This window comes from Streptomyces sp. MI02-7b (assembly GCF_033793585.1).
Classification (GTDB): domain Bacteria; phylum Actinomycetota; class Actinomycetes; order Streptomycetales; family Streptomycetaceae; genus Actinacidiphila.
This window is the reverse complement of the sequence record NZ_JARAWX010000031.1, coordinates 1-96,678: the sequence shown is the minus strand read 5'-3', so window position 1 is coordinate 96,678 and position 96,678 is coordinate 1. Positions and strand designations below refer to the sequence as shown.

Annotated in this window: 82 protein-coding genes, 2 pseudogenes and 1 riboswitch; of the genes and pseudogenes, 42 read left to right on the top strand and 42 right to left on the bottom strand. The window is 73.7% G+C overall.

Annotation, left to right across the window (positions count from 1 at the left end; genetic code table 11):
* Both PV364_RS35440 and PV364_RS41400 read right to left on the bottom strand, forming a co-directional pair.
* Positions 1 to 1,957, bottom strand: a 1,957-nt coding sequence (locus PV364_RS35440) for a TIGR03767 family metallophosphoesterase (protein ID WP_319664886.1), incomplete at its 3' end; no start/stop codon positions are given.
* Between the two features lie 370 nt (positions 1,958 to 2,327).
* Positions 2,328 to 2,795, bottom strand: a complete 468-nt coding sequence (locus PV364_RS41400; RefSeq protein ID WP_415924647.1) for a hypothetical protein — start codon at positions 2,793 to 2,795, stop codon at positions 2,328 to 2,330.
* Between the two features lie 63 nt (positions 2,796 to 2,858).
* On the opposite strand from PV364_RS41400, the gene PV364_RS35435 reads away from it, so the two are divergent.
* Complete coding sequence (locus PV364_RS35435) at positions 2,859 to 4,058, top strand: glycoside hydrolase family 3 N-terminal domain-containing protein (protein WP_319664884.1); 1,200 nt, start codon at positions 2,859 to 2,861, stop codon at positions 4,056 to 4,058.
* Between the two features lie 73 nt (positions 4,059 to 4,131).
* Complete coding sequence (locus tag PV364_RS35430) at positions 4,132 to 5,460, top strand: diacylglycerol/lipid kinase family protein (RefSeq protein WP_319664882.1); 1,329 nt, start codon at positions 4,132 to 4,134, stop codon at positions 5,458 to 5,460.
* Between the two features lie 182 nt (positions 5,461 to 5,642).
* Here PV364_RS35430 and PV364_RS35425 read toward each other — a convergent pair whose 3' ends face one another.
* From PV364_RS35425 to PV364_RS35405, 5 genes are all read right to left on the bottom strand, one after another.
* On the bottom strand, positions 5,643 to 6,674 hold the full coding sequence (locus tag PV364_RS35425) for a LacI family DNA-binding transcriptional regulator (RefSeq protein WP_319664881.1): 1,032 nt from the start codon (positions 6,672 to 6,674) through the stop codon (positions 5,643 to 5,645).
* Positions 6,675 to 6,684: 10 nt separating this feature from the next.
* Entirely contained in the window at positions 6,685 to 7,779 is a 1,095-nt protein-coding gene (rhaS, locus tag PV364_RS35420) for a rhamnose ABC transporter substrate-binding protein (protein ID WP_319664880.1), read from the bottom strand.
* 130 nt (positions 7,780 to 7,909) lie between these two features.
* Complete coding sequence (locus tag PV364_RS35415; RefSeq protein WP_319664878.1) at positions 7,910 to 8,977, bottom strand: ABC transporter permease; 1,068 nt, start codon at positions 8,975 to 8,977, stop codon at positions 7,910 to 7,912.
* On the bottom strand, positions 8,970 to 10,025 hold the full coding sequence (locus PV364_RS35410; RefSeq protein WP_319664876.1) for an ABC transporter permease: 1,056 nt from the start codon (positions 10,023 to 10,025) through the stop codon (positions 8,970 to 8,972). Before PV364_RS35410 ends, PV364_RS35415 begins: the two co-directional genes overlap by 8 nt.
* A complete protein-coding gene (locus PV364_RS35405) occupies positions 10,022 to 11,542 on the bottom strand; it encodes a sugar ABC transporter ATP-binding protein (RefSeq protein ID WP_319664875.1) in 1,521 nt (506 codons plus the stop codon). The genes PV364_RS35410 and PV364_RS35405 overlap by 4 nt, the downstream gene beginning before the upstream one ends.
* Before the next feature lie 291 nt (positions 11,543 to 11,833).
* Here PV364_RS35405 and rhaI point away from each other — a divergent pair, with 291 nt between their 5' ends.
* The 3 genes from rhaI (at position 11,834) to PV364_RS35390 (ending at position 16,710) form a co-directional block, all read left to right on the top strand.
* On the top strand, positions 11,834 to 13,000 hold the full coding sequence (gene rhaI, locus PV364_RS35400; RefSeq protein WP_319664873.1) for an L-rhamnose isomerase: 1,167 nt from the start codon (positions 11,834 to 11,836) through the stop codon (positions 12,998 to 13,000).
* 43 nt (positions 13,001 to 13,043) lie between these two features.
* Positions 13,044 to 15,107: a bifunctional aldolase/short-chain dehydrogenase gene (locus PV364_RS35395; RefSeq protein ID WP_319664872.1), complete on the top strand. Its 2,064-nt coding sequence runs from the start codon at positions 13,044 to 13,046 to the stop codon at positions 15,105 to 15,107.
* A gap of 97 nt (positions 15,108 to 15,204) precedes the next feature.
* Positions 15,205 to 16,710: a rhamnulokinase family protein gene (locus tag PV364_RS35390; protein ID WP_319664871.1), complete on the top strand. Its 1,506-nt coding sequence runs from the start codon at positions 15,205 to 15,207 to the stop codon at positions 16,708 to 16,710.
* A 10-nt stretch (positions 16,711 to 16,720) separates the two neighbouring features.
* Here the strand turns inward: PV364_RS35390 and PV364_RS35385 are convergent, their stop codons facing one another.
* The gene (locus PV364_RS35385; RefSeq protein WP_319664870.1) at positions 16,721 to 17,185 is read right to left on the bottom strand and encodes a hypothetical protein; all 465 of its coding nucleotides are present in this window, start codon (positions 17,183 to 17,185) and stop codon (positions 16,721 to 16,723) included.
* A gap of 74 nt (positions 17,186 to 17,259) precedes the next feature.
* On the opposite strand from PV364_RS35385, the gene PV364_RS35380 reads away from it, so the two are divergent.
* Positions 17,260 to 18,495, top strand: coding sequence for an MFS transporter (locus PV364_RS35380; RefSeq protein ID WP_319664868.1), 1,236 nt, complete (start codon positions 17,260 to 17,262; stop codon positions 18,493 to 18,495).
* A gap of 365 nt (positions 18,496 to 18,860) precedes the next feature.
* Here the strand turns inward: PV364_RS35380 and PV364_RS35375 are convergent, their stop codons facing one another.
* Entirely contained in the window at positions 18,861 to 19,835 is a 975-nt protein-coding gene (locus PV364_RS35375; RefSeq protein ID WP_319664866.1) for a helix-turn-helix transcriptional regulator, read from the bottom strand.
* A gap of 130 nt (positions 19,836 to 19,965) precedes the next feature.
* Between PV364_RS35375 and PV364_RS35370 the strand changes: the two genes are divergently transcribed.
* The 3 genes from PV364_RS35370 (at position 19,966) to PV364_RS35360 (ending at position 24,571) form a co-directional block, all read left to right on the top strand.
* Positions 19,966 to 22,329, top strand: a complete 2,364-nt coding sequence (locus PV364_RS35370) for a SpoIIE family protein phosphatase (protein WP_319664864.1) — start codon at positions 19,966 to 19,968, stop codon at positions 22,327 to 22,329.
* Between the two features lie 76 nt (positions 22,330 to 22,405).
* Positions 22,406 to 23,506 (top strand): ionic transporter y4hA, encoded by a 1,101-nt coding sequence (locus tag PV364_RS35365; RefSeq protein ID WP_319664862.1) that lies wholly within the window; start codon positions 22,406 to 22,408, stop codon positions 23,504 to 23,506.
* A 57-nt stretch (positions 23,507 to 23,563) separates the two neighbouring features.
* Positions 23,564 to 24,571: a magnesium and cobalt transport protein CorA gene (locus PV364_RS35360; protein WP_319664860.1), complete on the top strand. Its 1,008-nt coding sequence runs from the start codon at positions 23,564 to 23,566 to the stop codon at positions 24,569 to 24,571.
* Between the two features lie 8 nt (positions 24,572 to 24,579).
* Here PV364_RS35360 and PV364_RS35355 read toward each other — a convergent pair whose 3' ends face one another.
* Both PV364_RS35355 and PV364_RS35350 read right to left on the bottom strand, forming a co-directional pair.
* Entirely contained in the window at positions 24,580 to 25,014 is a 435-nt protein-coding gene (locus PV364_RS35355; RefSeq protein WP_319664858.1) for a hypothetical protein, read from the bottom strand.
* Positions 25,015 to 25,249: 235 nt separating this feature from the next.
* Entirely contained in the window at positions 25,250 to 27,496 is a 2,247-nt protein-coding gene (locus PV364_RS35350) for a phage holin family protein (RefSeq protein ID WP_319664897.1), read from the bottom strand.
* A gap of 128 nt (positions 27,497 to 27,624) precedes the next feature.
* On the opposite strand from PV364_RS35350, the gene PV364_RS35345 reads away from it, so the two are divergent.
* Both PV364_RS35345 and PV364_RS35340 read left to right on the top strand, forming a co-directional pair.
* The gene (locus PV364_RS35345) at positions 27,625 to 28,407 is read left to right on the top strand and encodes an MBL fold metallo-hydrolase (RefSeq protein WP_319664856.1); all 783 of its coding nucleotides are present in this window, start codon (positions 27,625 to 27,627) and stop codon (positions 28,405 to 28,407) included.
* A complete protein-coding gene (locus PV364_RS35340; protein WP_319664855.1) occupies positions 28,404 to 29,069 on the top strand; it encodes a DedA family protein in 666 nt (221 codons plus the stop codon). Before PV364_RS35345 ends, PV364_RS35340 begins: the two co-directional genes overlap by 4 nt.
* Before the next feature lie 619 nt (positions 29,070 to 29,688).
* On the opposite strand, the gene PV364_RS35335 is transcribed toward PV364_RS35340, so the two are convergent.
* Positions 29,689 to 30,924, bottom strand: a complete 1,236-nt coding sequence (locus PV364_RS35335; protein ID WP_319664854.1) for an aminotransferase class I/II-fold pyridoxal phosphate-dependent enzyme — start codon at positions 30,922 to 30,924, stop codon at positions 29,689 to 29,691.
* A gap of 132 nt (positions 30,925 to 31,056) precedes the next feature.
* Between PV364_RS35335 and PV364_RS35330 the strand changes: the two genes are divergently transcribed.
* Positions 31,057 to 31,218 carry a hydrophobic protein gene (locus PV364_RS35330; protein ID WP_319664852.1) on the top strand — a complete coding sequence of 54 codons (162 nt, stop codon included), beginning with the start codon at positions 31,057 to 31,059 and terminating at the stop codon, positions 31,216 to 31,218.
* 104 nt (positions 31,219 to 31,322) lie between these two features.
* Here PV364_RS35330 and PV364_RS35325 read toward each other — a convergent pair whose 3' ends face one another.
* Positions 31,323 to 31,589, bottom strand: coding sequence for a DUF6158 family protein (locus tag PV364_RS35325; protein ID WP_319664850.1), 267 nt, complete (start codon positions 31,587 to 31,589; stop codon positions 31,323 to 31,325).
* A 152-nt stretch (positions 31,590 to 31,741) separates the two neighbouring features.
* Here PV364_RS35325 and PV364_RS35320 point away from each other — a divergent pair, with 152 nt between their 5' ends.
* Both PV364_RS35320 and PV364_RS35315 read left to right on the top strand, forming a co-directional pair.
* The gene (locus tag PV364_RS35320) at positions 31,742 to 32,122 is read left to right on the top strand and encodes a DUF2795 domain-containing protein (protein ID WP_319664849.1); all 381 of its coding nucleotides are present in this window, start codon (positions 31,742 to 31,744) and stop codon (positions 32,120 to 32,122) included.
* Between the two features lie 49 nt (positions 32,123 to 32,171).
* Entirely contained in the window at positions 32,172 to 33,629 is a 1,458-nt protein-coding gene (locus PV364_RS35315; RefSeq protein WP_319664847.1) for a phosphatase PAP2 family protein, read from the top strand.
* Between the two features lie 112 nt (positions 33,630 to 33,741).
* Here the strand turns inward: PV364_RS35315 and PV364_RS35310 are convergent, their stop codons facing one another.
* From PV364_RS35310 to PV364_RS35300, 3 genes are all read right to left on the bottom strand, one after another.
* Complete coding sequence (locus PV364_RS35310) at positions 33,742 to 34,158, bottom strand: SseB family protein (RefSeq protein WP_319664846.1); 417 nt, start codon at positions 34,156 to 34,158, stop codon at positions 33,742 to 33,744.
* Positions 34,159 to 34,239: 81 nt separating this feature from the next.
* On the bottom strand, positions 34,240 to 35,310 hold the full coding sequence (locus PV364_RS35305) for an RNA ligase (ATP) (RefSeq protein ID WP_319664896.1): 1,071 nt from the start codon (positions 35,308 to 35,310) through the stop codon (positions 34,240 to 34,242).
* A 72-nt stretch (positions 35,311 to 35,382) separates the two neighbouring features.
* The gene (locus tag PV364_RS35300; protein ID WP_319664844.1) at positions 35,383 to 37,308 is read right to left on the bottom strand and encodes a DUF5107 domain-containing protein; all 1,926 of its coding nucleotides are present in this window, start codon (positions 37,306 to 37,308) and stop codon (positions 35,383 to 35,385) included.
* 173 nt (positions 37,309 to 37,481) lie between these two features.
* Between PV364_RS35300 and fes the strand changes: the two genes are divergently transcribed.
* Complete coding sequence (gene fes, locus PV364_RS35295) at positions 37,482 to 38,876, top strand: enterochelin esterase (RefSeq protein ID WP_319664842.1); 1,395 nt, start codon at positions 37,482 to 37,484, stop codon at positions 38,874 to 38,876.
* 84 nt (positions 38,877 to 38,960) lie between these two features.
* Positions 38,961 to 39,476: an N-acetyltransferase gene (locus PV364_RS35290; RefSeq protein ID WP_319664840.1), complete on the top strand. Its 516-nt coding sequence runs from the start codon at positions 38,961 to 38,963 to the stop codon at positions 39,474 to 39,476.
* A gap of 134 nt (positions 39,477 to 39,610) precedes the next feature.
* A riboswitch (TPP riboswitch) is annotated at positions 39,611 to 39,762 on the top strand.
* A gap of 69 nt (positions 39,763 to 39,831) precedes the next feature.
* Here the strand turns inward: PV364_RS35290 and PV364_RS35285 are convergent.
* The gene (locus PV364_RS35285) at positions 39,832 to 41,004 is read right to left on the bottom strand and encodes a L,D-transpeptidase (RefSeq protein ID WP_319664838.1); all 1,173 of its coding nucleotides are present in this window, start codon (positions 41,002 to 41,004) and stop codon (positions 39,832 to 39,834) included.
* Entirely contained in the window at positions 40,916 to 42,376 is a 1,461-nt protein-coding gene (locus PV364_RS35280) for a glycosyltransferase 87 family protein (protein WP_319664836.1), read from the bottom strand. The genes PV364_RS35285 and PV364_RS35280 overlap by 89 nt, the downstream gene beginning before the upstream one ends.
* Before the next feature lie 113 nt (positions 42,377 to 42,489).
* Here PV364_RS35280 and PV364_RS35275 point away from each other — a divergent pair, with 113 nt between their 5' ends.
* The 4 genes from PV364_RS35275 to PV364_RS35260 all read left to right on the top strand — a co-directional run bounded on the left by PV364_RS35275 (position 42,490) and on the right by PV364_RS35260 (position 45,484).
* Positions 42,490 to 43,659, top strand: a complete 1,170-nt coding sequence (locus PV364_RS35275; RefSeq protein WP_319664834.1) for a molybdopterin-dependent oxidoreductase — start codon at positions 42,490 to 42,492, stop codon at positions 43,657 to 43,659.
* Entirely contained in the window at positions 43,656 to 44,075 is a 420-nt protein-coding gene (locus PV364_RS35270) for a hypothetical protein (protein WP_319664832.1), read from the top strand. The genes PV364_RS35275 and PV364_RS35270 overlap by 4 nt, the downstream gene beginning before the upstream one ends.
* 132 nt (positions 44,076 to 44,207) lie before the next feature.
* Positions 44,208 to 44,627, top strand: a complete 420-nt coding sequence (locus tag PV364_RS35265; RefSeq protein ID WP_319664830.1) for a hypothetical protein — start codon at positions 44,208 to 44,210, stop codon at positions 44,625 to 44,627.
* Positions 44,628 to 44,806: 179 nt separating this feature from the next.
* Complete coding sequence (locus tag PV364_RS35260; protein WP_319664828.1) at positions 44,807 to 45,484, top strand: DUF4232 domain-containing protein; 678 nt, start codon at positions 44,807 to 44,809, stop codon at positions 45,482 to 45,484.
* Positions 45,485 to 45,498: 14 nt separating this feature from the next.
* Here the strand turns inward: PV364_RS35260 and PV364_RS35255 are convergent, their stop codons facing one another.
* From PV364_RS35255 to PV364_RS35245, 3 genes are all read right to left on the bottom strand, one after another.
* Complete coding sequence (locus PV364_RS35255) at positions 45,499 to 46,188, bottom strand: methyltransferase domain-containing protein (protein ID WP_401980030.1); 690 nt, start codon at positions 46,186 to 46,188, stop codon at positions 45,499 to 45,501.
* The gene (locus tag PV364_RS35250; protein ID WP_415924648.1) at positions 46,185 to 46,784 is read right to left on the bottom strand and encodes a TIGR04282 family arsenosugar biosynthesis glycosyltransferase; all 600 of its coding nucleotides are present in this window, start codon (positions 46,782 to 46,784) and stop codon (positions 46,185 to 46,187) included. Before PV364_RS35250 ends, PV364_RS35255 begins: the two co-directional genes overlap by 4 nt.
* Before the next feature lie 74 nt (positions 46,785 to 46,858).
* Positions 46,859 to 47,605, bottom strand: coding sequence for a glycosyltransferase family 2 protein (locus tag PV364_RS35245; RefSeq protein ID WP_415924646.1), 747 nt, complete (start codon positions 47,603 to 47,605; stop codon positions 46,859 to 46,861).
* A 114-nt stretch (positions 47,606 to 47,719) separates the two neighbouring features.
* On the opposite strand from PV364_RS35245, the gene PV364_RS35240 reads away from it, so the two are divergent.
* Positions 47,720 to 48,490: a response regulator transcription factor gene (locus tag PV364_RS35240; RefSeq protein ID WP_319664824.1), complete on the top strand. Its 771-nt coding sequence runs from the start codon at positions 47,720 to 47,722 to the stop codon at positions 48,488 to 48,490.
* On the top strand, positions 48,483 to 49,601 hold the full coding sequence (locus tag PV364_RS35235; protein WP_319664823.1) for a HAMP domain-containing sensor histidine kinase: 1,119 nt from the start codon (positions 48,483 to 48,485) through the stop codon (positions 49,599 to 49,601). The genes PV364_RS35240 and PV364_RS35235 overlap by 8 nt, the downstream gene beginning before the upstream one ends.
* A gap of 123 nt (positions 49,602 to 49,724) precedes the next feature.
* Here PV364_RS35235 and PV364_RS35230 read toward each other — a convergent pair whose 3' ends face one another.
* From PV364_RS35230 to PV364_RS35200, 7 genes are all read right to left on the bottom strand, one after another.
* Positions 49,725 to 50,759: an NAD-dependent epimerase/dehydratase family protein gene (locus PV364_RS35230; RefSeq protein WP_319664822.1), complete on the bottom strand. Its 1,035-nt coding sequence runs from the start codon at positions 50,757 to 50,759 to the stop codon at positions 49,725 to 49,727.
* A 135-nt stretch (positions 50,760 to 50,894) separates the two neighbouring features.
* Positions 50,895 to 51,860: an LD-carboxypeptidase gene (locus tag PV364_RS35225; protein WP_319664821.1), complete on the bottom strand. Its 966-nt coding sequence runs from the start codon at positions 51,858 to 51,860 to the stop codon at positions 50,895 to 50,897.
* A complete protein-coding gene (locus PV364_RS35220; protein WP_319664820.1) occupies positions 51,857 to 53,851 on the bottom strand; it encodes a S9 family peptidase in 1,995 nt (664 codons plus the stop codon). The genes PV364_RS35225 and PV364_RS35220 overlap by 4 nt, the downstream gene beginning before the upstream one ends.
* Complete coding sequence (locus PV364_RS35215; protein WP_319664818.1) at positions 53,848 to 55,185, bottom strand: M20/M25/M40 family metallo-hydrolase; 1,338 nt, start codon at positions 55,183 to 55,185, stop codon at positions 53,848 to 53,850. The genes PV364_RS35220 and PV364_RS35215 overlap by 4 nt, the downstream gene beginning before the upstream one ends.
* Complete coding sequence (locus tag PV364_RS35210) at positions 55,178 to 56,011, bottom strand: M55 family metallopeptidase (RefSeq protein WP_319664817.1); 834 nt, start codon at positions 56,009 to 56,011, stop codon at positions 55,178 to 55,180. The genes PV364_RS35215 and PV364_RS35210 overlap by 8 nt, the downstream gene beginning before the upstream one ends.
* 182 nt (positions 56,012 to 56,193) lie before the next feature.
* Positions 56,194 to 58,728 carry a SpoIIE family protein phosphatase gene (locus PV364_RS35205; RefSeq protein WP_319664816.1) on the bottom strand — a complete coding sequence of 845 codons (2,535 nt, stop codon included), beginning with the start codon at positions 58,726 to 58,728 and terminating at the stop codon, positions 56,194 to 56,196.
* A 189-nt stretch (positions 58,729 to 58,917) separates the two neighbouring features.
* Positions 58,918 to 61,302, bottom strand: coding sequence for an MFS transporter (locus PV364_RS35200; RefSeq protein ID WP_319664814.1), 2,385 nt, complete (start codon positions 61,300 to 61,302; stop codon positions 58,918 to 58,920).
* Between PV364_RS35200 and PV364_RS35195 the strand changes: the two genes are divergently transcribed.
* Positions 61,289 to 61,735, top strand: a complete 447-nt coding sequence (locus tag PV364_RS35195) for an IclR family transcriptional regulator domain-containing protein (protein ID WP_319664812.1) — start codon at positions 61,289 to 61,291, stop codon at positions 61,733 to 61,735. The two genes, PV364_RS35200 and PV364_RS35195, sit on opposite strands and share 14 nt — an antisense overlap.
* Before the next feature lie 42 nt (positions 61,736 to 61,777).
* On the opposite strand, the gene PV364_RS35190 is transcribed toward PV364_RS35195, so the two are convergent.
* The 3 genes from PV364_RS35190 to PV364_RS35180 form a co-directional block, all read right to left on the bottom strand.
* The gene (locus PV364_RS35190) at positions 61,778 to 62,224 is read right to left on the bottom strand and encodes an SRPBCC family protein (protein ID WP_319664810.1); all 447 of its coding nucleotides are present in this window, start codon (positions 62,222 to 62,224) and stop codon (positions 61,778 to 61,780) included.
* A 150-nt stretch (positions 62,225 to 62,374) separates the two neighbouring features.
* Positions 62,375 to 63,847, bottom strand: a complete 1,473-nt coding sequence (locus PV364_RS35185) for a glycerophosphodiester phosphodiesterase family protein (RefSeq protein WP_319664808.1) — start codon at positions 63,845 to 63,847, stop codon at positions 62,375 to 62,377.
* A gap of 409 nt (positions 63,848 to 64,256) precedes the next feature.
* Positions 64,257 to 64,529, bottom strand: a complete 273-nt coding sequence (locus PV364_RS35180; RefSeq protein ID WP_319664807.1) for a hypothetical protein — start codon at positions 64,527 to 64,529, stop codon at positions 64,257 to 64,259.
* A 44-nt stretch (positions 64,530 to 64,573) separates the two neighbouring features.
* On the opposite strand from PV364_RS35180, the gene PV364_RS35175 reads away from it, so the two are divergent.
* A complete protein-coding gene (locus PV364_RS35175; RefSeq protein ID WP_319664805.1) occupies positions 64,574 to 65,290 on the top strand; it encodes a DUF4232 domain-containing protein in 717 nt (238 codons plus the stop codon).
* 80 nt (positions 65,291 to 65,370) lie between these two features.
* Positions 65,371 to 66,129, top strand: coding sequence for a type 1 glutamine amidotransferase domain-containing protein (locus tag PV364_RS35170; RefSeq protein WP_319664803.1), 759 nt, complete (start codon positions 65,371 to 65,373; stop codon positions 66,127 to 66,129).
* Positions 66,130 to 66,160: 31 nt separating this feature from the next.
* Here PV364_RS35170 and PV364_RS35165 read toward each other — a convergent pair whose 3' ends face one another.
* Positions 66,161 to 67,207, bottom strand: a complete 1,047-nt coding sequence (locus PV364_RS35165) for an NAD(P)-dependent alcohol dehydrogenase (protein WP_319664801.1) — start codon at positions 67,205 to 67,207, stop codon at positions 66,161 to 66,163.
* Positions 67,208 to 67,478: 271 nt separating this feature from the next.
* Between PV364_RS35165 and PV364_RS35160 the strand changes: the two genes are divergently transcribed.
* The 3 genes from PV364_RS35160 (at position 67,479) to PV364_RS35150 (ending at position 70,175) form a co-directional block, all read left to right on the top strand.
* A complete protein-coding gene (locus tag PV364_RS35160; protein ID WP_319664800.1) occupies positions 67,479 to 68,369 on the top strand; it encodes a helix-turn-helix transcriptional regulator in 891 nt (296 codons plus the stop codon).
* A 193-nt stretch (positions 68,370 to 68,562) separates the two neighbouring features.
* The gene (locus PV364_RS35155; RefSeq protein WP_319664798.1) at positions 68,563 to 69,612 is read left to right on the top strand and encodes an Rv2578c family radical SAM protein; all 1,050 of its coding nucleotides are present in this window, start codon (positions 68,563 to 68,565) and stop codon (positions 69,610 to 69,612) included.
* A gap of 47 nt (positions 69,613 to 69,659) precedes the next feature.
* The gene (locus tag PV364_RS35150; RefSeq protein ID WP_319664796.1) at positions 69,660 to 70,175 is read left to right on the top strand and encodes a GNAT family N-acetyltransferase; all 516 of its coding nucleotides are present in this window, start codon (positions 69,660 to 69,662) and stop codon (positions 70,173 to 70,175) included.
* 166 nt (positions 70,176 to 70,341) lie between these two features.
* On the opposite strand, the pseudogene PV364_RS35145 reads toward PV364_RS35150, so the two are convergent.
* A pseudogene (locus PV364_RS35145) lies at positions 70,342 to 71,424 on the bottom strand (HEAT repeat domain-containing protein); the annotation flags it as partial.
* A gap of 547 nt (positions 71,425 to 71,971) precedes the next feature.
* Here PV364_RS35145 and PV364_RS35140 point away from each other — a divergent pair.
* From PV364_RS35140 to pssA, 8 genes are all read left to right on the top strand, one after another.
* Positions 71,972 to 73,759 (top strand): 3-hydroxybutyryl-CoA dehydrogenase, encoded by a 1,788-nt coding sequence (locus PV364_RS35140; protein ID WP_319664794.1) that lies wholly within the window; start codon positions 71,972 to 71,974, stop codon positions 73,757 to 73,759.
* A 97-nt stretch (positions 73,760 to 73,856) separates the two neighbouring features.
* A complete protein-coding gene (locus tag PV364_RS35135) occupies positions 73,857 to 74,615 on the top strand; it encodes a TetR/AcrR family transcriptional regulator (protein WP_401978486.1) in 759 nt (252 codons plus the stop codon).
* Positions 74,616 to 75,136: 521 nt separating this feature from the next.
* The gene (ccrA, locus tag PV364_RS35130; protein WP_319664791.1) at positions 75,137 to 76,474 is read left to right on the top strand and encodes a crotonyl-CoA carboxylase/reductase; all 1,338 of its coding nucleotides are present in this window, start codon (positions 75,137 to 75,139) and stop codon (positions 76,472 to 76,474) included.
* A gap of 14 nt (positions 76,475 to 76,488) precedes the next feature.
* On the top strand, positions 76,489 to 78,501 hold the full coding sequence (locus PV364_RS35125; protein WP_319664790.1) for a protein meaA: 2,013 nt from the start codon (positions 76,489 to 76,491) through the stop codon (positions 78,499 to 78,501).
* Positions 78,502 to 78,556: 55 nt separating this feature from the next.
* Positions 78,557 to 79,060: a MaoC family dehydratase gene (locus tag PV364_RS35120; protein ID WP_319664788.1), complete on the top strand. Its 504-nt coding sequence runs from the start codon at positions 78,557 to 78,559 to the stop codon at positions 79,058 to 79,060.
* A 20-nt stretch (positions 79,061 to 79,080) separates the two neighbouring features.
* Positions 79,081 to 80,292, top strand: coding sequence for an acyl-CoA dehydrogenase family protein (locus tag PV364_RS35115; RefSeq protein WP_319664786.1), 1,212 nt, complete (start codon positions 79,081 to 79,083; stop codon positions 80,290 to 80,292).
* A gap of 170 nt (positions 80,293 to 80,462) precedes the next feature.
* Positions 80,463 to 81,119, top strand: a complete 657-nt coding sequence (locus PV364_RS35110) for a phosphatidylserine decarboxylase (RefSeq protein ID WP_319664784.1) — start codon at positions 80,463 to 80,465, stop codon at positions 81,117 to 81,119.
* Entirely contained in the window at positions 81,106 to 81,957 is an 852-nt protein-coding gene (pssA, locus tag PV364_RS35105; RefSeq protein WP_319664783.1) for a CDP-diacylglycerol--serine O-phosphatidyltransferase, read from the top strand. The genes PV364_RS35110 and pssA overlap by 14 nt, the downstream gene beginning before the upstream one ends.
* Positions 81,958 to 82,038: 81 nt before the next feature.
* On the opposite strand, the gene PV364_RS35100 is transcribed toward pssA, so the two are convergent.
* The gene (locus PV364_RS35100) at positions 82,039 to 83,166 is read right to left on the bottom strand and encodes a glycerate kinase (protein ID WP_319664781.1); all 1,128 of its coding nucleotides are present in this window, start codon (positions 83,164 to 83,166) and stop codon (positions 82,039 to 82,041) included.
* An 85-nt stretch (positions 83,167 to 83,251) separates the two neighbouring features.
* Positions 83,252 to 83,956: a class I SAM-dependent methyltransferase gene (locus tag PV364_RS35095; RefSeq protein ID WP_319664779.1), complete on the bottom strand. Its 705-nt coding sequence runs from the start codon at positions 83,954 to 83,956 to the stop codon at positions 83,252 to 83,254.
* 120 nt (positions 83,957 to 84,076) lie between these two features.
* Here PV364_RS35095 and PV364_RS35090 point away from each other — a divergent pair, with 120 nt between their 5' ends.
* From PV364_RS35090 to PV364_RS35075, 4 genes are read left to right on the top strand one after another with little or no spacing between them, the layout of a single operon-like run.
* Positions 84,077 to 85,141: an ADP-ribosylglycohydrolase family protein gene (locus PV364_RS35090; protein WP_319664778.1), complete on the top strand. Its 1,065-nt coding sequence runs from the start codon at positions 84,077 to 84,079 to the stop codon at positions 85,139 to 85,141.
* 9 nt (positions 85,142 to 85,150) lie between these two features.
* Positions 85,151 to 86,149, top strand: a complete 999-nt coding sequence (locus PV364_RS35085) for a ketopantoate reductase family protein (RefSeq protein ID WP_319664777.1) — start codon at positions 85,151 to 85,153, stop codon at positions 86,147 to 86,149.
* Positions 86,142 to 86,558: a hypothetical protein gene (locus tag PV364_RS35080; RefSeq protein WP_319664776.1), complete on the top strand. Its 417-nt coding sequence runs from the start codon at positions 86,142 to 86,144 to the stop codon at positions 86,556 to 86,558. Before PV364_RS35085 ends, PV364_RS35080 begins: the two co-directional genes overlap by 8 nt.
* A 56-nt stretch (positions 86,559 to 86,614) precedes the next feature.
* Entirely contained in the window at positions 86,615 to 87,121 is a 507-nt protein-coding gene (locus PV364_RS35075; protein ID WP_319664774.1) for an NUDIX hydrolase, read from the top strand.
* 20 nt (positions 87,122 to 87,141) lie between these two features.
* On the opposite strand, the gene PV364_RS35070 is transcribed toward PV364_RS35075, so the two are convergent.
* Positions 87,142 to 88,935, bottom strand: coding sequence for a gamma-glutamyltransferase family protein (locus PV364_RS35070; RefSeq protein WP_319664773.1), 1,794 nt, complete (start codon positions 88,933 to 88,935; stop codon positions 87,142 to 87,144).
* Between the two features lie 40 nt (positions 88,936 to 88,975).
* Between PV364_RS35070 and PV364_RS35065 the strand changes: the two genes are divergently transcribed.
* Positions 88,976 to 89,794: a nucleotidyltransferase domain-containing protein gene (locus PV364_RS35065; protein ID WP_401978496.1), complete on the top strand. Its 819-nt coding sequence runs from the start codon at positions 88,976 to 88,978 to the stop codon at positions 89,792 to 89,794.
* A 128-nt stretch (positions 89,795 to 89,922) separates the two neighbouring features.
* Here PV364_RS35065 and PV364_RS35060 read toward each other — a convergent pair whose 3' ends face one another.
* On the bottom strand, positions 89,923 to 90,336 hold the full coding sequence (locus PV364_RS35060; RefSeq protein ID WP_319664772.1) for a peptidase inhibitor family I36 protein: 414 nt from the start codon (positions 90,334 to 90,336) through the stop codon (positions 89,923 to 89,925).
* A gap of 452 nt (positions 90,337 to 90,788) precedes the next feature.
* Here PV364_RS35060 and PV364_RS35055 point away from each other — a divergent pair, with 452 nt between their 5' ends.
* Positions 90,789 to 91,535: an SIR2 family NAD-dependent protein deacylase gene (locus PV364_RS35055; RefSeq protein WP_319664771.1), complete on the top strand. Its 747-nt coding sequence runs from the start codon at positions 90,789 to 90,791 to the stop codon at positions 91,533 to 91,535.
* A 30-nt stretch (positions 91,536 to 91,565) separates the two neighbouring features.
* On the opposite strand, the gene PV364_RS35050 is transcribed toward PV364_RS35055, so the two are convergent.
* From PV364_RS35050 to PV364_RS35030, 5 genes and pseudogenes are all read right to left on the bottom strand, one after another.
* Complete coding sequence (locus tag PV364_RS35050; RefSeq protein WP_319664769.1) at positions 91,566 to 92,549, bottom strand: aldo/keto reductase; 984 nt, start codon at positions 92,547 to 92,549, stop codon at positions 91,566 to 91,568.
* Positions 92,550 to 92,612: 63 nt separating this feature from the next.
* Complete coding sequence (locus PV364_RS35045) at positions 92,613 to 94,046, bottom strand: NAD(P)/FAD-dependent oxidoreductase (protein ID WP_319664768.1); 1,434 nt, start codon at positions 94,044 to 94,046, stop codon at positions 92,613 to 92,615.
* Positions 94,043 to 94,861, bottom strand: coding sequence for an inositol monophosphatase family protein (locus tag PV364_RS35040; protein WP_319664767.1), 819 nt, complete (start codon positions 94,859 to 94,861; stop codon positions 94,043 to 94,045). The genes PV364_RS35045 and PV364_RS35040 overlap by 4 nt, the downstream gene beginning before the upstream one ends.
* 84 nt (positions 94,862 to 94,945) lie before the next feature.
* Positions 94,946 to 96,484, bottom strand: a complete 1,539-nt coding sequence (locus PV364_RS35035; protein WP_319664766.1) for an NCS1 family nucleobase:cation symporter-1 — start codon at positions 96,482 to 96,484, stop codon at positions 94,946 to 94,948.
* A gap of 16 nt (positions 96,485 to 96,500) precedes the next feature.
* Positions 96,501 to 96,678 (bottom strand): annotated as a pseudogene (locus PV364_RS35030) (TIGR03842 family LLM class F420-dependent oxidoreductase); the annotation flags it as partial.

Sequence of the window (96,678 nt, the reverse complement as noted above, 5' to 3'; positions counted from 1 at the left end):
CGACGGCACCGTCCACCGGCAGCGCCTGCGCGCCCTGGAAGGACCGCACCGCGGCCGCCGTCGCCGTACCGAACACCCCGTCCACCGCCAGCACCGCGCCGCGCGCGGTGAGCAGGTACTGCGCGGCCTTGACCCGGCTGCCGCTCTGGCCCTGTGCCAGTCGCGGCCAGTCGGCCGCGGGCGTGCCGAGACCGGCGGGGAGCGGGAAGGGCAGCGGGACGAGGAGTTGCGTGTTGCGGGCGTCGACCGTGCCGCGCCGCTTGTCGATGCCGCGGGCGACCGCCTGGATGTCGTTGACGGCCAGTTCGCGGGCGAGGGAGGCGAGCGCGGCCGGGGAGCCGGTGTCGCCGCCGTAGGACACCGGGGCGTCGGCGTCGATCATCGTGGTGAAGATCGACAGCGTGCCGTTGCCCTCGGCCACCTCCACGATCCGGCTCTGGATCGGCCAGTCGATGTGCGAGGCGGTGTTGACCTCCCAGAAGCCGCCGCTGAGGGAGGACGGCCAGGCGGGGCGGTGCGCGGTGACGGTGTTGGTGTGGGTGTGCCCGTCCACCATCAGGATCACGTTGGGGAAGCGCAGCAGCAGGGCGCGCAGGTCGTCGCCGCCGTAGGGCGCGTCGTCGTCGGTGTTGTCCATGGAGTCCAGCGTGTGGTGGCAGAACACCACGACCAGCTTGTCGCGGACACCCGGCTGCTGCACGACCGCCCCGGGGCCCGTGCCGCCCGGGTCGGCCAGTTCGTAGCGGGAGGACACGGCCTTGAGCCGCCCCTCCAGCCAGGCCCACTGGTCCTCGTCGACGGCGCCGTCGGCGCCGCCGCCCGGATTGGTGGTGTCCAGGACGAGGTACTGGAAGAGGTCGTCCGGCGCCGAGGGGATGGCGTAGTAGGCGCGGTCGGCGCCGGAGGTGAAGCCGTGGCCCGCCGGGGTGCCGGTGGTGCGGAAGTGCTCGGCGACGAACTCGCTCCGGGACAGCAGCCGGCGGGAGGAGTCGGCGGTGACCTTGGCCGTGGCGAGGGTGAAGTCGCCGGTGAGGATGTCCGTCAGCAGCTCGACGTAGTAGCCGGGCCCGTCGTCCAGGACGTCGGGCACGCCCTCGACCTTGGTCAGCTTGGTGGAGCCGGTCGCGATGGCCTTCAGCGGGTCGAACGGCAGGATGTCGGGCGGGACGTTGCCCTGCACGAGCCCGTCGTGGTTGCCGTAGGCGGCGTACCACGGCATGCCGAGACCGGTGGCGGTGAAGGGCCGGCGGGCGGCGGTGAGGAGACCGGTGACCAGGGGGAAGCCGGCCAGGTCGTTGTTGTCGGGGGGAGACTGCCGCACCTCGGGGTGCCAGTAGTGGACGTCGGCGCCGAAGGCCCCGGCGGATACGCTCTCGTCCTTGGTGAGGTTGCCGGAGTCCGGCCGCACGCCGTTGCCGTCGAGCAGGTCGATGTACCAGCGGGCCTCGTTGTACTGGCAGTTGTCGACGGCGTCACCGGTGACGACGGTGAAGGCCAGCGGGGCGCCGGTTCTCGGGCCGCGGCCGGTGCGCCTGATCGCCCGGCACATCGCGTCGGTGGTCTGCGTCGACAGGAACTCGTGGGCGCGGTAGGCGGATTCGGTGGGGTACGAGTTGTAGTGCGGCGGCCCGTAGTCGGCGAGCCGGTCCAGGCACTCGACGCGCAGCGGTGACTGGTCGTCGACGATGTGCAGGTCCGACATCTGGGCGAAGGCGGCCAGCGACCGGGTCACCACGGGCGCGGCGACGTCGGTCAGGTCCCGCCGGATCAGGTGGGGTTCGCCGGGCCCGGCGACGATCCCCCGGTAGCCGCGGCCGAGATCCGGGCCGCGCTGCAGCGTCCGGTCCACGGTGGTGAGGCCCGCGGCACCGCTGTCGCCGGCCGCCGTCGCGGCAAGGGCGACACCGAGCGGGGCACGCAGATCGACGGCTGCGGCCACCACGCTCGCGGCGGTCACCGTCAGCATCCTTCGACGAGAAAGGGACATTCCGAATCCTGTTCGGTCGTCGGCCACCGTGCCGGGGCAGCACGGCATGGCGAGGGGACGGGAGGGGGGCGCCGGTCCTCGTGGGGGGGGTCCCGCCCCGCGGACACGCGGAGGGGCACGGAACGGGGTGGGAGGGGCGAACCGTGGGACGAACGGGCCTGCGGAGACGGGGCACGGACCGGGCTCGCCCAGGGTGGCCCACGGGGGCCGCCGACCGCAAGCAGTGGTACAGCCACTCAGTCACTGATCCGGAGCACGCCTCACCCCAAAGGGGTCCGCTCCGGGGCAATTCCGTGCCCGGACACGTCAGTTCACCCCCCGGGTCCGGGCCCCCGGCCCGTCAGCGAGCGAGCCGGCGACCGCCAGGACCGCCTCCTCGGCTCGACGCCCGCAGGGAGGTCCCGTCCCCGGGGTCCGCCGCGACGTCCCGGCCGGCGAGGACCACCATGGGCCTACCGGTGCGCATCGCGAGCGCCATCTCGCCGAGGGTGCCCCGGCTCCCGCCCGCAGCGGATGACCGCGTCGGCGGCGCCGACGACGGGCCCGTCGCGCGGTACGCCGAGCCCGTCGTCGGCGGGCAGACCGTCAGGAACCGGTTCCCCGCGGCGCGGTCCCGCCCGGGCAGCAGGCCGACCGTGACACCGCCGCGCGCACGGGTGCCTTGGCACACCGCCCCCATCACGCCGCCGAGACCACCGCGGACGACCACCACTCCCCGCAGCGCCGGCGGCTCGCCCACCCTGCGGCGTGCGCGCGCCCTCGGTCCTCCGCGGTGCCTGGCCCACCTCGGCCGCACAGCCCGTGTCATACCGTCCCTCGATCGCCTCGGAGTGTTTGACAGGGTGGTTATGGACGGATATCTGCTGTAGATGTGATTTCCCGCCACTTCGCCTCCCGCGCCGGTCTCGCACTCCTCGCCACCACGCTGGCCGTCGCCGGCTGCGACGCCCACCGCTCCCCCGACGCCTCCGGTACCGCCCGTGCGATGTCGGCCACCACCACCGCCGCGAGCACCTCCACCTGCGCCCAGCGCGTGGAAGCGGCCATGAACGACACCCAGCGGGTGGGCCAGCTCTTCATGGGCGCGGCCGTGCTGCCCACGACGCCGAAGGCGGACCTGGACGCGATGCGGACCTACGCCGTCGGTTCGGTGATGCTCGCCGGACGCAGCACCGCCGGCGTACAGAAGACCCGGGCCTTCGCCGACCAGTTGCAGGGCATGCGGCAGACCGTCGCGGGGCAGCGGGTCGGGCTGCTGATCTCCACCGACCAGGAGGGCGGCCAGGTGCAGGTCCTCAAGGGCCCCGGCTTCTCCACCATCCCGAACGGGGTCACCCAGGGCAGGTACACGGTCACCTGGCTGCGGCAGCAGGTCGCGACCTGGACCGCCCAACTGCGCAGCGCGGGGGTGAACGTGAACCTCGCACCGGTCGCCGACATCGTGCCCGCCTCACTGGGCACCGCCAACGCCCCGATCGGCAAGTACGGCCGCCAGTTCGGCTCGACCTCCGCCGTGGTCTCCCCGCACGTCACGGCCTACGTCCAGGGCGGCACCCGCTCCAAGGTGCTCACGACGCCCAAGCACTTCCCGGGGCTGGGCAGTGTGCGCGGCAACACCGACGTCACCGCCGGCGTGACCGACACCACGCTGACCCGCACCGGGGCGAACGTCGCCCCGTTCAAGGCCGGCATCGCGGCCGGCGCCGCGCTGGTGATGGTCTCCACGGCGACGTACAAGCGGATCGACGCCGCCCACCAGGCCGCGTACTCCTCCGTGGTCATCACCGGGATGCTCCGCAACGACCTCGGCTTCAAGGGCGTCGTCATCTCCGACGACCTGGGCAAGGCGGCCTCCGCGCAGTCCCTCGCCGTCGGAAAGCGCGCACTGGCCTTCCTGCGGGCCGGCGGGGACCTCGTACTGACGGTGCAGCCGACGGGCATCCCGGCCATGGCCGAGGGCATCCGCTACGCCATGCGGCACGAACCGGCGGTGCGCACGCGGGTGCACGACAGCGTCCTGCGCGTGCTCGCCGCCAAGGAGGCGGCGGGGGTACTGGCCTGCACCGCCTGAGGACCGCGGCCGGGTCGCGTGTCGGGCGTGGCGGCGAGGGCCCGCCGGGCCCCGGAGGTGGCAGGGTCGGGGCATGGAACGTCCCGCCTCCCCCGCCCGCGGCACACCCCGCGGACTCGCCCGCCTCGCCCTGGCCACCGGGGCCGCGGCGCTGGCGCTGCCGGTCGTCCTCGCCGGACTGAAGAGCCTCCTGCTGGTGGCCGTGGGCCTGGGCGGCACCGGGGTCACCGCGGCCGGAGTCTGGTGGGTGCTGACCCGGCGCGGACCGGTCAGGGTGCTGGCGGTGGCGCTGACCGTGGCGGCGCCGGTGGCCGTGCTCCTGTACTACGCCCACGCGAACCTGTTCTGGGTCGCCCTCACCTCGATCGCGTTGTGGGTCCTCGCCCTGACCTGCGGGCGCGCCGCGATGCGCGGCGCCGGACAAGCGGACCGGCGCGTCCGGGAGCGGCCGGCGCCCCCGCCGCGGCGTCCGTTCCTGATCATGAACCCGCGCTCCGGGGGCGGGAAGGTCGGGCACTTCGGCCTGAAGGAGAAGGCGGAGGCGCTGGGAGCCCGGGTGGCCCTGCTCGACCCGGACGCTCCCCAGGACGTGGCGGCGCTCGCCCGAGCGGCCGCCGACGAGGGCGCCGACCTGCTCGGCGTGGCGGGCGGCGACGGCACCCAGGCGCTGGTCGCGGCGGTCGCCGCGGAGCGCGGCCTGCCCTTCCTCGTGATCAGCGCGGGCACCCGCAACCACTTCGCCATGGATCTGGGACTCGACCGGGAGGATCCGGCCGCCTGCCTGGACGCACTCACCGACGGCGTGGAACTCCGCGTCGACCTGGGCTTCGTGGACGGCCGGCCGTTCGTCAACAACGTGTCCTTCGGCGCCTACGCGGCCGTCGTGCAGAGCCCCGCCTACCGTGACGACAAGGTCGGCACGATCCTGGAATTGCTGCCGGACCTGCTGACCCGGCGGTCCGGGAGCCGGCTCACCGCGCGGGCGGGCGCGACCGTGCTGCACGAGCCGCAGGCCGTCCTGGTGAGCAACAACCCCTATCGCACCGGCGACCCCGCGGGGCTGGGCCGCCGGGACCGGCTCGACACCGGCATGCTCGGCGTGCTCGGGGTGACGGTCGACAACGCGGCGCAGGCAGCGGCCCTGCTGATGGGTCCGCAGGCCCCGGGACTCACCGTCCTGACGACGCGTCATATCGTCGTCACCGCGGACACTCCGCGGATCGAGGCCGGCGTCGACGGCGAGGCGCTGGTCCTGCCCGTGCCCGTACGCTGCGAGATCCGCCCGGGCGCGCTGCGCGTCCGCCTCCCCCGCGACCGGCCGGGCGTCCCCGTCACCGGGGCGCGCCTGGACTGGGCCCACCTGTGCACGCTCGCGCTGACGACGGGGCGTATCCCGACGTGACGGCCCGGCCGCCGCCGACCGGGCGCCGGGCGCCGGGCGCCGCGGCGATCGGCTCGTCCGTGGACCTGGGCACGGCCACGGCGGCCCGTCGCGCGGCGGCAGGGGCGTCGCCCTCGACGGCGACCGGGCCCCCACGGACTTCCGGGGGCCCGGCACCGGCACCCGCAAGGGACGCGCGCCCGTCAGCGTCGGACGAGGCTGGAGTCGCGCACGACCAGTTCGGGCTGGAGCACGACCTGCCGGTGCCGGTGCTCGCGGCCGGCCGGGTCGGTCTCCTCCAGGAGCATGCCGGCGGCCATCGCGCCCATCGTGGCCGCGGGCTGCCGTACCGAGGTGAGCGGCACGGCGGCCGCCGCCGCGAACTCGATGTCGTCGTAACCGACGATGGAGATCTCGCCGGGCACGCTCACCCCCGCCGCGTACAGCGCCTGCAGCACGCCGAGGGCGAGCAGGTCGTTGGCGCAGAAGACGGCGGTGGGGCGCTCGGGAAGGCCCAGGAGCCGGTGACCCGCGTCGCGGCCGGAGGCCACGTCGAGCCGCTCGGTGGGCAGTTCCCGCAGTGCCTCCGCGGGCAGGCCCGCCTCCGCGAGCGCGGCCAGGGCGCCCGTACGGCGGTCGCTGACCTGCTGGAGGTGGACCGGTCCGCTGACGTACGCGATCCGGCGGTGTCCGGCCGCCAGCAGATGGGCGAGCGCCATCCGCCCGCCGGCCACGTCGTCCACCGACACCGAGCACCCGGCGCCGCCCGCCGAGACCCGGTCCACCAGCACGAAGGGGATGCGGTGGCGCCGGAAGGCGGCCAGGTTCCCGGAGGTCCCGGCGTCGGCGGGCGTCACCAGGACGCCGCGCACCCGCTGCTCCGCGAAGAGCGACAGGTACGCGGCCTCCTCCTGGGGGCTCTCGGCGCTGTTGCAGACCATCACGCCGAAGCCCGCCGCCCGTGCGGCCCGTTCGGCCCCGCGCGCCACGTCGACGAAGAACGGGTTCGCCATGTCGAGGACGAGCAGGGCCATGATGCGGCTGCGGCCCGCCCGCAGCTGACGGGCCGATTCACTGCGCACGTACCCGAGCCGGGCGATCGCGCGCTGGACCCGGGCACGGGTCCCCTCGGGAACCGAGTCCGGCCGGTTGATCACATTGGAGACCGTGCCCACGGAGACTCCCGCCTCCCGGGCGACGTCCTTGATCCCCACGGCCCGTGCCCTGTCCGTCACGCCGGCGCTCTCAGAACTTGAACTGGTCGACGTTGTCCTTGGTGAACACGGTCGGCTTGCCGAGCACCACCACGCCGTCCTTGCCGATGGTGTAGCTGCCCAGGTCCCCGGCCTTGAAGGTCTGCCCCTCGGCGCCGCTGATCTGGCCGGAGGCCAGCGCCACGGCGGCGTAGGAGGCGAGGGAGCCGAGCTTGGCCGGGTCCCACAGCTCGAAGGCCTCGACGGTGCCGTTCTTGACGTACGCCCGCATGTCGTTGGGCGTGCCGAGGCCGGTCAGCTTGACCTTGCCCTTGTACTTCGATCCGGACAGGTACTGGGCGGCGGCCTTGATGCCGACCGTGGTCGGGGAGATGATCCCCTTCAGGTCCGGGTACTGCTGCAGCAGGCCCTGGGTCTGCTGGAAGGACTGCTGGGCGTCGTCGTTGCCGTAGGCGACCTTGACCAGCTTGACGTCCTTGTACTTGGGGTCCTTCAGCTCGTCCTTCATGTAGTCGATCCAGGTGTTCTGGTTCGTGGCGGTCTGGGCCGCCGACAGGATCGCGATCTGGCCCTTGTAGCCGATCTGCTCGGCGAGCAGTTGCACCTCGGTGCGGCCGAGGTCCTCGGAGCTGGCCTGGGAGACGAACAGGTCGCGGCACTCGGGCTTGGTGTCCGAGTCGTAGGTGACGACCTTGATGCCGTTCTTGCGGGCCTGGTTGAGCGCGGTGCACAGGGCGCCCGGGTCCTGGGCGGAGACGGCGATCGCGTTGACCTGCTGCTGGGTCAGGGTGTTGACGTAGGAGACCTGGCCGGCGGTGTCGGTGCCGCTGCTGGTGCCGACCTCCTTGTACGAGGAGCCGAGCGTCTCGAGGGCCTGCTTGCCGCCGTTGTCGGAGATGGTGAAGTACGGGTTGTTGACCTGCTTGGGCAGGAAGGCGACCGTCAGGCCCTTCTTGGTGGCCGCGTTGGGGTCGGCGCTCGCGGCCTGCGTTGCGGCGCCGCTGCTGCTGCCGCTGTCCTTCGAGGAGTTCTTGGTGGTCCCCCCGCAGGCGGTCGCGCCGAGGGCGACCGCCGTGGTGAGGGCCAGGACGACGGTGGCACGACGGGTGAGGGTTCTGCTGGACATGGTGATCCTTTCGCTGCCGGACGCGGGTACCGGAACACGGGGCGTGCGATGACGTGCGGGGGGAGGACGTGCCGAGGAGCGCTGGGGCGGCGCGGTGGGGTGCCCCAGACGTGGGGTGGGTGAGGTGAGGTCAGGACGAGGCGAGCACGGCCGGTGCCCGGTCGGCGGCCCTCCTGCGGGCCCGGGACTGCGCGACCTGGCGGCCGATCCTCGGGGCGAGGACGGAGATCACCAGGAGCACGCCGGTGACGACGATCTGGGACTGCGCGGAGACGTTCAGCAGGCTCATCACGTTCTGGCCCGCGCCGAGCAGGAACACGCCGGCGATCGCGCCGCCGAGGGTGCCCTTGCCGCCGTCGAAGTCGATGCCGCCGAGCAGCACGCCCGCGATGACGGACAGTTCGAGTCCGGTGGCGTTGTCGTACCGGGCGCTGGCGTAGTGCAGGGCCCAGAAGACGCCGGTCAGCGAGGAGACCACACCGGTGGTGACGAACATGGCGAGCTTGGCCCGCTTGACCCGCACACCCGCGAACCGGGCCGCCTCCTCCGAGGCGCCCACCGCGAACAGTGAGCGGCCGAAGGGGGTGGCGTGCAGGACGACGACGGCGATCAGCAGCAGGACGGCGAAGGGGATCGCCGCGTACGGGACGAAGGTCCCGTCGATCCGGCCGGAGCCGAAGTCGAGGTACTGCTGCGGGAAGTCCGTCACGGAGTCGGCGCCGAGGACGATCTGTGCGATGCCGCGGTAGGCGGCCAGGGTGCCGATGGTGACGGCCAGCGACGGCAGCCCGAGCCGGGTCACGAGCAGGCCGTTGACCAGGCCGCACACCGCGCCGAGCAGCAGGCACAGCGGGATGATCGTCTCGATCGCCATGCCGCCGTTCCACGTCGCGCCCATGACCGCGCCGGACAGGCCCGCCGTCGAGCCGACGGACAGGTCGATCTCGCCGGAGACCACGAGCATGGTCATCGGCAGCGCGATGAGCGCGATCGGCAGTGTGTTGCCGATCAGGAAGGACACGTTCAGCGCGTTGCCGAAGTTGCCGACGAAGGAGAAGGAGCAGACCAGCAGCACGACGAGCAGCACGCCCACCGCGGTGTCCCAGCGGACCGCGCCGCCCAGGCGGGAGCCGTGGGCCGTGGCGGACGCGGGGGCCGGGACGGGGGCCTCGGCGGCGGCCTTGGTGGTCTCAGGCATGGTGGGCACTCCTCATCTGTGCGGCCCGCTTGCGGAGGACCCCGGCCACCCGCAGCGCCAGGATCCGGTCGACGGCGATGGCGAGCAGCAGCAGGACGCCGTCGATGGCCAGCACCCACACGGAGCTGACGCCGATGGACGGCAGGACGCTGTTGATCGAGGTCAGCAGCAGGGCGCCGAGCGCGGCGCCGTAGACGGTGCCGGAGCCGCCGGTGAAGGCGACGCCGCCGACCACGACGGCGCTGACGACGGTGAGTTCGTAGCCGCTGCCCGTGCCGGAGTCGACATTGCCGAAGCGGGCGAGGTACAGCGCGCCGGCGAGCCCGGCGAGCGCCCCGCAGACCACGTACGCGATCAGGATGCGCTTGCGCACCGGGACACCCGCGAGCCGGGCGGCCTCGGGGCTGGAGCCGAGCGCGTACATGTCGCGTCCGCCGCGGTAGCCGCGCAGGTAGTAGCCGACGGCGACCAGGACGGCCACGGTCAGCAGCGCCAGGTACGGGACCACCCACACGCCGTCGTGCCCGAAGTCGGTGAAGCTGCCGGGCAGGTCCCCTGCGGTGATCTGGCGGGGGCCGACCCAGATGGAGTCGATGCCGCGGATGATGTAGAGCGTGCCCAGGGTGACGACCAGGGCCGGGACCTGACCGAGGCTCACCAGCAGGCCGTTCAGGGCTCCGAAGAGCACGCCCGACGCGACCGCGAGGAGCACGGCGACCAGCGGATCGCCGCCGCCGTGCAGGTAGGTTCCGGCGGCGAAGGCGGAGATGCCGAGGACGGAGCCGACCGACAGGTCGACGTTGCGGGTGATCACCACCATGGCCTGGCCGATGGAGACGAGCACCAGGATCGTGGCGTTCAGCAGGAGGTCCTTGACGCCCTGCTGGGACAGGAACTGGGAGTTGTAGATCTGGGTCGCCGCCAGCATCGCGGCGAGCACGCCGAGCACGGCGAGGGCGCGGAGCCTCAGCACCCGGTCCAGGAAGCGCCGGGGCGCGGCCGGCGCGTCGTCCGCCACCGGCTGCACGGTGTCTGCGGTCACGGTCACGCCGCCCTCCTCGCGCGGCCGGTGGCCGCCGCCATCACGGTCTCCTCGGTCGCCTCGGACCGGGGGATCTCGGCCGTCAGCCGGCCCTCGTGCATCACCAGGACGCGGTCGGCCATGCCGAGGATCTCCGGCAGGTCGGAGGAGATCATCAGAACGGCGACGCCCTCGCCGGCGAGCCGGGACAGCAGTCGGTGCACCTCCGCCTTGGTGCCGACGTCGATACCGCGGGTGGGCTCGTCCACGATGAGCACCTGGGGCGCGGTGGCGAGCCACTTGGCCAGCACGACCTTCTGCTGGTTGCCGCCGGACAGGGTGCCGACGACGTCGGCCAGGCGCGCGTACTTCACCTGGAGCCGCACCGCCCAGTCCACCGCGCGGCTGCGTTCGGCACCGCGGCTCATCAGCCCGGCCCTCGACGTGGCGCCGAAGCCGGTGAGGCCGATGTTGCGCTCGATGGACATGTCCATCACCAGGCCCTGGGCCCGGCGGTCCTCGGGGACCAGGGCGAGCCCGGCGGCCATGGCCAGGCTCGGTGCCCCGGCGCGCAGCGCGCGGCCGTTGACGACGACCTCGCCCGCGTCCCTGCGGTCCACTCCGAAGACGGCGCGGGCGACCTCGCTGCGGCCGGCGCCGACCAGCCCGGCCAGGCCCACGATCTCACCGCGGCGGACCTCGAAGGAGACATCGGTGAAGACCCCCTCACGGGTCAACCGCCGTACGCTCAGGGCGACCTCGCCGACCTCGGTGGCCTGCTTGGGGTAGAGCTCGTCGAGGTCGCGGCCGACCATGCGGCGCACGAGGTCGTCCTCGGTCAGCCCGTCGACGGGCTCGCTGGCGATCCAGGCGCCGTCCCGCAGGGTCGTGACCCGCTGGCACAGCGCGAAGATCTCCTCCAGGCGGTGGGAGATGAAGAGCACGGCGGCGCCCTGCTCGCGCAGTGCCCTGACGACACCGAAGAGCCGGGCGACCTCGCTGCCGGTGAGCGCGGCCGTCGGCTCGTCCATGATCAGGACGCGGGCGTCGAAGGAGAGCGCCTTGGCGATCTCCACCAACTGCTGGTCGGCGATGGACAGTCCGCGCGCGGGCTGGTCGGGGTCGAGGTCGACGCCGAGGCGCTCGAAGAGCTCGGCCGCCGAGCGGCGCACCGCCCGGTGGTCGACGCGGCCGAAGGAGCGGCGCGGCTGGCGGCCGACGAAGATGTTCTCCGCCACCGAAAGGTCGGGGAAGAGCGTCGGTTCCTGGTAGATGACGGCGACCCCGGCGTCGCGGGCGTCCCCCGGGCCGTGGAACTCGACCGGCTCGCCGTCGAGCAGCACGGTGCCCGCGTCCGGCCGGTGCACTCCCGCGAGTGCCTTGATCAGTGTCGACTTTCCGGCGCCGTTCTCACCCGCGAGGGCGTGGGCCTCGCCGGCGTAGAGCCGGAGCGAGACGCCGCGCAGAGCGCGGACGGCACCGAAGGACTTGCTCACCCCCTCCAGCGCGAGCACCGGAGTCGTCTCCGGTTCGGGGTGCGTCATTGCGCCCTCCAGACATGAAATGTTTCAACGGAGTTGCCGGGAAGCTAGCTCTGCCCGTCGCGTGCGTCAAGAGTCGCCGCCGCCCACGGCTGACCTGCGTGCTCTCCTAACCCCCCGGTGAAGGCGAGAGTCGTGCCGCGCCATCAGCGACAACCTCATGGATGACACGATTCAATAACGGGCCGGCCGGTCCTGCGCACCCCTTGACGCCAACCCGAGGGCATGGATAGCTTCGCAGCGGAATGAATCGATTCACTGATGAAGCGATTCCCCGGACCCCAAGAGGTGACCATGCCTGACTTCGCTGCCGTCAAGGCCGCACTCGCTGCTCAGCGAATCGAGACGCCCTCGTGGGGCTACGGCAATTCCGGCACCCGGTTCAAGGTCTTCGCCCAGGCCGGCGTCCCCCGCGACCCGTACGAGAAGCTCGACGACGCCGCCAAGGTCCAGGAGTTCACCGGCGTCGCCCCCGTCGTCGCCCTGCACATCCCGTGGGACAGGGTCGACGACTACGCCGCCCTCGGCCGGCACGCCGCCGACCGCGGACTGGAGCTCGGCGCGATCAACTCCAACGTCTTCCAGGACGACGACTACAAGCTCGGCAGCGTCTGCCACCCCGACCCCAAGGTCCGCCGCAAGGCCGTCGGCCACCTGCTGGAGTGCGTCGACATCATGGACGCCACCGGCTCCCGCGACCTCAAGCTGTGGTTCTCCGACGGCACCAACTACCCCGGCCAGGACGACATCGTGGGCCGTCAGGACCGGCTGGCCGAGGCGCTCTCCGAGGTGTACGCGCGGCTCGGGGACGACCAGCGGATGCTGCTGGAGTACAAGCTCTTCGAGCCCGCCTTCTACACCACCGACGTCCCCGACTGGGGCACCGCGTACGCCCACTGCCTCACGCTGGGTCCCAAGGCGCAGGTCGTCGTCGACACCGGCCACCACGCGCCCGGCACCAACATCGAGTTCATCGTCGCCTTCCTGCTGCGCGAGAAGAAGCTCGGCGGTTTCGACTTCAACTCCCGCTTCTACGCCGACGACGACCTCATGGTGGGCGCCGCCGACCCCTTCCAGCTCTTCCGGATCCTGCACGAGGTGGCCAAGAACGGCGGCTTCGCGCCGGAGACCGGCGTCGCCTTCATGCTCGACCAGTGCCACAACATCGAGGCCAAGATCCCCGCGGTCATCCGCTCGGTGATGAACGTCCAGGAGGCCACCGCCAAGGCGCTGCTGGTCGACCTCGACGCGCTGCGCGCCGCCCAGCGGTCCGGCGACGTCCTGGCCGCCAACGCCGTGCTCATGGACGCCTACAACACCGACGTGCGCCCGCTGCTGCGCGAGGTGCGCGAGGAGCAGGGCCTGGCCCCCGACCCGGTCGCCGCGTACCACGCCTCCGGATGGCAGAAGCACATCGTGGCCGACCGCGTCGGCGGCACGCAGGCCGGATGGGGCGCGTAGCACCCGCACGTTCCCGACCCTCACCTCCCCGAAGGACACCCGCATGGCACCCGCCACCCACCCGGAAGTCGCCGCCCTCCTGGAGCGCGCCCACCGCCTGGGCGCCGATCCCCGCAACACCAACTACGCGGGCGGCAACGCCTCCGCCAAGGCCACCGAGACCGACCCCGTCACCGGCGGCCCCGTCGAGCTGATGTGGGTCAAGGGCTCCGGCGGCGACCTGGGCACGCTCACCGAGGCCGGCCTCGCCGTCCTGCGCCTGGACCGGCTGCGCGCGCTGACCGCCGTGTACCCCGGGCCCGAGCGCGAGGACGAGATGGTCGCCGCGTTCGACTACTGCCTGCACGGCAAGGGATGGCTCCCAGGGGGTGAAGGCACAGCGCCGTCCATCGACACGGCCATGCACGGCCTCGTCGACGCCGCCCACGTGGACCACCTGCACCCCGACTCCGGCATCGCGCTCGCCTGCGCCGCGGACGGCGAGAAGCTGACCCAGGACTGCTTCGGCGAGAAGGTCGCCTGGGTCCCATGGCGCCGGCCCGGCTTCCAACTCGGCCTGGACATCGCCGCGATCAAGGAGGCGCACCCCGGGGCGGTGGGTGTCGTCCTCGGCGGTCACGGCATCACCGCCTGGGGCGCCACCTCGCAGGAGTGCGAGTCCAACGCCCTGTGGATCATCCGTACCGCGGAGGAGTACCTGGCCGCTCGCGGCAAGAAGGAGCCCTTCGGCGCGCCGCTGCCGGGCTGGGAGCCGCTGCCGGAGGCGGAGCGCCGCGCGCGCGCCGCCGCCCTCGCCCCGGTGCTGCGCGCCGTCGCCTCCCAGGACCGGCCCCAGGTCGGCCACTTCACCGACTCCGAGCCGGTGCTGGACTTCCTCGCGCGCTCCGAGCACCCCCGCCTCGCGGCGCTCGGCACCTCCTGCCCCGACCACTTCCTGCGCACCAAGGTCCGCCCCCTGGTCCTCGACCTGCCGCCCACGGCCCCGTTGGAGGAGGCCGTGGCCCGGCTGGAGGAACTGCACACGGCCTACCGGGCCGAGTACCAGGCCTACTACGACCGGCACGCCGCACCCGACTCCCCGGCGATCCGCGGCGCCGACCCGGCGATCGTGCTCGTCCCCGGCGTCGGCATGTTCAGCTACGGCAAGGACAAGCAGACCGCGCGCGTCGCGGGCGAGTTCTACGTCAACGCGATCAACGTGATGCGCGGCGCCGAGGCGGTCTCCACGTACGCGCCGATCCCCGAGTCGGAGAAGTTCCGCATCGAGTACTGGGCGCTGGAGGAGGCCAAGCTCCGGCGCATGCCCGAGCCGAAGCCGCTGGCCGGCCGCATCGCGCTGGTCACCGGCGCCGGTTCGGGCATCGGCAGGGCCATCGCGCACCGGCTGGCCGCGGAGGGCGCGTGCGTCGTCGTCGCGGACCTCAACGAGCAGGGCGCGGCGGCCGTCGCGGCGGAACTGGGCGGCCCGGACAAGGCGGTGGCCGTCACCGTGGACGTGACGGAGGAGGAGCAGATCACCGCGGCCTTCGACGAGGCGCTGCTGGCCTTCGGCGGGGTGGACCTGGTGGTCAACAACGCGGGCATCTCCATCTCCAAGCCCCTGCTGGAGACGACCGCCCGGGACTGGGACCTCCAGCACGACATCATGGCCCGCGGCTCCTTCCTCGTCTCCCGCGAGGCGGCCCGGGTCATGGCGCAGCAGAAGCTCGGCGGCGACATCGTCTACATCGCGTCCAAGAACGCGGTGTTCGCCGGTCCCCACAACATCGCCTACTCCGCGACCAAGGCCGACCAGGCCCACCAGGTCCGGCTGCTGGCGGCCGAGCTCGGCGAGCACGGCATCCGCGTCAACGGCGTCAACCCCGACGGCGTGGTCCGCGGCTCCGGCATCTTCTCCTCGGGCTGGGGCGCGCAGCGCGCGGCGACGTACGGCGTCCCGGAGGAGAAGCTCGGAGAGTTCTACGCCCAGCGCACCATCCTGAAGCGGGAAGTGCTCCCGGAGCACGTCGCGGGCGCGGTCTTCGCCCTCACCGGCGGCGACCTCACCCACACCACGGGTCTGCACGTCCCGGTCGACGCCGGAGTGGCGGCGGCCTTCCTGCGCTGACCCGCGCACAGCGGGGAGCAGGGCTCCGCGGACGCACCCGCGGAGCCCTGCTCCCGTCCGATCCCCCCGCCACCACCGATCATTCGAGGACCTCCACGTGCCTTTCGCCGCCATCGACCTCGGTGCCACCAGCGGCCGCGTCATCCTCGGCCGGGTCGCGCGGGACGCCCTCTCCCTCACCGAGGCGCACCGGTTCGCCAACACGCCGGTGCGCCTGCCCGGCGGACTGCACTGGGACGCGCTCGCCCTCTTCCAGGGCGCGCTGGACGGTCTGCGCCGGGCCGGCGCGCAGTCGGACGGCGTCACCTCGGTCGGCATCGACACCTGGGCCGTCGACTACGGTCTCCTCGACGCCGACGGCGCCCTGCTGGGCAATCCGTACCACTACCGCGACACCCGCACCGACACGGTCGCCGAACGCGTCCGGGAGGAGATCGGCGCGGAGCGGCTGTACCGGCTGACCGGGCTGCAGCACCTGCCCTTCAACACCGTCTACCAGCTCGCCGCCGCCTCGGGCACCGCGCAACTGGCCGCCGCGCGCACCCTGCTGCTCGTCCCCGACCTGCTGACCCACTGGCTGACCGGCACGATCGGCGCCGAGGAGACCAACGCCTCCACCACCGGCCTGTTCGACGCCCGCGCCGGGGGCTGGTCGGCGGAGCTCGCCGGGCGGATCGGCCTCGCGCCCGGGTTGCTGCCGCCGCTGCGCGCGCCGGGCGACCTCGCGGGCACACTGCTCCCCCACATCGCCGCTGCCACCGGACTGCCGGAAGCGACCGCGGTGGTCACCGTCGCCTCGCACGACACCGCGTCGGCGGTGGCCGCCGTCCCGGCCACGGAACCCGGCTTCGCCTACATCTCGTGCGGCACCTGGTCGCTGGCCGGGCTGGAACTGGACGCGCCCGTGCTCTCCGAGGCCTCCCGCGGCGCCAACTTCACCAATGAGCGCGGGGTCGACGGCACGATCCGCTACCTGCGCAACATCATGGGCATGTGGCTGCTGGAGGAGTGCCGGCGCACCTGGGCCCGGCAGCGGGCCGACCCGCCTTCCCTGGACGCCCTGCTCGAACAGGCCGCCGCGGCACGGCCGTTCGCCGCCCTCCTCGACCCCGACGACCCCGCCTTCCTGCCGCCGGGCGACATGCCCGCCCGCATCCGGGACTTCTGCCTCCGTACCGGCCAGCGGCCGCCCGAGAGCCCCGGCGCCGTGGTCCGCTGCATCCTGGAGAGCCTGGCCCTCGCCCACCGCCGCACGCTGCGCCAGGCGGCCGTGCTCGCCGACCGCGAGATCACGCACGTCCACCTCGTCGGCGGCGGCTCCCGCAACGAACTGCTGTGCCGGCTCACCGCCGACGCCACGGGCCTGCCGGTCGTCGCGGGCCCCGCCGAGGCCACGGCCCTGGGCAACATCCTCGTCCAGGCCCGCGCCCACGGCCTCGTCGGCGACGGCCTCCCGGCCATGCGCGCCCTCGTCGCCGGCACCCAGCCGCTGCGCCGCCACGAACCGGACGGCGACCGGGCGGCCTGGGACGCGGCCGAGGCGAGGGTGGAGGAGTTCGTCGCGGCACGAAGGAGCCGGGTGCCCCGCCCCGACGGGGCCTGAGCCTCCCCCGTCAGGGCGAACCGGCCCGCGAGCCGGGCACGTCAGGCGCGAAGGGCAGGTCCAACGGGCCGTCGGGGCCCGCGGCCGCCGCTCGCGCGACCGCGGCCGCCTCCAGCAGGGACCAGCCGTCGACCTCCGTCCCACCCCGCTCGCCCGGTTGCCACCCGCGGGCCAGTGCCACGTCGAGCAGGGCCCGGACGGCGCCCGGTTCGTGCAGGTTCAGGCCGGCACCGTGGATGAAGCCGACGTCCCCGGAGCCGAGGGGCGCCCCGCCCGGGACGTACCGGTCGGGGCCGCCGGCGAAGACGATGCGCAGCGGGCCGCCGGAGCCGGCCGGCTGCGGGACGAGCGAGAGGGTCTGACGGCAGTCCACGGCACGGCCGTCGTCGTCCCTTCGGTGGCTGTGGCTCGTCGTCCACAGGAACACGCCCCCGTCGGCGACCAGTCGGCGCGGCTTCTTCGAACTGCGAGGCACACACCGAGGATACGTGGCGCGCCCCGCCCCTCACTGACAGAAGATGTCAGTGACCATCCGCACCATCAGTGGGTGTGACCACCGATCGCTCGCACGCCCTGCTGCTGCCCGCCGTCTTCATCACCTCGCTCGGCAACAACATCCAGCTGATCGCCGCCGCACTGCTCATCGTGCGGGCCCAGGGGTCGGTGCTGGACGTGGGATGGCTCTTCATCGCCGTCGCCGTGCCGCAGGCGGTGCTCTCCCCGCCGTTCGGGCGGCTCGCCGACCGCTTCGACCGGCGGACGCTCTGGGTGGCCTGCGACGCCCTCAGCGCGCTCGCCGCGCTCGCGATGCCGCTGGGTCTGGCGATGGGCGGTGCCCGCAACGCGGTCGTCTACGGCAGCAACTTCGTGCTCGCGGTGATCGCCGCGCTGTTCGTGCCGGTCAGCGCCGCACTCGTCAAGGAACGTGTCCCCGCGGGGGAGTTGCGCCGGTTCAACGCGCACTACGAGATGGCCCTGCAGAGCGGGATGCTGCTGTCGGCGACGGTCGGCGGCATCGCCCTGCAGTTCTTCGGGCCCACCCCGCTGTGCGTGTTCAACGGGATCACCTTCGCGGTCTCCGCGGTGCTCGTGCTGGCGACCGGGCGGGCCGGGCGGCGGCCCGCCGCCCCGCGGATCACGGCCGGGACCCCGGCCCCGGCGGCGCCCGCCCGGTCGCCGCTGGGTCCGGTGATCATGCTCTACGCGCAGGGCAGCGTGGTCGTCACCGTGTTCAACGCGCTCATGCCGGTCCTCGTCATCGCCGATCTGCACCGGGGCCCGGCCGTCGTGGGCGTGGTCGACGCGCTCGGCGGCGCCGGTTTCCTGGTCGCGGCCGCCGCCTACCGGATCACCGGCGCGCGCCTCGGCGATCTGCGGCTCGCCCTGGCCGGCTTCCTGCTCTGCAATGTGCTGTTCGCCCTCCAGCCGCGCTTCGGCGTGCCGGGGCTCCTCCTGCTCGTGCCGCTCGGCGCGTTGCTCTTCGGGCAGGCCCGCATCGCCTCCCGCACCCTGCTCATGGCCTCGGTCGGGGAGCACCGGGTGGGCCGCGCCTTCGGCGTCGCCAACGGCTGGGGACTCGCCGCGACCGTCGCCGTCATGCTGGCCACCGCCGCGGTCACCGCCCGCGCCGGAACCGCCGCGGGCTTCGCTGCCGTCGCCCTCGTCAGCGCCCTCGCCGCACTCGCCTCCGCGGCCTGGCACCGCGCGGCCCTCCGGTCCGCGCGCACCCCCGAACCCCTCCCGACCACCCCCGCAACCGCCCCCGCGGACCGGTACCCGGCCTGAAGGGCCAGGAGCGGCGCCCGCCCCGGCCGACCACAGTCGAGGAACACCGCACGAGCCGCACCTTCACCCTCACCAACAGCGGGACTCGCCTCCGCGGCCCGGCACCGCGCAGCCCGCCGACCCACGCAACCTCCGCCCCCCGCCGACCGGCGCCGCGCAGCCCGCCGATCTCGGCACCCCAAGGCCTCCCCGACCGCCCCCGCGGACGGGCACCCGGCCTGAAGGGCCAGGCGCGGCAAACGCCCCGGCCGACCACGGTCGGGCAGCACCGCGTAGGCCGCGCCCTCGCCGTCACCAGCAGCGGGGACTCGCCCTACTCGCCCCCGCGCACCGGCGCCCGGTCTGGGCGGCCGGTCACGGCCGGCTCAGCCGGTCCCGTACAGCGCGGCCAGGCCGCGTGCTGAACCGATGAGCAGCTCGCGCAGCGGGAGCGGTTCGAGGACTTCGAGGTCGGGGCCGAGCCGGAGGAATTCGCCGTGGGCGTGGGCCACGGACTCGATCGGGACGAGGGCGCGGAGCCAGCCGTCGCCGTCGGGCTCGGCCCGTTCCGCGACCGCCCGCGCGACGGCGTGCGAGAGCAGCGAGGGCAGGCGCTCCGCGCCGCGCGGGGAGAGCCGGATCAGGGCCTCGCCCTGGTGGAGCCGGGCATGGAAGTCGGCGAGGTGGGCACGCCAGTACGCCGCCAGGTCGAACCCGGCCTCGGCCTCGAAGGTCTCGCCGAGCACGGCGACCGCGAGGATCTGGTCGACGCGGTACGTGCGCAGGCCGCCGTCCCCGCGCGCGACGACGTACCAGCGGCCGGCCTTGAGGACCAGGCCGTACGGCTCCAGGCGGCGCTCGCTCTCCGCGGGCTCGCGCCAGCGGCGGTAGCGCACCCGCACCGCCCGCCGGTTCCAGACCGCGTCCGCGACGGCGGGCAGATGCGGGGTCTCCTCCCCGGGGCCGTACCAGCCGGGCGCGTCCAGGTGGAAGCGCTCGCGTATCCGCTCCGCCGGCTCCCGCAGCTCCGGCGGCAGGGCGGCGCTGAACTTCAGCCGGGCCGCCGCCGCGGCCTCGCCCAGTCCGAGCTGCGCGGCGGGGTCGGGCAGCGCGGCGAGGAACCACGCCTGCGTCTCCTCGGCGGTCAGCCCGGTCAGCCGGGTGCGGTAGCCGTCGACCAGCCGGTAGCCGCCCTCGGGCCCGGCGTCGCCGTACAGGGGTATGCCGGCCTCGTGCAGCGACTGCACGTCGCGGTAGATCGTGCGGACGGACACCTCCAGCTCGTCGGCCAGCTGCTGGGCGGTGAGCCGGCCGCGTGCCTGGAGGAGCAGGAGCAAGGAGACCAGCCGGCTGGCACGCATGGCAGCAGTATCGGTGCCGCCACCGACACCGGACCGGTCCCGGTTCCCCCGGCGCCGACCGATTTGATGGCCCCCGGCGGAGCGCGCACTCTTGGGTTAGGAGACTTCGACGGGTGTGTGATCGGCGACGATGAACGCGAGTGGCGGCCCCGGGGACCCGGCCGGCGCGGCCGTGGTGGTGGTGGGTGCGCGGGGGACGGTCACCGCTTGGAGCGAGGGGGCCCGCCTGCTCCTCGGCCACACGTCCGCGCAGGCCGTCGGCCGGCCCGCGGCGGAGATCTTCTCCCCGGGGCCCCTGGTGCTCGACCGGGCGTGGCACGGCCAGAGCGCCGCGCGCCACCGGGACGGTCACCTGCTGGAGCTGGATATCCAGGTCAGCCCCGCACTCGACGGTGACGCGGCAGCGTGCGGCTGCGTGATCACCGCCGCCCCGGAGGCGGCCGACGACGCCATGGTGCGGTGGGCGTTCGAGCAGTCCTCGGTGTCGATGTCCCTGTACGACGACGGCCTGCGGCACCGGCGGCTCAACCGGCTCGCCCTGGGGGCCATGGGGGACGTTCCCGAGGAATCGCTGCGCGGCACCCCGTACCAGGAGATCGTCCCGGAGGAGGCCGGCCGGCGCGGCTACGGCGACCACCTGCGCCAGGTGGCCGAGACGGGCCGGGCCATGCACTACGAGTGCTACACGCGCGACCCGGTCTCGTCGCGCGACTTCGCCTGGAACACCGACATGTGGCCGGTCCGGGACCCGCGGGGGCGGGTCCGGGGGGTGGCGGTCGCGGCGTTCGACAGCACCGCCCAGTTCTGGGCGCGGCAGCGGCTCGCGCTGCTCAACGAGGCGGGCGCCGCCATCGGCACCACCTTGGACGTGGTGCGCACCGCCGACGAACTGGCGGAGCTGGCCGTGCCGCGGCTGGCCGATTTCGTGAGCGTGGACCTGCTGGACTCCGTGCTGCACGGCGAGGAGCCGCCGCCGGGCCCCGTCGACACGGCGGTGGTGCTGCGCCGGGTGGCGCACCGCTCGCGGTCGGACGCGCCGGTCGCCGCCGTGGAACTGGGCGAGGTGGACACCTATCCCGAGTTCTCGCCGCCCGCACGCTGCCTGGCCGAAGGCCGCGCGGTGCTCAGCCAGGCGGGGAACGTCGACTTCTCCCTGTGGGTGGCGCACAACGCGCTGCGCGACGCCAAGGTGCGCCGGCACGGCCTCCACACGGTGATGGCGGTGCCCCTGATGGCCCGCGGGGTCACCCTGGGCGTGGCACTCTTCGCCCGGGGCACCCGGCCGGAGGGCTTCATCGACGACGACATGACGCTCGCCGAGGAACTGGCCGGGCGGGCCGCGGTCTGCGTCGACAACGCGCGCCGCTTCACCCGCGAGCACGGCACGGCCCTGGCGCTGCAGCGCAGCCTGCTGCCAGGGCGGCTCGGCGACCAGCCCGCGGTGGAGGTGGCGTCCCGCTATCTGCCGGCCGGCTCCCAGGCGGGGGTGGGAGGCGACTGGTTCGACGTCGTCCCGCTGTCCGGCACCCGGGTCGCGCTGGTCGTCGGCGACGTGGTCGGCCACGGCATCCACGCCTCGGCCACCATGGGCCGGCTCCGCACGGCGGTGCGGACCCTGGCCGACGTGGACCTGCCGCCCGACGAACTGCTCACGCACCTCGACGACCTCGTCGCCCATCTCAACTCGGAGGACGACGCCCGCGGGGAACGCGGACCGGGGACCAGCACCGAGGTGGGCGCGACCTGCCTGTACGCGGTGTACGACCCCATCTCCCGGCGGTGCTCGATGGCCAGCGCCGGTCACCCGTCGCCTGTACTGCGACTGCCCGACGGGACGGTGGAGGTCGTCCCGGTGTCCGCGGGCCCTCCGCTGGGCATCGGCGGTCTGCCCTTCGAGGCGACGGAACGGGAGCTGCCCGAGGGCAGCGTGCTGGCCCTCTACACCGACGGGCTGATCGGCAGCAGGGACTTCGACCTGGACGCGGGCCTGGAGCGGCTGCGCGGCGCGCTCGCGGCTCCCGCCCCCACCATCGAGTCGGCCTGCGACACGATCCTCAAGTCGCTCCCGCCGGACCGGCCGGTCGACGACGTGGCGCTGCTGCTGGCCCGTACCCGTGCGCTGAACACCGCCCAGGTCGCCGTCTGGGACGTGCCCTCCGACCCGGCGAAGGTGGCCGAGACCCGGCAGGCCACGGCGGAACTGCTGCGCTGCTGGGGCATGGAGGAGGCGGTGCCCGTCACCGAGCTGGTGGTGAGCGAGCTGGTCACCAACGCCATCCGGCACGGGTCGCCGCCGGTGCAGCTGCGGGTCATCCGCGACCGCTCCCTCATCTGCGAGGTCTCCGACGGCAGCAACACCGCCCCGCACCTGCGCCGTGCGCGCTCGGACGACGAGGGCGGCCGCGGTCTGCTGCTGGTCGCGCAGCTGACGCAGGCGTGGGGGACCCGGCAGGCCGCGACCGGAAAGACGATCTGGGCGGAGCAGGCGCTCTAGGCCCGGCGCGGCGCCTTCCGGGGCTTCCGGCCGCGTCCGCGTCGCGCCCGGTATGACGAGGTGTCAGACTCGGCCCATGATCGCCCGTTTCCGCCCGGCCGCCCTGCGCTGGACGGTCGTCGTGCCGGTGCTCTCGGTCGTGATGCTCGCTCTCACCTGGGGCCGGTCGCTCCCGGTGCCGGTGGTCGTCGTGGTGGCCCTGTTCCTGGCGGCGGCGGTGCTCGCGGCGGTGCACCACGCGGAGGTGGTGGCGCACCGGGTGGGCGAGCCGTTCGGCTCGCTGGTGCTGGCGGTGTCGGTGACGGTCATCGAGGTGGCGCTGATCCTCACGCTGACGGCGGACGGCGGCCCGAAGAGCGCGGGGCTCGCCCGGGACACCGTCTTCGCGGCGGTGATGATCACCTGCAACGGCATCCTCGGGCTGTGCCTGCTGGTGGGGGCGCTGCGCCGCCGGGTGGCGGTCTTCCACCCCGAGGGGACCGGGGCCGCGCTGGGGTCCGTGGCGACCCTGGCGACGCTCAGCCTCGTCCTGCCGACCTTCACCACCAGCGCGCCGGGGCAGCGGTTCTCCACGACCCAGCTCGCCTTCGCCGCGCTGGCCTCGCTGGTGCTGTACGGGCTGTTCGTGGCCACCCAGACGGTGCGCCACCGCGACTACTTCCTGCCGGTGACCTCGACCGGCCGGGTCATCACGGACGACGAGCACTCCGAGCCGCCGACCACCCGGGCCGCGCTGTTCAGCCTGGCGCTGCTGGGCGTCGCCCTGATCGCGGTGGTGGGCCTGGCCAAGGTGGAGGCCCCGACGATCGAGCACGGGGTGGCGGTCGCCGGGCTGCCCTCCTCCTTCGTCGGCGTGGTCATCGCGCTGCTGGTGCTGCTGCCGGAGACGATCGCCGCGGTGCGGGCCGCCGCCCGGGACCGGGTGCAGACCAGCCTCAACCTCGCGCTCGGCTCCGCCATGGCGAGCATCGGGCTGACCATCCCGGCGGTGGCGGTGGCCTCGTTCTGGATGCCCGGCCCCCTGGTGCTGGGGCTCGGTGCCACGCACATGGTGCTGCTGGCGATCACGGTCGCCGTGGGGACGCTGACGGTGGTCCCGGGCCGCGCCACGCCCCTGCAGGGCGGGCTGCACCTGTCGCTGCTGGCGGCCTACATCGTGCTGGCCATCAGTCCCTGACGCTCTTTTGACCCGGCCCGGGGGCATGAAGGAGCCGGACCGAAGCAGGCGTGGGTGATGGAGTGCGTGGTGTACCAGGAGCGCTCGGGCGGCGCCGAGCGGGTGGAGTGCGAGGACTGCGGCGGGCCGGACGCGCCGGGCGAGGTGTGCGAGGCGGCGCTGAAGCGCCTGGCCGGTCTGGGCGACGGGGAGTTCGGCTGGGTGCACCTGGTCGATCCCGCGGAGGACTCGGTGGCACGGCTCGCCGGACCCCTCGGGCTGCACTCCCTGGCGGCCGAGGACGCCGTCCAGGCACATCAGCGTCCCAAGCAGGAGCGGTACGGCGACGTGCTCGCCGTGGCGCTGAAGACGCTGTGGTACCTGCCGGACGACGCGGCGGTCGAGACCGGCGAGATGATGCTGTTCCTGGGCCCGCGCTTCGTCCTGACGGTCCGCCACGGCTCGGCCGACCCGGCGGCCGAGGCCGCCCGCCGGCTCCGGGAGGACACCACGACGCTGCGCTTCGGCCCGCCCGCGGTGCTGCACGCGCTGCTCGACGTCGTGGTCGACGACTACGGCGACGCCGCGGAGAAGGTCCGCGACACGCTCGGCGCCCTGGAGCGCAGCGTCTTCTCCGCCGCGCGGGAGGACATCGCCGGGGAGATCTACTCCCTCAAGCGGGAGGTACTGGAGTTCCGCGACGCGGTGCAGCCGCTCGCCCCGGTGGTCCGGTCGTTCGCCGGGCCGCTCGCGCGGTGGCCGCGGGAGGCGATGCCGTACTTCCGCGACGTCGATGATCATCTGCGCCGCACCGACACCGAGATCCGCTCCCTGGACGAGCTGATGAACTCGGTGCTCGACGCGCATCTCGCGCGCGTCGGCACCTGGCAGAACGACGACATGCGCCGGATCTCGGCATGGGCGGCGATCCTCGCCGTACCGACGATGGTGGCCGGGGTGTACGGCATGAACTTCGCCCACATGCCGGAACTCGGCTGGTCCTTCGGCTACCCGCTGGCCGTGGGGGTGATGGCGGCCGGCGCGGGCCTGCTGTACCGGGCCTTCCGCCGCAACGGCTGGCTCTGAGCCGCCTGCTACAACGAGTCCGCCACGACACGGCCCGCCATCACGGCCTCCACGAAGGGCCCGGGCGGCGCGTAGTGGTGGGTCAGGACGTAGTGGGCGACCATGTCCGGGGCGATCAGCCAGGTGTCCGCGCCGGTGTGGACCCGGACCTCGCCGTGGCCGACGAGGATGCGCTCGCGTCCCCGGGCCACGGTGACGGGGTGGGCCCGCCGGCCGCCCCCGAAGAAGCGGCGGCGGCACAGCCCGCAGCCGTGCCAGCCGCGGGTGATGGCGAAGCGGTGGTCACGGCAGAGCGCGAACAGCCGGTCGGCGAAGGCCTCGTCGGGCTCGGCGCGGCTGAAGGGGTGGGCGGGGTCGAGCCATCCGACGGCGCGCGCGGAGACCTCGGACGGAATCGTTTCTGTGAAATAGCCGTACGAACTCAGGTCCTCGTAGTACGTCATGCCGCCCCTCCGCGGGCTCCGCGCCGCGCGCGGTAGCTGGTCAACCGCGGGCCAGCGTCCATCACGGAGGCCGCCCGGTCAATCACCCGTTCGCGCGGCGCGTCCCGCCCACCGCGCGCACCGGCGCTCCGGCCAGCGGCGACGGGGCGCGCCCGGTGACCGGCGGCCGTGGCCGGACGGAAGGAGAACCCGAAAGAGATCATGGCCGGACGGATGTCCCGACCGGCCCGCCCGCTCAGCCGGTGACCCGCTCCGCGTCCGCGTCGCCCGCCGGGTCCTCCGCCGTCGCCGCGCGCGGCGACGGCAGGACGCCCCTGCGGCCCAGCCAGTCGCTGAACAGCCCGTGCACCGCCCCCGCACCCACCAGCCGCTCGTCCGGGCCCGGCCCCTCCAGCTCGTAGGGGTGCAGCAGGAAGGCGCGGCTCTGGTCGCCGCCCAGTCCGCCGTGCGAGCCGACCTGCTCCTCGAAGGCGTGCACCGCGTGGGTCACCGGGTCGTACGCGGAATTGACCATGATGTCCGCCGCGTGCGGGAAGGCGGCGGTGCGCCGCACGGCCGCCACCGCGTGCGGGCCGAAGGGCGCCAGTGGGTCGGGGCCGGTCACCCGGCCGGTGTCCAGCTCGTGCTCCCCGCCCCCGGGGCCCAGCACCAGCGGCCCCCGCCCGGCGTCCTGGACCAGCAGGAAGCCGATGCCCGGGTGCTCGGCGAGCGTGCGCAGCAGCGCGGGGTGGCGGGCCTCGATCCGTGCCCGGTCGGCGCGGCCCGGAAGGTCCGGGAAGGAGATCAGCCCGAGGTTGCCGGAGGCCAGCACCACCGGGTCCGAGGACGGACCCGCGGTCGCGTGCTCCTCCTCGGTGTGCCGGTTCCACTCCGGGCGGTTCAGCGCCGCGCGCGCCGCGGCACGCGCCTCGGCACCGCTCACCGTGCGCCGGGCCCGGCGCCGCACCGGCAGCCCGCACCCGGCGCGGACCAGGTCCTTCAGGGTCAGTCCGTAGGCGCTCTCGAAGGTCTCGCCGTGGCTCTGCCCGTGGTCGGACAGCAGCACCAGCCGGTAGGGGCGGGGGGCGTACCGCGACGCGTCCGCGATCATCCGGACGACCCGGTCCAGGCGGCGCAGGACGCGCATGGCGTCCCGGCTGCGGGGGCCGGAGTGGTGGGCGACCTCGTCGTAGGCGACCAGGTCCGCGTAGACGGCGGTGCGCCCGGCGAGCATGTCGCCGACCACCGCCGCCGCGGCCACATCGCGCTCCACGACCGTGGCGAAGGCCCGCAGGAAGGGGTAGAGCCCGCCGCGCCGCACCCGGGGGCGGTCGCCCCGCAGCCGGGCGGCCGAGGACTCGCAGATCTCCCGCACCACCTCGGCCAGGAAGGACGCGGCCGTGCGCACGGCGTTGGCGGGGTCGGAGAAGTACGCGAAGTAGCCGGTGCGCGAGCGGGTCTCGCGCACCCGCGCTATCCGCGGCGCGGCGCCCGCCGTCTCCCGTCCCCGGACCCGGGAGACCCGGGCGGCCGAGGCGGCGACGGTGCGGGCCATCGCCAGCCGGTCCGCGGAGAAGCGCCGGCGCCGGGTCGAGACCGACATGACCAGGGCGAGCTGTTCCGCGCCGCCGCTGAAGAGGTTGCCGCGGCTGGCGCCGTCCGGGGCGAGCAGACCCGGCCGTCCGGTGCGGGCGACCGCGCGCCGCTCCAGCTCGGCGGCGCACGACGGCCGATTGCAGACCATCACCTGCGCCGTGTCCTTCTCGTACCACCGGAAGGCCGGCACGTCCGCGTCGGAGCCGTGCAGGATCGCCAGCTGGCTCGCTCCGGTCTGGCTGCTCCAGTCCGTGATCCAGGGCACCAGGCGATGGCTGCTGTCCAGCCACCGCGCCACCGTCTCCATCGCGGGCGGCCTCAACCGCCCGCTCCTCGACGGCATCGGCCGCACGGCCTCGCGCAGTACGTCGTGCCCGACCCCGTCCAGCTGCACGAAGACGAAGCCCGGTTCCTGCGCTTCGCGCCGCGCACCGCCGTCCGCGCCCCGCGGTCTGCGGCGGCGGCCGGCCAGCCGGGCGAGCCGGCGCCCGTAGGCCGCGTCGTCGCGCATCGCGAGGGCCGTACTGGTGCCGGAGGACGCCGCCGACATCACGGCGGCGATGGCGACGGCCGTCGCGGGACGGATGTCGCCCTGCCAGTCGGGGGTGAAACGGATGGCGATCAGCAGCAGGGAGCCGTTGAGGAAGAACACCAGCAGCCCGAGCACCAGGGCCGGCACCAGCAGCACCGCGCGCACCAGCACCGGCCAGACCAGGGCGCTGAGCAGGCCGAACGCCCCCGCCGCGACGGCCGCCGTGATCGCGATCCGGGTCGGGCTGTCGCCGCTCGGCGACTGGATGCGGAAGTCCGGCAGGATCCCGGCGAGCGCGGCCATTGTCGCCGTCGACACCGCCCAGACCAGGAGTACGCGGGCGATCGTGTACCCGGCGGCTCGCCACCGATGCAGCACCGCCCACCTCACCTCACGTCCGAACGGCCTTCGACATCCCCAAGCCTGACACAGGCCCTCCGGCGCACCGCAGGCGCGGCGGAGCATAGGCTCGCGTGGAGGCGTGGCGAGGCGAGGAGGCGGGCGTGGCGGTCGAGATCACCTGGTGGGGTCATGCGACGGTGACCGTGCGGGACTCCGGCGTGCGGGTGCTCACCGATCCGCTCTTCGTCCCCCGCCTCGCGCACCTGCGCAGGCGGCGCGGGGCCGTACCGCCGCCCGGCGCGGCGCTCGCGGATGTGGCGCTCGTCTCCCACCTGCACGCGGACCATCTGCACACCGGATCACTGGCCCGGCTCGCCCGCGGCACCCGCGTCCTGGTGCCGCGCGGCGCGTCCGCCGCCGTGCCCCGCCTGCGGCGGCTCGCGACGGACCTGCGGCTGGACGTGACCGAGGTCGCCCCCGGCGACAAGGTGCGGGTGGGGGATCTGACCGTGCGCGTGGTGCCCGCGGCGCACGACGGACGCCGCCTGCCCTACGGCCCGGAGCGCTCGCCCGCGCTCGGCTACGTCCTGGAGGGCGAGGAGCGCACGTACTTCGCCGGCGACACCGGCCTGTTCGACGCCATGGCCGAGGAGGTCGGGCCATGCGACGCCGCGCTGCTGCCGGTCGGCGGCTGGGGTCCGTTCCTGGGCGACGGCCACCTGAACCCGGCGCGCGCCGCCCAGGCCCTCGCCCGGCTGGCCCCGCGCGCGGCCGTGCCGATCCACTACGGCACCTACTGGCCGATCGGCATGGACGCCGTACGCCCCCATGAGTTCCACTCCCCCGGCGACGAGTTCGCCCGCCTGGCGGGGGACGTCGCACCGCGGGTGGCCGTGCACCGCCTGGACCACGGGGAGAGCCTGCGGCTGGAGGCGGCCCGGTGAGCGGACTCAGCGGTCTGGTGCATCTGGCGGCCGAGCAGACCTCCACGGAGTCCACCCGGCAGGCGGTGGGCTACCCGTCGCTCTTCCTGCTCGTCGTCCTGGGCTCCCTGGTGCCCGTCGTGCCCACCGGGGCCCTGGTCAGCGGCGCCGCCGTCGTGGCCTTCCACCAGACGGCGCCCTTCTCGCTTGCGCTGGTCTTCGTCGTCGCCTCCGCCGCCGCCTTCCTGGGCGACATCGCCCTGTACTGGCTCGGCCACCGCGGCGTGCACTCGCGCGGCGGCTCCCGCTGGCTGCGGCGGATCCAGGACCGCGCCGACCCCGGGCACCTGGCCGACGCCCAGCGCCGGCTGGACGAGCACGGGGTCGCCGTCCTCGTCCTGTCCCGGCTCGTCCCGGCAGGACGCATCCCCGTCATGCTCGCCTGCCTGCTCGCCGAGATGCCCCCGCGCCGCTTCGCCCGCGGCGACATCCCCGCCTGCCTGGCCTGGGCGGCGGCCTACCAGCTCATCGGCATCCTCGGCGGGTCCCTCTTCCCCGAACCCTGGCAGGGCGTCGTCGTCGCCGTCGCCCTCACGTTCGCCGTGGCCGCCGCCCCCCAGCTCTGGCGCCGCCTGCGCCCTCACCCCGACACCCCCGATCCGCACGACGCCTCCGCCCACTGACGGCCCGGCCGCGGCGGGCCGGATGGGGGGTGGGTATCGGGCGCGGCACTAGCCTGCCGAAGGCCATGCGCGAGGGCCGCACCGGCCGTTCCTCGGCAGCAGGGGTCGGAGCCGACCGGCAGGTGGCGAGGCGGGCTCGCGCACGCGCCACCCCCCGCCGGGCCGGCCGGACCGGGTGCCGGCCCGCGGTCGTCGCCGGAGGGCACGTGGTCCGGGGGTGGGCGGTCGCGCGGCCCATGCGCGACGTATCGCCACCGCCTCGGCAGTCCGAGCCCCCGCCGGAGACCCGGCGGCACGGCACCGCGCCCCACTGCGCGCCCGGCATGAGACGGCGCGGCTCTGGCGCCGCCTCCGCCTCCGCCCCGACACGCCGGCCCGGCCGCGGGCACGCCGCCGTGTGCGAGGGGGGCGGACGCCGCCGTGGTCACGTTGCGGACGACCCGCCGGGGAGCCGGACGCGTCGGCGGCCGTGGCGGCCCACGCACGGCAGGCCGTCACCCGGGAATGCACGCACAACCGGGCCACCGCCGGCTCTGCCGAGTCGGAACACCAGCGGCACAGCCCGCCATGCGCCCCGGCGCCGGGACCGGCGCGGAACAACCCCGTTCCCCGGCCCGGGTCAGTCGGTCGCCGTGGTGAGGGTCTCCAAGGCGGACGCCAGCGCCGCGACCGCCGCAGCCACGTGGGGCAGGGCGAGAGGGGCGGGGGAGGCCAGTGCGGCGGCGCGTTGGGAGGCGTCGGTGCCGTGGAGCGGGCCGGTGTCGATGCGGACGCGGAGGGCCTCGGGGTCGTCGCCGAAGCGGTGTGCGCCGGGCGCGGGCCGGCCCAGGCGGTCGGTGAGGACGGCCTCGAGGCTTTCGGCGTCGGTGACGCCGGCCGCGGCGAGTTCGGAGCGCAGCGGGCTGAAGTCGGCGTACAGGTGGAAGCCCGCCTCCGGGGGACGGGACAGGGCGCCGGCCCGGCCCACGACGTCGCAGGCGGCCCCCGCCATGGCGGCGTGCAGGCGGTTGGCCGCGGCGAGGTGCGCGCGGACCTCGGAGGGCTCGGACAGGGCGTGGGCGGCCGCGTCGGCGACCGGTCCCGGCAGCAGGGCGCGCAGGTCGGCGCAGTGCCGCAGGACGTCGGTCCGCAGGCTCGTGCCCCGCTCCGTGGCGGGGAAGCGGACGACGGCCGCGGGCCAGCCCGGCGGGGCGAGGGCCGCGCCGAGGTCGCTGATGACGACCGTCCGGGCGGGCAGCATCTCCGCCGGGGAGAGCAGCATCGTCTCGTGCGGCCGGTGCACGGCGTCGCCGTACGTCTCGTCGGACACCAGCAGCAGGCCGGCCTCCTCCGCCGCCTCGCACACCTCGTGCAGCAGTTCGGGCGGGGTCACGGTGCCGCTGGGGTCGTCGGCTGCGGCCAGGACCACCACCCGCGGCTCCGCGCCGTCCCCGCGGGCCCGCCGCACCGCCTCCAGCAGCGTGAAGGGGTCGGGCGCGCCGCCGCCGACCGAAGGCGTCGGCACGGCCACCGGGCGGCGGCCCAGCAGCCGCACCAGCGGCACGTGCCAGGCGGCGGAGGGCCGGGCGACCACGACGTCCCCGCCGATCGCCGCCAGCAGGGCGAGCAGCAGCGGCTCCGCGCCCGGTCCTGCGGCGGTGTGCGCGGCGTCCGTCGGCAGCCCGCGGCGGTCCCAGTAGCCCGCGGCGGCGGCCCGTACGGCCGCGCCGCCGCCCGGCGGATCGGCGGCCGAACGGCCCGGGAGGTCCGCGGCGATGCGCTCCGCCCAGTACGCGGGGACCGGCAGTCCGGGGTCGGGGCGGGCGGCGTACGGCGCGACGCAGCTCGCCGGGGCGGGCGGGGACGTCCGCTGCATCCGTACCTCCGGTGGTGGGGTCGGTCCTTCGGTCACCCTCGCACGCGGCGGCGGCTCCGCTCCCCGTCGGCGCGCGAACCCCACTGCGTAGCCCCGGCAATTGAGGGCAACCGGATTCCAGGAGGTGTTTCCATGGTCCCGCTTCTGCTCGTCCTTCTTCTCGCCCTGGTGCTCTTCGGGGCGGGTTTCGCCGTCAAGGTGCTCTGGTGGGTGGCTCTGATCGTCCTGGTGCTGTGGCTGGTCGGTTTCGTGGCCCGCAGCGGTTCCGGCGGGTCGCGCTGGTACCGGTGGTAGACGCCGGTCCCGGGGAACGAACGCGGGGCGTGCGGCGGCCGTTCGGCCGCCGCACGCCCCGATGTCCGGTGACGGCTCCCCCGGCCGCGTGCCGTTCGCCGCGGCTACTGCGCGGACGCGGACTGCGCCGGCATCGTCAGGACCCGGGCCCGTGCCCCGGCGCGGGTCCGGCCGGGGGCGACCATCCGCTGCGGATGGCGGCGCAGGTACTCCCCCTCGAGCGCCACCATGCGCGAGTTGTGGGCGTCGAGGGCCGACGGGGATCCGTACAGCAGCGTCTCGTGCCGGGTGCGGTGGACCGACTCCAGCTCGTGCACCAGCTGCCGTTCGTCCAGCTCTGCGGGGTCGACCCCGCCGCGGTATGGGCTCATGGGCCGCGCACCTTCCTTTCGCTGCCGGTGGCCTCGCACGTTTGGTACCCAGGACGACCCGATTCATCCGCTTCATGCCGTATTCGGCAGGCATTCAACGCCGCGAACGGGTAGACGATGAAGTACCCGGACCCCTGAGGAAAGGAGCCATCGTGCAACGAGGAAGCGACCGCCTGAGCGTCCATCGAGACGACGAGATGAAGCACGAACTGCGCGGACTGCTGCGCTCCGGGCACCCGACCCGGGTCGAGGAGTGGCAGGACCCCGAGCCGGCCGCCGACGACGACCTCGCGGTCGTGAACGGACCCGTTCTGTCCGGCGCCACGGACGGTCCGTCTCTGCGGTTCGAACTGGCCCGCCACCTGACCCGCAAGACGTTCCCGGCGCGGCGCGGCGACCTGCTGCGCACGCTGCGCGACCACCACGCGCCCGATCCGCTCACCGACCTGGTGGACGGCCTGCCGGGCGACAACCGGCGGTACTCCAACGTCCAGGACGTCGTACGGACGCTGGGGATGGGCCCGCAGGGCTGACCCCGGACGCACCGCATCCGGCAGTGGAACCGATCAGGAGGGAGTCGATGTGCGCCCGAAGCTGAGCGCGTGGGACAAGGAGCTGTTCCTGCGCGTCGCGACACGGGAGTGGCCGGCCGCGGAGCCCGTGCTGCCCCGGCTGAGCCGCGCCGCCAACCACGGCGCGCTGTGGCTCGGCGTGGCCGCCGGCATCGCGGCGGTGGGCGGCCGTCCGGGACGGCGGGCCGCGCTGCGCGGCATGGGGTCGCTCGCCCTCGCCTCGGCGGTGGTCAACACCGTCGGCAAGGGCGCGGTGCGCCGGGCCCGCCCGGTGCTGGACTCCGTGCCGGTGATCCGGCGCCTGTCGCGGCAGCCCGGCAGCACGTCCTTCCCCTCCGGGCACGCGGCCTCCGCGGTCGCCTTCGCGGCGGGCGTGGCCGTCGAGTCACCCCGCTGGGGGGCGGTCGTGGCGCCGCTCGCCTGGTCGGTGGCGTTCTCCCGGGTCTACACGGGCGTGCACTACCCCAGCGACGTGCTCGCCGGGATGACGCTCGGCGCCGGCGCGGCACTGGCCGTGCGCGGTCTGGTGCCGACCGGCCAGGACCTCGCCGTCCCGCCCACGCCTCAGGCCGACGCGCCCGCCCTGCCGGGCGGGCGCGGCCTGTACGTGGTGGTCAACGAGGTCTCCGGGCCCCCGCCGCTGCTGGGGATGCCCGCGGACCGGCTGCGGGCGGTGCTGCCGGAGGCCGTGGTCGAGGAGTGCTCCGAGGACGACGACCTCGCGGAGATGCTGGAGAAGGCCGCCCGCCAGGCCGCCGAGGCCGGCGGCGCGCTCGGCGTGCACGGCGGCGACGGCAGCGTCCGCCTCGCGGCGGAGATCGCCCTGCGCCACCGCGTGCCGCTCATGGTCTCCCCCGGCGGCACGTACAACCACTTCGCGATGGACCTGGCCATCGAGTCGATCGACGACGCGGCGCGTGCCGTGGAGGCAGGCACCGCCATCTCCGCCGACGTCGCCCGGATCACGCCGGTGGACGCGGACGGCAGTGCCGCGCGGCCGTCGCTGTTCCTCAACACCTTCAGCATCGGGGTGTACCCCGAGCTCGTCCGCTACCGCGAGCGCTGGTCCCGCCGCGTCGGCAGCTGGCCGGCCGGCATCCTCGCCGCGGTCCATGTCCTGCGCACCTCCAGCCCGCTCGACGTCGACATCAACGGGCGCCGCCACTCGGTGTGGATGCTCTTCGCCGGGAACGGCGCCTACCGCAGCCTCGGACCGGCTCCGGTGCGCCGCCGCAACCTGGCCGACGGGCAGCTGGACGTCCGCATGGTGCCCGGCAGTCCCTACGCCAGGACCCGGCTGCTCGCCGCGGCCGTCACCGGCTCCACCACCGCGCTGCTGCGGCGGGTGCGCCTGGGCGGCATCGCGCCGGGGACCCGGCTGGCCACGGACGGCGAGGTCGCACCCGCCCCGGCGGAACTGCTCGTCGACAAGGTGAACGAGGCGCTGACCGTCTACCGCCCGATGTAGCGGGTCCGGCGCCGTCGGCGCCCCCGGACACGACAGCGCCCCCGGTCGGCCGCCGCCGCCCCGGGGGCGCTGTCGTGTCCCCTGAATCTGGTGGATCCGGTGATCCCGGTCCTCAACCGGACAGACCGGCGAGGGCCCGGACCCCTTCGCCCTTGATGGTGAGGGTGTCCGGCGAGCCCGCGTCGATGGACAGCGTGAGCTCGTCCGAGGGCCAGCCGCTGCTCAGCGCGGACAGGGGCAGTATGCGGTAGCCCCTGGCGTTGGGCAGGGCGTGGGCGAGACGCACTTCCGAGGTGAAGACCGGCACGAGCTTGGTGCCGTCCTCCTGCTCGAACACCGGCAGGCTGATCGTCTCCTGCTCCGCGGCGTCGCCGTCCGCTGCCTCCTCCGGCGGCCCGGGGACCGGGAGCAGCACGTCACTGGCCGCGAGGGTGCTGAGCGCGGTGGCGTTGTCACCGCCCGTGGCGATCTCGTGCAGGGCGCGCTGTGCCGGCGGCTGGGCGCCGTTGGGGGCGCTGAAGTCGGTCATGTCCGTTCCCTTCTCATGCGTGCGCTGTGGAGTGACTCGAGGGCTGCGCCTGCCCAGCGACGGGACGGCCATGCGTACCGGTCATTCGAATTCGGTACCGCCCTTGCGGGTGAGGTAGGCGTCGCTCACGACCTTGGCGATGGCACGGCCGCCGAGCAGGGGACTGTGGCGGTCCGCGGCCGCGCGGACGACAACGCCCTCCCGCAGGTGGAGGCCGCGGCCGGAGACGGTCTCGGCGCCCCGTGCCAGCGCCAGGGCGACGTCGAGGTCGAAGGGCCCCGCGTGCAGCCGTGGCACCACCGGCAGCGTGCCGTCGGACAGCACGTCGGCCGGGTCCAGCCAGCGCACGTCGCCGTCGATCTCGGCGGCGACGTCGAAGGCCGCGTAGCCGGGGACGTCCCGGCGCCCGTCGGCGCCGTAGCCGAGGTCCTGGACGCCGGAGCCGTACACCTCGCCGAAGAGGCCGACGCGGGTGGCTCCCAGCCGCCCGGCCAGCGCGGCGGCCGCGGCGGGCAGGCCGTGGCCGTGCGCGGCGCGCCAGTACAGGTTGTGCGGGGACTCCTTGAGGGCCAGCCGCTGGGCGCCGAGGCCCTTGGAGGTGACCAGGACCTGCCCGGTCGCCGCCACGTACGTCAGGGCGCAGGCGGTGCCGTGCAGCTTCTCCGTGATCACGACCGGCTCGCCGGGGGCGAAGACGTCGGGGTAGCGCTTGAGGTTCTCGATGTCGATCCACGGCAGCAGGTCCGGCGCCGCTTCCACGTCGCCGCTCATCGACACCGGGACCGGCGGCACCCATTTGGTGATGCCGAGCAGTCCGGCGAAGTCGGCGTCGTCGGTGGCCGCGCGTGCCAGGTCCGTGCCGTCGAGCGCCGCCGGGCGGCACACGATGCCCTGGGACAGCTCGCCGCGCAGCCGGACCGCCTTGACACGGTTGGCGGCCGGCCCGGCGAGCCGTCCCGTCAGCCCGAGTTCGGCGATCAGGGCGTCCGGCAGCACGGACTGCTCGGGGATGTAGAGCGCGACGTCGCCTGTGCGGTAGATGCCCTTGACCACGACCGCCCGGTAGAGGCCGACCTGGGCGAGCTCCAGGGCGTCCGCGTTCGGGTGGTCGTGGACGGTGAGCCGTTCGGCGGTGACGCGCAGCGTCGACATGGTCATCCCCCTCGTGGTGGTGCTCGGGAGGCACCACTGTGCGGGGTGTCGTGCGCCGCGGGCCAACGGTTTTCAGGGCGCCATGCGGAAGTCGTAGGCCTCGGGGAGCGGTTCGGCGCCACCGGTGACGGTCCGCCAGGTGAGGTGCAGGGAGTCCTCGCCCTCCCGCAGGTCGTCGACGGTGAAGCCGGTGTCGAAGACCGCCCGCGCGCCCGCGATGTCGCCCTGGGCGCACAGGACTTGGGCGTGCAGGAGGCGGAAGCGGCCACGGGCGAGGACCGCGGCGGGGAGGTCCGCCAGGACGGCGGCGGCGTCGGCGGGACGGCCCGCCGCGAGCAGGGCCGGGACCGCCTCGCGGGCAAGGGCTGCGCGGACGCTGTCCCGCGAGGTGCCCTCCGCCTGGACGCGGACGGCGTCGAGGTAGCGCTCCGCCGCGCGCGCGTGGTTGCCGTCGGCCCGGTCGGCGGCGGCGAGGCAGTGCAGGGGCAGCCACGAGCGGGTGCGGGCGGCGGAGCGCTCCCAGCTGCGGACGGCCTGGGCGCGGTCGCCCGCGTCCCATTGGGCGAGGCCGAGGTGGTGGTCGAGGTACCACTCGTTGCCGTCGTAGGTGCCCGCGGTCTCCAGGAGTTCGCGCCATTCGGGCGAGACGAGCGCGGGGCCGGGCACGGCGTCGTCGCCGGGGGCCTTGGGGAACACACCCGCGAGGAGCAGTTCCAGCCACGGCTTCTGCCGCTCGTCCATGGTGTCCGGGGCGAACGGCGTGCCGGGCAGGTCGTGGTGGCCGCGCAGCACCTCCAGGGCGCCCCAGCCCGAGCCGGAGGCGAGGACGTCCTTCGGTTCCGCGTCGGCGGCGGGCAGCCATGCCTCGTACGCCACGCGCACCCGCTCCCGCGGGAGCGCGGCCTCGAGGCGGGCCTCGATGTCGCCCGCACCGGCGTCCGGCGCCGCGTCGAGCGGGCCGTAGGCCTCCAGCCAGGAGACGTCGGCGCCGGCGGCCAGCGGCAGGTGCTCGAGCTGGGTGGGCGCGAGACCGGCCTGGATCTCCAGGTAGCCGCCGGTCCCGGTGTCACCCGCGAGCCAGCGCTGCCAGCGGCGGCCGCCGCGCCCCTGGCCCCAGACGAAGAGCTTGCGGCCGCGCAGCGTGTCGGTGGAGGTCTGGACGAGGCCGCGGCCGTCCGCGCCGAGTGCGGCGATCCAGGGGCGGGTGCCGTCCGCCAGGTCGTAGAACCAGTCGGCCGGGTGCTCGGACGCGGTGGGCTCCTCCGGGACGGGCACCCGGTGCAGCGTCCGGTCGGAACCGAAGTGCCAGGCGTGGCCGGCGGGGGCGACGACCCGGGTGCCCGGTGTCTGGGGGACGGCGGTGTTGGACCACCAGTAGAGGGGAACGGTCCGGTGGTGAGGATTGCGGACACGGATGCCGGCATAGAGGAAGTCGGAGCCGTCGGGAAGCCAGAGGTCGACCTGGTACGGCAGGTCGCGCAGTCGTTCCCATTCCCAAAGGCGCAGCATCTCGCCGCCGTCGGGCGCGGGAACGCGGGCGGCGTGCAGCGGGGCGCAGGTCATCGTGGTGTGGCCGGTGGCACCCGGGTTCCATTCGACGCCACCGGAGAACCAGGCCCCGGCGAGCCCGAAGTCGGCGAACTGCAGGACCGGGTTGACGTGCAGCAGTTCCCGGCCGGTCGGCTTGTGGTGCAGCGAGTACAGGCGGCCGCCGAGCCCGGGCAGGACGGTGGCGCGCAGCCGGTCGTTCTCGATGACCACGGTGTCGAGGGCGGTGGGCGTACGCTCGCGCGTGTAGCCGTCCAGACGCGGTACGGGGAGCAGCGTGCGCAGGTGCCCGTAGGCGATGCGGCGGGCCATCGCGGGCGGTACCGCGGTGCTCTCCGCTTCGTCGAGCACATGCAGTTCGCGCGGGGCGCGCAGCGCGGGCAGCGGGTTCTCCGGGCCGAGCGGGGCTGCGGGGAGGGTGAGGGTGCTGCGTCGCACGGTGGTGGCCAAGAGGCTCCCTCTCTTCGGCGCCGATGGGCGGGTGAGGACATGGAACCCCGGATCGGCCCGCGCCGACAGGGGTTTGGTCACGGTGCGACGGGCCTCACGGCGACTTCAGGTTGAGGAGAGAGTGACTTTAAATGTCCTTTGCCGTCGGAGACGTCCAGGAGGGTTTGCCGATCATGCCGTCCGCGTTGTGGAGCCCACCGTCCAACACGTCGCTGCGCGCGCCGCGCTTCCCCCGGCCCGTACCGGTGGAACGCGCCCGCAGCCCGCGGATCGCGGCGCTCGCCGAACGCCCCGATCACGAGCGCGACTTCTGGCGCGCCGTGGAAGCCGAGGGAACGCCCCTGGTGGAGGCCGTCGACGGTGACCCGGGGCACGCCGCCGTCACCTTCCTGTGGCGGGGCACGGCCTCGACGCGCGCGGTGCTCGTGCTGCCCAACCAGGTGGTCGACCCCGACGACCTGGCGGGCAACCTCATGGCCCGCGTCCCGGGCACGGACGTGTGGCACTGGACGATACGGATGCGGGCCGACTGGCGGGCCACGTACGCGCTGTGCGTGGACGACGGCGACGACGGCGGGAGCCCCGGCGAGGGCCACGCCCTGTCAGGGGGCGCCCTGTCAGCGGGCGGCCGCGACCTTCCCGGCGCGAGACAGGCGTATCTGCGGCGGCTGCGCCGCCACCCCCGGCGCGACCCCCTCAACCGGGCCGTCTTCCCAAGCCGTTGGGGCGCCGAGCCGCTGTCCGTGGTGGCCCTCCCGGCCGCCCCCGTGGCACTCGGCGGACGCCGGGCCCACCCCGGCGCCGGAACGGGGGAGTTGTCGATGCACACGCTGCGCAGCGGCCAGCTGCGCAACTGGCGGCGAGTGTGGGCGTACACGCCGGCCGGCCACGAGGACCTGGCCGGACTGCCCGTCGTCGTCCTGCTGGACGGCGACGTGTGGCAGCAACTGGGCATCGCCGGGCTGCTCGACGAGCTCATCCGCACACGCCTGCTGCCCCCGCTGGTCGCCCTGCTGCCGGACGCGCTGGACAGCGACACCCGCCGTCGCGAACTCGCCTGCGACGAACGCTTCGTGGCCTTCCTGACCCGCGAGCTGCTGCCCTGGGCGGCCCGTCGCTGGTCCGTCACCGGCGACCCGTCCAGGACCGTCGTCGCCGGCCAGGGACTCGGCGGCCTGGCCGCGGCCTACACCGCGCTGCGGCGGCCGGAGCGCTTCGGCAACGTCCTGGCCCAGTCGGGCGCCTTCTGGTGGCCGGCCGCCCGGCGCGAGGGGGCCCGCCCCGAGGAATGGCTGACCGGCCGCGTCCGGGCCCTCGCCCGCCGGCCGGTCCGCTTCCACCTGTCCGCCGGCCTCCAGGAGTGGGGCGTGCCGGCCGCCGGCCGCCGGCTGCGCGACGCCCTGAGCGCCAAGGGGTACGAGGTCGCCCACCACGAGTACAACGGCGGCCACGACTACCTCTGCTGGCGCGACGATCTCGCCCACGGCCTGGTCACCCTGCTCCGCGGCCCCTTCCCCGGCGAGGTCCCCGGCGGCGGGCCCCGCGGACTGGTCGTCGGCGGCGGCTGAGGCCGTCGGCCCTCTACCCCCGTCCCGCGCCCTCCGGCGGGAAAACGGGTTGCCGCGGAGGCGTGCGGACCGGAGACTGCCCGGGTGCTGATCCGACGGGAGACCTCAGACGACCTGGCCGCCGTGCACGCGCTGACAGCGGCCGCCTTCGCGAAACCGGGGGCGGAGGTGCCCGTGGAGGCCACGCTGCTGGCGGAGTTGCGGGAGTCGGACGCGTGGCTGCCCCCGCTGTCGCTGGTGGCGACCGACGACGAGGGCGCGGTGGTCGGGCATGTCGTGTGCACGCGCGGCCATGTGGACGAGGTCCCCGTGGCGGCGCTGGGCCCGTTGAGCGTGGCGCCGGAGCACCAGCGGCGCGGGGCCGGGCTCGCGCTGGTCCACTCCGTGCTGGGCGCGGCCGACGCCCTCGGGGAGCCGCTGGTGGCGCTGCTGGGCAGCCCCGCCTACTACGGCCGCTTCGGCTTCCGTGCCAGCACCGACTACCGGATCACACCGCCGGATCCGGCCTGGGGCCCGTACTTCCAGGTGCGGCCGCTGGCCGCGTACGCGCCGTCGGTCAGCGGGGCGTTCCGCTACGCGGAGCCGTTCGACCGTGTCTGAGCGCGAAGCGGATGCGACACGGGCACCTGTGTCCCAAAAATCATGAAATAAGGGCATTTAACCCTGGTGGTCCGCGGTGAACGGTATTAGGCTGAAAGAGACCTACGGGGCGAGCGAGGGAGTGCGGTAGCACCGAGAGCGGACAGGGAAGGTCCGACTTCCCCCGCGACCGGGTTCAACGGCCGTGCTGAGAGGCTTGAAGGTCAGGGAAGAGGCAAGGACCGGAGAGCGACCCCTAGCACCTGATCCGGACCATGCCGGCGAAGGGAGTCCCACCTCGTAGGTCGTCGACGGAGCCCGCGCCACGTGCGCGGGCTCCGTCGTGTGTGCGGTCCTTCCGGGCCTCCTGCCGGTGTCACAGGGCGCTGCCCGCGCTCCAGTCGGCCCAGTCGGCGTTCCAGGCGCCGTAGCCGTTGTTGAGCTGGACGGTGTCCGTGGAGTGGACGACGGTGACCGGGTCGCCGACATTGACGTGCTCGTAGAACCACTTGGCGTCGGCGGTGCTCATGCCGATGCAGCCGTGGCTCCCGTTGACCCGCCCGAACTTGCCGTCGTTCCAGGGGGCGGCGTGGGTGAAGGTGCCCGAGGTGGTCAGGCGGACGTCCCACTTGACGTCCTTGAGGTTGTAGGCCTCGGGGCCGAAGATGCGGACGGTACGGGAGTTCATGGTGATGCTGGGAGTCTTCTCCAGGACGACCATGGTGCCGTTCCAGGTCTCGTAGCCGGGCTTGCCGGTGGAGACCGGGAGGGTGCGCACGACCTCGCCGTCGCGGCGCAGGGTGAGGGTCTTGCGGGAGGTGTCGACGGTGGTGGTGACGGCATGCCCGATCCGGAAGTGCACGACGCGGTTCTGGGTGCCGTAGACCCCGCCGCCCGCGTCGACCCCGTCGAGGTTCATGCGGAGGGTGACCTCGGTGCCGGCCTTCCAGAAGGCGCGCGGCCGCCAGTCGACGCGGTCGCGGCCGCTCCAGTCCTTCATCCAGCTCCATGAGCCGTCGACGGCGGGCGACGCGGTGACGGAGAGCTTGCGCTCGACGGCGGCGCGGTCGTGGACGGGCCGGTTGAAGACGATGGAGACGGGCATGCCGACGCCCACCGTGGTGCCCTTGTCGGGGTGGTACTCCCCCACGAAGGTGCGGTCGGCCTCGGCGGTGCTGAAACGCACGTGCTTGGTGAGCGCCTTGCCGTCGTCGCCGGTGGCGCGGGCGACGACGTCGTAGGTGACGCCCGGCGCGAGATGCCCGGTCGAGGTCCAGCCGGCCTTGCCGGAGGCGAGGGTGCCGGACAGCGCTCCGGGGCCGGGCGCGGTGACGCGGACGGAGTCCAGCCGGCCGGAGGTGACGCGGACGGTCACCTTGCGATCGGTGGGAACGGGCTGCCCCGCCGAGGCGGGGCTGACGGTGATCGCCGGACGGTCGGCAGCGTCCCCGCCGCCCGCGTCACCGGACCCGCTGCACGCGGAGAGTGACGCGGCGACGGACAGTGCGAGGACCGCGGCGGACGTGCGCGGTATCCGGTCGGAATGCATGGGTCGGATCCTCCCCGGTCGAGTCGTACCTCTCCTTCTGCCCGGGAGGGCGCCGGTCCACCGCATGCCGTACGAACGCACCGATGACGACGGCGAGGGTCGCGATCCCGTAGGAGGCGGCCTGTTGCGCGGGGCCCCCGGCGAGGTAGAGCACAGCCCCGGCCGCGGCGACGGACAGCCACTCCCACCGTCCGTCGAGCGCGACGAGGGCGACGACCAGCAGGGCGTACCAGGAGTACGAGGGCGAGGTGACGAGCAGCGCCGTGCCCGTCACGAGGAGGGCGCCGCTCCAGGGCCGGTCCGGATCGCCGCGGCGCAGCACGTACAGGGCGGTGACCGCGACCACGGCCGCGGCGGCGAACCCGGCGGCGGTGTCGGGCAGGACGAGGCGCAACAGCGCGAAGCGCCTGACGTGCGCCGAGTCGTAGCCCTCCTCCTGGAGGTAGCCGGGGAGGTAGCCGAGGACGCCGCTGCCGGAGGCCAGGACGTACGGAAGGTAGGCGAGGACGACGACGAGTGCGGCGGGCAGCAGCACGCGCGCCGCCTCGCGCGGGCGGCGCACTCCCGCGAGGACCCCCGACAGCGCGCCCGGCAGGGCGAGGACGGGCAGCAGTTTGACGGCGACGGCGGCGCCGAGAAGCGCGCCGCGCCGCGCTCCGGTGACGCCGAGGGCGAGGACGAGGAGGAGCACGCCGAGGGTGTCCACATGCGCGTTGTTGACGGCCTCGACCGGCACGGCGGGGCACCAGGCCCACAGCGCGGCACGCCGCGGATCTCCGCCGCGCCGCCGGAGCACGGCGAGCAGGGCGACGGTGGTGGCCACGGCCAGGAGCGCACCGCCGGTCTGCACGGCCTTGTGGCGGGCGCCGTCCGGGGACAGGGCGTGCACGGCGAGGAACCAGCCCTCGGCGACGGGCGGGTAAATGGTGTGCACGGTGGGGCGGTTGACGAGCGTGCAGGCGCCACCGGGGACCGGGTGCTCGTCCCAGGCGCGGCAGGCGCCGCCCTCCGGGAAGAGCCACGGGTCGCGCAGCGCGCCGAGTTCCGGCGCCGAAGGGGCGTACGTGTACGGGGAGATGCCCGCCGCCTGCACGCGGCCGTCCCAGGCGTAGCGGTACATGTCGTCGCTCGTGCCCGGCGGCCCGGCGAGCCCCGCCAGGGCGAGGGCCGCACCGCCCGCGACGACGAGGGCGACGGCCCGCCGCACCGGCACCTTGCGCACGGCGACGGCCGCGGCGGCGAACAGCGCCCAGGCGACGGCCTGGCGCAGCAGCATCCGGCCGGGCGTGTCGTGCTGGACGGCCGTGGCGACGGCCGCGGTGAGGGCGGCGAGCAGGGCGGCGGTGGCGGCGGTGGCGGTTCGGGTACCCACGGTCCCACCGTCGCAGGTCACGGCGGTGCGGGCGATCACGCGCGCCGTTCGTCCGTATTCCGTAAGGAGTCGGAGGCCCTGTCCCGGGGGTCGCGGGCGGTGTGATGGGAGACATGAGACGCCCCGCCCTTCCTCCAAGGTTCCCCCTGCCCAAGGCGCCGCCGCCCCCGGTGTTCACGGGGCGGCTGCACGACCCTCGCACGGCGACGGTGGTCGGCCGCGCCCTGGGGGTCGCCGTCGCCGTCTGCTTCGTCACCGGCCTGGTGAGCCACTACCTGCAGCAGCCGCCTTCATGGGCCTCCGGCGCGCTGCCGAGCCGTCCGGTGTGGGGCTACCGCCTGACGCAGGGGCTGCATGTCGCGAGCGGGATCGCCGCCCTTCCGCTGCTCCTGGCGAAGCTGTGGACGGTCTACCCGCGGCTGTTCGCCCGGCCCGCGGTGCGGTCGTTCGCGCACGCGCTGGAGCGGCTGTCGGTCGGCGTGCTGGTCGGCAGCGTGCTGCTGCAACTGGTGACGGGGCTGCTCAACACCGTTCAGTGGTACCCGTGGCCGTGGAACTTCCGTCCCGCGCACTGGGCGCTGGCCTGGGTGGCCCTCGGCGCGCTGCTGCTGCACCTGGCGGTCAAGGCGCCGGTCATCGCGGCGCACTGGTCGCGGCGGTCGTCCGGCACGCGGGAGCCGACCGGGGCCGACGGCCCCGACCGGCGGTCCTTCGTGGCGGCGGTGGCAGTGGCCACGGGCGCGGTGACCCTGACGACCGTCGGCCAGTCCGTGACCCCGCTCGGCCGCGCCGCCCTCTTCGCGCCGCGCAGCCCCGAACACGGCCCGCAGGGACTGCCGGTGAACCGCACCGCCACGGCGGCCCGCATCACCCCGCTCCTGCTGGCGGACTGGCGGCTCCAGGTGGCCGGTCCACGCCCGTTCGAGCTGACGCTCACCGAACTGCGCGCGGCGGCACAGCACTCGGCGGTGCTCCCGATCGCCTGCGTCGAGGGCTGGAGCCGGAACGCGCACTGGACCGGCGCCCGGCTGCGCGATCTGCTGGACCGCGCCGGCGCCCCGGCGGACGCACGCCTGCGCGTGGTCTCCCTGGAGCCCGAGGGGGCCTACGCGGTCACCGAGATGGGCGCCTCCTACGCCCGCGACCCGCTGACACTGCTCGCCGTCGCCCTCAACGGCCATCCCCTGTCGCTCGACCACGGCTACCCGGCGCGGATCATCGCCCCGAACCGGCCCGGCGTGCTGCAGACCAAGTGGGTCACCCGGCTGGAGGTGCTGCTGTGAGCGCGTCACGGCTGCTGCGCGGGGCGCTGGGCGTCGCGGGAGTGGCGGCGATGTCCCTGGGCGCCGCTCTTGTGCTGACGGATCGCCGGATCGGCTCGCCGGTGGGCGTGCTGATCTGGCTGGCGGCGGCGGTCGTCGTGCACGACGGCGTGCTCGTCCCCCTCGTGCTCGGCATCGGCGCACTCCTCCCGCTGCGTGCGCGCAGGCCGCTGCGGACCGGGCTGCTCACCGCCGGCTGCCTCACGGCGGTGGCCCTCCCGGTGATGCTGCGGCAGGGTCGGGGGGCCAACCCGTCGGTACTGCCGCTGGACTACGTGGGCAACTGGGGCCTGGCGATGGGCGTGGTGGCGGTCGCGACGGGGTGCGGGGTGGTGCTGGCGCGCGTGCGGCAGCGCCGTGCCGCCGCGCGAAGGTGACTGGCAACCCGGGAGGTTTCGACCTCTTCGCCCGGTATGACGGCGATTCCGCGTGTCGTACGCTCGACGTCTCTTCGTACAGGAAGCCTCTTGCCGCGGACGCGTGCACGGCGGACCGGGAGTGAGAGCCAAGTGATCGCGGACCTGATACTCGACGCGGTGGGGAGCCTCTTGGCCCCGGGTTCCGGCGGGAGGCGGCAGACGAGGACCCAGGAGCGCATCTACGCCGAGGGTGGCGAGGTCCTCTTCGAAGCGTGCGCCTTGGGTGATCGCCCCTACTGCACAGCGGCCGTGGTCTTTCTTGCGGTTTCCAGGAGAGCCCTGCACGTCTCACCCACCGAGGTGAAGTCGCTGGGCCGTCGCACCCTGCCGGCCGAGCACATCGGCATCCGCCGGATTCGGCGGCGAACGCGTTCGGACTCCCGGTTCATCCGTCCCTTCTGGGAGATCGCCGAGTGCCATGAGGGAGGCGTCGACTTCCTGATCGCCTGCGCCCCGGAGCACATGCGGCTTCTCGCCCGGACCCTCGAACGGGAGGGCCCGCCGGACTGACCGCCGGCCGACCGCCACCGGACGAGAGCGCCGACCGGGCCAGGGGCCCGCGTACTGTCTGTCGCCGTTGTGTCACTGTTCGGCACCAGCCGTTCCGGGACGAAACCGCATCTTCGCCCCATCGCGTGTTCCCCGGCGAACCCCGGCGGTGAGCCGGGACCGAACGACTGGGGGACGCCATGGAGCACAGGAACGCGCGCGGGGCCGCGATGGCGGCGGTGCTGCTCTGCGCGACGGCGGCACTGCTGACCGGTTGCCGGGACGACGGCACGGCGGCGGGCGGGGCACCGGGCGCGTCGGCGCCGGTGACTTCGCCGGTGCCTTCGACTTCTTCGACGTCCTCGGCCTCCGCGGCTCCCTCGGCACCGGCCCCCTCGACGTCACCGGTCGGGTCGGACGCACCGGCGGGAGCGCCCTGCGGGGACACGGCGCTGGAGGCGGGACCGGCACGCCAGGCGGCGCAGCGGCCGCAGGGGACGGGTACCGGGGCGGCCGTCGTGGGCTTCACGAACGCGTCCGGGACCGCCTGCACGGTCGAGGGGTTCCCTACGGTGGCCGGCGCGGCCAACGGCTCGCCGGAGCTCAATGTGCCGCTGGCCGTGGAGCACAGCGGCACCTCCGCGCCGGTCACAGTGGCCCCGGGCGGCCGCGTGTGGGTGAAGTTGACGTTCCACCAGGTCCAGGGCGAGGGGGACGGCTACTGCGTCTCGGGTGAGGCACCGGTGCAGTACCCGACCATGGTGCTGGGCCTCCCCGGTGGCGCGGGCCGCCACCAGGTCGCCCTGGACGACGGGGAGTTCGCCGAGTGCGACGGGATCGTCGCGGTCACCGCCCTCTCGGCGGCCCAGCCTTCCTGACCTCACGCGGGCGGTCAGCGGGCCAGTTCCACGAAACAGCGCCCGCCGACCGCCCACTCCCCTACGGCGGCCCAGCCCGCGGCCTCCGCCGTCCGGCGCAGCGCCACGGTGCCGAGCCGGGCCCAGGGGAAGTCGCCGCCGTGGCGGCCGCCGGCGTCCTCCACCCGGACGGTGAGCCGTTCGTCGACGTCGTACGCGGCGGCCTCGGCCAGCAGGCGGCCGTCCGGGGCGAGGAGTTCCCGGACCCGGGCGAGCAGGGCGGACGGGTCGCCGCCGATGCCGATGTTGCCGTCGGCCAGCAGGGCGGTGCGCCAACGGCCCTCGGCGGGCAGGCGGTCGAAGACGGACCGGCGCAGGACGGCGCCGCCCGCGCCCCGGGTCCGGGCGACGGCCGCCGGGGAGACGTCGACACCGAGGACGGGCAGACCGCGTCCGCCGAGCGCGGCGACGAGACGGCCCGGCCCGCAGCCGATGTCGAGGACGGGCCCGCGGCAGCGGCGCAGCAGGGCGACATCGGCCGCGTCCGGCTCCGCGCACCACCGTTCGACCTCCAGAGGCAGCAGCCAGCCGTCCGAACGCCGCAGGAAGAGCGGGCCGCGCCCGGTGCGCAGGGCGTGCGCGTACGGGTCGTCGACCCAAGCCGTCCCCGTGGCCCTCGTACCGGAACCGGCCCGCGGCACGGGCGCGAGCGGCGGCGCCGTCACCGGCCCAACTCCGCCGCGAACCGGGTGCCGGGCGCGGCCGCCGCCACCGCGTGCGCGTCGGCGGCGGTGTCCACGTCCCGCAGGACCGGAAGGTGACGTACCCGCAGGCCCGCCTCCAGCAGGCGCCGCTCCTGCAACGCGCCGGTCCGCGGTGTGGACATCGGCACCCCGCGCAGCAGGCCGGGGTCGGGAGCCGCCAGGCCGAGTGCCCAGAAGCCGCCGTCGGCCGCCGGGCCGAGGAAGGCGTCACAATCCGCCCAGGCGTCCTCGGCCAGTGCGGGCGCGAGGACCTCGGGGCAGATCTGCGGGGTGTCCATGCCGACCAGCAGCGTGGGGCCGTCGCAACCGGCGAAGGCCGCCGCGAGGCGTTCGTCCAGACCGCCTGCCACCTGCGGCACCACGTCGATCCCCGGCGGCAGCCACGGTCCGGGACGGCCCTCCAGGACCAGCACGCGACGTCTCGCGGGCGCGCGGAGCACGGCCTGCAGGGTGTCGGCGAGCGCGGCGGCGGCCAGGGCGGCGGCCCGCTCCGGGGTGAACGGAGGGGTGAGCCGGGTCTTGACCCGGCCGGGCAGCGGTTCCTTGGCGATGACCAGCAGTGTGGTGGGACCAGCGGCGGGGCCGCCCTGGTCAGGCGTCGACCGGGGGTCGTCCTCGCGTGGACGCGCGGTCACCGCCGCTCCCCCGCCGGGGAGTCGGCGAGGGGCGCTGCCGTAGGCCGGGCCTGCGGCGGTCCCGGCGGTTCGGCCAGCACCGCGCGCATGTCGCGCACCGCGTGCCAGGTGCCGCGCCACGTTCCGGTGACCTTGGAGCGTCCGGTGCGCGGCAGGTACGGCACCTCGGTCTCCCGGATCCGCCAGCCCGCATCCGCCGCGCGGACCAGCATCTGGAGGGGGTAGCCGGAACGGCGGTCGTCGAGGCCGAGCCCGAGCAGCGCCTCGCGGCGGGCGGCGCGCATCGGGCCCAGGTCGTGCAGGCGCAGACCCGTACGGCGGCGGATCAGCCGGGCGAGCTCCAGGTTGGCCAGGCGGGCGTGCAGCGGCCACGCCCGCGGTCCGGTGGGGCGGCGGCGGGCCAGCACGAGGTCCGCGTCGCCGGCGCGGACGGGGTCGGCGACCGAGGGCAGCAGACCGGGGTCGAGGGAGCCGTCGCAGTCGCAGAAGCAGACGACGTCGGCGGTCGCGGCGAGCAGCCCCGCGTGGCATGCCGCGCCGAAGCCGCGGCGCGGTTCGCGCACGACGGTGGCGCCGAGGCGCTCGGCGACGGCGGCCGATCCGTCGGTGGAGCCGTTGTCGACGACGACGGCGCGCCAGCCGGCCGGGACGCGCTCCAGCACCCACGGGAGCGCGGCGGCCTCGTCGAGGCAGGGCAGGATCACGTCGACCTGGGAGGGGAAGGTGTCGGTCACCTCCCTCACCCTACGAACACGGACCGGTCATTTCGGACATGCAGTCCTTACGAAACACGGACGTCCCTCCTGTGGGGGCCACCGGCCCGCCGTCCGGCGCCCGCCCGGTGCGAGACTCGGAGCGTGACCAGCGACGCACCCCCCGCCCGTGTCCTCGTGGTGGACGACGACCCCACCGTGGCCGAGGTCGTGACCGGCTACCTCGTCCGCGCGGGCTTCACCGTCGACCGCGCCGCCGACGGCCACGCCGCGCTCGCGGTCGCCGCGGCCGCCCGGCCCGACCTCGTCGTGCTGGACCTGATGCTGCCCGGCCTGGACGGACTGGAAGTCTGCCGCCGCATCCGCGCCGAGCACGGCGAGGTGCCGGTGGTCATGCTGACGGCACGCGGCGACGAGGACGACCGCATCCTCGGCCTGGAGGTCGGCGCGGACGACTACGTGACCAAGCCGTTCAGCCCGCGCGAACTGGTCCTGCGCGTCGGGTCGGTGCTGCGCCGGGCGGGCACCCGCCGCGAGGCCGCGTCCGGCACGGACACCGGCCCGGGCACCGGCCCGGGCACCGGCGCGCTGCTGCGGTCCGGGCCGCTCACCCTCGACCCTGCCGCCCGCCGCGCCACCCGCGACGGCATCGAACTCGCCCTCACCATGCGGGAGTTCGAACTGATGGCGTTCTTCCTCCAGCATCCCGGACGGGTCCTGGGCCGTGAGGAGCTCATGCACCGGGTGTGGGGGTGGGAGTTCGGCGACCTGTCGACCGTCACCGTCCACGTGCGCCGGCTGCGCGAGAAGATCGAGGACGACCCGGCACGGCCCCGGCTGATCAGCACCGTCTGGGGCGTCGGCTACCGCTTCGATCCGCCGATCGCTCCCACGACGGAGGCCGCCGATGCGTGATCTGCTGCTCATCGCCGCCTACGCCGCCCTCGGCGCGGCCGCCGCCGGCCTGCTCGGCGCGTTCGCCCTGCGGTTGCTGCGGCGCCGTTCGCTGGCCCTGTCGCTCGCGGTGGTGGCCGCCGTGGCGGTGGGCGCCATGCTCGCCGGGACGCTGTCGGTCGCCTGGGCGATGTTCCTGTCGTCGCACGACCTGGGCGTGGTCACGACGGTCTGCGCCATCGCGGCCGGCGTCTCCCTGACCGTCGCCCTGCTGCTCGGGCGGTGGGTGGTGGCGGGCAGCCGCGCGCTGACCGAGGCCACCCGCGTCCTCGGGGACGGGGGCGGCTTCTCGGCGCCCGCCGCCGCGCCCACCGCGGAACTCGCCGCGCTCGGCCGTGAACTGGCCGCCACCAGTGCCAAACTCACCGCCTCCCGCGAGCGCGAGCGCGCCCTGGAGGCATCCCGGCGCGAGCTCGTCGCCTGGATCTCGCACGACCTGCGCACGCCGCTCGCGGGGCTGCGGGCCATGGCCGAGGCGCTGGAGGACGGGGTCGTCGACGACCCCGTCCGCTACCACCGGCGCATCCGCGCCGAGGTCGAACGGCTCTCCGGCATGGTCGGTGACCTGTTCGAACTCTCCCGCATCCAGGCGGGCGTGCTCGCCCTGGCACCGACCCGCATGTCCGTCCACGACCTCGTGGACGACGCCCTCGCCGGAGCGGACGCCCTCGCCCGGGAGCACGGCGTACTGCTCGTCGGTGACCGCGACGGCGCCTGCGACCCGGTGCCGGTGGAGGTCGACGGCCGGGAGATGACCCGCGTCCTGGCCAACCTGCTGGTCAACGCCATTCACCGCACTCCGGCCGACGGCACCGTCGCGGTCGCCGCGCACCGCGCGGAGGGCTCCGTCGTACTGTCGGTGACGGACGGCTGCGGCGGCATCCCGGCCGAGGACCTGCCGCGTGTCTTCGACACCGGATGGCGGGGAACGGACGCCCGCACACCCCCGGCGGGCGCCGGTCTCGGGCTCGCCATCGTGCGCGGCATCGTCGAGGCCCACGACGGGCGGGCCGCGGTGCGCAACGTCCCCGGCGGCTGCCGCTTCGAGGTGGTGCTCCCGGTCGCGGGGTGAGCGGCGCCCCGCCCCGCGGTTCGCGGGACGGGGGGGTCGCCGGACGGCGGGTCGCCGGACGAGGGGTCGCCGGACGGCAGGTCGCCCGACAGGGTGTCGGACGGGGGGCGTCGCCCGTGCGGCTCAGGCTCCTTCGGCGAACTCGGCCATTCCGTCGGCGAATCCGACCTGCGGCTTCCAGCCCAGTTCGTCGCGCAGCCGGCCGGACGAAGCGGTGATGTGCCGGACGTCGCCGAGCCGGTACTCACCGGTGGTCACCGGTTCGGGCCCGCCGCAGGCCGTGGACAGGGCTCGGGCGAGGTCGCCGACGGTGCGCGGCTCGCCGCTGCCGACGTTGTAGGCGCGCAGCGTTCCGGGGGCGTCGCCCGAACCGGCGGCGGAGCGGACGGCGGTGAGGGCGGTGACGTTCGCCGCCGCGACGTCGCGGACGTGCACGAAGTCCCGCCGCTGGCCCCCGTCCTCGAAGACACGGGGCGCCTCGCCGCGCGCCAGGGCGGAGCGGAAGAGCGCGGCGACTCCGGCGTAGGGGGTGTCGCGGGGCATGCCGGGGCCGTAGACGTTGTGGTACCGCAGGGAGACCGCGCGGCCGCCCACGGCGCGGGCCCAGCAGGCGGCCAGGTGCTCCTGGGCGAGCTTGGTGGTCGCGTAGACGTTGCGCGGGTCGGCAGGGGCGTCCTCCTCGACGAGGCCGGGGCGCAACGGCTCGCCGCAGTGCGGGCACGGCGGCTCGAAACGGCCGGCGTCGAGGTCCTCGGGGCGCCGCGGCCCAGGGCGTACAAGGCCGTGCCGGGCGCAGGTGTAGCGACCCTCTCCGTACACCACCATCGAGCCGGCGAGCACCAGTTCGCGCACGCCGGCCCCGGCCATGGCCGCCAGCAGCACCGCGGTGCCCAGGTCGTTGCAGGCCACGTAGTCCGGCGCGTCGGCGAAGTCCTTGCCGAGGCCGACCATGGCGGCCTGGTGGCACACGGCGTCGACGCCGCGCAGCGCGTCGGCCACGGCCGCCGGGTCGCGGACGTCGGCCCGCCGCAGCTCGGTGCCTTCGGGCGCGGGGCCGTCCGCGCGGTCCAGGATCCGGACGCCGTGGCCGTTTTCTACGAGGGCGGTGACGATGTGCGAGCCGATGAAGCCAGCGCCGCCCGTGACGAGTACCAGCATGCTGTCGACCGTAGGTCCTGGCAGGCCCGGCTCCACCCGGACGCGCGCGGCCGTCAGGGGTTCGTAAGCTTCCGGAGGACTTCCGGGACTTCCGGGAGGCTGTCCGAAGGACTTCCGCGGCGGGTGTGCCGGAGGTCATCCGTCGAGGGCGGGCACCTCCAGGGTCAGCGCGCCGGCATCGGCGTCGAGCACGGCTGGCACGCCCAGCGGCACGGTGAGGCTCCTGTCGCCGTGGCCGAACCCCAGCTCCTCCAGGACCGGTACGCCGAGTCCGCCCAGCCGGTCGCGCAGCACCTCGCGGACCCGCTCGTAGGGGCCGCAGTCCTGCCAGGAGCCGAGGACGATACCCGCGACGCCGTCCAGCAGGCCGGAGCGCAGCAGTTGGGTCAGCGTGCGGTCGATGCGGTACGGCTCCTCGCCGACGTCCTCCAGCAGCAGGATGCCGCCGGCCATGCCGCTGCGCCCGTCCGGTGTGCCGATCCCCGCCGCCATCAGGGCCAGGCAGCCGCCGACGGTGATCCCGCGCGCGGTACCGGGGACGAGCGTGCGCGCGTCGGCGGAGCCGAGCACCCGTACGCTCTCGGGATCGAAGAGCGTCGCCCGCACGTGGTCGCGGGTCGGCCCGTCCTTCACGAACGCCTGGGCGGCGATCATCGTGCCGTGCAGGGTGGCCAGGCCCAGCCGGAGGGCGAAGGCCTCGTGCAGCGCCGTGATGTCGCTGAAGCCGAGCAGCACCTTCGGGCCGGCCGCCCGCAGGGCGTCCCAGTCCAGCAGATCGGTCATCCGCTGGACGCCGTAACCGCCGCGTGCGCACAGGACGGCGGCCACGTCGGGGTCGCACCACGCCTGCTGGAAGTCGTGGGCCCGAGCGGCGTCCTCCCCCGCGAGGTAGCGGAATCGGGCGTGGCGGTCCCGGACGTGCGGTGCCACCACCGGGTCGAGGCCCCACTCACGGAGGATGTCCAGCCCGGCGTCGAGTCGCTCCGGGACGACGGGCCCGCTGGGGGCGACGACGGCGACGCGGTCGCCGGGGACGAGCCGGCGCGGACGGACGAGGGGCGCCAGGGGTGCCGAGGGGTCGAGGGGACGCAGTGGTCTCACGTGCCGAGCTCCAGAGGGGGTACGCCGGGCGGGGTGAAGCCGAGGACCTGCCCGTAGAGGGCGAGTTCGGCCTCCAGGGAGGTGATGAGGCTGTCCTCGCGCCGGAAACCGTGCCCCTCCCCCTTGAACAGGAGGTACGCGTGCGGGATGCCGCGCCCGGCGACGCGGTCGAGGAAGCGCTCGCACTGCACGGGCCGGCAGATCACGTCGTCCGCGCCCTGCAGGAGCAGGAACGGCGCCGTGAGCCGGTCGGCGTGGGTGATCGGCGACCGCTCCCGGTAGAGGTCGGGGACCTCGGCCCAGGGACCGACGAGCGAGTCCAGGTACTGCGACTCGAAGTCATGGGTCTCGCCACCCGCTGCCCAGCCGGTCAGGTCGAGCAGCGGATACCGGATGACGCCGCACGCGTAGACGTCGGTGGTGGTCAGCGATGCCGCGCTGGTCCAGCCGCCGGCGCTGCCGCCGCGGATGGCGAGCCGGGCACGGTCCGCGGTGCCCTCGGCGGCCAGCGCCTCGGCGACGGCGGCGCAGTCCGCCACGTCGACCAGACCCCACTGCCCCCGGAGCCGCTCCCGGTAGGCACGTCCGTAGCCGGTGGACCCGCCGTGGTTGACCTCGACGACGCCGATGCCGCGGGAGGTGAAGTAGGCGACCTCCAGGTCGAGCACGAGCAGGGTGCGGCTGGTGGGGCCGCCGTGCACCCACACCACGTAGGGCGGCAGTTCGTCGTCGGGCGCCGCGAAGCCGGGGTTGCGCGGCGGGTACAGCTGGGCGTGGATCTCCCGTCCGCCGGGCCCGGTGAAGACCCGTTCCACGGGTTCGGGAACGAACGCCGGGTCCACGATGTCCTCGTGGCGGGCGCCGACGACGCGGCTGTGGCCCGTGCACGTGTCGAGTTCGACGACCTCGAAGGTGGTGCGCGGGGAGGCCGCGACGCCGATGACCCGCGTGCCGGACGACGCGAGGGGACCGGTCCACTCGCTCCACGGCCCCGGCGCGTCGGCGAGTTCGCCGGTGGCCGGCTCGAGTATCCCGAGCCGCTGCGCGCCACGCCCGTGGAGCACGGCGACCGTGCCGCTGTCGAGCGGCGCGAACCATCGCGCCCCCATCTGCCACGCCGGCCCGGCGAACTCCTCGTCCCGGGGGCAGAGGTTGACGGCCGCGCCGGTGGCGGGATCGACGCGGTGCAGATTCCACCAGCCGGTGCGGTCGGTGGCCGCGAGCAGGGTGCCGTCCGCCGCCCACTCGGCCTGGGCGACCGATTCGGCGGGCCCGCCGAGGATCGTGCGGACGCCGCCGAAGGTGCCGTCGGCCGCGACCTCCGCGAGCCGGAGCTCCGTGCCGTCCCACGGCATACCGGGGTGGTCCCAGGCGATCCAGACGGCCTGTCGTCCGTCCGGGGAGAGGCGGGGCACGGTCACGAAGCGGTGCGTGTCGTCGGACAGTTCGCGCACGGCGTCCCGCGACGTGGCCGCGGAGCCGTCCAACGGCACCGCCACGAGCACCCGCCGCAGGTCGAGGGGACCGTCGCCGGTGAACTCCTCCAGCACGCACCAGACCTCACCGCGGTCGAGGTGGAGCTGGGGGTCGGCCCAGCGCAGCCCGTCGCCCACCGGGGAGACGGGGGTCAGCGGCCGGGGCCCGGCATCGGCCGCCCCGGGCTCGTAGGCGTAGAGCCGCTGGTCGGCGAAGTCGGCGAAGACGATCAGCGGACCGGACGGCCCCGGCGCGCCCGTCCAGGCCCGGCCGCCGTACTCGATGACGCGCGTGCGGACGTTCCACGGCGCGGGCAACGGTGACTCCACCGTGCCGTCGGCGAGCCGGCGCACCAGCGCGCGCCGGCCGCCCTCGGCGGGGCGGGGCTCGGTCCACCACACCTCCTCGCCGACGAAGCCGGGGAAGTCCGGGCGTCCGTCGTGGGCGGCAGCGGTGCGGGCGTCGACCGGCGACTCCCATGCACCGTAGGGCGCCGTGCGCGGCGTGGCGTTCATCGCTCTCCTCCGGTGGCCGGGGTGTGCGTGCCGAGCAGGAACCGGTCCAGGACCCGGACACCGAAGTGCAGCCCCTCGACGGGAACGCGCTCGTCGACGCCGTGGTACATGCCCGCGTAGTCGAAGCCCTCGGGCAGCTTGAGCGGGGAGAAGCCGTAACCGGTGATGCCCAGGCGGGAGAACTGCTTGGCGTCGGTGCCGCCGCCCATCACGAACGGCACGACGTGCGCACCGGGGTCGAAGTGCAGCAGGGACTCGCGCATCGCCGCGAAGACCGGGCGGTCGACGGGCGCCTCCAGCGGGATCTCCCGGTGGTGGTACTCCCACTCCACGTCCGGTCCGGTGAGTTCGTCCATCGTCGTGGCGAACTCCTCCTCGCCCCCCGGCAGCACACGTCCGTCGATGTGCGCGACCGCGTGGCCGGGAATGACGTTGATCTTGTAACCGGCTTCCAGCATGGTCGGGTTGGCGCTGTTGCGGATCACCGGCTCGACCAGCGCGGCCGCGGTGCCGAGCTTGGTGAGCAGCGCGTCCACGTCCGCGAAGTCGGGCTCGACGCCGTAGAGCGCGGCGAGCTCGGTCAGGGCGGCGCGGACGGTGGGGGTGATCCGCACCGGCCACTGGTGCTCGCCGACGCGGCTGACGGCCGAGGCGAGCCGCGTCACGGCGTTGGTCCGGTTCACCTTGGAGCCGTGTCCCGCCCTGCCGTCGGCGGTCAGCTTCAGCCAGGCCGTGCCGCGCTCCCCCGCGGCGACGGGGTAGATCCGCTTGCCGGGGCCGGCGTGGAAGGTGAAGCCGCCCGACTCGCTGATGCCCTCGGTGCAGTCGTGGAAGAGCCCGGCGTGCCGGTCGGCGAGGAAGCCCGATCCGTAGGCGGCGCTGTCCTCCTCGTCGGCGGTGAGGGCCAGCACGATGTCCCGCGCCGGGCGTACGCCCTCGCGTGACCACGACCGCACGGTGGCCAGCACCATGGCCACCGTGCTCTTCATGTCGATGGCGCCGCGGCCCCACACCACCCCGTCGCGCACCTCCCCGGAGAAGGGATGCACGCTCCAGTCGTCGGCCTGGGCGGGCACGACGTCGAGGTGCCCGTGGACCAGCAGGGCGCCTTCCGCGTCGCCGGCCCCGGTGCCCTCGATGCGCGCCACCACATTGGCGCGGCCGGGAGCGGACTCCAAGACGACCGCCTCGATGCCGGCCTCGGCGAGCACCCCGGCGGCGTACTCCGCCGCGGGGCGCTCGTTGCCGTCGCCTCCGCCGCGGTTGGTGGTGTCGATCCGGATCAGTTCCGAGGTGAAACGGACCGCCTCGTCGAGTGCCTGGGTGTCAGCCATACTGCTCCTCCACTGCTGACGAGACGAGGGTGGTCACCGCTTTGAAGCAGCGGATCCCCTCGTACATGGTCGGTGAGGTGTACGCGACGCGGCGCTCCCCGGTGCGCTCGACGCCGGGCACCACGGCCGCGGCGCCCGCCAGGTGCTCCGCGTCGAGTTCCAGCTCGATCGTGAACGGTCCGGCCTGTGCCGGTTCGTGCCGCACCGCGACGCCGGCCGCCTCCTTGGCCGCCGCCCGGATGTCCGCCGCGGTGCGGGCCGGCGGCCGGCACACCGCCGCGTACCGCGACACGTAGTCCTTGACGGCGACCGTCCGCGCCGCCGGTGCGTACCGGTGGGCGTCCAGCGCGGTGCGGTCGTCGCCGGTGACCAGCACGACCGGCACTCCGTACTCCGCGACGACCAGGGAGTTGAGCCACCCCTCGCTCGCCCGGTCCCCGTTGACCCACACCCCGGTGATGGAGTTGGGGAGGTAGGTGTGGGCGAGCACCCCTTCCGTGCCGGCGCCGGTGTGGTAGCCCACGAACGCCACCCCGTCCACGTCCCCGTGCTGGACGCCCTCCACCATGGACAGGTCCTTGTGGCGGCCGGTGAGCATCCGGGCCCGCTCGTCCAGCTGCTCCAGCAGCAGATTGCGCATGCTCCAGTGCGCTTCGTTGATCACGACCTCGTCGGCCCCGCCGTCGAAGAAGCCGGCGACCGCCGCGTTCACGTCCGAGGTGAACAGATGCCTGCAGCGTTCCCACTGGCCGCTGCCGGGCACGACGTCACCGGGCCAGGTCACCCCGGTGGCGCCTTCCATGTCCGCGCTGATCAGGATCTTCATGGCACGGAACGTTACGCAAGGTCATCGGCGCACACCAGGCCCCCACCCGGCCTGTGGAAAACTTCCGCGACAGCCCCCCGATCGGCCCCTGACCGGCCCCCGGCCCGCCCGGCCGACCCCTCGCGGACGGCCCGCACGCCCCGCGCCCGCGGGGTCGGAAACCCGTCGTGACCCGCCGTCGCTCACGTCCCCGCGGCGGCGTCCCGGCACGGCAGTGGCTGCTCGAACCAGACCGTCTTGCCCTGCGCCGTACGGCTCGCGCCCCATTCACGCGCCAGCCGGCTGACGATGCGCAGCCCCCGGCCGCTCTCCTCCTCCGGCCCCGCGCCGAGCAGGACGGGCAGCGCGTGGTCGTCGTCGGTGACCTCGCACAGCAGCGCGTCCGCGCGGACCAGGCGCAGTTCGACGTGGCGCGTGTGCGCGTGCCGCACGGCGTTGCTGACGACCTCGCCGACCAGCAGCGCGGCGGTCTCGGCTGCCTCCGCCGCGCCCCAGCGCTCCAGGGTGTCGCGGGTGAGCGCGCGGGCCCGTCGCACCTCGCGCGTGTCGAGAGCGAGCTGCCAGCTGACGACGTCCTCCCGCGCGATGCCGCCGAGCCGGGCCATCAGCAGGGCGACGTCGTCCCTGCGGCCGCCGCGCCGGTCCAGCGCGCGGATGACCGTGTCGCATGCCTCGTCCATCGAAGCGGCCCGGCGCACGGCGCTCTCGCACAGCGCCGCGAGTCCGGTGCCGAGGTCGTGATCGCGTGCCTCCACCAGTGCGTCGGTGCACAGCAGCAGCCGGTCGCCCGGCGCGACCGGCACCCGCACGGTCTCGAAGGCCACTCCGCCGGCGCCGATCGGGGCACCCGTGGGAACGTCCAGCAGCTCGCCGCGACCGTCCTCGGCGCGCACCAGCACGGGCGCGGCGTGCCCGGCGTTGCCGATGAGCAGCTCGTTGTGAACCGGGTCGTACACCGCGTACAGGCAGGTGGCCAGGTAGTGCTCGCCGAGCCGCTGCGCGAGGTCGTCGAGACCGCGCAGCAGTTGAGCGGGCGGCAGGTCCAACGCGGCCATGGTCTGCACCGCCGTGCGCAGTTGCCCCATGACGGCGGCCGCGCTCAGCCCGTGTCCCATGACGTTGCCGACGACCAGCGCCACCCGGGAACCGGGGAGCTTGACGGCGTCGGACCAGTCGCCCCCGATCCGGCCCTGCCGGATGCCGGGCGGATGGCGGGTCACCACGTCACAGCCGGGCATGCGTGCCGCGATCTGCTGCGGCACGCCCGCCTGGAGCGTGTCGGCGACGTTCTCCTGGTACGTGTACATGCGGGCGTTGTCGAGCACGAGCCCGGCCCGGGCGGCGAGTTCGGCGCCGGTCACGCGGTCCATGTCGTTGAACGGCGACCGCTCCTGGTGACGCAGGAGGATCATGAAGCCGAGCACCAGGTCGCGCGCCTTGAGCGGCACCACCAGCATGGAACGGCCGGTGATCAGCGGCCGGATGTCGCGCTTCTCGAACTGCGCGGCGATCTCCTCGCCCATGGGCTCGGTGATCCTCGGCACGAGCACGGGCTGCCCACCGGTCACGCACTGGAAGAACGGGGTGTGCTCGGGGAACGTCGTCGACTCGCCGAGCGGCACCACGTCGTCCCAGCGGCCGGGTTCGTCGGTGTGCTCCACGGCGACCTGGTGCCACCGGGTCGTGACGTCCGGCGGCCCGGCCGGGAACTCCTCGCCGGCCTGCACCTGTCCGCGCAGGTAGGTGGCCGCCACGTCCGTGAAACGGGGTACCGCGGCGGCGCTGATCTCCTGGATCGTGCGGGACACGTCCAGGGAGCTGCCGATGCGCCCGCTGACCTCGTTGAGGAACTCCAAGCGCTCCCGGACGGCGGCGTACTCGATGTCGGGTTCGGCCGCCGCCGCGGCCGCGGCGGCGCCGGGGTCGGGGTCGGGGTCGACGGCGGCCTCGCGGGCGGCGCGCAGCCCTTCGGCGCGGCGCTCGGCCCGTCGGGGCACACCCCAGTCCGGGGTGACCGGGACGCGGTCGTGCCGGCTGATCTCCAGGACGGGGTAACCGAGTTCGAGCACCTGGGCGACGATCCGGCCGCTCTCGGCGACACCCATGCTGGGCAGGATCTCCGGCAGTCGCCTGGCCAGCCCTTCGGCGCCGGGGAACTCGGTGTGCAGGGCGAAGCCGGGCGCGATCCGCTCGAACTCCCCGGTGGCGTCGGCGTCCTGTCCGGGGCCGACGTGCAACTGGGCCGCGTCGGCGGCGAGGACGAGGAGCGCCTCGGACCCCGGCCCGACCAGGGGGTAGGACCACCAGAGCACGTCCACCGGGGCATCGACGACAACGGTGTCATGACTTCGGTTGAGACGGGCGCGCCCCGCGGTGGGGTAGGAGGTCTCGCCGCTCAGCGAGGCGTCGAGGTCGGGACCCGCGTAGGGGCCGAGGGAACCGGGACCGTAGGCGGCGCCGCTGACGGTGTCCGTGCCGTAGGGGCCGCCCGCCCCGTCGCCGAGGGCACCGGTGACCGGCAGCAGGTCGATCGCGGAGCGGCCGATCGCCTGCTCGCGGGTGCTGCCGAAGAGTGTGCGGGCACCGGTGCTCCAGTGGGAGACCAGCCCGTCGCGGTCCACGACGACCACGGCCAGCGGAATGCGTCCCGAAAGGCCCGTACGCTGCGGCGGCAGCCCCGGACGGCTGCCCTCCCCGAGCGGGGTGCGACGTTCCATGACGCGCTCGGCTCCTTCCCCTGCGGCGCCGGACAGCGATCTCGGCCGGGCGTGGTCGGCGCCCCGCACAAGATCTGCGGCTCCACCACCACGGTACGACCGTCACCGGCTGCCGCGCGCGTCATTGCGGCAAACTTGCGTACTCCAATGTGAAATTGACAGAACGTCACTGACGAAGAAGCCGCTGCGTCAGTCCTCGTAGCCGAGCAGCACGTCGCGTTCGGTGCGTCCGCCGCCGGTCAGACGGAGGACGGTGGCCACCGGCGGATAGCCGGAAGCGATCACCGTGTACTCGCCCGCGGCCAGGTCCACGAAGCGGAAGGTGCCGTCGGCTCCGGTGGTGGCGGTGTCCACGACATTGCCCGCGGCGTCCAGCAGCGTGACCCGCGCGTCCTCCACCGGCCGCCCGCCCGGGGCGCGCACGGTGCCGCGCAGCATGGCGCCGCCGGCCAGTTCGACGTCCTGCCGGGTCTCCCTGGCGGCCTGGACGGAGACCGGGAGGGCCGCGGGCCGGTAGGCGGGGGCGTTGGCGGCGAGCGTGTACTCCCCGGCGATCAGGTCGGTGAGGGTGTAGTCGCCGTCGCGGCCGGTCCGCGCGCCGGCCACGACGTCGCCGCCGGCGTCGGTGAGCGTCACCGTCGCCTCGCGCACCGGGGTGCCGTCGGCGGTGTGCACGATCCCGGCGAGCCGGCCGGCCCCACCGAGCACGACGTCCAGTTCCACGGGGCGTTCGCCCACGGTGACGCTCACGGCCTGCGGCTGGTGTCCCCCGGCCGCCGCGATCAGCACGTAGCTGCCGCCGCCCGGCGTGCTCAGCGCGTACCGCCCGTCGTCGCCCGTGGCACCCCGGCCGACCTGACGTCCGGTCACGTCGATGAGGGTGAGCGCCGCACGCCCCACGGTGCTGCCGTCGGCGTGCTGGACCGTGCCGCACACCGGGACACCGGCGAGATCGGACTTGCGGGCGGTGGGGACGTGCTGGGTCACCAGGGGTTTCTCTTTCAGGAGGAAGGCGAGCAGGAATCCGATCGCGAGGACGGGCACCAGGTAGAGGAAGATGCGCGGCATCGCGGTGGCGTACGCCTGCACATAGGCGTCGCGCAATGCGGCCGGCATCGCGTGCACCATCTGCGGCGTGATCGACTGCGGGTCCGGCAACTCGGCGCCGCGCGGCAGGCCCGCGGCCAGCCGGTCCGCGAGGCGGTTGGCGAAAAGGGTGCCGAAGACGGCGGCGCCGACCGAACCCCCGATCTGCCGGAAGTAGTTGTTGGCGCTGGTGGCCGCGCCCAGGTCGGTGGGCCGCACCGAGTTCTGCACGGCCAGGATCAGCACGGGCAGCACCAGGCCGATGCCGAGTCCCAGTACCGCCATGTAGACGCTGTACTCGGCACGCGGGGTGTCGATGTCCAGCCGCGACAGCAGCCACATGCCGAGCACCGACAGCGCCCCGCCGAGCAGGGGGAAGACCTTGTAGCGGCCGGTGCGGCTGATGAGCTGGCCGGAGACGACCGAGGCCAGCACGACGCCCAGCATCATGGGGAGCATCAGCAGTCCGGACTCGGTCGCGCTGACCCCGTTCACCATCTGCAGGAAGGTGGGCAGGTAGCTGGCCGCGCCGAACAGCCCTACGCCGGTCACGGCGCCGATGAGCGCCGACACGGTGAAGATCCCGTCGCGGAACAGCCGCAGGGGGATGACCGGTTCCACGGCGAACCGTTCCACCACCACGAAGAGCACCGCGCAGCACGCCGCCCCGGCACCCAGCCCGATCACCACGTCCGAGTCCCACGCGTAGGTCGTGCCGCCCCAACTCGTCAGCAGCACGGCGCAGGTGGAACCGGCGGCCAGCAGCAGCGCCCCCAGCACGTCCAGTCTCGGCCGCACCGCGGGCCGCGGCAGCCGCAGCACGACGGCGATCACGGCGAGGGTCAGCAGGCCGAAGGGCACGTTGATGTAGAAGCACCAGCGCCATGAGGCGTGGTCGGTGAAGAAGCCGCCGAGCAGCGGTCCCGCCACCGAGGCCAGACCGAACGCCGCGCCGATCAGGCCCATGTAGCGGCCGCGCTGCCGCGGCGGGACGATGTCCGCGATGATCGCCTGCACGCCGATCATCAGGCCGCCGCCGCCGATGCCCTGGACGGCGCGGAAGGCGATGAGCTCGTTCATGGTGCGCGACCAGCCGGCCAGCGCGGAGCCGACGACGAAGACGACGATGGCGAACTGGAAGACGATCTTGCGCCCGAAGAGGTCGCCCAACTTGCCGTAGAGCGGCAGTCCGATGGTCGACGCGAGCAGATAGGCCGTCACGGCCCACGACATCCGGTCCAGCCCGTGCAGTTCCCCGACGATCTTGGGCAGTGCGGTCGCCACGATCATCTGGTCGAGTGCCGCGAGCAGCAGGGTCAGCATGAGGCCGAGGAAGACCAGCCGCACCCTGCGGGGTGTGAGGTCGGCGGCGGGGATCGCGTGGCCGAAGGACGCGCCGTCGTCCGCGCCCGCGCCCGCTCCGGCGCCGGACTCGTCGGCGAGGGGTCCGCTCTGCTCGACCGGCGTCGTCGCCATGGTGCTGCCCATCGCCGTGTCCACTCCCCTCGTCGCGCCTGACCTTTCGACAACGACCAAGAGGCCCGGGGATGCGCCGTGGGCGGCCGGAACCACCCGTTCAAGTGACGTGCTCGCAGGTCCGTGCCCATGCCGGGGTGCGGGTCGCGGGGCGCGGACCGCGTCTCAGGGACAGGCTCAACGGAAGCAGCAGGGCGGCGACGACGGAGGCCACCGAGACGCCGACGGTGCATGTCCTGAGCGTGCCCCGGGCGCCTCGATCAGCCCTCCCGTGTTCGGCAGCACCGGAGAGGTGGTGGCCGCCCTCGGCATCGGCGCGCCGACGCGGCGGCTCACTCCGGCCGACGTGGGAAGGCTCGCCCCTTGTGTCGTCGAGGCCGCCGCGGAGGCCTCCCGCTGTCTGGGTTACCGGCCCGGTATCCGCGACGGCGCCGGCGCGCGCTGAGCGCGACGGCGCCGACACGGCCGAGCGGTTCGCTCCCGCTCGCTACTGCTTCTCGGTCTCGGCGGCCAGGCGTGCGAGCACGGCGTCCTGGATGCGGTTGAGGCCCTTGGGTGCGAAGGTGCGCTCGAAGAAGCCGCCGATGCCGCCCGCGCCGGTCCAGGTGGTGCTGACCACGGCCTTGGCGCGGCCCTCGCCCGCCGGGGTGACGGTCCAGGTGGTCACCATGGAGGAGTTGCGGTCGGTCTCCACGAGCTGCCCCGGGGTGGGCTCGGTGACCGCGAACAGGCAGTCGCGGATGCGCTTCTCCGTCGCCTGGAGCTTCCAGTGCACCAGGGTGCCGGCGCCGCTCCCGCCCTCCCGGACCTCGTACTCGCTGTACTGCTCGGGCAGCAGCCGCTGCCGGGTCCCCGCGTAGTCGGCGAGCGCCGCGAAGACGCTCTCCGGGCTCGCCGCGATCTCGCGCTGGGTGGTGGCCTCGACCTGTGCCATCGCCGTCCTCCGGTGCCTTGCCGTGATCCGTGTGCCGTCGACGGCAAGCCAATCACCACGGGCGGGCCCCCGCGAAATCGGCGGCCCCCACCGGGGCGCTCGGGGGGCCGGGTCCCGGCGGGCCCCGGACGGGGGCCGGCCGGGAGTCTTTCAGCGGCGGACCGGGGCGAGCTGGAGGTAGTCGAGGTTCCAGTTCTGGTAGGCGTCCTGGGGAAGGCTGATCCGGAGGGTGTGGTGGCCGGCGGTGAGCCGCTGCCGCACACCGCTGGGCTGCAGGACCTCCTTGCTGTGGCTCGTGGTGTTGTGGATGTCGACCCGCGGGCTCTCGGCACCGCCGTCGAACGAGACCGTGTAGGTGCCCGCGGGCGAGTACGGCGAGGACGCACGGACGGAGAGCGCGTACGTCGCGGTCCGCGGGACGTCCACGTCATAGGTCAGCCACTCGCCGCCGCGCATCCAGCCGACCCGGACGTTGCCGTCGGCGTCCTCGATGTCGACGTCCTCGCCGGGCCGCGTCTTCAACCCGCCGTTGTTGCCGCCGTCGTTGTCGTGGTAGCCCTTGTCCTCGCCGGGGAGGAAGTCCTCGGCCTGGACCCGTACGCCGCCGTGCGGCAGGGGGTCGCCCTCGCCGGTGCGGAGCCAGGACTCGAACTTCTCCACGTCGTCCGTCTGGAAGATCGTGGTGTCGAAGCTGCGCGCCAGGGCATCCCAGCCCCGCAGCGGGTCGGTCAGCGACGCCTCGTCGGTCATGTGGTCGGACAGGCCGTTCCACATGGTGTTGTTGAAGACGCGGCTGTGCCGGGCCACGGCGTCGAGGAACGGCTTGCGGGCGACGGCGTCCTGGACGCTGTCGTAGTTCACCTCGTAGGCCACCGGCTGGTCGTCGCCGAACGCGGCAACGGCCCCCAGGTTGTCGTCCGTGATCATGTGCATGTAGAGGGCGCCCTTGTGGGTGGCGAGGAAGTCCCGCACCTCCGGCACCAGGGCGTCACTCTTGTAGAGGCCGTTGCGGACGGTACCGGTGCGGGTGAGCACCTGCCAGACCTGCTCCCGGAACGGCCATCCCTTGTCCAGGTTGATCAGCCCCCGGTCCCTGGCGAGTCGCATCGCCTCCTCCAGCGTCGGCACCTGCTGGTCGGTGACCGCCGCCTGGCCGCCGCCGAGTCCCTCGCGCAGGCGGAGCTGCTCGATCTGGGCGAGGGTCATGTCGGCCACCGCTCCGCGGCCGTTGGTGGTGCGGTCGACGGTGGTGTCGTGCATCAGGACGGGGACGCCGTCCTTCGTGAGCTGGATGTCGGTCTCGATGATCTCCGCGCCGTGGTCGTAGGCCGCCTTGAAGGCCGCCAGCGAGTTCTCGGGGGCCTCTCGCCACTGGCCCCGGTGCGCAGTGGTGAGGATCTTCGCGTCGGTTCCGTGGTCGAGCAGATCCCGGTGGGCACGGGCGGCTGGCGTGCTCCCGGCCTTGCCGGGGCCTCCGAAGATGTACGACGCGCCGTCCGAACCGCGGCCGGCGGCCAGGCCGATGTCAGCCGACGGGAGACCCCCGCCGAGTGCGGCAGCGGCCACAACCAGCGTCAGGGAAGCGGCGACCGCGGCAACACCACTCACAACTGATCTCTTCATGGGCCGGAGAGTAGGAAGGCGGCGGGAAGGGACGACGTACGTCGCATGCCTCCCCGGAGTCCGAGAATTGAACATCACCACACTCGAACTCGGCACGGAAATTCAATCGGCGAGACTTTGCGATCGCTCGTCCAACCGTCCGAGGCCGCCGACGGGTTGCGGCACCCGCGGTCATTCGCAGAGAGGATGCGGCGTGGATGTTCCATGCCGCGCACGACACGACGGGCACAACACGACGGGAAAGAGCCCGAGAATCACCGGACGGCACCGCCTTCCGGCGGGGCCGGCCGCGCGACAGCACGCACCGCACAGGAAACCGGCAGCTTCGTCGACACGGCCGGCGGCGTTCCGGCCGCGGCGGCCCTCCCCACGTCACGGGTATCACGGGTGTCGTGCCCGGCTCACCGGCTCAGCCGACGGACATTGGCGCCGGGATTCCATGAACCTGTCCCCGATATTCCATTTCCTGGATTCCGATGGCGTGTGCAGGCGTTCCGTCCGGTGGTCCGGCGGCCGCCGCACCCGAAATGGCCTCCTCGGACTTCCGGTCAGGAAGTCGTCGGGATTTCAGCACGGCATTGTTCCATGTGTCGCCGATCGGTAACCGCTCGTCTGTGACGGGGTAACGGGGGCTCGGCAGGGCTGGTGTGCGAGCGGATTCGCCGACCAGAGTGGTGATCACGACGGGGGAACACCCCGTGACCCCTTCAGGAACAGGAGCTTCCCGTGAAGAACACCACCGCCCGCCGTGCCGTCCCCGTGCTCGCTCTGGCACTCGCCGGTCTGACCCTGACCGCGTGCGGCGCGGACGGCGGCGGGACCTCCGGTGCCGCCTCGGCCCCGTCCTCGACGGTGGCCTCAGCCGGCTCCAAGGCCTCGGGCGGTTCGGCCGGCTCGGGCGACTCCGGTACCTCGAACGACTCCGGTACCTCGCGGGGCGACGCCTCGCCGGAGGGCGGCCGCACCGGCGGACAGGGCACGGCCCCGGACTCGGGGTCCGGCTCGGGCCGGGACGGCGGACCCCAGCGATGCGCCTCCGCCGACCTGCGGGTCTCCGCCGAGAACGTCGACAGTGGCGCCGGCACGACCCACTTCCAGCTGGTCTTCCAGAACACCGGCGACGCCCCGTGCAGCCTCAGCGGCTTCCCCGGGGTGTCCTTCCACGGCCGTGACGGTGCCCAGATCGGCAACGCGGCCGACCGCGCCGGCGGGACCGCCTCCACCGTGACCCTCATCCCGAACGCCCACGCCGCCGCGGACGTTCAGGCACCCAACGGACAGAGCGGCTACTCCGACGCCGAGTGCGCGCTGAAGAGCGTGTCCTTCATCGGCGTCTTCCCGCCCGACTCCAAGGACCAGATCGACGTTCCGTGGAAGGCCGACGAATGCAGCGGCCGTGGCGTCCACGCCCTTTCCGTCGGCCCGATCCACGCCACACGCTGACGTTCCGTTCGGGTGCGGCGGTGCCCGGGAGCCGTTCGCGTCGGTGTCATGAACGCGCGCAGTCCTGGCATGATGCCCGCATGCGCGTGTGGATGCCGGTCCCGGACCGGGACTTCGACGTGACCGAGGTCGCCGTGCCGTGGCACGTGCTCACCGAGGCGGGTCACGAGGTCGTGCTCGCCACCGAACGGCCCGGCACCCGGCCCGCGGCCGACCCGCGGCTGCTGGACGGGGTGGTGTTCGGCCGGCTCGGCGCCGCCGCGGAGGCCAGGCACCGGTACGAACGGCTCACCCGCAGCGCCGCGTTCGAGCACCCGGTGGGCTGGGAGGACACGGACGTCACGGCGTTCGACGGGCTGCTGCTGCCCGGCGGGCACGCGCCGGGAATGCGCCAGTACCTCGACTCGGCCGTACTGCGTGAGCAAGTGGCCCGGTTCTGGGCGCTGGACCGGCCGGTCGGCGCGATCTGCCACGGAGTACTCGTCCTGGCCCGCACGCGGGATCCCGCCACGGGCCGGGGCCTCCTCGCCGACCGCCGCACCACCTGCCTGCCCAAGTACATGGAGCGCACCGCCTATTGGACGACCGCCTGGCGGCTCGGCCGGTACTACCGCACCTATCCGGCGTACGTGGAGGACGAGGTGCGCGGCGCGCTCGCCGACCCGGCGTCGCAGTTCGAGCGGGGACCCCGCGTGCTGACCCGGCGGGGAACCGCGGACGACGACACCCACGCGTTCGTCGTCGAGGACGGCCGCTACCTGTCCGCCCGATGGCCGGGCGACGCGTATCTGTTCGCCCGCCGCTACCTCGCCCTCCTCGCCCGGGGCACGGCGGGCTGAGGTACGCGGCGCCGCGTGAACCGCGCTCGTGTCAGATCGTGGCCGCGTCGATGACGAAGCGGTAGCGCACGTCGCTGTCGAGGACCCGCTCGTACGCCTCGTTGATCTCGTCGGCACGGATCAACTCGATCTCCGCGCCGATGCCGTGCCCGGCGCAGAAGTCCAGCATCTCCTGCGTCTCGGCGATGCCGCCGATGTTGGAGCCTGCGACGCTCTTGCGGCCGGTGACGACGGAGAAGAGGTCGAGGGCGATCGGCTCCTCCGGGAGCCCGACGTTGACCAGGGCGCCGTCGGTCTTCAGCAGGGACATGTACGCGCTGTAGTCGAGCGCCGCCGAGACGGTGGAGAGCACGACGTCGAAGGTGCCGTCCAGTTCCTCGAAGGTCTTCGGGTCACTCGTGGCGCGGTAGTGCTCGGCGCCCATCCGCAGCCCGTCCTCCCTCTTGCGCAGTGACTGCGAGAGCACCGTCACTTCGGCGCCGAGCGCGTCGGCGATCTTGACGGCCAGGTGACCGAGGCCGCCCATGCCCACGATCGCCACCTTCTTGCCCGGGCCCGCACCCCAGTGCCGCAGCGGCGAGTAGGTGGTGATGCCGGCGCAGAGCAGCGGCGCGGCGACGTCCAGGGAGAGGCCGTCGGGGATGCGCACCACGTAGTTCTCGTCGACGACCATCGTCCGGGAGTAACCGCCGTAGGTGGGCCGGCCGTCCTTGCCGGTGTCGTTGTACGTCTCGACCTTGCCGCCGCTGCCCGTGCAGTACTGCTCCAGCCCGGCCTCGCAGTTGGCACAGGTGCGGCAGGAGTCGACCATGCAGCCGACGCCCACCCGGTCGCCGGCCCGGAACTTCGTGACACCCGCGCCGGCTTCGCGGACCACTCCCGCGATCTCGTGGCCGGGGACCATGGGGAAGATCGCCTCGCCCCACCCCTCGCGGACCTGGTGGATGTCGGAGTGGCAGATGCCGGCGTACTTGATGTCGATCAGGACGTCGAACTCGCCGACCGCACGGCGCTCGATGGTGGTGCGCTCCAGCGGAGCCTTGGGGGCGTGCGCGGCATAGGCGGTGGTGCTGGTCATGTGGGGGATCTCCTGATGGGCTGATTCCGATGCGTTCGGTGAGCGTGGGTCGGGTGACCCGGCCCCGGCTGCCGTGGCCCTCGACCGTCGTCCGGCGCGGCAGTGGACCCCGGCGCCGGCCCGGTGGGCCCTCGCCGTCCAGGACACCACGCGGTCTCCGCCCCGCGGAGGCCGCTTTCCGGCCCTGGCCTGCCGGGGAAGCCGATGCGTAGGACTCGGCGGCCCCCTTTCCCCGGTCCCCCGCACGGGCGCCCCGGCGCAGAATGGAGACGTGGCCAGAAACGTCGAGCTCAGCGAATTCCTGCGCCGTTCCCGCGCCCGCATCACCCCCGAGTCGGCGGGGCTGCCCGAGCGAGGGGCGTACCGGCGGGTGCCGGGGCTGCGCCGCGAGGAGGTCGCCCTGCTGGCCGGGGTGAGCACCGACTACTACACCCGCCTGGAGCAGGGACGGCAGATCAGCCCCTCGGCGGGGGTACTGGAGGCGGTGGCCGCCGCCCTGCGCCTGGACGCCGCGGAACGCGCCCACCTGTTCGACCTCGCCGGGCCCAAGCCCGGCACGGCCCGCCGCAAGGCACCGGCCGTGCAGCGCGTCCGGCCCGGGGTCAGGCGGTTCCTGGACTCCTTCACCGACCAGGCCGGCTTCATCCTCGGGCGCCGCACCGACGTACTGGCCAGCAATCACCTGGCCCGCGCGCTGATCACGGACTTCGACGCGCTGCCCGCGCGGGAGCGCAACCTCACCCGCTGGATCCTCCTCGACGAGGCGGCCCGCTCCCTGTACCCGGACTGGGAGCAGGTCGCCGAGGAGATGACCGCCATCCTGCGGCTCGACGCCGGCCGCCACCCCGAGGACACCCGCACCGCCGAACTGGTCGGCGAACTGGCCATGAAGAGCCGGCACTTCCGCTGCTGGTGGGCCGACCACAAGGTCTACGACCGCACTCACGGGCACAAACGCCACCACCACCCCGTCGTCGGCGACCTGACCGTGGACTATCAGGCCTTCACCATGCCGGGCGAGACCGACCAGACCGTCTTCCTGTACCTGCCGGCCCAGGACCCGGTCTCCCAGGACGCCTGGAAGCTGCTCGCCAGCTGGAGCGCCGGGCAGCCGGCCCGACGGACGGGCTCCGGGGCGACCGGCAAGACCGTCCACGAATAGGAGACCGCGCTCGCGGGGCGCGGCGCGCCCCTGATGACGCGGACCGGCGCTGCCCGGGCCGGGACTCCCCCGGGTCCTCCGGCGTCCCCCGCCCGACGTCACAGGAGCCGCCGGCGACACCTCCCTCGGATACCTCTCGACGTTTTTCGCTCAGGTGTTCTATTCTCTGAGCAGAGCAACAAAAGGAGGCGGCATGAGGTGGGACAACCTGAGCCGCGACACGGCGGCGACCACGCCCGCGCTCTTCGGCATGGACGCCGTGACCCGCACGTTCGACACGCCCGAGTTCCGCGGCATCACGTTCCACGAGGTGCGTGCCCGCAGCATCGTCAACCGGGTGCCGGGAGCGTCCCGGATGCCGTTCGAGTGGACGATCAACCCCTACAGAGGGTGCAGCCACGCCTGCGTGTACTGCTTCGCCCGCAAGACACACAGCTATTTGGACCTGGACTCCGGCCTGGACTTCGACTCGCAGATCGTCGTCAAGGTCAACGCGCCGGAGCTGCTGCGCCGCGAACTGGCCGCACCGCGCTGGCAGGGCGAGCACATCGCCATGGGCACGAACGTCGACTGCTACCAGCGCGCCGAGGGACGGTACCGGCTGATGCCGGGCATCCTGGCGGCGCTCCGCGACCACGCCAATCCGTTCTCGATCCTGACCAAGGGGTCGCTGATCCTGCGCGACCTCGACCTGCTGGTCCAGGCGTCGCGTGTCACGGAGGTCTCCACCGCCGTCTCCGTCGGCTTCCTGGACCGGAAGCTGTGGAACACCGTGGAGCCGGGCACCCCGGCGCCCGCGCGGCGGCTGGACGTCTGCCGGACGCTCAATGACCACGGCATCCCCTGCGGCGTCCTGATGGCACCCGTGCTCCCCTACCTCAGCGACTCGCCGGAGCAGTTGCGGGAGACCGTCCGCGCCATCGCACAGGCCGGCGCCACCTCGGTCACCCCGCTCGTCCTGCATCTGCGCCCCGGCGCCCGCGAGTGGTACATGGCGTGGCTGTCGGTGCACCACCCCCGTCTGATCTCCCGCTACAAAGCGCTGTACGAGAGCGGTGCCTACGCCCCGACCTGGTACCAGCGGCGGATCACGCGCCAGGTGCACGAATTCGCCGACGAGTTCGGCATAGGCCCCTCGCGTCCGACGGCCGCCCGGCGTCTGCGGTCCGTGCCCGCGCTGCCCGCCGACGAGACGGCCGCCCAGGAACCGGTACCGGAGCCGACGCAATTGACGCTGCTCTGAAAAAAGCCCCTGGCCTGCGCCGCACTCGTGCGCATAGCGTCCGGTGCATGACCGATATACGGGCGATGGTACGCGAAGACATCGACGCCGTGTGCGCGATCCGCGTCAGCGGCTGGCGGGCGGCGTACGCGGGGATCGTCCCGCAGCCCTACCTGGACGCCATGGACGCCGCGGCGGACGCGGAAACGCGCCGGGGGTGGTTCGACGCGGGCAGCGGCCGGGTCGACAACCTTGTCGCGTCCGACGGCGCCGAACTCACGGGATGGGCGGCACTCGGCCCGTACCGCGGCGAACAGGACGGCGGCGAGGTCGGCGAGTTGTACGCCATCTATGTGCGTCCGGACCGCATCGGCCAAGGCGTCGGACGCGCCCTCATGGACGCCGTCCGGACGCGGGCAACCGAACGCGGCTTCCGGCGGCTGCGGCTGTGGGTGCTGGCCGACAACGCGCCCGCGCGGCACTTCTACGTCCGGGCCGGCTTCGGACCGGACGGCACCGACCAGATCGAGATGTACAACGAGGTGCCCCTCAAGGAGCTCCGTTACGCCGCGGACCTGGACTGAGGCGTCCCGCCAGCCTCCGCGTCGCGGCACTGGGCGCCTCCTTGCGCGCCCTGGCCAGCACGGACGCGGCGACCGGGTCGCCGGAAGACGCCAGCGCCCGCACGACGCGCCGCGGGTAGGGCGGCGCGCACAGCCCGGCGAGCGCGGCGGTGGCGCGGGGCTCGTCCCGGTAGCGGGCGAGTCCGCGCGCGGCGGCGCTGCGCACCTCCTCGTCCGGGTCACCGGCCGCGGCCAGCAACACGTCCAGCACGGCCGCGCCGCCGATCCGGCCGAGGGCGTCCACGGCCGGGGCGCGCAGGGCCGGCACCCCGGCGGCACGGCCCAGCAGCGGCACCGCTCGCACGTCCCCGAGCCGGCCGAGCTCCTCCGCACAGCCGCGGGCGGCCTGGAGGCCGGGCCGCCCCTCGTCCAGGAGCCACTGCAGGGTGGCCGTCAGGGCCGGCACCGACTCCGGAGCGCCCAGGCGGCCGAGCAGGCGGATCGCGGCGAGGGCGTAGGTGATGCGCAGCCGGTTGGTCGCGAGCGCGGCGGCGGCACGGGCGGTACGGGGGTCCCCGAGCCGGGCGAGGGTGTCCGCCGCGGTCACGTTGCGGAGGGCGTCGCGGTGGTTCAGGAGCAGGACGAGCGTCTCGAAGGCCCGGCGGTCGCCGGCCCGCCCGAGCAGGACGGCGGCGATCTCCCGGTCCCCCAGGGAGCGCGACGGCTCGGTCAGGACACCGGCGAGCGCGTCCCGCGCATCGTGATGGTCCGTCCTCCCGAGCGCCACGAGTGCCGCTTCCCGCACGGCCGCCTCGGGGTCCCGGGCGGCCGCCGTGAACAGGGCGAGGTGGGCCGCGTCCCCGGCGAGGCCCAGGAGATCCAGGGCGAGTGCCCTGGCCCGGGGCACGGGATGGGCGGCGTACCGCAGCAGCAGCGGCACGCTTCCCGGCGCGGGCGGCGCCACCGCCGGGCTCGGTGTCCGGCGCCAGTGCGGGCGCTCACCCCCGTGGACGACGCGGGCGACGGTCCGCTCGAGCCGGTCCGGGTACCAGGAGGGCGCGCCCGGTTCCGCAGCGGCGTCGGCGAGGAGCGCGAGGAGCGGCCCGGCGGTCTCCGGGGCGCCTGCGGCCGCGAGCGCCTCCAGGGCGTAGCGGCGCTCGTCCTCCGTGCCGCCGGGCAGGACGCCGAGCAGGGCGGGGACTCCGGGCGACCGGCCCGCCGCCACGTCGAGCAGTGCCCGTTCCTCCGGGCCGAGGAACGGCCGCACCATGGCGGCGGCATCCCGGGACGCCGCCATGCGCCGTACATAGGCGTCGCGGGACTCACGGTCCCCGGGGGTGGCGAAGGCCAGCAGCCCGAGGACACGGCGCGGCTCGCCCCGCTCCCGCAGGGCGGCCAGGGTGGTGCCGCCGGAGTGTACGGACGGGTACAGGGCGCCGGCCCGTCGCGCCGCACGGCTCCCAGGGAAGCGCGTGTCCTCCGCACCGTCCACAGCGTCCCCTTTCGCCTGCGCTCACCCTAGTGGCCCGCTCATCTGTCATGTGTACAAATCACATGGGCGGAGGGGCTGGCGCGTTGGTTACTCGCCAGTTACCCTCTAACCAACGCACACCGCGGCTTGGTGACGCAGCCGCCGTGTGCCGCCGTTGTCGGTTCGGCACCATCGCGGCGCAGCCCCGGGACAGGGCTCGCCAGCCTCTCCACGCGGGCACGCACACCCACGCGTACGCACCCCGCGGCTCCTCACAACTCCTCTCCCGCCCGCGCCTGTGCCACGAAGACGCACGGCGCGGACCCTCAGCAACTGGAGTTCCGCGATGGACCGTCCACGTCCCTTCCGCACTGTCGCCGTCGTCGGCCTCGGCACCATGGGCACCGGCATCGCCGAGGTCATGGCCCGTGCCGGTCACGAGGTGATCGGCATCGAGACCGACGAGGCCGCGGCGCGTCGCGCCGTCAGCTCCCTGGAGTCCGCCACCGCCCGCGCCGTCCGGCGCGAGCGCATGACGGAGTCGGAGCGCGGCGGCGTCCTGGCCCGCTTCCGCACCTTCTCCGACCTCCAGGCGGCGGCCGACGCCGACCTGGTGATCGAGGTCGTCACCGAGCACTTCGAGATCAAGCGCGAGGTCCTGTGCGGGCTCGACGCGGTCGTCAAGCCCGACGCGATCATCGCGACCGGCACCAACGCCTTGTCGGTGACGGAGCTCGCCTCCCGCACCTCGCGCCCCGACCGCGTCCTCGGACTGCACTTCTTCGCGCCGGCCCCGGCCATGAAGCTGGTCGAGGTGGTCTCGACGGTGCTCACCTCGCCGGAGGCCACCGAGGGCGTCACCACGCTCGTCCGCGGCTTGGGCAAGGAGCCGGTGGCGGTCGGCGACCGTCCGGGCTTCATCGCGGACGGGCTGCTCTTCGGCTACCTCAACCAGGCCGCCGCCATGTACGAGTCGCGCTACGCCACCCGCGAGGACATCGACGCGGCGATGCGGCTCGGCTGCGGTCTGCCCATGGGCCCGCTCGCGCTGCTGGACCTGATCGGCATCGACACCGCCCAGACCGTGCTGGAGGCGATGTACCAGGCCTCCCACGACCGTCTGCACGCCCCGGCACCGATCCTCGGGCAGCTCACCGCGGCGGGCCTGCTGGGCCGCAAGACCGGTCGCGGCTTCTACACGTACGAGGCCCCCTGCAGCGCCACGGTCGTGGCGGACACCGAGACGCCCGCCGCCGGCGGCGGGGCCGCGTCCGGCCGCCCCGTGCGGCGCGTCGGCGTGGCGGGCTCGGGCACCATGGCCACCGGTATCGCGGAGGTCTTCGCGAAGGCGGGCTACGAGGTCGTGCTGGCCGCCCGCGGCCAGGAGAAGGCGGACAACGCCCTGGCGGCGCTCACCAAGTCCCTGGACCGGTCGGCGGCCAAGGGCCGGCTCACCCAGGAGCAGCGGGACGAGGCCGTGGCCCGGGTGACCGCGGCCGGTTCGCTGGACGCGTTCGCGGAGGTCGACCTGGCCGTCGAGGCCGTCGCCGAGGACCTGGCGGTCAAGCAGCAGCTCTTCGCGACCCTGGACAAGGTCTGCAGGCCGGGCGCGGTCCTGGCCACGACCACCTCCTCGCTGCCCGTGGTCGCCATCGCGACCGCGACGTCGCGTCCCGGTGACGTCATCGGCATGCACTTCTTCAACCCCGCTCCGGCCATGAAGCTGGTCGAGGTGGTCCGCACCGTCCTGACCGCCGACGACGTGCACGCGACGGCGCACGAGGTCTGCGGCAGGGTCAGGAAGCACGCCGTGGACTGCGGCGACCGGGCCGGGTTCATCGTCAACGCGCTGCTGTTCCCCTACCTGAACAACGCGGTGAAGATGGTCCAGGAGCACTACGCCACGGTGGAGGACATCGACGCCGCGATGAAGCTCGGGGGCGGTTACCCGATGGGCCCGTTCGAGCTGCTGGACGTCGTGGGCCTGGACGTCTCGCTGGCGATCGAACAGGTGCTGCACAAGGAGTTCCGCGACCCCGGCCTGGCGCCGGCGCCGCTCCTGGAGCACCTGGTGTCGGCGGGCTGCCTGGGCCGCAAGACCGGTCGCGGCTTCCGCGAGTATGCCCGGCGCTGAGCCCGCGGACGGCTGGGGCGGCCTGCTGGGGCCGCCCCACAGGCTGCGGAAGCCGGGCCCTGCCCATGAGGCGGCGGGAATGCAGTACGTTCGCGGTATGTCCCAGCCCGCGAAGCCCACTCGTACCTCCTCCGCGACCGCCCAGCGCCATCGCGTACGCCAGGAGCTGGCGGCCTCCGCAATGCACCTCTTCGCGAGCCAGGGCTACGAGGCGACGACCGTGGACGAGATCGCGGCGGCGGCCGGGGTCGCCAGGCGGACGTTCTTCCGGCATTTCCGCTCCAAGGAAGAGGCGATCTTCCCCGATCACGACGACACCCTGGTGCGCGTCGGGCAGGTGCTGGACTCCGCGGAGCCCCACGAGCACCCCTTGGACACGGTCTGCCGCGGCATCACCGAGGTATTGCGGATGTACGCGGAGGCGCCCGAGGTCTCCGTCGAGCGCTACCGCCTGACCCGGGAGATCCCGATCCTGCGCGAGCGCGAGATCGCCTCGGTGGCCCGTTACGAGCGGTTGTTCACGCGCTACCTGCTGGGCCACTTCGACGAAAGCGCCCAGCACGACGGCGACGACGACCCGCTGCTGGCGGAGGTCGCGGCGTCCGCGGTGGTCGCCGCCCACAACCACGTGCTGCGGCGCTGGCTGCGGGCCGGGGGCAAGGGCGACGTGGAGGTGCAGCTCGACCACGCCTTCGAGGTGATCAAGGCCACCTTCGGCACGGGCATCGGCCGCCGGCCCGTCCCGACCCCGGTGCTCGCCTCCCGGCAGGGCGAGGTGGTCGTGGCCGTCGCACGCACCGACGCCTCGCCCGCGGAGGTCATGCGGACCATCGAGAAGGCCCTGAAGGGCGCGTAGGCGCTGCGCCCGGCTCCCGGGGGCGACCCCGGAGGCGCCGCGTCCGTCCCTGACCCCGGCGCACCCGCGCACGGCATGGGGGTGGCACCCCGTGCCACCCTCCTCCACCGCGCTCCGGCCCGGCCGCCGCCCGACTCGCCGCCCGGGCCGGCCGGTGGGACCGTGGGATGTCCCCACCCCGGCCACGACCACCGTCCCGGACAGCCACACCCCGCTCAGATGTGCAGCCGTGATGCCATTTGAGAAAATTTGTTGGCACCCAGTGTCTTGCCGAGTGGCACGCGGTGCCATACCGTGAAAGCAGTCCGGGCGGGCGGCGTGCAGCGAACCCTCGCACGCCGTCTGTCCCCAAAGGCCCGGACGCCTGCGTCACAGGCACTCCACCGCGCCACCAAGCGCTCTTGCTCGATCCGTGCGACCGTCACGGAAAAAGCACAACCGCCGAACCGACGGCACGACCCACCGCAACCCCCGACGTTCCCTCAAGCGTCCCTACGTCGCGCTTCGCCGGAGGCATCACCGTGAAGGACATCCTCGACGCAATCATGGCGTCCGAAAGCACGGCCGCGGACTTCGCGGCCCTGCCGCTCCCCGAGTCGTACCGTGCCGTCACCGTCCGCAAGGACGAGGCCGGCATGTTCGAGGGCCTGGAGAGCAGCGAGAAGGACCCGCGCAAGTCGCTGCACGTGGACGACGTGCCCGTGCCCGAGCTCGGTCCGGGCGAGGCCCTGGTGGCCGTCATGGCCAGCTCGGTCAACTACAACTCGGTGTGGACCTCGATCTTCGAGCCGATGTCCACCTTCGGCTTCCTGGAGCGGTACGGCAAGCTCTCCCCGCTCACCAAGCGGCACGACCTGCCGTACCACATCATCGGCTCCGACCTGGCGGGCGTGGTCCTGCGCACCGGCCCCGGTGTGAACGCCTGGCGGCCCGGCGACGAGGTGGTCGCGCACTGCCTGTCCGTGGAACTGGAGTCCGCGGACGGCCACAACGACACGATGCTCGACCCCGAGCAGCGCATCTGGGGCTTCGAGACCAACTTCGGCGGCCTCGCCGAGATCGCCCTGGTGAAGTCCAACCAGCTGATGCCCAAGCCGAAGCACCTCAGCTGGGAGGAGGCAGCCGCCCCCGGCCTGGTGAACTCCACCGCCTACCGGCAGCTGGTCTCCCGCAACGGCGCCGGGATGAAGCAGGGCGACAACGTCCTGATCTGGGGGGCCAGCGGCGGCCTCGGTTCCTACGCCACCCAGTTCGCGCTGGCCGGCGGCGCCACCCCGATCTGCGTGGTGTCCTCGCCGCAGAAGGCGGAGATCTGCCGCAGCATGGGCGCCGAGGCGATCATCGACCGCAATGCCGAGGACTACCGGTTCTGGAAGGACGAGCACACCCAGGACCCGAAGGAGTGGAAGCGCCTTGGCAAGCGCATCCGCGAGCTGACCGGCGGCGAGGACGTCGACATCGTCTTCGAGCACCCGGGCCGCGAGACCTTCGGCGCCTCGGTGTACGTCACGCGCAAGGGCGGCACGATCGTCACCTGCGCCTCGACCTCGGGCTTCACCCACGAGTACGACAACCGCTACCTGTGGATGTCGCTCAAGCGCATCGTCGGCTCGCACTTCGCGAACTACCGCGAGGCGTGGGAGGCCAACCGCCTCGTGGCCAAGGGGAAGATCCACCCGACCCTGTCGCGGACGTACAGCCTGGAGGACACCGGCCAGGCCGCCTACGACGTGCACCGCAACCTCCACCAGGGCAAGGTCGGCGTGCTGGCGCTGGCCCCGCAGGAGGGGCTCGGCGTCCGCGACGAGGAGATGCGGGCCCAGCACATCGACGCCATCAACCGCTTCCGGAACATCTGAGGTCGGGAACGAGCATGAGCGAGCGTCAGAAGGATCGTCCGTGGCTGATGCGGACCTACGCCGGGCACTCCACCGCCGAGGCGTCCAACGCCCTCTACCGGCGCAATCTCGCCAAGGGCCAGACCGGCCTGTCGGTCGCGTTCGACCTCCCGACGCAGACCGGTTACGACCCCGACCACATCCTCGCCCGCGGCGAGGTGGGCCGGGTCGGGGTCCCGGTCGCCCATCTCGGTGACATGCGCCGGCTCTTCCAGGACATCCCGCTGGACGGGATGAACACCTCGATGACCATCAACGCCAGCGCCATGTGGCTGCTGGCGCTGTACCAGGTCGTCGCGGAGGAGCAGGGCGCGGACATCACGAAGCTCCAGGGGACGACGCAGAACGACATCGTCAAGGAGTACCTGTCGCGCGGGACGTACGTCTTCCCGCCGGTGCCCTCGCTGCGGCTGACGACCGACATGATCGCCTACACGGTCGGCCGCATCCCCAAATGGAACCCGATCAACATCTGCAGCTACCACCTGCAGGAGGCCGGCGCCACGCCGGTCCAGGAGATCGCGTACTCCATGGCGACGGCGATCGCCGTCCTGGACGCCGTCCGCGACTCCGGCCAGGTGCCGCAGGAGCGCATGGGCGACGTCGTGGCGCGCATCTCCTTCTTCGTGAACGCCGGCGTGCGCTTCGTCGAGGAGATGTGCAAGATGCGGGCCTTCACCCGCATCTGGGACCAGGTCACCAAGGAGCGCTACGGGATCGAGGACCCCAAGCAGCGCCGCTTCCGCTACGGCGTCCAGGTCAATTCGCTCGGCCTGACCGAGGCCCAGCCGGAGAACAACGTCCAGCGCATCGTCCTGGAGATGCTGGCCGTGACGCTCTCCAAGGACGCCCGCGCCCGCGCCGTGCAGCTGCCGGCCTGGAACGAGGCGCTCGGCCTGCCGCGCCCCTGGGACCAGCAGTGGTCCCTGCGCATCCAGCAGGTGCTGGCGCACGAGAGCGACCTGCTGGAGTACGCGGACATCTTCGACGGCAGCCATGTCGTCGAGGCGAAGGTCGGCGAGCTCGTCGAACAGTCGCTGGCCGAGATCGGGCGGATCCAGGAGATGGGCGGCGCCATGGCCGCCGTCGAGTCGGGCTACCTCAAGTCGCAGCTGGTCTCCTCGCATGCCGAGCGCCGTGCGCGGATCGAGTCCGGCGACGAGAAGATCATCGGGGTCAACTGCTACGAGGGCACCGAGCCCAGCCCGCTCACCTCGGACCTGGACGGCGCCGTCATGACCGTCGACCCGGAGAACGAGGCCCGGGTCGTCGCCGCCCTGCACGACTGGCGGGACAACCGGGACGAGTCCCGCGCCCAGAAGTCGCTGGAGGCCCTGAAGGCGGCCGCCGCCGGAACGGCCAACCTGATGGAGGCCACCTTGGAGTGCGCGCGGGCCGGCGTCACCACCGGCGAGTGGTCCTGGGCCCTGCGCGACGTCTTCGGCGAGTACCGGGCCCCCACGGGCGTCGGCGGCGCCCCCGTCGCGGTCACCGCCGAGGAGGGCACGCCGCTGGCCGAGGTGCGCCGCAAGGTGGCGCTCACCGCGCGGGAGCTGGGCGGCGGCAAGCTGCGGCTGCTGGTCGGCAAACCGGGACTGGACGGCCACTCCAACGGCGCCGAGCAGATCGCCGTGCGAGCCCGTGACGCCGGCTTCGAGGTGGTCTACCAGGGCATCAGGCTGACGCCCGAGCAGATCGTCTCGGCGGCGGTCGCCGAGGACGTGCACTGTGTCGGCCTGTCGATCCTGTCCGGCTCGCACGCCGAGCTGGTGCCGGACGTCCTGGAGCGGCTGCGCCGTACGGGGGCGGACGACGTCCCGGTCATCGCCGGGGGCATCATCCCCCCGGCGGACGCGGCCAAGCTGATCGAGTGCGGCGTCGCCGCCGTGTTCACGCCGAAGGACTTCGGAATCACGGAGATCATCGGCAGGATCGTGGACGAGATCCGCAGGGCGAACAAGCTGGACCCGCTGGAAGTCCCCGCGTGACCTCAGCGGCAGTCACCCGTACGAGCAAGCACGACATCCCGGAGGCGCAGAAGCGATGCAGTTCGGCCGCACGTATGAAGAGTTCGAGGTCGGCGCTGTCTACAAGCACTGGCCCGGGAAGACGGTCACCGAGTACGACGACCACCTCTTCTGCCTCCTGACCATGAATCACCACCCGCTCCACATGGACGCGAACTACGCCGAGCAGACGACCGATTTCGGCCGGAACGTCGTCGTGGGCAACTACATCTACTCGCTGCTGCTGGGCATGTCCGTCCCGGACGTCTCCGGCAAGGCGATCGCCAATCTGGAGGTCGAGTCGCTGAAGCACGTGGCGCCGACCTTCCACGGCGACACCATCTACGGCGAGACCGCCGTGCTGGACAAGTGGCCGTCGAAGTCCAAGGACGACCGGGGCATCGTCCATGTGGAGACCAAGGGCTACAAGCAGGACGGCACCCTGGTGTGCGTCTTCCGCAGGAAGGTGATGGTCCCGACCGCCACCTACATCAAGGAGCGCGGCGGCGAGCAGCCCGGCCGTCCGTCCGTCGCCCACTGAACTCGTAGGAGAAACGACAGATGAGCCGTCTCGCCCAGACCGACGGGCTGACCGACATCCAGCAGGAGATCCTCTCCACGGTCCGCAGCTTTGTCGACAAGGAGATCCTCCCGGTCGCCAACGAGCTGGAGCACAAGGACGAGTACCCCACCGACATCGTCGAGGGCCTGAAGGAACTGGGCATCTTCGGCCTGATGATCCCCGAGGAGTACGGCGGCCTCGGCGAGTCCCTGCTCACCTACGCCCTGACGGTCGAGGAGATCGCCCGGGGCTGGATGAGCGTGTCGGGCATCATCAACACCCACTTCATCGTCGCCTACATGCTCAAGCAGCACGGCACACAGGAGCAGAAGGACCACTTCCTGCCCCGGATGGCCACCGGCGAGGTGCGGGGCGCGTTCTCGATGTCGGAGCCGGGCCTGGGCTCCGACGTCTCCGCCATCCGCACCAAGGCCGTCCGTGACGGCGACGACTACGTCATCAACGGCCAGAAGATGTGGCTGACCAACGGCGGCACGTCCAACCTCGTCGCGGTCCTCTGCCGCACGGACGAGGGGCACCCGGAAGGGGCGGCCCCGCACAAGTCCATGACGACCTTCCTCATCGAGAAGGAGCCGGGCTTCGGCCCGAACCCGGCGGTGAAGGGCCTCACCGTGCCCGGGAAGATCGAGAAGATGGGCTACAAGGGGGTCGACACGACCGAGCTCATCCTCGAGGACGTCAGGATTCCGTCACATCGCGTCCTCGGCGGCGAGAGCGGCCGCGGTTTTTACCAAATGATGGACGGCGTGGAGGTCGGCCGGGTCAACGTGGCCGCCCGGGGCTGCGGCGTGGCGCGGCGCGCCTTCGAACTGGGGATCGCCTACGCCCAGCAGCGGGAGACCTTCGGCAAGCCGATCGCGCAGCACCAGGCGATCCAGTTCAAGTTGTCGGAAATGGCCACCAAGGTCGAGGCCGCGCACGCCCTGATGGTCAACGCCGCACGCAAGAAGGACTCCGGCCAGCGCAACGACCTGGAGGCCGGCATGGCGAAGTACCTGGCCTCGGAGTACTGCAAGGAGGTCGTCGAGGACGCGTTCCGCATCCACGGCGGTTACGGCTTCTCCAAGGAGTACGAGATCGAGCGTCTGTACCGCGAGGCACCGATGCTGCTGATCGGCGAGGGCACCGCCGAGATCCAGAAAATGATCATCGGTCGCCGGCTGCTCGAGGAGTACCGGATCCAGGGATGAATGTCTGGGTTGTGACGCTTTGCGCTAGCCAAAGGTCACACCCAGTCATCAATAACCGGCCACGGACTCCGCCACTGGCTTGCCCAGTTGCCCGTCACTGCCGATACCATTCACGGAAAGCCGCCGTCCCCAGAACCATCTTGCGGCACCCTCCGCTACGAAGGTCTTCCATGCCCCACAGCCAATCCTCTGCTAAACGCGACAGCCTGGCCGGCGTACGCCTCGCGCGCGGAGCATCGCCGTGGCTCCTCCCGACCGTGGCCACCGCAGCGGTCAGCCTGGCCCGCGCCCGCCGTTCCGGGCGCTGGGCGGCCGTGGCCGTCCCCACCACCGCCCTCGCGGCGGGCATGCTGTGGTTCTTCCGCGACCCCGAGCGGGAGATCGCCCAGGGCCGCGTCATCTCGCCGGCCGACGGCGTGGTGCAGAGCATCATGCCGTGGAAGGACGGGCGCACCCGCGTCGCGATCTTCATGAGCCCGCTGAACGTCCACGTCAACCGCGCCCCCCTCGCGGGCACGGTCACGTCGGTGGAACACATCCCGGGTGGGTTCGTTCCGGCGTTCAACAAGGAGAGCGAGAACAACGAGCGCGTTGTCTGGCACTTCGACACCGAGCTCGGTGACATCGAGATGGTGCAGATCGCCGGTGCCGTCGCGCGTCGCATCGTGCCCTACGTCCCGCAGGGCACCAAGGTCGAGCAGGGTGACCGGATCGGACTGATCCGGTTCGGCTCCCGTGTCGACATCTACCTTCCCGAGGGCGTCGAGCCCGCCGTCGAGGTCGGCCAGACCACCGTTGCCGGGGTGACTCGCCTTGACCGTGATTGAGCCCGACGCGCAGGCACCGTGGGTCGCCGCGGTGGACGAGGACGACGACGATGACATGCCGCTGTCAACGCGGCTGTCGATAGCGGACGGCCTGACCCTCGGCAACGCGATCTGCGGATTCATGGCGGTGTACTTCACCACCACCGGAGTCCTGGTCCCGCACCTCATGGGCAGCACCGACGGCGGCATGACGCGGCACAGCGCCGCCACCGCCGTACTGCTGATGCTCATGGCGTCGGTCTTCGACCTCTTCGACGGGCTCGTGGCGCGCAAGCTGCGCAGCTCGGCGATGGGCGCGGAGCTCGACAACCTCTCCGACCTCATCAGCTTCGGCCTGGCCCCCGCCTACTTCGTGGTGGTCTGGGGTCTGATCTCCGACGACGCCTACGGCAAGCTGTCGGCGGTGGCCGCCGTCGTCGTGCTGCTCGCGGTCGTGCTGCGGCTGGCCCGGTTCTCCTGCACGACGGTCCGCGAGGGCATCTTCCAGGGCATGCCGAGCCCGTTCGGGGCCATGACCGTGATCTCGGTGGTGCTGCTGGAGCTGCCGTTCATCCCGACGGTGCTGGCCATCGTCGGTGTGGCGTGGCTGATGGTCAGCCGGGTCGAGTACCCCAAGCCGCGGGGCCGGCTCGCCCTGATCACCCTCGCCTGGATCGTCGTCAGCATGGGCTGCCTGGTCTGCTGGGCCTTCGCGGTCCCCGGTGGCGACGTGCTGCTGCAGACGGGCGCGGCCCTGCAGATCTGCGCGGCGGCGGTCATCCCGCTGTTCGCGACGACCCGCAGGGTCAACACGATCCGCAACAACCGCCGTGAGGCGCGTACGGCCCAGCTTCCATAGCCGTACGAGGAACGTCCGTGGGGCCCCGAGCCGGGTACGGCTCGGGGCCCCACGTGTCTGCGGCGGCCCGGACGCGACGGCTCAGAGCAGGACGTCGCGCGCGATGTCGACGGCGAGCCGTTCCAGCAGCGGCCCGGCCTCGGCCATGCAGCGCGCCGGGTCCGGCTCGATGTCGGTGAGGGCGTACGCGCGCCGGATGCCCGCGGTGGTCAGCGCGGCCGGCGGCAGGGCGAGGCGCCCGCAGACGGCGACCACCTCCACGTCCCGGGCGCGGGCGGCGGCCGCCACACCGGCCGGGGCCTTGCCGTGCAGGGTCTGTTCGTCCAGGGAGCCCTCGCCGGTGATCACCAGATCGGCTCGTTCGAGCGCCTCCGCGAAACCGAGCATGTCCATCAGGACCTCCACCCCGGGCCGGAACCGCGCCCGCAGCCCGACGAGGGCGCCGAAGCCGACACCGCCCGCCGCGCCCGCGCCGGGCGCCTCGGCCGCCGCGGCGGCGTCCAGTACCTCGGCGAAGCGGGCCAGGGCGGTGTCCAGGGTCGCGACGTCGTCCGGGGTGGCGCCCTTCTGCGGCCCGTAGACCGCGGCCGCCCCCTTCGGGCCGAGCAACGGATTGTCGACGTCGCTGGCGAGGACCACCTCGGTGTCCGCCAGGCGGGCGTCGAGTCCCGACAGGTCCGCCGTCGCCACGTCGGCGAGCGCCGCGCCCCCGGGACCCACCGGCACACCCCGCGCGTCCAGCAGCCGGGCGCCGAGCGCGGCGAGCATGCCGGCGCCGCCGTCATTGGTGGCGCTGCCGCCGACCCCGAGCACGAGGGAGCGTGCCCCCGCGTCGAGCGCCGCGCGCAGCAGTTCGCCGGTGCCATAGGTGGTGGCGGTCAGCGGGGCGAAGACCCCCGGCGGCAGGTGCCGCAGCCCGGAGGCCTCGGCCATCTCGACGACGGCGGTGCCACCGCGCAGCGCGTAGGCGGCCGTGACCGGCTCCCCCAGCGGTCCGGTGACCTCCACCAGACGTCGTTCGAAGCCCGCCGCGACGGCGGCGTCCACGGTCCCGTCGCCGCCGTCCGCGACAGGTACGGACTCGACGACGACGTCCGGGGCGGCGCGCCGCAGCCCGGCGCCGATCCGCTGGGCCACCTCGACGGCGGTGAGTGAACCCTTGAACTTGTCCGCGGCGATCAGTACTCGCGCTCGCCGTGTGTCCGTCACATTGATCTCCCTTACCGCAGGTCGCGCCGCTTGGACCCTATCCCGGGCGCTCCGCGCTGCCCAGCGGCCCCCGCGGCGGCCGACGTCAGGGAGCGGGGCGGTAGTAGGCGGCGACGGCGGGCTGACCGGTCCAGTTGGGACCGGCCTGGGGGTCCGCCCCGAGGTAGTGGAAGGGCAGGTGGACGGCCAACGGTCCGCGCAGGGTGAGCAGGTGCCGGCGGGAGTCGTAGGTGAAACCCGCCGACCGCAGGGCCGCCAGCACCGGGCGGCCGGCCGGCGAACCGTCGGCATGGCGGACCGAGCCGGGGTCCAGGTGCGCGACCAGCACCCCTCGGGAGCCGAGCCAGGAGGCCGCCCGGGAGAGCAGACCGAGCCGGTCTCCGACGTAGTGCAGCCCGTGGACGCAGGTGATCAGGTCGTACGACCGCCGGGGTGTCCAGCCGGCGACCGAGGCCGTCACGAGCTCCACCATGGGCGGCGCCGGCACCGGGACGAGGGGGCCCACCAGGTCGACGCCGGTCAGCACCGCCGTCGCCGGGAGCCGCGCCGCGGCCTCGCGCAGGGCACGGCCCTCCCCGCTGCACAGGTCGAGCCAGGAAGGCGACGCGTACCGGGCGAGCAGGTCGTCGACCGGATCGAAACCGAGCTCACGGGCGTAGCTGTTCACACCGGACAGGCCGCGCTCGCGGTTCATGGTGCTGTTGGCGACCACGGTGGACCGCTCCAGCTCACCGTCGGGCAGCAGAGGCGGCGTACTCGTCGCGGTGGCCGGACCTGAGGCTTCTGACACCCGGTCATTGTCCCAGCGCACCCCTTGCGCCTGCGGGGCGGAGGCAGGTGCCCGGCGACGCGCCGCGGCCGCGGCCCCGGGCTGCCCGCCGGAGCCGTGCGGTTCCGGTAGACCGGGGGCATGACGTCACCAATCCCCGGCCTCCAGGACAGGGTCCTCGGCGGCTGGCTGGGCCGCATCGCCGGCAACATGCTCGGCAAGCCCGTCGAGCGCGGCGACCACTGGACCAGGGACCGCATCGACCGCTACCTGCGCAGGGCGGACGCCCTCCCGCTCACGGACTACCTCCCCGCCCTGTCGCCGCCGCCGGACCCCGACGAATTCGACCTGCGCCCGGAATGGCCGCAGTGCACGCGCGGCGGCATCGACGGCAGCGTGCGGGACGACGACGTCGACTACGCGATCCTCGGCCTGCACCTGCTGGAGACGCACGGGACGGACTTCACCACCGAGGAGGTCGGCGAACTGTGGCTGCTGCGGCTGCCCTACCTGCAGACCTTCACCGCCGAGCGGGCCGCGTACCGCAACCTGGCGAGCGGTATCGGTCCCCCGCTCAGCGCGACGGTCGACAACCCCTACCAGGAGTGGATCGGGGCCCTCATCCGCGCCGACGTGTACGGCTGGACCTCTCCCGGGGACCCGCGCCGCGCCGCGTCGCTGGCCCGGCGCGACGCGGTGCTGTCGCACACCGGCAACGGCGTCTACGGCGCGATGTGGGCGGCGGCCCTGATCGCGGCCGCGTTCACGGCGCCGGACGCGCGGACCGCGCTGGAGGCGGCGCTGACCGAGATCCCGCCCGGCTGCCGGCTGTCCCGCACGGTGCGGCGCACCATGGCGCTGCACGAGGCCGGGCTCGGCTGGGCGGACACCCTGGCGGACCTCGACCAGGAGGCCGGGCACCTGCACTGGATCCACGTCGTGCCCAACGCCGCGGTCATCACCGCCGGACTGCTGTACGGGAAGGGCGACTTCACGTCCACCATCGCGCTGACCGTGCGCGGCGGCCTCGACACCGACTCCAACGGCGCCACGGCGGGCTCGGTGGCCGGCGTGCTGTGCGGGGCCGCCGCGATCCCGCCGCAGTGGACGGAACCGCTGAGGGACCGGGTGCGCAGCGCGGTCTTCGGCTTCGACGGGGTGGCGATCGGCGAACTCGCCCGACGCACGGTCGCCCTGGTGCCGTAGGGTCCGCGTGTGCGGTACATCATCATCGGCGCGGGCGCCGTCGGCGGGTCCATCGGCGGACGGCTGTTCCAGAGCGGGCACGACGTCGTCCTGGTCGCCCGGGGCGCGCACGGCGCGGCGCTGCGGGAACACGGACTGACCCTGCGCACGCCCGACGCGGCGCTCGACCTCGCCGTCCCGGTCGTCGACGGACCGGACGCGCTCGACCTGCGCGACGACGACGTCCTGATCCTCGCCGTGAAGACCCAGGACACCGCCGCCGCACTCGACGCCTGGGCGCCGGTGGCCCAGGGGCTGCCACTGGTGTGCGCGCAGAACGGCGTCGCCAACGAGCGGCTCGCGCTGCGGCGCTTCCCCGACGTGTACGGCATGTGCGTCTGGCTGCCGTCGGCCCACCTGGAGCCCGGCGTGGTGGTCGCCCCGTGCGCACCGCTCACCGGCATGCTCCACCTGGGCCGTTACCCGCACGGCACGGACGCCACCGCCGCGCGCGTCGCCGCCGACCTGGAGACGTCCCCCTTCCTGCGCGCGCCGGTCACCGAGGACGTGATGCGGTGGAAGTACGCCAAGCTGCTGACGAACCTGGGCAACGCCGTCGAGGCGCTCATCGGCCGTGACGCTTCCCTGGCGGCCTTCCACCGGCGGGCGCGTGCCGAAGGCGCGGCGGTGCTCGACGCGGCGGGCATCGCGTACGCGGGCGAGGCGGAGCAGGCCGCGATGCGCGGCGACCTCGTCACAGTGCGCCCCATGGAGGGCGCCGCCCGCGGCGGCGGCTCGACCTGGCAGAGCCTCAGCCGCGCGACCGGCTCGGCCGAGGCCGACCACCTCAACGGCGAGATCGTCCTCCTCGGCCGCCTGCACGGCGTCCCCACTCCCGTCAACGACACCCTCCGCCTCCTCCTCAACCGCGCCGCCCGCGCCCGCCAAGCCCCCGGCAGCCTCCCGCCGGCCGCCCTCGCGGCGGCGGTGGAGGCGGCCGAGAAGGCCTCCGGTCTCTGCGGTGACTGACCTGCCGGAGCACGCGGCGGTGGAACTGCCCAAGGGGTCCTGGTGGGACCGGGACGTCGTCGCGTGGCAGCCCGGCGAGTTCAGGCTCGCCGCCGGCCACGACCTCACGTACCACCACGGGCTCGAACCGGTCTTCACCGATCCGCTGCTCGTGGCCTGCCCGGCCTCCTTCCACGACCCGGAGTTCCGCGCACCCGCGCCGGACGGAGTCCTCGCGGTGGAACGGCGGCTCGGTGGGCGGCCGGCCGTCCTCGTGGCCTTCGAGGCGGGCGCGGGCGGTCCCGGCCCTGTCTCGTGCCTGGTCGCGGCGGAACGGCTCGACGTCGTGCACGGGACCGTACTGCGCCACTGGCGTGCGGACGCCGCCGCCGGTCAGAGGTTCGCCCCCTGGGTGCGGCGCGAGAAGTGACGGGGACGTCCCGGCGTCCTTGGGGCCGCCCCCGGTGGCCGATTAGGTTGGGACCCGTGACAACCTCCGACTTCGCCGCGTACATCGACAGCCTGCCCAAGATCCTCGCCGGCGCGAGCACACTGTTCCGTGACGCCGACGGCCGCATCCTGATCGCCGAGACCACCTACCGCGAGGACGGCAAGTGGGTGCTGCCCGGCGGCACCATCGAGTCCTCCGACGGGGAGACGCCGCGCGAGGGCGCGCGGCGCGAGACGCTGGAGGAGATCGGCCTCGATGTCGAACCCGGCGATCTCCTCGTCATCGACTGGGTCCAGGGCATGGGGCGCATGCCGCTCGCCTCCTTCCTCTTCGACGGCGGCGTGCTCGACGACGCCTCGCTCGCCGCCGTACGCCTCCAGGCGGAGGAACTCTCCGACTGGCGCATGGCCACCCCCGACGAGGCCGAGGCCTACCTCTCCCCCGGCCTCTACCGCCGCGTCCGGGCGGCCCTGGCCGTCGTCGGCACGGTCTCCGCGCCCGTCGAGCTCGTCAACGGCCTCCCGCCGAGGCCGCGGACCTGAGACGGCACCGGCACGGACCCTCAGCGCCCGACCGCGTAGCCCTGCATGCCCCGGGGGTTGGCCGCGGCCGACAGGACGCCGGTGCGGGGGTCGCGCGCGACGGCGCAGAGGCGGCCCTCGGACCAGGGCGCCGCGATGGTGAGGTCGTGGCCGCGGCGGCGCAGGTCGGCGATGAGGGACTCGCCGAGGCGGGACTCGACGGTGAGGGAGCCGGGGTGCATGGCACGGGGGTGGAAGGAGCTCGGGAAGCCGTCGGTGTGCCAGTTGGGGGCGTCGATGGCGCCTTGGAGGTCCAAGCCGCCGCGGACCCCGTCCCGCAGAGCGACGGCGAGGAAGAACGCCAGCGACCACTGGTCCTGCTGGTCGCCGCCGGGCGTGCCGAAGGCCAGCACGGGCACGCCGTCGCGCAGCGCCAGTGACGGTGTGAGGGTGGTGCGCGGACGGCGGCCCGGGGTGAGGGAGTTGGGCAGCCCGGGTTCGAGCCAGGTCATCTGGAGCCGGGTGCCGAGGGCGAAGCCGAGGCCGGGGATCGCGGGACTGGACTGGAGCCAGCCGCCGCTGGGGGTGGCGGCGACCATGTTGCCCCAGCGGTCGACGACGTCGAGGTGGCAGGTGTCGCCCCGGGTGGCACCGTCGTGCGCCACGGTCGGCTCGCCGACACCCATGGCGTCGAACGTCGCCTCGGCGCCCGGGTCGTGGAGCGGGAAGCGCGGCAGCCGGGGGGTCCGGCCGCCCGGGCTGCCGGGCCGCAGGTCGTACGAGGCCCTGGCCGGGTCGATCAGGGCCCGGCGGGTTTCGTTGTAGGCGGGCGAGAGCAGTTCGCCGAGGGGGACGGCTGCCGGGTCGGCGTCGCCGTACCAGGCCTCGCGGTCGGCCATGGCGAGCTTGGTGCCCTCGACGAGCGTGTGGACCCAGTCCGCGGTGCCGTACTCCGGCATCGCGTCGGCCTCGGGCAGCAGCGCCAACTGCTGCAGCAGGGAAGGGCCCTGGCTCCAGGGGCCGGCCTTGCAGACCGTCCAGCCGTTCCAGTCGTGGGTGACCGGGTCCTCGTAGCGGGCCTCGTAGCCGACGAGGTCGTCCCCGGTCAGGGTGGACGCGTGCCGCTCGCCGGAGGTGTCCATGGCCGGGCGGGCGGCGAAGTCCACGACGGCCTCGCCGATGAAGCCCTCGCGCCACACGCGCCGGGCGGCCTCGATCTGTGCCTCCCGGTCGCTGCCCGCGGCCTGTGCGTCACGCAGCAGACGCCGCCAGGTGGCGGCCAGTTGCGGGTTGCGGAGCAGCTCGCCGGGGCGGGGGGCGGGCAGGTGGAGCTCCGCGGAGGTCGTCCACTCGGTCTCGAACAGCGCGCGTACGGACTCCACGGTCGCGCCGATCGCCTCGACCGCGGGGTGCCCGTGCTCGGCGTAGCCGATGGCGTACGACAGCACGTCGTCCAGCGGCTTCGTGCCGTGGTCGCGCAGCAGCACCATCCACGCGTCGAAGGCACCCGGAACGGCCGCCGCCAGCGGTCCCGTACCGGGGACGAGGTCGAGGCCGAGCGACCGGTAGTGCTCGACGCTCGCGCCCGCCGGGGCCGGTCCCTGGCCGCACAGCACGCGCACCTCGCCGCCCGCCGGGGCGAGGACGATCGGCACCTCGCCGGCCGGTCCGTTGAGGTGCGGCTCCACCACGTGCAGGACGAAGCCGGCGGCGACGGCGGCGTCATAGGCGTTGCCGCCGCTCTCCAGGACCGCCATGGCCGACTGGGAGGCCAGCCAGTGCGTGGACGAGACCATGCCGAAGGTGCCCTGAAGCGTGGGCCGGGTGGTGAACAATTGCCTACTCCTCGCGCCGGATGGCTCCTACACTCGCACGATGCCCGAACAGCTTCACCCCGGACCCCCTGTCGCCGCCATGGCCGATGCCCTGTGCGCCGTCCCCGGCGTCGTGGGCGTCCTGCTCGGCGGCAGCCGGGCACGCGGCACGCACCGGCCGGACTCCGACTGGGACCTCGGCGTGTACTACCGCGGCACTCCCGGCACGGCGGCCCTCGCCGCGCTCGCGGAGGAGGTGACCGGCGCCCCCGTGGAGGTCGCGGGCCCGGGCGGCTGGGGCCCGTGGGTGAACGGCGGGGCGTGGCTGACGGTGGGCGGCGCCCGCGTCGACTGGATCCTGCGCGACCTGGACCGCGTGCTGCGCGTCTGGGAGGACTGCGAGGCCGGCCGCTACGAGGTGGGCATCCAGCCCGGCCATCCGCTGGGCTTCTGGTCACCGGTCTATCCCGGCGAGGTGGCACTCGGCCGGGTCCTGTCCGACCCCTCCGGTGAACTGGCCGCGCTGCGCGAGCGCACCCGGGTGTACCCCGAGCCGCTGCGCGCCGCCCTGACCGGCGCCGCGTGGGAGGCGGATTTCCTGGTGGTCAACGCCCGCAAGTCGGCGGCCGCGGGCGACGTCCTGCACGCCGCGCTGTGCCTGTCGCGGGCCGTCGGCGTGCTCGCCCAGTCCCTGCACGCCCACCACCGCGTCTGGTGCCTGAACGAGAAGGGCTCCCTGGCCGCGGCGGACGCGCTGCCCGGCGCCCCGCCCGGTTTCCGGGACCGCGCCGAGGCGGTGCTGGCCGGGCTGGGCGACCCCGTGGCCGCCGTCGAGGCCGCGGCGGGCCTGGTCGCCGAGGTACGGGAGCGGCTGGGCTGAGCGGGGAGGGGGTCAGGGCCCGCGACTGCGATCCCGTTGCGGGCCCCTGCCCCTGCGGACATCACGCGGATTCCCGCCACCGGTCAGTGCGGAAGCCGGCTATCGGCGACCCCTGCCACCGCGACCGGCTAGCACTTGCCGGGCCGCCAGGAACCGATCCTGTCACCGAAGCCCGCGGTGTTGAGGTTCGGGTAGATCTTGCCGAATCCGACCTGGAACTTCGCGCCGTCGAAGTTGTTGCCGTCGAAGAAGCAGTACGTCTGCGACGAGTTGTTGACGATGGATGAGATCTTGTTGTTGAGCCGGTCACCGCTGGTGCCCAGCTGGTATTGACCGTCACCCTGACCGAACCCGTACCAGCCGTTGAAGTCCGTGTGCTCGTAGACGCAGAGCGTGTACCCGTCACAGGACGAGTAACCGCCCGGTGCGAGGCTGAACTGGAAGAACGCAGCCGACGCCTGCGTTGTGGCGGCGGCGATCGCGGCGGTCGCACAGGCGGCCACCACGGCGGCGCGCCTCATCATCCTGAAGGTAGTCGACACTGCGAAAAGTCCTTTCTCGTCACCTCTCGCGCAAGCGGCGGCACAGCGCCGCCACCACCGAGTGGTTGAAACTGAAACCTTCTTGGGACGGCTCCAGCCGACCAGATGCAGCAGGACCGTGTATTGAACACCGATGCCAAGCTCCCTACCTGACAATCCTGTTACTGCATACACACAAGTGACGATCACTCAACTTTGTTCCGTACGCGCGTCGATACGAGTCGCCAACTCCTGATCGGGCCCTCCGGAGGCAAGGACCCCGCCACTGATGCATCATCACATCAGTGATACGTGCGTGGACTTGCACCGGAGGCCCCGCCATTGCCCCCTCAGCCCCCCGGATCGTGTCCGGGACCGGCCCCAGAGGGCGCCAGCGGAGACCCTCGCCGGCACCTCGGCGCGACGCGGAAACGCGATGGCCGCGTGCCGCCCGGTCTGCGTACGCTCGCCGCATGAACGCGAAGAAGCCGCTTGTCGCGATTCTCAGCGGCGCGGGGATCTCCACCGACTCCGGTATCCCCGACTACCGGGGCCCGAACGGTGTGTGGCGGAGCGACCCCGGGGCCGAGAAGCTCGTGACGTACGAGCACTACATGGCCGACCCGAAGATCCGCCGCAGGTCGTGGCGGATGCGGAACGACAGCCCCGCTCTGCGGGCGCGGCCGAACGAGGCGCACGCGGCGATCGTCCGGCTTGAGCGGGCGGGGGTCCCGGTCCGGGTGATCACGCAGAACGTCGACGGGCTGCACCAGATGGCCGGGCTGCCCGAACGCAAGGTGCTGGAACTGCACGGGACGGCGCGCACGGTCGTGTGCACGCGGTGCCACGACCGCGCCCCGATGACGGAGGCGCTGGAGCGGGTCCGGGCCGGTGAGGAGGACCCGGCGTGCGCGAAGTGCGGCGGCATCCTGAAATCGGCCACCGTGATGTTCGGGCAGCGGCTCGACCCGGTGGTGCTGGGGAACGCGATGGCCATCGCGAAGGGCTGTCAGCTGTTCATCGCGGTGGGCACCAGCCTGCAGGTGCAGCCGGCCGCGTCGCTCACGGGGATCGCGGCCGAGAGCGGCGCGCGGCTGGTGATCGTCAACGCCGAGCCGACGCCGTACGACCCCTTGGCGGACGAGCTGGTGCGCGAGCCGATCGGCACCGCGCTGCCCGCGCTCCTGGACGGCATCGTCCAGGAGGCGGGCACGGGCTGACGCCCGGCGCGGGCGGGTGTTCCGCGGGGGCTACCAGCGGTGGTGGACCTGGGCGCGGATGCGGGTGTCGTACAGGTCCCGCACCGCGTCCAGGGTGGCCTGCGACAGCGGGGGCAGTGCGGCGGCCTCGGCGTTGGCACGGGCCTGGGCGACCGAGCGCGCGCCGGGGATGACGCTGGTGACACCGGGCTGCTGGACGATCCAGCGCAGCGCGGTCTGCGCGGGGGTCGCGCCCTGCGGCGCCAGCGCGACGAACTCCGCGGCGGCCTCCAGCCCGGTCTCGTAGTCGACGCCGGAGAAGGTCTCGCCCTGGTCGAAGGCCTCGCCGTGCCGGTTGTAGTTCCGGTGGTCGTCGGCGGCGAAGACGGTGTCCTTGGTGTAGCGGCCGGTCAGCAGGCCGGACGCGAGCGGCACGCGCGCGATGATCCCGACGCCCGCCTCGGCGGCGGCCGGGAGCACCTGCTCCAGCGGCTTGAGGCGGAAGGGGTTGAGGATGATCTGCACGCTGGCCACGCCGGGGCGGGCGATCGCCGTCAGCGCCTCCTCGCAGGTCTCGACGCTCACGGCGTACGCGGCGATCCGCTGCTCCTCGACGAGGGTGTCCAGGGCGTCGAAGACCGCGTCCGAGGAGTACACCGAGGTCGGCGGGCAGTGCAGCTGCACGAGGTCGAGGGTGTCGACGCCCAGGTTCGCACGCGAACGGTCGTTCCACGCGCGGAAGTTGTCCAGCACGTAGTTCTCGGGGACCTGAGCGGTGCGGCGGCCCATCTTCGTGGCCACGAAGACGCCGGCGTCGGGGCGCTCGCGCAGATAGCGGCCGATCAGCTGCTCGCTGCGGCCGTCGCCGTAGACGTCCGCCGTGTCGAAGAAGGTCACACCCGACTCGACGGCGGCGTCCAGCACCGCGAGCGCGTCCTCCTCCCGCACGTCACCCCAGTCGGCACCCAGCTGCCAGGTGCCGAGACCCACGACGGACACCTTGCGGCCCGTCCTGCCCAATACGCGCTGCTCCATGTCGCCGATGCTAACCGCTGCGGCCGGCAGCCGCGGTCCGGGGCCGCCCGGGTCCGCCCCGGCTCAGTCCCGGGGGACCGCCGCGCCCAGCCGCTTCAGGACGGCGCGGGCCGCGTGGTGGCCCGGCATCCCGTGGACGCCGGGCCCGGGCGGGGTCGCGGAGGAGCACAGGAAGACGGTGGGGCGGGAGGTGGTGTACGGGTTCCACTTCGGCTTCGGGCGGAAGGCGGTCTGCAGGCCGGTGAAGGCACCGCAGCCGAAGTCGCCGCCGACGTAGTTGAGGTTGCGGGCGGCCAGCTCGGCGGGGCCGCTGACGGCGCGGGCGAGGACGAGGTCGCGGAAGCCGGGCGCGAAGCGCTCGATCTGCCGCTCGACGGCGTCGGTGGCGTCACCCCGCCAGTCGTTGGGCACGTGGGCGTAGGCCCAGAAGACGTGCTTGCCCTCCGGCGCGCGGCCGGGGTCCACGACGCTCGGCTGCGCGGTGATGAGGAACGGGACGTGCGGTGCGCGGCCGGAGACGGCCCGGCCGAGCGCGTCGCCGATCTCGCCGAAGGTCGGGCCGAGGTGCACCGTCCCGGCCCGCCGCGCCTCGGCGGCCGTCCAGGGCACCGGCCCGTCCAGGGCGTAGTCGATCTTCCAGACCGACGGGCCGTAGTGGTAGCGGTGGTAGGCGTCGCCGAGCCCGGCGATCCGGGCCACCGCCGTGGGCGAGGTGTCGAAGACGTAGGCGCGCGCGGGCGGCAGTTCGTCGATCTTGCGCACCGTGACACCAGTGTGGACGGTGCCGCCCAGCTCGCCCAGGTACGAGGCCAGGGCGTCGGACAGGCTCTGGGAGCCGCCGCGCGGCAGGGGCCACCCGACCTCGTGCCCGGCGACCGCGAACATCATGGCGATCGCGCCGGTCAGCGGGCTGGTGAGCGGGGCGACGGTGTGCGCGGCGAGCCCGGCGAGCAGCCCGCGGGCCTTCCGGTCGCGGAAGCGGCGGGCCAGCAGTGCCACCGGTGGCAGGCCGGTGATTCCGAACCGCGCGAAGCCCAGCGGGTCGCGCGGCAGGCCGTGCCACTGGGGCCGCAGGAAGTCGTGGGCGAGGGTGTCCCAGCGCCCGATGTACGGGGCGAGCAGCCGCCGGTAGGTGCCCGCGTCGCGCGGTCCCAGCGAGGCGGCGGTGGCGCCGACGGTGCGGGCCAGGACGGCGGCGGTGCCGTCGTCGAAGGGGTGGGCGAGCGGCAGCTCGGGGTGCAGCCACTCCAGTCCGTGGTCGGCGAGCGGCATGGCGTTGAAGGCGGGTGAGCCCGCACCGAGGGGGTGCACGGCCGAGCAGGGGTCGTGCAGGAAGCCCGGCAGCGTCAGCTCCTCCGTGCGCGCCCCGCCGCCGACGCGGTCACCGGCCTCGAAGACCTCGACGGACAGCCCCGCGCGGGCGAGTTCGACCGCGGCGGTCAGGCCGTTGGGGCCGGCGCCGACGACGATCGCGTCCAGGACGCGCGCCCGGGTCACCGGTCCCCCGCCATGAGGCCGACGACGCGTCGCGCGGTCGCCTCGTCGCGCGCGACCGAGAAGGGGAAGGCGTTGCCGCCCGCGATCCGGAAGGGCACCCCCGCGGCGGTGACACCGGCCCCGCCGGCCTCACCGACCAGGAGCACCCCGGCCGCGTGGTCCCAGGGCGACTCCCAGGTGAAGGCGACGGCGTCGAGGGCGCCCCGGGCGACCTCCAGGTAGTCCAGCCCGGCACAGGTGCACTGGCGCGCCGTGACGCCGTCGGAGCCGAGCCCTTCGAACTGCCGCCGCTCCTGCTCGTCCAGGAAGGAGAACTGCGAGGTGGCGACCCTCAGCGCAGCGCCCTCGACGGACCTGGCGGTGCGGATCGGCTCGCCGTTGAGCAGCGCCCCCGCGCCGCGCCGCGCCGTGGCCATCAGGCCGAGGCGCGGTACGTACGTCCACGAGGCGTGCACCTCGCCGTCCTGCGCGAGAGCGACGAGGGTGGCGAACTCGGGCCTGCCGGCCACGAAGTTGGCGGTGCCGTCGACCGGATCGACGATCCAGACCGGGTCGCCGCCGCCGATCCGGCGCAGGACGGAGGGATCGGCGTGCACGGCCTCCTCGCCGACGACGACCGAGCCGGGCAGGAGCGCGGGCAGTTCCTCGGTGAGCCGCGCCTCCGCCTCGCGGTCGGCGACGGTGACCAGGTCCCCGGGGCCGGTCTTGTGGCTGATGTCGGCGGCGGTCAGCTGCCGCCAGCGCGGCACGACCTCCGCCTCGGCCACCGCTCGTACCGCGACCTCCACGGCCTTGAAGAGTGCGTCATCGATCACTCCCCCATCAGACCAGATCGCCCCGCGCCGCGCGCAGTCGCGGTGGCATTGGCCGGTTCACGCCATCAGCGCCGTCCGCGCCGTTCACACGGTGCGCGCGTGCCGCCGGGCCGGCCACATCAGGAGCACGTAGAGCACGAAGGAGGTGGCGAGACCGACGGCCCAGCCGTAGTCGGCGAGCGGGCGCAGCGGCGGGATCAGCCCGTCGACGGGGAACGGGCCCTGCTTGGCACCCTTGGCGTCGACCTTGGAGTAGGAGCCGCCGACCGCCAGCAGGGCTCCGGCGGCGAAGGCCGCCACCGCCCGCCAGTTCCAGCCACCGCGGTACCAGTAGCGGCCGCCGCCCGACCGGTACAGCTCGGGGAGCGCGAGGTGGGTGCCCCGGACGATCCAGTAGTCGGCGATCAGGATGCCGGCGACCGTGCCGAGGATGCCGCCGACGACCCCGAGCCAGGTGTAGATGTACAGCTCGGGCGTGGAGATCAGCTTCCAGGGGAAGATCAGCACGCCGACGACGCCCGTGACGAGCGCGCCGGTGCGGAAGTTGATGATCTTCGGGGCGAGGTTGGACAGGTCGTAGGCGGGCGAGACAACGTTGGCGGCGATGTTCACGCTGATCGTCGCCACCAGGACGGTGACCAGGGCGTAGAGGAGGCCGAAGACGCTGTCCGCCTTGCCCGCCAGCTCGACGGGGTCCCAGATCGCCTTGCCGTAGACCGCCTCGGAGCCGGAGGTGACGAGTACGGACAGCACGGCGAAGAGCGTCATGGTCGTCGGCAGGCCCAGGGTCTGCCCGCGCACCTGGGCGCGCTGCCCGGCGCCGAAGCGGGTGAAGTCGGGGATGTTGAGGGACAGCGTCGACCAGAAGCCGATCATGCCCATCAGGGAGGGGAAGAAGACCTGCCAGAACTCCGGCCCCCAGCCGAGCGAGGACGGCTGGTCCAGCAGCTGTCCGAGGCCGCCCGCCTTCCCGGTGATCCAGATGAGCAGCACCAGAGCGCCGACGATGACGAAGGGCGCCGCCCAGTTCTCGAAGCGGCGGAGCGTCTCCATCCCCCGGTAGATGATGGCCAGTTCGAGCACCCAGAAGACGACGAAGCACAGCCACAGCGTCCACGGGTAGCCGCCGATCCGCGCCGCGCCGGCCCAGCCGCCCCAGATGTTGCCGAGCAGGACGAAGATGCCCTGCCCGCCGATCCAGGTCTGGATGCCGAACCACGCGCAGGCCACCGCCGCCCGCAGCAGCGCCGGCAGGTTCGCGCCGCGCACTCCGAAGGAGGCGCGGGCCAGAACGGGGAACGGGATGCCGTACTTGGGCCCGGCGTGGCCGGTGAGCAGCATCGGGGCCAGCACGATGACGTTGGCCAGGGCGATGGTGAACACCGCCTGCTTCCAGTCCATGCCGAGCGCGACCAGGCCGGAGGAGAGCGTCCAGGACGGGATGTTGTGGGCCATGCCGACCCACAGGGCCGTGAAGTTGTACGTCGTCCACTTGCGTTGGGCCAGCGGGACCGGGAGCAGGTCCTCGTTCGCGTAGCGGCCGTGCGGGGCGGCCGCGCCGGGTGCCAGCTCGACGCGGCCGTCGCTGTGCGTGATCTGGGCGGGGGCCGTGGCCTCCTGCATGCGGGCGTGTCCCCGGTCAGCCGGCGAGGGCGGGGATCACGGTCGACCCGTAGGCGTCGATGGTGGCCTCCTTGGCGTCGTGCATGTCATACAGGGCGAACTGGTCGACGCCCAGGGCCTTGAGGGCGGTCAGCTTCTCGATGTGCTGCTCCGCGGTGCCGATCACGCAGAAGCGGTCGACGATCTCGTCGGGG

Coding starts and splice junctions, on each gene's coding strand:
- PV364_RS41400 (WP_415924647.1), bottom strand. CDS start 2,795: ATGACACGGGCTGTGCGGCCGAGGTGGGCCAGGCACCGCGGAGGACCG.
- PV364_RS35430 (WP_319664882.1), top strand. CDS start 4,132: ATGGAACGTCCCGCCTCCCCCGCCCGCGGCACACCCCGCGGACTCGCC.
- rhaS (WP_319664880.1), bottom strand. CDS start 7,779: ATGTCCAGCAGAACCCTCACCCGTCGTGCCACCGTCGTCCTGGCCCTC.
- PV364_RS35415 (WP_319664878.1), bottom strand. CDS start 8,977: ATGCCTGAGACCACCAAGGCCGCCGCCGAGGCCCCCGTCCCGGCCCCC.
- PV364_RS35405 (WP_319664875.1), bottom strand. CDS start 11,542: ATGACGCACCCCGAACCGGAGACGACTCCGGTGCTCGCGCTGGAGGGG.
- rhaI (WP_319664873.1), top strand. CDS start 11,834: ATGCCTGACTTCGCTGCCGTCAAGGCCGCACTCGCTGCTCAGCGAATC.
- PV364_RS35395 (WP_319664872.1), top strand. CDS start 13,044: ATGGCACCCGCCACCCACCCGGAAGTCGCCGCCCTCCTGGAGCGCGCC.
- PV364_RS35375 (WP_319664866.1), bottom strand. CDS start 19,835: ATGCGTGCCAGCCGGCTGGTCTCCTTGCTCCTGCTCCTCCAGGCACGC.
- PV364_RS35370 (WP_319664864.1), top strand. CDS start 19,966: ATGAACGCGAGTGGCGGCCCCGGGGACCCGGCCGGCGCGGCCGTGGTG.
- PV364_RS35365 (WP_319664862.1), top strand. CDS start 22,406: ATGATCGCCCGTTTCCGCCCGGCCGCCCTGCGCTGGACGGTCGTCGTG.
- PV364_RS35360 (WP_319664860.1), top strand. CDS start 23,564: ATGGAGTGCGTGGTGTACCAGGAGCGCTCGGGCGGCGCCGAGCGGGTG.
- PV364_RS35355 (WP_319664858.1), bottom strand. CDS start 25,014: ATGACGTACTACGAGGACCTGAGTTCGTACGGCTATTTCACAGAAACG.
- PV364_RS35335 (WP_319664854.1), bottom strand. CDS start 30,924: ATGCAGCGGACGTCCCCGCCCGCCCCGGCGAGCTGCGTCGCGCCGTAC.
- PV364_RS35330 (WP_319664852.1), top strand. CDS start 31,057: ATGGTCCCGCTTCTGCTCGTCCTTCTTCTCGCCCTGGTGCTCTTCGGG.
- PV364_RS35325 (WP_319664850.1), bottom strand. CDS start 31,589: ATGAGCCCATACCGCGGCGGGGTCGACCCCGCAGAGCTGGACGAACGG.
- PV364_RS35310 (WP_319664846.1), bottom strand. CDS start 34,158: ATGACCGACTTCAGCGCCCCCAACGGCGCCCAGCCGCCGGCACAGCGC.
- PV364_RS35305 (WP_319664896.1), bottom strand. CDS start 35,310: ATGTCGACGCTGCGCGTCACCGCCGAACGGCTCACCGTCCACGACCAC.
- fes (WP_319664842.1), top strand. CDS start 37,482: ATGCCGTCCGCGTTGTGGAGCCCACCGTCCAACACGTCGCTGCGCGCG.
- PV364_RS35285 (WP_319664838.1), bottom strand. CDS start 41,004: ATGCATTCCGACCGGATACCGCGCACGTCCGCCGCGGTCCTCGCACTG.
- PV364_RS35275 (WP_319664834.1), top strand. CDS start 42,490: ATGAGACGCCCCGCCCTTCCTCCAAGGTTCCCCCTGCCCAAGGCGCCG.
- PV364_RS35260 (WP_319664828.1), top strand. CDS start 44,807: ATGGAGCACAGGAACGCGCGCGGGGCCGCGATGGCGGCGGTGCTGCTC.
- PV364_RS35235 (WP_319664823.1), top strand. CDS start 48,483: ATGCGTGATCTGCTGCTCATCGCCGCCTACGCCGCCCTCGGCGCGGCC.
- PV364_RS35230 (WP_319664822.1), bottom strand. CDS start 50,759: ATGCTGGTACTCGTCACGGGCGGCGCTGGCTTCATCGGCTCGCACATC.
- PV364_RS35220 (WP_319664820.1), bottom strand. CDS start 53,851: ATGAACGCCACGCCGCGCACGGCGCCCTACGGTGCATGGGAGTCGCCG.
- PV364_RS35215 (WP_319664818.1), bottom strand. CDS start 55,185: ATGGCTGACACCCAGGCACTCGACGAGGCGGTCCGTTTCACCTCGGAA.
- PV364_RS35210 (WP_319664817.1), bottom strand. CDS start 56,011: ATGAAGATCCTGATCAGCGCGGACATGGAAGGCGCCACCGGGGTGACC.
- PV364_RS35205 (WP_319664816.1), bottom strand. CDS start 58,728: ATGGAACGTCGCACCCCGCTCGGGGAGGGCAGCCGTCCGGGGCTGCCG.
- PV364_RS35195 (WP_319664812.1), top strand. CDS start 61,289: ATGGTGCTGCCCATCGCCGTGTCCACTCCCCTCGTCGCGCCTGACCTT.
- PV364_RS35200 (WP_319664814.1), bottom strand. CDS start 61,302: ATGGGCAGCACCATGGCGACGACGCCGGTCGAGCAGAGCGGACCCCTC.
- PV364_RS35190 (WP_319664810.1), bottom strand. CDS start 62,224: ATGGCACAGGTCGAGGCCACCACCCAGCGCGAGATCGCGGCGAGCCCG.
- PV364_RS35185 (WP_319664808.1), bottom strand. CDS start 63,847: ATGAAGAGATCAGTTGTGAGTGGTGTTGCCGCGGTCGCCGCTTCCCTG.
- PV364_RS35170 (WP_319664803.1), top strand. CDS start 65,371: ATGCGCGTGTGGATGCCGGTCCCGGACCGGGACTTCGACGTGACCGAG.
- PV364_RS35165 (WP_319664801.1), bottom strand. CDS start 67,207: ATGACCAGCACCACCGCCTATGCCGCGCACGCCCCCAAGGCTCCGCTG.
- PV364_RS35155 (WP_319664798.1), top strand. CDS start 68,563: ATGAGGTGGGACAACCTGAGCCGCGACACGGCGGCGACCACGCCCGCG.
- PV364_RS35150 (WP_319664796.1), top strand. CDS start 69,660: ATGACCGATATACGGGCGATGGTACGCGAAGACATCGACGCCGTGTGC.
- PV364_RS35140 (WP_319664794.1), top strand. CDS start 71,972: ATGGACCGTCCACGTCCCTTCCGCACTGTCGCCGTCGTCGGCCTCGGC.
- PV364_RS35135 (WP_401978486.1), top strand. CDS start 73,857: ATGTCCCAGCCCGCGAAGCCCACTCGTACCTCCTCCGCGACCGCCCAG.
- PV364_RS35125 (WP_319664790.1), top strand. CDS start 76,489: ATGAGCGAGCGTCAGAAGGATCGTCCGTGGCTGATGCGGACCTACGCC.
- PV364_RS35120 (WP_319664788.1), top strand. CDS start 78,557: ATGCAGTTCGGCCGCACGTATGAAGAGTTCGAGGTCGGCGCTGTCTAC.
- PV364_RS35115 (WP_319664786.1), top strand. CDS start 79,081: ATGAGCCGTCTCGCCCAGACCGACGGGCTGACCGACATCCAGCAGGAG.
- PV364_RS35110 (WP_319664784.1), top strand. CDS start 80,463: ATGCCCCACAGCCAATCCTCTGCTAAACGCGACAGCCTGGCCGGCGTA.
- PV364_RS35090 (WP_319664778.1), top strand. CDS start 84,077: ATGACGTCACCAATCCCCGGCCTCCAGGACAGGGTCCTCGGCGGCTGG.
- PV364_RS35065 (WP_401978496.1), top strand. CDS start 88,976: ATGCCCGAACAGCTTCACCCCGGACCCCCTGTCGCCGCCATGGCCGAT.
- PV364_RS35055 (WP_319664771.1), top strand. CDS start 90,789: ATGAACGCGAAGAAGCCGCTTGTCGCGATTCTCAGCGGCGCGGGGATC.
- PV364_RS35050 (WP_319664769.1), bottom strand. CDS start 92,549: ATGGAGCAGCGCGTATTGGGCAGGACGGGCCGCAAGGTGTCCGTCGTG.
- PV364_RS35035 (WP_319664766.1), bottom strand. CDS start 96,484: ATGCAGGAGGCCACGGCCCCCGCCCAGATCACGCACAGCGACGGCCGC.